The organism is Marinobacterium marinum, from assembly GCF_013868415.1.
GTDB lineage: Bacteria > Pseudomonadota > Gammaproteobacteria > Pseudomonadales > Balneatricaceae > Marinobacterium > Marinobacterium marinum.
The window spans coordinates 1-112,107 of sequence record NZ_JACEMT010000055.1; the positions used below are offsets into that span (position 1 = coordinate 1).

The 112,107-nt window shown below is 59.2% G+C and carries 113 protein-coding genes and 2 rRNA genes (1 of these 115 only partly in view); 61 read left to right on the forward strand and 54 right to left on the reverse strand.

All coding sequences use genetic code 11. The features are described 5' to 3' along the window. Positions 1-137 precede the first annotated feature (137 nt). The 3 genes from H1S06_RS14430 (at position 138) to H1S06_RS14440 (ending at position 4,068) form a co-directional block, all read left to right on the forward strand. Positions 138-3,022: ribosomal RNA gene (locus H1S06_RS14430) — 23S ribosomal RNA — on the forward strand. 146 nt (positions 3,023-3,168) lie between these two features. After that, positions 3,169-3,284: ribosomal RNA gene (rrf, locus tag H1S06_RS14435) — 5S ribosomal RNA — on the forward strand. Positions 3,285-3,423: 139 nt separating this feature from the next. After that, entirely contained in the window at positions 3,424-4,068 is a 645-nt protein-coding gene (locus H1S06_RS14440; RefSeq protein ID WP_220183912.1) for a tRNA-uridine aminocarboxypropyltransferase, read from the forward strand. A gap of 33 nt (positions 4,069-4,101) precedes the next feature. Here H1S06_RS14440 and secB read toward each other — a convergent pair whose 3' ends face one another. The 3 genes from secB to H1S06_RS14455 are packed head-to-tail and all read right to left on the reverse strand — an operon-like array spanning position 4,102 to position 5,277. Further along, positions 4,102-4,569 carry a protein-export chaperone SecB gene (gene secB / locus H1S06_RS14445; RefSeq protein ID WP_181741450.1) on the reverse strand — a complete coding sequence of 156 codons (468 nt, stop codon included), beginning with the start codon at positions 4,567-4,569 and terminating at the stop codon, positions 4,102-4,104. 34 nt (positions 4,570-4,603) lie between these two features. Next, on the reverse strand, positions 4,604-4,858 hold the full coding sequence (gene grxC, locus H1S06_RS14450; protein ID WP_181741452.1) for a glutaredoxin 3: 255 nt from the start codon (positions 4,856-4,858) through the stop codon (positions 4,604-4,606). 5 nt (positions 4,859-4,863) lie between these two features. Next, a complete protein-coding gene (locus H1S06_RS14455) occupies positions 4,864-5,277 on the reverse strand; it encodes a rhodanese-like domain-containing protein (RefSeq protein WP_181741454.1) in 414 nt (137 codons plus the stop codon). A 168-nt stretch (positions 5,278-5,445) separates the two neighbouring features. Here H1S06_RS14455 and gpmI point away from each other — a divergent pair, with 168 nt between their 5' ends. From gpmI to H1S06_RS14470, 3 genes are read left to right on the forward strand one after another with little or no spacing between them, the layout of a single operon-like run. Next, positions 5,446-7,002 (forward strand): 2,3-bisphosphoglycerate-independent phosphoglycerate mutase, encoded by a 1,557-nt coding sequence (gene gpmI, locus H1S06_RS14460; protein WP_181741456.1) that lies wholly within the window; start codon positions 5,446-5,448, stop codon positions 7,000-7,002. 5 nt (positions 7,003-7,007) lie between these two features. Then, positions 7,008-8,150 (forward strand): murein hydrolase activator EnvC family protein, encoded by a 1,143-nt coding sequence (locus H1S06_RS15750; RefSeq protein ID WP_181741458.1) that lies wholly within the window; start codon positions 7,008-7,010, stop codon positions 8,148-8,150. A 22-nt stretch (positions 8,151-8,172) separates the two neighbouring features. After that, the gene (locus H1S06_RS14470; protein WP_305058180.1) at positions 8,173-9,462 is read left to right on the forward strand and encodes a S41 family peptidase; all 1,290 of its coding nucleotides are present in this window, start codon (positions 8,173-8,175) and stop codon (positions 9,460-9,462) included. A 48-nt stretch (positions 9,463-9,510) separates the two neighbouring features. Here the strand turns inward: H1S06_RS14470 and slmA are convergent, their stop codons facing one another. From slmA to coaBC, 5 genes are read right to left on the reverse strand one after another with little or no spacing between them, the layout of a single operon-like run. Then, the gene (gene slmA, locus H1S06_RS14475) at positions 9,511-10,119 is read right to left on the reverse strand and encodes a nucleoid occlusion factor SlmA (protein ID WP_181741462.1); all 609 of its coding nucleotides are present in this window, start codon (positions 10,117-10,119) and stop codon (positions 9,511-9,513) included. Beyond that, a complete protein-coding gene (gene argB, locus H1S06_RS14480) occupies positions 10,109-11,032 on the reverse strand; it encodes an acetylglutamate kinase (protein WP_181741464.1) in 924 nt (307 codons plus the stop codon). Before argB ends, slmA begins: the two co-directional genes overlap by 11 nt. A 28-nt stretch (positions 11,033-11,060) precedes the next feature. Beyond that, the gene (locus H1S06_RS14485) at positions 11,061-12,449 is read right to left on the reverse strand and encodes a phosphomannomutase/phosphoglucomutase (RefSeq protein WP_181741466.1); all 1,389 of its coding nucleotides are present in this window, start codon (positions 12,447-12,449) and stop codon (positions 11,061-11,063) included. 42 nt (positions 12,450-12,491) lie between these two features. Further along, positions 12,492-12,947, reverse strand: coding sequence for a dUTP diphosphatase (dut, locus tag H1S06_RS14490; protein ID WP_181741468.1), 456 nt, complete (start codon positions 12,945-12,947; stop codon positions 12,492-12,494). After that, positions 12,944-14,155 (reverse strand): bifunctional phosphopantothenoylcysteine decarboxylase/phosphopantothenate--cysteine ligase CoaBC, encoded by a 1,212-nt coding sequence (coaBC, locus tag H1S06_RS14495; protein WP_181741470.1) that lies wholly within the window; start codon positions 14,153-14,155, stop codon positions 12,944-12,946. The genes dut and coaBC overlap by 4 nt, the downstream gene beginning before the upstream one ends. Positions 14,156-14,269: 114 nt before the next feature. Here coaBC and radC point away from each other — a divergent pair, with 114 nt between their 5' ends. The 8 genes from radC (at position 14,270) to H1S06_RS14535 (ending at position 19,983) form a co-directional block, all read left to right on the forward strand. Continuing rightward, a complete protein-coding gene (radC, locus tag H1S06_RS14500; RefSeq protein ID WP_181741472.1) occupies positions 14,270-14,944 on the forward strand; it encodes a RadC family protein in 675 nt (224 codons plus the stop codon). A 190-nt stretch (positions 14,945-15,134) separates the two neighbouring features. Then, positions 15,135-15,371 (forward strand): 50S ribosomal protein L28, encoded by a 237-nt coding sequence (gene rpmB, locus H1S06_RS14505; protein ID WP_181741474.1) that lies wholly within the window; start codon positions 15,135-15,137, stop codon positions 15,369-15,371. A 12-nt stretch (positions 15,372-15,383) separates the two neighbouring features. Then, positions 15,384-15,551: a 50S ribosomal protein L33 gene (rpmG, locus tag H1S06_RS14510; RefSeq protein WP_027854336.1), complete on the forward strand. Its 168-nt coding sequence runs from the start codon at positions 15,384-15,386 to the stop codon at positions 15,549-15,551. A 123-nt stretch (positions 15,552-15,674) separates the two neighbouring features. Then, on the forward strand, positions 15,675-16,559 hold the full coding sequence (locus tag H1S06_RS14515; RefSeq protein WP_181741476.1) for a DMT family transporter: 885 nt from the start codon (positions 15,675-15,677) through the stop codon (positions 16,557-16,559). A 46-nt stretch (positions 16,560-16,605) separates the two neighbouring features. Further along, positions 16,606-17,418 (forward strand): bifunctional DNA-formamidopyrimidine glycosylase/DNA-(apurinic or apyrimidinic site) lyase, encoded by an 813-nt coding sequence (gene mutM / locus H1S06_RS14520; protein WP_181741478.1) that lies wholly within the window; start codon positions 16,606-16,608, stop codon positions 17,416-17,418. A 12-nt stretch (positions 17,419-17,430) separates the two neighbouring features. Continuing rightward, positions 17,431-18,333, forward strand: a complete 903-nt coding sequence (locus tag H1S06_RS14525) for an alpha/beta hydrolase (protein WP_181741480.1) — start codon at positions 17,431-17,433, stop codon at positions 18,331-18,333. A 70-nt stretch (positions 18,334-18,403) separates the two neighbouring features. Continuing rightward, positions 18,404-18,934 (forward strand): phosphatase PAP2 family protein, encoded by a 531-nt coding sequence (locus H1S06_RS14530; RefSeq protein WP_181741482.1) that lies wholly within the window; start codon positions 18,404-18,406, stop codon positions 18,932-18,934. Next, positions 18,934-19,983: an MJ1255/VC2487 family glycosyltransferase gene (locus tag H1S06_RS14535; protein ID WP_181741484.1), complete on the forward strand. Its 1,050-nt coding sequence runs from the start codon at positions 18,934-18,936 to the stop codon at positions 19,981-19,983. The genes H1S06_RS14530 and H1S06_RS14535 overlap by 1 nt, the downstream gene beginning before the upstream one ends. A gap of 303 nt (positions 19,984-20,286) precedes the next feature. Here the strand turns inward: H1S06_RS14535 and elbB are convergent, their stop codons facing one another. After that, on the reverse strand, positions 20,287-20,940 hold the full coding sequence (elbB, locus tag H1S06_RS14540) for an isoprenoid biosynthesis glyoxalase ElbB (RefSeq protein ID WP_181741486.1): 654 nt from the start codon (positions 20,938-20,940) through the stop codon (positions 20,287-20,289). Between the two features lie 197 nt (positions 20,941-21,137). On the opposite strand from elbB, the gene hemB reads away from it, so the two are divergent. Beyond that, positions 21,138-22,148, forward strand: coding sequence for a porphobilinogen synthase (gene hemB, locus H1S06_RS14545; protein WP_181741488.1), 1,011 nt, complete (start codon positions 21,138-21,140; stop codon positions 22,146-22,148). 49 nt (positions 22,149-22,197) lie between these two features. After that, positions 22,198-24,372 (forward strand): polyphosphate kinase 1, encoded by a 2,175-nt coding sequence (gene ppk1, locus H1S06_RS14550; RefSeq protein WP_181741490.1) that lies wholly within the window; start codon positions 22,198-22,200, stop codon positions 24,370-24,372. Positions 24,373-24,377: 5 nt separating this feature from the next. Here ppk1 and H1S06_RS14555 read toward each other — a convergent pair whose 3' ends face one another. Further along, positions 24,378-25,211, reverse strand: coding sequence for an SDR family oxidoreductase (locus H1S06_RS14555; RefSeq protein WP_181741491.1), 834 nt, complete (start codon positions 25,209-25,211; stop codon positions 24,378-24,380). Positions 25,212-25,262: 51 nt separating this feature from the next. Here H1S06_RS14555 and H1S06_RS14560 point away from each other — a divergent pair, with 51 nt between their 5' ends. The 3 genes from H1S06_RS14560 to H1S06_RS14570 are packed head-to-tail and all read left to right on the forward strand — an operon-like array spanning position 25,263 to position 28,780. Further along, positions 25,263-26,180 carry a hydrogen peroxide-inducible genes activator gene (locus tag H1S06_RS14560; RefSeq protein ID WP_181741493.1) on the forward strand — a complete coding sequence of 306 codons (918 nt, stop codon included), beginning with the start codon at positions 25,263-25,265 and terminating at the stop codon, positions 26,178-26,180. Then, positions 26,167-28,257 (forward strand): ATP-dependent DNA helicase RecG, encoded by a 2,091-nt coding sequence (recG, locus tag H1S06_RS14565; RefSeq protein WP_255483143.1) that lies wholly within the window; start codon positions 26,167-26,169, stop codon positions 28,255-28,257. Before H1S06_RS14560 ends, recG begins: the two co-directional genes overlap by 14 nt. Beyond that, positions 28,244-28,780 carry a DUF501 domain-containing protein gene (locus tag H1S06_RS14570; protein ID WP_181741495.1) on the forward strand — a complete coding sequence of 179 codons (537 nt, stop codon included), beginning with the start codon at positions 28,244-28,246 and terminating at the stop codon, positions 28,778-28,780. The genes recG and H1S06_RS14570 overlap by 14 nt, the downstream gene beginning before the upstream one ends. A gap of 52 nt (positions 28,781-28,832) precedes the next feature. On the opposite strand, the gene H1S06_RS14575 is transcribed toward H1S06_RS14570, so the two are convergent. Further along, positions 28,833-29,081 (reverse strand): YfhL family 4Fe-4S dicluster ferredoxin, encoded by a 249-nt coding sequence (locus tag H1S06_RS14575; protein WP_181741497.1) that lies wholly within the window; start codon positions 29,079-29,081, stop codon positions 28,833-28,835. Between the two features lie 28 nt (positions 29,082-29,109). Continuing rightward, on the reverse strand, positions 29,110-29,592 hold the full coding sequence (gene coaD / locus H1S06_RS14580) for a pantetheine-phosphate adenylyltransferase (protein ID WP_181741499.1): 483 nt from the start codon (positions 29,590-29,592) through the stop codon (positions 29,110-29,112). Positions 29,593-29,869: 277 nt separating this feature from the next. Here coaD and H1S06_RS14585 point away from each other — a divergent pair, with 277 nt between their 5' ends. Next, positions 29,870-30,487 carry a TetR family transcriptional regulator gene (locus tag H1S06_RS14585; RefSeq protein ID WP_181741501.1) on the forward strand — a complete coding sequence of 206 codons (618 nt, stop codon included), beginning with the start codon at positions 29,870-29,872 and terminating at the stop codon, positions 30,485-30,487. Here the strand turns inward: H1S06_RS14585 and rsmD are convergent. Further along, positions 30,461-31,081 (reverse strand): 16S rRNA (guanine(966)-N(2))-methyltransferase RsmD, encoded by a 621-nt coding sequence (rsmD, locus tag H1S06_RS14590; RefSeq protein ID WP_181741503.1) that lies wholly within the window; start codon positions 31,079-31,081, stop codon positions 30,461-30,463. The two genes, H1S06_RS14585 and rsmD, sit on opposite strands and share 27 nt — an antisense overlap. Next, positions 31,065-32,249 (reverse strand): hypothetical protein, encoded by a 1,185-nt coding sequence (locus H1S06_RS14595; protein ID WP_181741505.1) that lies wholly within the window; start codon positions 32,247-32,249, stop codon positions 31,065-31,067. The genes rsmD and H1S06_RS14595 overlap by 17 nt, the downstream gene beginning before the upstream one ends. 125 nt (positions 32,250-32,374) lie before the next feature. Between H1S06_RS14595 and ftsY the strand changes: the two genes are divergently transcribed. The 9 genes from ftsY (at position 32,375) to H1S06_RS14640 (ending at position 39,293) form a co-directional block, all read left to right on the forward strand. Further along, positions 32,375-33,832 (forward strand): signal recognition particle-docking protein FtsY, encoded by a 1,458-nt coding sequence (ftsY, locus tag H1S06_RS14600; protein WP_255483144.1) that lies wholly within the window; start codon positions 32,375-32,377, stop codon positions 33,830-33,832. Positions 33,833-33,840: 8 nt separating this feature from the next. Then, complete coding sequence (gene ftsE, locus H1S06_RS14605; protein ID WP_181741507.1) at positions 33,841-34,506, forward strand: cell division ATP-binding protein FtsE; 666 nt, start codon at positions 33,841-33,843, stop codon at positions 34,504-34,506. Continuing rightward, on the forward strand, positions 34,499-35,530 hold the full coding sequence (gene ftsX, locus H1S06_RS14610) for a permease-like cell division protein FtsX (protein WP_181741509.1): 1,032 nt from the start codon (positions 34,499-34,501) through the stop codon (positions 35,528-35,530). Before ftsE ends, ftsX begins: the two co-directional genes overlap by 8 nt. A gap of 182 nt (positions 35,531-35,712) precedes the next feature. Further along, a complete protein-coding gene (gene rpoH / locus H1S06_RS14615) occupies positions 35,713-36,570 on the forward strand; it encodes an RNA polymerase sigma factor RpoH (RefSeq protein WP_181741510.1) in 858 nt (285 codons plus the stop codon). A gap of 97 nt (positions 36,571-36,667) precedes the next feature. Continuing rightward, entirely contained in the window at positions 36,668-37,069 is a 402-nt protein-coding gene (locus H1S06_RS14620; protein ID WP_181741512.1) for a DUF423 domain-containing protein, read from the forward strand. Beyond that, positions 37,047-37,247, forward strand: a complete 201-nt coding sequence (gene thiS, locus H1S06_RS14625) for a sulfur carrier protein ThiS (RefSeq protein WP_181741514.1) — start codon at positions 37,047-37,049, stop codon at positions 37,245-37,247. The genes H1S06_RS14620 and thiS overlap by 23 nt, the downstream gene beginning before the upstream one ends. Before the next feature lie 52 nt (positions 37,248-37,299). Continuing rightward, entirely contained in the window at positions 37,300-38,100 is an 801-nt protein-coding gene (locus tag H1S06_RS14630; protein WP_181741516.1) for a thiazole synthase, read from the forward strand. Positions 38,101-38,147: 47 nt separating this feature from the next. Next, the gene (trmB, locus tag H1S06_RS14635) at positions 38,148-38,840 is read left to right on the forward strand and encodes a tRNA (guanosine(46)-N7)-methyltransferase TrmB (RefSeq protein WP_181741518.1); all 693 of its coding nucleotides are present in this window, start codon (positions 38,148-38,150) and stop codon (positions 38,838-38,840) included. 15 nt (positions 38,841-38,855) lie between these two features. Continuing rightward, positions 38,856-39,293, forward strand: a complete 438-nt coding sequence (locus tag H1S06_RS14640; RefSeq protein WP_181741520.1) for a heme-binding protein — start codon at positions 38,856-38,858, stop codon at positions 39,291-39,293. Positions 39,294-39,345: 52 nt separating this feature from the next. Here the strand turns inward: H1S06_RS14640 and H1S06_RS14645 are convergent, their stop codons facing one another. After that, on the reverse strand, positions 39,346-39,822 hold the full coding sequence (locus H1S06_RS14645; protein WP_181741522.1) for a Spy/CpxP family protein refolding chaperone: 477 nt from the start codon (positions 39,820-39,822) through the stop codon (positions 39,346-39,348). Positions 39,823-39,961: 139 nt separating this feature from the next. Here H1S06_RS14645 and H1S06_RS14650 point away from each other — a divergent pair, with 139 nt between their 5' ends. Further along, on the forward strand, positions 39,962-40,687 hold the full coding sequence (locus H1S06_RS14650; RefSeq protein WP_255483146.1) for a response regulator transcription factor: 726 nt from the start codon (positions 39,962-39,964) through the stop codon (positions 40,685-40,687). Then, positions 40,684-41,958, forward strand: coding sequence for a sensor histidine kinase (locus H1S06_RS14655; protein WP_181741526.1), 1,275 nt, complete (start codon positions 40,684-40,686; stop codon positions 41,956-41,958). Before H1S06_RS14650 ends, H1S06_RS14655 begins: the two co-directional genes overlap by 4 nt. Here the strand turns inward: H1S06_RS14655 and astA are convergent. Continuing rightward, positions 41,930-42,967, reverse strand: a complete 1,038-nt coding sequence (gene astA, locus H1S06_RS14660; protein WP_181741528.1) for an arginine N-succinyltransferase — start codon at positions 42,965-42,967, stop codon at positions 41,930-41,932. The two genes, H1S06_RS14655 and astA, sit on opposite strands and share 29 nt — an antisense overlap. 58 nt (positions 42,968-43,025) lie before the next feature. Here astA and H1S06_RS14665 point away from each other — a divergent pair, with 58 nt between their 5' ends. Then, complete coding sequence (locus H1S06_RS14665; RefSeq protein WP_255483147.1) at positions 43,026-43,241, forward strand: entericidin A/B family lipoprotein; 216 nt, start codon at positions 43,026-43,028, stop codon at positions 43,239-43,241. Positions 43,242-43,284: 43 nt separating this feature from the next. Here the strand turns inward: H1S06_RS14665 and glnK (H1S06_RS14670) are convergent, their stop codons facing one another. From glnK (H1S06_RS14670) to glnK (H1S06_RS14680), 3 genes are all read right to left on the reverse strand, one after another. Next, positions 43,285-43,623: a P-II family nitrogen regulator gene (gene glnK, locus H1S06_RS14670; protein ID WP_181741530.1), complete on the reverse strand. Its 339-nt coding sequence runs from the start codon at positions 43,621-43,623 to the stop codon at positions 43,285-43,287. Positions 43,624-43,764: 141 nt separating this feature from the next. After that, entirely contained in the window at positions 43,765-45,039 is a 1,275-nt protein-coding gene (locus tag H1S06_RS14675; RefSeq protein WP_181741532.1) for an ammonium transporter, read from the reverse strand. A 33-nt stretch (positions 45,040-45,072) separates the two neighbouring features. Next, a complete protein-coding gene (gene glnK, locus H1S06_RS14680) occupies positions 45,073-45,411 on the reverse strand; it encodes a P-II family nitrogen regulator (protein ID WP_181741534.1) in 339 nt (112 codons plus the stop codon). Between the two features lie 268 nt (positions 45,412-45,679). On the opposite strand from glnK (H1S06_RS14680), the gene H1S06_RS14690 reads away from it, so the two are divergent. Both H1S06_RS14690 and H1S06_RS14695 read left to right on the forward strand, forming a co-directional pair. Then, a complete protein-coding gene (locus tag H1S06_RS14690) occupies positions 45,680-45,970 on the forward strand; it encodes an accessory factor UbiK family protein (protein ID WP_181741538.1) in 291 nt (96 codons plus the stop codon). Between the two features lie 34 nt (positions 45,971-46,004). Beyond that, positions 46,005-47,519: a YifB family Mg chelatase-like AAA ATPase gene (locus H1S06_RS14695; RefSeq protein ID WP_181741540.1), complete on the forward strand. Its 1,515-nt coding sequence runs from the start codon at positions 46,005-46,007 to the stop codon at positions 47,517-47,519. On the opposite strand, the gene H1S06_RS14700 is transcribed toward H1S06_RS14695, so the two are convergent. Further along, on the reverse strand, positions 47,488-48,708 hold the full coding sequence (locus H1S06_RS14700; protein WP_181741542.1) for a putative bifunctional diguanylate cyclase/phosphodiesterase: 1,221 nt from the start codon (positions 48,706-48,708) through the stop codon (positions 47,488-47,490). The genes H1S06_RS14695 and H1S06_RS14700 overlap by 32 nt on opposite strands. Before the next feature lie 243 nt (positions 48,709-48,951). Here H1S06_RS14700 and rep point away from each other — a divergent pair, with 243 nt between their 5' ends. The 5 genes from rep to cysZ all read left to right on the forward strand — a co-directional run bounded on the left by rep (position 48,952) and on the right by cysZ (position 53,242). Further along, positions 48,952-50,967: a DNA helicase Rep gene (gene rep, locus H1S06_RS14705; RefSeq protein WP_181741544.1), complete on the forward strand. Its 2,016-nt coding sequence runs from the start codon at positions 48,952-48,954 to the stop codon at positions 50,965-50,967. Positions 50,968-51,046: 79 nt separating this feature from the next. Further along, entirely contained in the window at positions 51,047-51,652 is a 606-nt protein-coding gene (locus tag H1S06_RS14710; RefSeq protein ID WP_181741546.1) for a YjaG family protein, read from the forward strand. 2 nt (positions 51,653-51,654) lie between these two features. Further along, positions 51,655-51,915, forward strand: coding sequence for a hypothetical protein (locus H1S06_RS14715; RefSeq protein ID WP_181741548.1), 261 nt, complete (start codon positions 51,655-51,657; stop codon positions 51,913-51,915). A gap of 15 nt (positions 51,916-51,930) precedes the next feature. Further along, complete coding sequence (locus H1S06_RS14720) at positions 51,931-52,413, forward strand: hypothetical protein (RefSeq protein ID WP_181741550.1); 483 nt, start codon at positions 51,931-51,933, stop codon at positions 52,411-52,413. 49 nt (positions 52,414-52,462) lie between these two features. Beyond that, positions 52,463-53,242 (forward strand): sulfate transporter CysZ, encoded by a 780-nt coding sequence (gene cysZ / locus H1S06_RS14725; RefSeq protein WP_181741552.1) that lies wholly within the window; start codon positions 52,463-52,465, stop codon positions 53,240-53,242. On the opposite strand, the gene phoR is transcribed toward cysZ, so the two are convergent. The 9 genes from phoR to H1S06_RS14770 all read right to left on the reverse strand — a co-directional run bounded on the left by phoR (position 53,220) and on the right by H1S06_RS14770 (position 63,686). Beyond that, positions 53,220-54,527 (reverse strand): phosphate regulon sensor histidine kinase PhoR, encoded by a 1,308-nt coding sequence (gene phoR / locus H1S06_RS14730; RefSeq protein ID WP_181741554.1) that lies wholly within the window; start codon positions 54,525-54,527, stop codon positions 53,220-53,222. The genes cysZ and phoR overlap by 23 nt on opposite strands. 46 nt (positions 54,528-54,573) lie before the next feature. After that, positions 54,574-55,269 (reverse strand): phosphate regulon transcriptional regulator PhoB, encoded by a 696-nt coding sequence (gene phoB / locus H1S06_RS14735; protein ID WP_181741556.1) that lies wholly within the window; start codon positions 55,267-55,269, stop codon positions 54,574-54,576. 123 nt (positions 55,270-55,392) lie between these two features. Further along, complete coding sequence (ubiA, locus tag H1S06_RS14740) at positions 55,393-56,274, reverse strand: 4-hydroxybenzoate octaprenyltransferase (protein WP_255483148.1); 882 nt, start codon at positions 56,272-56,274, stop codon at positions 55,393-55,395. A gap of 22 nt (positions 56,275-56,296) precedes the next feature. Beyond that, positions 56,297-56,836 carry a chorismate--pyruvate lyase family protein gene (locus H1S06_RS14745; protein ID WP_328515354.1) on the reverse strand — a complete coding sequence of 180 codons (540 nt, stop codon included), beginning with the start codon at positions 56,834-56,836 and terminating at the stop codon, positions 56,297-56,299. 102 nt (positions 56,837-56,938) lie between these two features. Beyond that, entirely contained in the window at positions 56,939-57,697 is a 759-nt protein-coding gene (phoU, locus tag H1S06_RS14750; RefSeq protein ID WP_181741560.1) for a phosphate signaling complex protein PhoU, read from the reverse strand. 32 nt (positions 57,698-57,729) lie between these two features. Beyond that, positions 57,730-58,563: a phosphate ABC transporter ATP-binding protein PstB gene (pstB, locus tag H1S06_RS14755; RefSeq protein ID WP_181741562.1), complete on the reverse strand. Its 834-nt coding sequence runs from the start codon at positions 58,561-58,563 to the stop codon at positions 57,730-57,732. Between the two features lie 39 nt (positions 58,564-58,602). Beyond that, on the reverse strand, positions 58,603-60,291 hold the full coding sequence (gene pstA, locus H1S06_RS14760; protein ID WP_181741564.1) for a phosphate ABC transporter permease PstA: 1,689 nt from the start codon (positions 60,289-60,291) through the stop codon (positions 58,603-58,605). A 24-nt stretch (positions 60,292-60,315) separates the two neighbouring features. Continuing rightward, a complete protein-coding gene (locus H1S06_RS14765) occupies positions 60,316-62,580 on the reverse strand; it encodes an ABC transporter permease subunit (protein WP_181741566.1) in 2,265 nt (754 codons plus the stop codon). Positions 62,581-62,717: 137 nt separating this feature from the next. After that, positions 62,718-63,686, reverse strand: a complete 969-nt coding sequence (locus H1S06_RS14770) for a PstS family phosphate ABC transporter substrate-binding protein (protein ID WP_181741568.1) — start codon at positions 63,684-63,686, stop codon at positions 62,718-62,720. Positions 63,687-63,895: 209 nt separating this feature from the next. Here H1S06_RS14770 and H1S06_RS14775 point away from each other — a divergent pair, with 209 nt between their 5' ends. Beyond that, the gene (locus tag H1S06_RS14775) at positions 63,896-64,297 is read left to right on the forward strand and encodes an acyl-CoA thioesterase (protein ID WP_181741570.1); all 402 of its coding nucleotides are present in this window, start codon (positions 63,896-63,898) and stop codon (positions 64,295-64,297) included. Between the two features lie 37 nt (positions 64,298-64,334). Here the strand turns inward: H1S06_RS14775 and H1S06_RS14780 are convergent, their stop codons facing one another. The 4 genes from H1S06_RS14780 to ilvD form a co-directional block, all read right to left on the reverse strand. Further along, the gene (locus tag H1S06_RS14780) at positions 64,335-65,669 is read right to left on the reverse strand and encodes an SLC13 family permease (protein ID WP_181741572.1); all 1,335 of its coding nucleotides are present in this window, start codon (positions 65,667-65,669) and stop codon (positions 64,335-64,337) included. Between the two features lie 104 nt (positions 65,670-65,773). Continuing rightward, a complete protein-coding gene (locus tag H1S06_RS14785; protein WP_181741576.1) occupies positions 65,774-67,003 on the reverse strand; it encodes a nucleoside recognition domain-containing protein in 1,230 nt (409 codons plus the stop codon). A gap of 191 nt (positions 67,004-67,194) precedes the next feature. Then, entirely contained in the window at positions 67,195-69,297 is a 2,103-nt protein-coding gene (ovoA, locus tag H1S06_RS14790) for a 5-histidylcysteine sulfoxide synthase (RefSeq protein ID WP_181741578.1), read from the reverse strand. A 195-nt stretch (positions 69,298-69,492) separates the two neighbouring features. Further along, on the reverse strand, positions 69,493-71,325 hold the full coding sequence (gene ilvD / locus H1S06_RS14795) for a dihydroxy-acid dehydratase (RefSeq protein ID WP_181741580.1): 1,833 nt from the start codon (positions 71,323-71,325) through the stop codon (positions 69,493-69,495). A gap of 130 nt (positions 71,326-71,455) precedes the next feature. Here ilvD and ald point away from each other — a divergent pair, with 130 nt between their 5' ends. The 5 genes from ald to H1S06_RS14820 all read left to right on the forward strand — a co-directional run bounded on the left by ald (position 71,456) and on the right by H1S06_RS14820 (position 75,334). Then, positions 71,456-72,574 (forward strand): alanine dehydrogenase, encoded by a 1,119-nt coding sequence (gene ald, locus H1S06_RS14800; RefSeq protein WP_181741582.1) that lies wholly within the window; start codon positions 71,456-71,458, stop codon positions 72,572-72,574. A gap of 62 nt (positions 72,575-72,636) precedes the next feature. Continuing rightward, the gene (locus H1S06_RS14805) at positions 72,637-72,825 is read left to right on the forward strand and encodes a YgaP family membrane protein (protein ID WP_181741584.1); all 189 of its coding nucleotides are present in this window, start codon (positions 72,637-72,639) and stop codon (positions 72,823-72,825) included. A 158-nt stretch (positions 72,826-72,983) separates the two neighbouring features. After that, positions 72,984-73,268, forward strand: coding sequence for a PepSY domain-containing protein (locus H1S06_RS14810; protein WP_181741586.1), 285 nt, complete (start codon positions 72,984-72,986; stop codon positions 73,266-73,268). After that, complete coding sequence (locus tag H1S06_RS14815; protein ID WP_181741588.1) at positions 73,269-73,955, forward strand: response regulator transcription factor; 687 nt, start codon at positions 73,269-73,271, stop codon at positions 73,953-73,955. Beyond that, a complete protein-coding gene (locus H1S06_RS14820) occupies positions 73,952-75,334 on the forward strand; it encodes an ATP-binding protein (protein WP_181741590.1) in 1,383 nt (460 codons plus the stop codon). Before H1S06_RS14815 ends, H1S06_RS14820 begins: the two co-directional genes overlap by 4 nt. Here H1S06_RS14820 and argA read toward each other — a convergent pair. From argA to H1S06_RS14835, 3 genes are all read right to left on the reverse strand, one after another. Then, positions 75,318-76,652: an amino-acid N-acetyltransferase gene (argA, locus tag H1S06_RS14825; protein WP_255483149.1), complete on the reverse strand. Its 1,335-nt coding sequence runs from the start codon at positions 76,650-76,652 to the stop codon at positions 75,318-75,320. The genes H1S06_RS14820 and argA overlap by 17 nt on opposite strands. Before the next feature lie 105 nt (positions 76,653-76,757). After that, on the reverse strand, positions 76,758-78,023 hold the full coding sequence (locus H1S06_RS14830) for an inorganic phosphate transporter (RefSeq protein ID WP_181741591.1): 1,266 nt from the start codon (positions 78,021-78,023) through the stop codon (positions 76,758-76,760). A gap of 23 nt (positions 78,024-78,046) precedes the next feature. Next, positions 78,047-78,724, reverse strand: coding sequence for a TIGR00153 family protein (locus H1S06_RS14835; RefSeq protein ID WP_181741593.1), 678 nt, complete (start codon positions 78,722-78,724; stop codon positions 78,047-78,049). Positions 78,725-78,876: 152 nt separating this feature from the next. Between H1S06_RS14835 and H1S06_RS14840 the strand changes: the two genes are divergently transcribed. Together H1S06_RS14840 and glnE are read left to right on the forward strand one after the other, a co-directional pair. Continuing rightward, positions 78,877-79,509 carry a CYTH domain-containing protein gene (locus tag H1S06_RS14840; RefSeq protein WP_181741595.1) on the forward strand — a complete coding sequence of 211 codons (633 nt, stop codon included), beginning with the start codon at positions 78,877-78,879 and terminating at the stop codon, positions 79,507-79,509. A 13-nt stretch (positions 79,510-79,522) separates the two neighbouring features. Continuing rightward, positions 79,523-82,438 (forward strand): bifunctional [glutamate--ammonia ligase]-adenylyl-L-tyrosine phosphorylase/[glutamate--ammonia-ligase] adenylyltransferase, encoded by a 2,916-nt coding sequence (gene glnE / locus H1S06_RS14845; RefSeq protein WP_181741597.1) that lies wholly within the window; start codon positions 79,523-79,525, stop codon positions 82,436-82,438. 72 nt (positions 82,439-82,510) lie between these two features. Here the strand turns inward: glnE and H1S06_RS14850 are convergent, their stop codons facing one another. After that, positions 82,511-83,506 carry a branched-chain amino acid aminotransferase gene (locus H1S06_RS14850; protein WP_181741599.1) on the reverse strand — a complete coding sequence of 332 codons (996 nt, stop codon included), beginning with the start codon at positions 83,504-83,506 and terminating at the stop codon, positions 82,511-82,513. Positions 83,507-83,725: 219 nt separating this feature from the next. Here H1S06_RS14850 and H1S06_RS14855 point away from each other — a divergent pair, with 219 nt between their 5' ends. Both H1S06_RS14855 and H1S06_RS14860 read left to right on the forward strand, forming a co-directional pair. Beyond that, the gene (locus tag H1S06_RS14855; protein ID WP_181741601.1) at positions 83,726-84,619 is read left to right on the forward strand and encodes a mitochondrial fission ELM1 family protein; all 894 of its coding nucleotides are present in this window, start codon (positions 83,726-83,728) and stop codon (positions 84,617-84,619) included. After that, entirely contained in the window at positions 84,616-85,713 is a 1,098-nt protein-coding gene (locus tag H1S06_RS14860; RefSeq protein ID WP_220183907.1) for a glycosyltransferase family 4 protein, read from the forward strand. The genes H1S06_RS14855 and H1S06_RS14860 overlap by 4 nt, the downstream gene beginning before the upstream one ends. On the opposite strand, the gene H1S06_RS14865 is transcribed toward H1S06_RS14860, so the two are convergent. The 3 genes from H1S06_RS14865 to lpxL are packed head-to-tail and all read right to left on the reverse strand — an operon-like array spanning position 85,710 to position 88,446. Further along, positions 85,710-86,486, reverse strand: a complete 777-nt coding sequence (locus tag H1S06_RS14865) for a glycosyltransferase family 2 protein (RefSeq protein WP_181741604.1) — start codon at positions 86,484-86,486, stop codon at positions 85,710-85,712. The genes H1S06_RS14860 and H1S06_RS14865 overlap by 4 nt on opposite strands. A gap of 47 nt (positions 86,487-86,533) precedes the next feature. Beyond that, complete coding sequence (locus tag H1S06_RS14870) at positions 86,534-87,523, reverse strand: glycosyltransferase (protein ID WP_181741606.1); 990 nt, start codon at positions 87,521-87,523, stop codon at positions 86,534-86,536. After that, positions 87,520-88,446 carry an LpxL/LpxP family Kdo(2)-lipid IV(A) lauroyl/palmitoleoyl acyltransferase gene (gene lpxL, locus H1S06_RS14875; protein ID WP_181741608.1) on the reverse strand — a complete coding sequence of 309 codons (927 nt, stop codon included), beginning with the start codon at positions 88,444-88,446 and terminating at the stop codon, positions 87,520-87,522. Before lpxL ends, H1S06_RS14870 begins: the two co-directional genes overlap by 4 nt. Positions 88,447-88,586: 140 nt before the next feature. Here lpxL and H1S06_RS14880 point away from each other — a divergent pair, with 140 nt between their 5' ends. From H1S06_RS14880 to H1S06_RS14890, 3 genes are read left to right on the forward strand one after another with little or no spacing between them, the layout of a single operon-like run. After that, positions 88,587-89,756 (forward strand): nucleotide sugar dehydrogenase, encoded by a 1,170-nt coding sequence (locus tag H1S06_RS14880; RefSeq protein WP_181741610.1) that lies wholly within the window; start codon positions 88,587-88,589, stop codon positions 89,754-89,756. Next, on the forward strand, positions 89,756-91,534 hold the full coding sequence (gene msbA, locus H1S06_RS14885) for a lipid A export permease/ATP-binding protein MsbA (RefSeq protein ID WP_181741612.1): 1,779 nt from the start codon (positions 89,756-89,758) through the stop codon (positions 91,532-91,534). Before H1S06_RS14880 ends, msbA begins: the two co-directional genes overlap by 1 nt. Before the next feature lie 9 nt (positions 91,535-91,543). Beyond that, positions 91,544-93,007: a glycosyltransferase family 39 protein gene (locus H1S06_RS14890; RefSeq protein WP_181741614.1), complete on the forward strand. Its 1,464-nt coding sequence runs from the start codon at positions 91,544-91,546 to the stop codon at positions 93,005-93,007. Between the two features lie 3 nt (positions 93,008-93,010). Here the strand turns inward: H1S06_RS14890 and H1S06_RS14895 are convergent, their stop codons facing one another. Genes H1S06_RS14895 through H1S06_RS14905 form a run of 3 tightly spaced genes read right to left on the reverse strand, consistent with a single transcriptional unit; the run spans position 93,011 to position 95,167 of the window. Further along, positions 93,011-93,799, reverse strand: a complete 789-nt coding sequence (locus H1S06_RS14895; protein WP_181741616.1) for a ChbG/HpnK family deacetylase — start codon at positions 93,797-93,799, stop codon at positions 93,011-93,013. Next, the gene (locus H1S06_RS14900; protein WP_181741618.1) at positions 93,796-94,167 is read right to left on the reverse strand and encodes a GtrA family protein; all 372 of its coding nucleotides are present in this window, start codon (positions 94,165-94,167) and stop codon (positions 93,796-93,798) included. Before H1S06_RS14900 ends, H1S06_RS14895 begins: the two co-directional genes overlap by 4 nt. Then, positions 94,157-95,167: a glycosyltransferase family 2 protein gene (locus H1S06_RS14905; protein WP_181741620.1), complete on the reverse strand. Its 1,011-nt coding sequence runs from the start codon at positions 95,165-95,167 to the stop codon at positions 94,157-94,159. Before H1S06_RS14905 ends, H1S06_RS14900 begins: the two co-directional genes overlap by 11 nt. Positions 95,168-95,292: 125 nt before the next feature. Here H1S06_RS14905 and waaA point away from each other — a divergent pair, with 125 nt between their 5' ends. Next, positions 95,293-96,564, forward strand: coding sequence for a lipid IV(A) 3-deoxy-D-manno-octulosonic acid transferase (gene waaA / locus H1S06_RS14910; RefSeq protein ID WP_181741622.1), 1,272 nt, complete (start codon positions 95,293-95,295; stop codon positions 96,562-96,564). 27 nt (positions 96,565-96,591) lie between these two features. On the opposite strand, the gene cyaY is transcribed toward waaA, so the two are convergent. Then, a complete protein-coding gene (cyaY, locus tag H1S06_RS14915; RefSeq protein ID WP_181741624.1) occupies positions 96,592-96,912 on the reverse strand; it encodes an iron donor protein CyaY in 321 nt (106 codons plus the stop codon). Between the two features lie 145 nt (positions 96,913-97,057). Here cyaY and lptM point away from each other — a divergent pair, with 145 nt between their 5' ends. The 6 genes from lptM to H1S06_RS14945 are packed head-to-tail and all read left to right on the forward strand — an operon-like array spanning position 97,058 to position 101,609. Further along, positions 97,058-97,177: an LPS translocon maturation chaperone LptM gene (gene lptM / locus H1S06_RS14920; protein ID WP_407658789.1), complete on the forward strand. Its 120-nt coding sequence runs from the start codon at positions 97,058-97,060 to the stop codon at positions 97,175-97,177. A gap of 8 nt (positions 97,178-97,185) precedes the next feature. Beyond that, on the forward strand, positions 97,186-98,442 hold the full coding sequence (lysA, locus tag H1S06_RS14925) for a diaminopimelate decarboxylase (RefSeq protein ID WP_181741628.1): 1,257 nt from the start codon (positions 97,186-97,188) through the stop codon (positions 98,440-98,442). 13 nt (positions 98,443-98,455) lie between these two features. Beyond that, on the forward strand, positions 98,456-99,286 hold the full coding sequence (gene dapF / locus H1S06_RS14930; protein ID WP_181741630.1) for a diaminopimelate epimerase: 831 nt from the start codon (positions 98,456-98,458) through the stop codon (positions 99,284-99,286). Then, entirely contained in the window at positions 99,283-99,972 is a 690-nt protein-coding gene (locus H1S06_RS14935; RefSeq protein WP_181741632.1) for a DUF484 family protein, read from the forward strand. The genes dapF and H1S06_RS14935 overlap by 4 nt, the downstream gene beginning before the upstream one ends. A gap of 1 nt (position 99,973) precedes the next feature. After that, the gene (gene xerC, locus H1S06_RS14940; protein WP_181741634.1) at positions 99,974-100,882 is read left to right on the forward strand and encodes a tyrosine recombinase XerC; all 909 of its coding nucleotides are present in this window, start codon (positions 99,974-99,976) and stop codon (positions 100,880-100,882) included. After that, positions 100,875-101,609, forward strand: a complete 735-nt coding sequence (locus H1S06_RS14945; RefSeq protein ID WP_181741636.1) for an HAD family hydrolase — start codon at positions 100,875-100,877, stop codon at positions 101,607-101,609. Before xerC ends, H1S06_RS14945 begins: the two co-directional genes overlap by 8 nt. A gap of 13 nt (positions 101,610-101,622) precedes the next feature. On the opposite strand, the gene H1S06_RS14950 is transcribed toward H1S06_RS14945, so the two are convergent. From H1S06_RS14950 to H1S06_RS14995, 10 genes are all read right to left on the reverse strand, one after another. After that, positions 101,623-103,479, reverse strand: a complete 1,857-nt coding sequence (locus H1S06_RS14950) for a methyl-accepting chemotaxis protein (protein ID WP_181741638.1) — start codon at positions 103,477-103,479, stop codon at positions 101,623-101,625. A 57-nt stretch (positions 103,480-103,536) separates the two neighbouring features. Further along, positions 103,537-104,682, reverse strand: a complete 1,146-nt coding sequence (hemW, locus tag H1S06_RS14955; RefSeq protein WP_181741640.1) for a radical SAM family heme chaperone HemW — start codon at positions 104,680-104,682, stop codon at positions 103,537-103,539. Beyond that, positions 104,679-105,287, reverse strand: coding sequence for an XTP/dITP diphosphatase (locus tag H1S06_RS14960; protein WP_181741642.1), 609 nt, complete (start codon positions 105,285-105,287; stop codon positions 104,679-104,681). The genes hemW and H1S06_RS14960 overlap by 4 nt, the downstream gene beginning before the upstream one ends. Before the next feature lie 28 nt (positions 105,288-105,315). Next, positions 105,316-105,768, reverse strand: a complete 453-nt coding sequence (locus tag H1S06_RS14965) for a DUF4426 domain-containing protein (protein WP_181741644.1) — start codon at positions 105,766-105,768, stop codon at positions 105,316-105,318. A gap of 25 nt (positions 105,769-105,793) precedes the next feature. Then, positions 105,794-106,384, reverse strand: a complete 591-nt coding sequence (metW, locus tag H1S06_RS14970; RefSeq protein ID WP_181741646.1) for a methionine biosynthesis protein MetW — start codon at positions 106,382-106,384, stop codon at positions 105,794-105,796. Next, on the reverse strand, positions 106,374-107,549 hold the full coding sequence (gene metX / locus H1S06_RS14975; protein WP_181741648.1) for a homoserine O-succinyltransferase MetX: 1,176 nt from the start codon (positions 107,547-107,549) through the stop codon (positions 106,374-106,376). Before metX ends, metW begins: the two co-directional genes overlap by 11 nt. A gap of 129 nt (positions 107,550-107,678) precedes the next feature. Next, a complete protein-coding gene (locus tag H1S06_RS14980) occupies positions 107,679-107,978 on the reverse strand; it encodes a DUF167 domain-containing protein (RefSeq protein ID WP_181741650.1) in 300 nt (99 codons plus the stop codon). A gap of 1 nt (position 107,979) precedes the next feature. Continuing rightward, the gene (locus H1S06_RS14985) at positions 107,980-108,543 is read right to left on the reverse strand and encodes a YggT family protein (RefSeq protein ID WP_181741652.1); all 564 of its coding nucleotides are present in this window, start codon (positions 108,541-108,543) and stop codon (positions 107,980-107,982) included. 26 nt (positions 108,544-108,569) lie between these two features. Beyond that, positions 108,570-109,397 (reverse strand): pyrroline-5-carboxylate reductase, encoded by an 828-nt coding sequence (gene proC, locus H1S06_RS14990; protein WP_181741654.1) that lies wholly within the window; start codon positions 109,395-109,397, stop codon positions 108,570-108,572. Positions 109,398-109,414: 17 nt separating this feature from the next. Then, positions 109,415-110,134, reverse strand: coding sequence for a YggS family pyridoxal phosphate-dependent enzyme (locus tag H1S06_RS14995; RefSeq protein ID WP_181741656.1), 720 nt, complete (start codon positions 110,132-110,134; stop codon positions 109,415-109,417). Between the two features lie 97 nt (positions 110,135-110,231). On the opposite strand from H1S06_RS14995, the gene H1S06_RS15000 reads away from it, so the two are divergent. Further along, entirely contained in the window at positions 110,232-111,266 is a 1,035-nt protein-coding gene (locus H1S06_RS15000) for a type IV pilus twitching motility protein PilT (RefSeq protein ID WP_181741658.1), read from the forward strand. A 24-nt stretch (positions 111,267-111,290) separates the two neighbouring features. Next, positions 111,291-112,107 carry the 5' portion of a PilT/PilU family type 4a pilus ATPase gene (locus H1S06_RS15005; protein WP_181741660.1) on the forward strand. 353 nt of this gene lie beyond the right edge of the window, so only the first 817 of its 1,170 coding nucleotides appear in the window; it begins with the start codon at positions 111,291-111,293; its stop codon lies beyond the right edge, outside the window.

The following is a 112,107-nucleotide window of genomic DNA, read 5'->3' on the forward strand; positions in this document are numbered from 1 at the left end:
ATCTTTTAAAGCTTCTTAGCTTTAAACGCTCTTTAACAAATTGGATCTGAAAGATTGTCTTGTATTGTTTGATACAAGCGCCAACCGGCGATAATCGTTACGAACCATTCATTTGAACAGACGCCTTCGGGTTATATGGTCAAGTGAATAAGCGTGCACGGTGGATGCCTTGGCAGTCAGAGGCGATGAAGGACGTAGTAACCTGCGATAAGCCTCGGGGAGTCGGTAAACAGACTTTGATCCGAGGATTTCCGAATGGGGAAACCCACCCGCTTGCGGGTATCTCTTCACTGAATACATAGGTGTAGAGAGGCGAACCCGGGGAACTGAAACATCTAAGTACCCGGAGGAAAAGAAATCAACCGAGATTCCCTTAGTAGCGGCGAGCGAACGGGGAGCAGCCCTTAAGCTGTCTTGTGGTTAGCAGAACACTCTGGAAAGTGTGGCCATAGTGGGTGATAGCCCCGTATGCGAAAACCTATAGACAGTGAAATCGAGTAGGACGGGACACGTGTTATCCTGTCTGAATATGGGGGGACCATCCTCCAAGGCTAAATACTCCTGACTGACCGATAGTGAACCAGTACCGTGAGGGAAAGGCGAAAAGAACCCCTGTGAGGGGAGTGAAATAGACCCTGAAACCGTGTACGTACAAGCAGTGGGAGCCGTTTTCGGACGGTGACTGCGTACCTTTTGTATAATGGGTCAGCGACTTACTTTCAGTGGCAAGCTTAACCGTTTAGGGGAGGCGTAGGGAAACCGAGTCTTAATAGGGCGCCAAGTCGCTGGGAGTAGACCCGAAACCGGGCGATCTATCCATGGGCAGGTTGAAGGTTGAGTAACATCAACTGGAGGACCGAACCGACTGTCGTTGAAAAGCCAGCGGATGACCTGTGGATCGGAGTGAAAGGCTAATCAAGCCCGGAGATAGCTGGTTCTCCTCGAAAGCTATTTAGGTAGCGCCTCATGTCTCACCTTGGGGGGTAGAGCACTGTTTCGGCTAGGGGGTCATCCCGACTTACCAACCCGATGCAAACTCCGAATACCCAAGAGTGCAATCATGGGAGACACACGGCGGGTGCTAACGTCCGTCGTGGAAAGGGAAACAACCCAGACCGCCAGCTAAGGTCCCAAAGTTCTAGTTAAGTGGGAAACGATGTGGGAAGGCTCAGACAGCTAGGAGGTTGGCTTAGAAGCAGCCATCCTTTAAAGAAAGCGTAATAGCTCACTAGTCGAGTCGGCCTGCGCGGAAGATATAACGGGGCTCAAACTAGACACCGAAGCTGCGGATGCCTTAGGGCATGGTAGAGGAGCGTTCTGTAAGCCGTTGAAGCGGAAGCCGGGAGGCACCGTGGAGGTATCAGAAGTGCGAATGCTGACATGAGTAACGATAAAGGGGGTGAAAAACCCCCTCGCCGGAAGACCAAGGGTTCCTATCCAACGTTAATCGGGGTAGGGTGAGTCGGCCCCTAAGGCGAGGCTGAAAAGCGTAGTCGATGGGAGACAGGTTAATATTCCTGTACCGCGCATAACTGCGACGGGGGGACGGAGAAGGCTAGGCCAGCGCGGCGTTGGTTGTCCGCGTTTAAGGGTGTAGGTTGAGAAGTTAGGCAAATCCGGCTTCTTAAGACTGAGACCTGATGACGAGACTCTTTATGAGTCGAAGTGGTTGATGCCATGCTTCCAGGAAAATCCTCTAAGCTTCAGGTTATGTGTGACCGTACCCCAAACCGACACAGGTGGTCAGGTTGAGAATACCAAGGCGCTTGAGAGAACTCGGGTGAAGGAACTAGGCAAAATGGTGCCGTAACTTCGGGAGAAGGCACGCCGATGTTGGTGATGGACTTTGCGTCCTAAGCTGATGTCGGTCGAAGATACCAGGTGGCTGCGACTGTTTATTAAAAACACAGCACTCTGCAAACACGAAAGTGGACGTATAGGGTGTGACGCCTGCCCGGTGCCGGAAGGTTAATTGATGGGGTTAGCTTCGGCGAAGCTCTTGATCGAAGCCCCGGTAAACGGCGGCCGTAACTATAACGGTCCTAAGGTAGCGAAATTCCTTGTCGGGTAAGTTCCGACCTGCACGAATGGCGTAACGATGGCCACACTGTCTCCACCCGAGACTCAGTGAAATTGAACTCGCTGTGAAGATGCAGCGTCCCCGCGGCTAGACGGAAAGACCCCGTGAACCTTTACTATAGCTTCACAGTGGACTTTGACATTACTTGTGTAGGATAGCTGGGAGGCTTTGAAACCATGACGCCAGTTGTGGTGGAGCCAACCTTGAAATACCAGCCTGGTACTGTTGAGGTTCTAACTCAGGTCCCTTATCGGGATCGAGGACATTGTGTGGTGGGTAGTTTGACTGGGGCGGTCTCCTCCCAAAGAGTAACGGAGGAGCACGAAGGTACCCTCAGGCTGGTCGGAAATCAGCCAATGAGCGCAAGAGTAGAAGGGTGCTTGACTGCGAGACTGACACGTCGAGCAGGTACGAAAGTAGGTTCTAGTGATCCGGTGGTTCTGTATGGAAGGGCCATCGCTCAACGGATAAAAGGTACTCCGGGGATAACAGGCTGATACCGCCCAAGAGTTCACATCGACGGCGGTGTTTGGCACCTCGATGTCGGCTCATCACATCCTGGGGCTGAAGCCGGTCCCAAGGGTATGGCTGTTCGCCATTTAAAGTGGTACGCGAGCTGGGTTTAGAACGTCGTGAGACAGTTCGGTCCCTATCTGCCGTGGGCGTTTGAGATTTGAGAAGAGCTGCTCCTAGTACGAGAGGACCGGAGTGGACGCACCTCTGGTGTTCCGGTTGTCACGCCAGTGGCATTGCCGGGTAGCTACGTGCGGACGGGATAACCGCTGAAAGCATCTAAGCGGGAAGCCTCCTTCAAGATGAGATCTCACTGGACCCTTGAGGTCCCTGTAGAGCCGTCCGAGACCAGGACGTTGATAGGCTGGGTGTGTAAGTGTTGTAAGGCATTGAGCTAACCAGTACTAATTGCTCGTGAGGCTTGACCATATAACGCCCAAGGCGTTTGCAATGAATGGTTAGACTGAAGATCAGTCAAGAATATGATTATCGCAGCTCGCAAGAGCACCGGTTGAACGCTTGTAGCGACAACACAGACAGTCACCGAATTTCAGATCCGATTTGTACCAGTTTTGCTTGGCGACAATAGAGCCGTGGAACCACCTGATCCCATACCGAACTCAGCAGTGAAACGCGGCATCGCCGATGGTAGTGTGGGGCTTCCCCATGTGAGAGTAGGTCATCGCCAAGCATTTATTCAGTGAAAACCCCGGTCTCGTCGAGATCGGGGTTTTTGCGTTTTGGGCGGTTCGGGGAGCCTTGTTTGCTGGTGTCGTGAACCGTATAGTGCGCCTCTCTCCAGCTTATGCAGGTTAACAGCTACAGTGAAAATGGATAATCCGCCCAGAAAACCTTTCGTTGCCCGAGGCTCGGGTGTGCTTCGGTGTGAAGGCTGCCGCCTGCCTCAGGAGGTTTGTATCTGCGAGTGGCGTTACAGGGTACCGGCAGCCTGTCAGTTCTGGCTGTTAACGCATCGGTATGAGTTGTACAAACCAACCAACACGGGGCGTTTGATCCTCGATTCGATCGAAGGCACACGCATCTTTGAATGGTCCCGTACCGAGCCGAGTGACGAGCTGATGGCGGCTTTGAATGATGAACGTTACGCACCCTGCCTGGTTTTTCCTGCCGGAGATGATTACCAGGAGCGGATGGTCCATCAAGTCGGAGGAGAGGGGCGTATACCGGTTTATATTATCCTGGATGGGACCTGGCGACAGGCGCGGCGCATGTTTCGCCACAGTCGCTATCTGCAGCATCTGCCCGTGATTGAGCCTCAGACCGACCGTTTGAGCCGTTATCAGCTACGACGCTCGACCATTGATCAACACTTGTGTACGGCAGAGGTTGCGGTTGCCTTGCTGGAACAGGTGGGGAATCAGGCGGCAGCTGATCATCTGGAAGGGTATTTCGAACGTTTCAACCGCAGCTATATTGCCACGCGGCGTCGCTGGGCCAAGCGGGGGTCTGAGTGACCGACCCCCGTCTTGGGCGGGGTATGCTTATACTCAGTGCGTTTCTTCCGCCGTCGGCTGCTCTGCGGCGCGCTGCTGCATCTGCTGCGCATACAGTGCATCGAAGTTGACCGGTGCCAGCATCAGCGGAGGGAAGCTGGCCTTGGTGACAAAGTTGTCGACAGCTTCACGGGCATAGGGGAACAGCAGGTTCGGGCAGAAGGCTCCCAGGGTATGGTGCAGTTCGGCTTCTTCCAGGCCGGCAATCAGGAAAATGGCAGCCTGCTGAACTTCGACCAGGAAAGCGGTTTCATCTGCGTTCTTGGCTGTCACGGTCAGGGTGAGTACCACTTCGTGATGGTTTTCATCCAGTGACTGGGTGCGGGTGTTCATTTCCAGATTGATTTCCGGCTGCCAGGGCTGGGTAAAGGCCTTTGCACCGGCCGGTGTTTCCAGAGAGGCGTCTTTGATGTAAACACGCTGCAGAGCGAACTGCGGCTGGTTTGCGTTAGCTTCAGACATCTGAATATCCTTGTATCAGTCTTGTGGTGGTAGTTCAGCCAGCGAGCAGCGCGTCGAGCTGCCCCTGTTGTTCCAGTGCGAACAGATCATCACAACCTCCCACATGGGTCTGGCCAATGAAAATCTGGGGAACGGAGCGACGGTTGCTGCGCTGCATCATTTCCTGGCGCAGAGCCGGATCGCTGTCCACATCGATCGCGGTATATTCGACCTGCTTGCTGTCCAGAAGAGCGATGGCACGGGTGCAAAAAGGGCACCAACGGGTCAGATAGATGGTTACGTCAGTCATGGTACTCACTTGATGATCGGCATGTTCTGGCCTTTCCACTCGGTCATGCCGCCGCTAAGGCGCACGACCTGCTGGAAGCCTGCCGTTTTCAGTTTCTTGGCTGCGGCACCGGCGGACTGGCCAAGGTTGCACACCACGATCACGGGAGTGTCCTTGAATTTGTCCAGCTCGCTCATGCGGCGGTCAAGGTCGGCCAGCGGAATGTGGTGAGCGCTGGTGATGCGCCCGGTATCCCACTCCTTGCGGGTGCGGATATCCAGTACGATACCGGACTCCTTGTTGATCAGACGGGTCGCTTCCGCGGGCGTGACCGATTTGCCGGACTTGCGCTTTTCGGTGGCCAACAGGATAAGAAGCGTCAGCACCCAGGCACCGACCAGATAGTAATGCTGTGTTGCGAATTCGATCAGGCGTTCCATAGTCATTCCGGTCAAAGGGACGGATATAAAGTCGTCAAGTATACAATGCCACTGTGGCAGCGATAAGGGCATGGCTTCAAAAGCTGAACGATGGTCGTTAGCCAATCCGGCTGCAAGGCAGTAAAATGACTGCCTGTTTTTTAATCGACCGGACAGATGTAGCCCACCATGACAGAAGCACGCGCAACCAAGGCCCTGATCATTCTTGATGGCTTTGGCGTGGAATCCACGCCCTCGTCAGCTATCGATGCTGCCAATACACCGACTTGGGATCGTCTGCTGTCGCAGAACCCCAATTCGCGTATCCAGACCTCTGGTGAGGCCGTGGGCCTTCCGGACGGCCAGATGGGTAATTCCGAAGTGGGGCACATGAATATTGGTGCCGGTCGCACGGTGTACCAGAACTTCACTCGGATCTCCAAATCGATCACGGATGGTGACTTCTTCGAAAACGAGGCCCTGTGCCAGTCGATGGATAAGGCGATTGCTGCCGGACGCGCAGTGCATGTACTGGGCCTGCTGTCGCCGGGTGGTGTACACAGTCATGAAGAACATATTTTCGCCCTGTTGGAAATGGCCGTGAAACGCGGCGCGAAAGATGTTTATCTGCACGCGATCCTGGATGGGCGTGACATGCCGCCACGCTCAGCGGAGCCATCCCTGCAAGCGGCCGAGGCGACCTTCGCGCGCCTGGGTACCGGTGCGATAGCCACCGTGGTTGGTCGCTACTACGCTATGGACCGTGATAACCGTTGGGACCGCGTTGAGCAGGCCTATAACGCGATGACGCTGGGACAGGCACCGCAACAGGCCAGCACAGCCGAGATGGCGTTGGCTGCCGCCTATGGGCGAGACGAAAATGATGAATTCGTACAGGCAACCGTAATCACCAATGCCGAGGGGCAGCCGGTTGCATGTGTGCAGGATGGGGACACACTGATTTGTGCGAACTTCCGCCCCGACCGCGCACGTGAAATTACCCGTTGCTTCGTGGATCAAGGGTTTGACGGGTTCGTGCGCCAATCACATCCAGCTCTTAGTGGCTATGTGATGTTGACCGAATATGCCGCCGATATCGCGGCACCGTCCGCGTTTCCGCCAGTGCCGATTCGCAATGACTTGGGTGAATACCTGTCAGGCCTGGGCAAAACCCAGCTGCGGATATCGGAAACCGAAAAGTACGCGCACGTGACTTTCTTCTTCAATGGTGGTCAAGAGGCAGTGTATCCGGGTGAAGATCGTATTCTGGTCCCGTCGCCTCAGGTCGCAACGTATGACCTGCAACCGGAGATGAGTGCCCCGGAAGTCACTGAAAAGCTTTGTACAGCTATTCGCAGCGGCAAGTATGACCTGATTGTTTGCAACTATGCCAACGGCGATATGGTTGGACATACGGGCAACTTTGATGCCGCCGTGCAGGCAGTGGAAACCGTTGACGAGAGCCTGACCCGAGTACTTGAAGCGCTGGCCGACGTACAGGGTGAAGCCCTGATTACGGCGGACCACGGCAATGTGGAGTTGATGCGCGACCCCAACAGCGGTCAGCCGCATACGGCTCACACAACCTGGCCCGTGGCGCTCATTTATGCCGGCCCCCGCGCCGATTCCCTGCAGCTGGCAGATGGTGCGCTTTGTGACTTGGCACCGACACTGCTGTCGTTGATGGGACTGGAGAGACCGGCTGAAATGTCGGGCCACTCTCTGGCAACCCTGGCGCGGGACTGATCGTCGTGAAGGCCTGTACCCGAGTGCTGCTCGTACTCTGCCTGAGTATGGGTGGCCTGAGCGTGCAGGCTGCGCAGGACCCGGCCAAAACCGAGCAGCAGCTCAAACGGGTCAAGCAGCAGATCAGCGCTCTGCAGGCCAAACTGGCCAAGCGCAAGCAGGTCCTGGCCAAGGCAGAAGCCGAGCTGCGAGGCTTTGACAAGCGTATCGGCGCGGTGGCGGCAGAGCTGCGTCAGCTGGATGAACGTCAGCAGCAATTGCAGACTCGGCGCGGCAGCTTGGGGGATGACGAGGCAGAGCTGGTTGCCCGACTGCAGGAGCAGGAGGGGCTGATTCGCGACCTGCTGCGAGAACAGTACAAGCTGGGCCGCCAGCCGGGCATGGAACTGCTGTTGTCACAGGAAGACCCCCAGCAGCTGTCTCGAATGCTGCACTATTACGACTATCTGGCGTCGCGCCTGAATGCCGAGCTGGTCGCGTACCGGGACCGAATAGAACGGCTGACCGAAACGCAAAGTGCCATCTCGGCCACTGATAGCGAGCTGTTGTCCAACCGGACCCGCCTGCAGCAGCAGCAGCAGGCATTGGCCGAAGCTCGAGAGGGGCAGGCACGTACGCTGGCGACCTTGAAAGGGGCACACCAGCAGGACAGTCGTCGGCTGGGACGGCTGCAGTCGGACCGGGCCGAGCTGGAGGCGGTGCTTAAGGAGATCCAGCGCTCTCTGGAGCAGGTCAGACTGAAACAGGATGGGCTCAAGTTCAGCCAGCGCAAGGGCAAGATCGACTGGCCGGTAACAGGACGCGTCAAGCGTTCGTTTGGCAGTCGGGTTGAAAACATCTCCTATGAAGGCATCTTGATTGCAGCCGGCACCGGCACCGAGGTCAAGGCGGCGCACCATGGACGAGTGGTTTTTGCCGACTGGTTGCGGGGATACGGTTTGGTGCTTATTCTGGACCATGGCAACGGTTATCTGTCACTGTATGGCCATAACGAAAGTTTGTTGCGAGAGCCCGGTGAATGGGTGGGGACCGGTGAAAGTCTGGCACTGGCCGGCAGCAGTGGCGGCAGTACGGAACCCGGACTGTATTTTGCTATCCGATATCAGGGACGCTCGGTTGATCCAATCACCTGGCTTAAACGGCGCTAACTGACCTGCAGGGAATTCGATGATGAAGCTTTTCAGCCGTACACCTCTTGCTACTGCCCTTCTGGGATACGTCCTCAGTGCAGGGGCTCCCGCTCTGGCAGACGATGCAGTCGAAAGCGAGCGGAAAGCGCTGCCGCTGACCGAATTACGCATGTTTGCGGATGTGTTTGATCGTATCAAACAGGCTTATGTCGAACCGGTGGACGATCGCAAGTTGCTGGAAGATGCCATCCGCGGCATGTTGACGGGGCTGGACCCTCATTCGGCCTACCTGGAAGCCGATGCCTTTGAAAGTCTGCAAATTCATACCCGCGGCGAGTTTGGGGGGCTGGGCATTGAGGTTGGTCTGGAAGACGGCTTTATACGCGTTATTGCTCCGATCGATGACACGCCGGCACAGAGAGCCGGGGTGCGGGCCGGCGATCTGATCATCAAGCTCGACGACACGCCGGTGCAGGGGCTGGGCCTGAGCGAAGCGGTCGATATGATGCGTGGCGAAATCGGTACTCCCATCCGTTTGACCATCATGCGTGAGGGCCGCGACCAGCCGCTGGAGCTGGAATTGAAGCGCGATGTCATCAAGGTGGCCAGCGTGCGTCATCAGGTGTTGGAGCCGGGGTACGGTTACCTGAGGATCTCTCAGTTCCAGTCACATACCGGCCAAGATCTGGTCGCGGCCATCAACAAAATGCAGCAGGACGGCGCCCTGAAGGGGCTGGTGCTGGACCTGCGCAACAACCCGGGCGGGGTGTTGCAGGCAGCGGTTGAAGTCGGTAATGCCTTCCTGAAAGAAGGGCTGATTGTCTATACAGAAGGACGTCTGCCCAACTCGGAACTGCGCTTCAACGCCAATGAGAACACGGCGGCGCCGGATACGCCGCTGGTGGTGTTGATCAATGGTGGCAGTGCTTCTGCGTCCGAAATCGTGGCCGGTGCGTTGCAGGATCAGCAGCGGGCCGTGATTATGGGCACCGACAGTTTCGGCAAGGGGTCGGTACAGACCGTATTGCCGCTGGGTGAGGATCGGGCCATCAAACTGACAACCGCACGTTACTATACGCCCGGCGGCCGCTCGATTCAGGCACAGGGCATTCAGCCGGACCTGCGGGTGGAGGACGCACGCCTGACCCGTATTGATGGCCGGGAGCGGGTCAAGGAACGGGATCTGGCGGGCCATCTGGAAAATGGCAGCGAAGCCGAGCGAAGCGCGGCGGCATCGTCTGACCTGTCGTCACGGGATTTTCAGCTCTATGAAGCCCTGAACCTGTTGAAGGCGATGCAAATTCTGCAGCGCGGTTCGTCAGTCGATTGATACGAAAAAAGGGGCCAGGGCCCCTTTTTTATCGACTGCAGATCGGATTCAGCGCACCGTCTGTGCACGGAACACGCCCTGTGCCAGACAGCCCCACTGCTCGGACCAGTGTTCGGTTGGTCGACGTTTGAACTCGGTGCGAACAAACTGCCGAATGCGCCCTTCAGCCGCAGCCAGAATCAGGTTGGCGGCCGAGCCTGCCGGGATGAGCGTGCGGACCCCTTCGCGTAGCTCCGCCTCGCGCATAACCTGCTTGAGCTGGGTTTCCAGGCGTTCGAACAGCTGGTTTACGCGCATTCTGAGTCGTTCGGTTTCGCCGGCGAGTGCATCGCCGGTCAGAATGCGGGCCATGCCCGGGTTTTTTTCGACAAAGGCCAGCAGCAATATCAGTATCTGCTCACACTGACGGGTTGCCGGCATGTCCGAGCCGATAATCAGCTTGATGCGCGAGAAGAGCGTCTCCTCGATAAAGCCGATCAGGCCTTCGAACATGCGCGCCTTGCTGGGGAAGTGCCGATAGAGTGCAGCCTCGGAGACGCCAACCTCCCGCGCCAGTGCAGCCGTGGTAATGCGTTGCCCCGGACTGATTTCCAGCATGTGGGCCAGCGCCTGCAGGATCTGCTCGCGGCGGGATATTTTCTGCGTCTTATCCGTCATGTTGCGGCATCTGGTCGCTGGTATTGGTGATCAGGGTGCCGACACCTTCATCGGTGAAAATTTCCAGCATGCAGGCGTGTTCAACACGGCCATCAATGATGTGTGCACTGCTCACGCCGCTCTTGACGGCATTCAGGGCACAGTCGATCTTCGGCAGCATGCCGCCGTAGATGGTGCCATCTTCGATCAGCGCATCAACCTGCGTGGTCGTCAGTCCGGTCAGCACGTTGCCGTCCTTGTCGAGCAGGCCGGAAATATTGGTCAACAGCATCAGTTTCTCGGCCTTGAGCACCTCGGCCACCTTGCCGGCGACCAGGTCAGCGTTGATATTGTAGGCATGTCCGTCCTCGCCCACCCCGATGGGGGCGATAACCGGGATGAAGTCGGAATTGACCAGCATCTCCAGCACCTGCACGTTGACACTCTCGACCTCGCCGACGTGACCAATATCGATGATTTCCGGTGCTTCCATTTCCGGAGTCTTGTGCTTCACCTTAAGCTTGCGGGCACGCAGCAGTTCGCCGTCCTTGCCGGTCAGGCCGATCGCCTTGCCACCGGCGGTGTTGATCAGGCCGACAATTTCCTTGTTGACCATGCCGCCCAGCACCATTTCGACAACGTCCATGGTTCTGGAGTCGGTGACGCGCATACCATTGATGAAATGAGATTCGATTTTCAGCTTTTCCAGCAGGCTGCCGATCTGCGGGCCACCGCCATGGACGACGATCGGGTTGATACCGATCAGCTTCATCATCACGATGTCGCGGGCGAAGCTTTCCTTGAGCTTTTCATCGATCATGGCGTTGCCGCCGTATTTGATCACCAGGGTCTTGCCGGCGAAGCGTTGGATATAGGGCAGAGCAACCGACAGGACATCGGCGGTTGACATCGCCTGCTTACGAGACAGGGGCATAATCTCTCCTTGTTAGGTCACATCCGGTTCAGGCGTCGGGAATCAGCAGCGCCGTATCGATAGCGCTCAGACGGGTCTGAAACTCGGTTTTGATTCGGTTGAGGGCTGTCGCATTCTCGGCTTCGAAGCGCAGGACCAGTACCGGGGTGGTATTGGATGCACGCATCAGGCCCCAGCCATCGGCATAGTCGACGCGTACTCCGTCGATATGGTTGATGTTGCCACCCGGGAAGTCGGCCTGCTGCAGGGCCTCGACCAGCGCGAATTTGTTGTCCTCGCGCACCTCGATATTGATTTCGGGCGTGCTCACATCCTCGGGGTAGGCCGAGAAAATAGCATCGGCATTCGCCGTACGTCCCGACAGAATTTCCAGCAGTCGGGCTGCACTGTACAGGCCATCATCAAAGCCGTACCAGCGCTCCTTGAAGAAAATGTGGCCGCTCATTTCGCCGGCCAGCAGGGCGCCGCTGGCTTTCATCTGGCGCTTGATCAGCGAGTGGCCGGTTTTCCACATGGTTGCCTTGCCACCAGCCTGCTCGATTACCTGCGGCAGCAGACGTGAGCATTTGACGTCGAACAGGATTTCGGCACCGGGGTTGCGACTGAGCACATCTTCGGCGAACAACATCATCACTCGGTCCGGGTAGATGACGTGGCCGCTTGGGGTAATTACGCCAACGCGGTCGCCGTCGCCGTCAAAGGCCAGGCCCAGGTCCGCCTTGTGTTCGGCTACGGCGGCGATGGCATCCTGCAGATTGGCCAGTTTGCCCGGATCCGGGTGGTGGTTGGGAAAGGTGCCATCCACGTCGCAGAACAACGGGATGACCTCGCAGCCAAGCTGTTCGAGCAGTGTCGGCGCCAGCTTGCCGGGTATGCCGTTGCCGCAGTCCACCACCACTTTCATGCCGCGCTTGAGCTGAATATCGTCCAGAATACGTTGCAGATAGGCCTGATCGACCTCAAGCACTTCGGTGCTGCCGGTGCCATCGACATAGTCAGCCGTCTGAATGCGGTCGGCCAGGGCCTGGATCTGATCACCAGACAGGGTTTCGCCGCCAAGCATCATTTTGAAGCCGTTGTAATCGGACGGATTATGGCTGCCGGTGATCATGATTCCGGTCTGATCGGCATACTGGTGAGCCGCAAAATAGAGGGTGGGAGTCGGTACATAACCGACATCCTGTACCGCACAACCACTGTCGGTCAGGCCGCTGATCAGGATCTCTTTCAGTCGTGGCCCGGACAGGCGGCCATCGGCGGCGACCACCACTTCGGTGATATTACGGCTCAGGGCTTCAGCCGCGAAAGCACGGCCGATGTGGTACACGGTTGCTTCGGTCAGCGATTGGCCGACGATGCCGCGGATGTCATAGGCACGAAAGATGTCACGATCAAAGTGTTCTAGCGGATAAGGCATCAGCTGGCTTTCCTGTCGTCAGTAAGTATTCACATTCATGTGTCAGTGGCGGCCGGAGGAACCAAAGCCACCGGCACCGCGCTCAGAATTGTCGAAGTCGTCGACGATTTCGAATTCGGCTTGAACTACCGGTACCAGTACCATTTGTGCGATGCGCTCGCCGGGTTCGACAGTGAAGGTGGTCTGGCCACGGTTCCAGCAGGATACGAACAGCTGGCCTTGATAGTCGGAATCGATCAGGCCGACCAGATTGCCCAGTACGATGCCGTGTTTGTGGCCCAGCCCTGAACGGGGCAGGATCATCGCGCACAGGCCCGGATCTTCGATATGGATCGCCAGCCCTGTGGGGATCAGTTCGGTCTGCCCCGGTGCCAGGGTCAAGGCTTCGTCCAGGCAGGCGCGCAGATCAAGACCGGCGGAGCCTTCGGTAGCGTAGGCGGGCAGGGGGATGTCGCGACCAATGCGGTCATTCAGGATTTTGACTTGCAGTGATTTCATTTTGTGCTCTGCTTGTAGTGCTGGGCAATCTGTTCGATCAGCCGGCGAGCCAGCTGACGCTTGGAGGCTTGGGGCAGGCTGACTTCGTCGTCGGCACTGACCAGTGTGACGGCATTGTCGTCACTGTTGAAGCCGATTTCCGGGTTGGAGACATCGTTGGCAACAATCAGGTCCAATCCCTTGCGGATCAGCTTGCTGCGCGCATAACCGATAACATCACGGGTTTCGGCGGCAAAGCCGACTGTATAGGGGCGCTGTGCGCCAAGACCCGCGACTGTGGCGACGATATCCGGGTTCTTGGTCAGGCGCAGCTCCATGATTTCTTCGCTGCCTTTCTTGATCTTGTGCTCTTCCACGGCCACCGGGCGGTAGTCGGCCACGGCGGCGGCGGCGATGAACAGATCGCAGCGGTCGATGTCGTCCAGGGAAGCGGCCAGCATCTGTTCGGCCGTTTCAACCTGGATACAGTCGACTCGCGGCGGAACCTGCAGTGTCACGGGGCCGCTGATCAGTCGGACGCTGGCGCCGGCATCGGCAGCGGCTTCGGCCAGAGCGTAGCCCATTTTGCCGGAACTGTGGTTGGAGATGTAACGCACCGGGTCCAGGGGTTCGCGGGTCGGACCGGCGGTGATGACGACATGTTTGCCGGCCAGAGCGCCGTATTCGAATTGCTCGGCGGCGCGTCGGGCCAGCTCCACGGGTTCCAGCATGCGACCGGGGCCGGTGTCGCCACAGGCTTGGGCACCTTCGGCCGGGCCGAGCAGGGTGACGCCCTGAGCGCTCAGTTGGCATGCATTGTCCTGGGTGCGCCTGTCACGCCACATGGCCTGGTTCATGGCTGGTGCCAGGCAGATGGGGGCATCGCTGGCCAGACATAGGGTGGTCAGCAGGTCATCCCCCATACCGGCGCTGAAGCGGGCAATGAAGTCGGCGCTGGCCGGGGCGACCAGAATCAGGTCGGCCCATTTGGCCAACTCGATATGGCCCATGCCGGCTTCCGCTTCCGGGTCGAGCAGTTGCAGGTGGACGGGGTGGCCCGACAGGGCCTGGAGTGTCAGTGGGGTAATGAATTCGGTGGCGGCCGGTGTCATGACGATACGGACATCGGCGCCGGCACCTTTGAGCAGGCGGGTCAGTTCGGCACTCTTGTAGGCGGCAATACCGCCGGTGATACCGAGCAGAATGCGCCGGTTAGTAAGTCTCTGCATACCCTGAGGATCCGGTTGTTTCTCATCGTGGGACAGGGCGTTAAGATACCACTTCGGCTGGGCAAAGCGTAGGGAGGTTCGGCCAAAGAACATTCGCTCATAAGGAGGTGAGGCATGTCGATCAAGGATTGGCCGGCGGGTGAACGGCCGCGGGAAAAACTGTTGGGGCGTGGGCCTCAGGCACTGTCGGATGCGGAGTTGCTGGCCATTTTTTTGCGTACCGGGGTGCAGGGGTGCAGCGCAGTGGATCTGGCGCGTCAGCTGCTGGAGCACTTTGGTGGTTTGAGGATGTTGCTGGAATGCGGTGAGCAGGATTTCTGCGCCGCCCACGGCCTGGGGCCGGCGAAGTACGTTCAGCTTCAGGCGGTGCTGGAGATGTCGCGCCGCCATCTGGAATCGCAGCTTATGCGTGAGTCGGCGCTGGAAAGCCCCACGGCGGTACGGCGCTACCTGGCCAGCCGGTTGCGCCATGAACCGCGGGAGGTGTTCGCCTGCCTGCTGCTGGATAATCGTCATCGGGTGATCCGCTATGAAGCGCTGTTTTACGGCACCATCAATGCCGCCAGCGTACATCCGCGTGAAGTGGTCAAGCTGGCGCTGGCGCATAATGCTGCTGCGCTGATTCTGGCCCATAATCATCCGTCCGGAGTGGCCGAGCCTTCAATGGCGGATCGGCAAATCACCGATCGCCTGGTGCAGGCATTGGGGTTGGTGGATATTCGGGTGCTGGACCATATCGTGATAGGGGATGGCGAGGCGGTTTCCTTTGCCGAGAGAGGGTTGCTTTGACTCACTGGTGAAAAAATCGACAATTTTCTGGTCAAGGTCCGGCAAGGGCTGTATAATTCGCGGCCTTCTGTTCCTTAATGGTACGGTATTCTGTCCGTGTACGACTGGACGCTCCGCCTGAGATTCTGCCGGTTGCAGGGTCAATAAACATCGAACAGAAGTTAATTAACCCTTTAAAAAGGTTTTTACAATGTCTCGAGTTTGCATGGTAACGGGCAAAGGCCCGGTAACCGGGAACAATGTTTCCCACTCAAACCGCAAAACCCGTCGTCGCTTCCTGCCGAACCTGCACTGGCACCGTTTCTGGGTAGAAAGCGAAAACCGTTTTGTACGTCTGCGTGTTTCTTCCAAGGGCATGCGTATCATCGACAAGAAGGGCATCGACACAGTTCTGACCGAACTGCGTGCCCGTGGCGAGAAAGTCTGAGGAGATTGAATCATGGCTAAAGGCGCACGCGAGAAGATCCGCCTGGTATCCTCTGCCGGTACCGGTCACTTCTACACTACCGACAAGAACAAGCGTAACACTCCGGACAAGTTCGAATTCAAGAAATACGACCCGGTTGTTCGCAAGCACGTGATCTACAAGGAAGCCAAGATCAAGTAATTGATTCTGGACTGGAGATCCCGGAACCCCGCAAGGCCCTATGCCCTGCGGGGTTTTTTTATGCTGGCGAGCGGGGTATTCGGTCGTTTAGGATAACTATCATTACAATAAGCGAGTCTCGTCATGTCCCTGCCCGCCGGAGTCATCCGTTTTGTACCGCTGTTCTTTGTCCTGTTGTGGAGTACCGGCTTCATCGGCGCCCGCTACGGGTTGCCCTACATTGAACCTTTTTACCTGCTGCTGACCCGCACCCTACTGACGCTGGGTGTTTTTGGCGGTCTGATTCTGATCTTTCGTGCCCGCTGGCCGGGGCCGCTTCAGGCGTTGCATCAGATGGTGGTCGGTGCTTTGGTACATGGCTGCTATCTGGGCGGAGTATTCGCGGCTATCAAGTGGCAATTGCCGGCAGGTGTAACGTCCATTCTGGTGGGACTGCAGCCGGTACTGACCGCAGTGCTGGCCTGGGGCATGCTGGGGCAGGTCCTGCACGGGCGGCAATGGTTGGGGCTGATGATGGGGCTGCTGGGGGTGATGCTGGTGCTGGGCACGGGCCTGCAGCCGGGTCAGTTCGAGCTGCGGCCGGAAGCGGTGTTGGCTGCCGTGATTGCCCTGGCGGGCATCTCCATCGGTACCTTGTACCAGAAACGGTTTGGGGCGGGGACGGATCTGCTGACCGGTTCGTTCTATCAATACCTGTCAACGGCCCTGATGATGGCTGCTCTGACTTTCAGCTTCGAACACCAGCAGGTCGAGTGGCATCCGGAGCTGATCGGTGCCCTGTTGTGGCTGGTATTCGGGCTGTCGGTCAGTGCCATTCTGCTGCTGATGTTGATGATTCGGGAAGGCGAGGTGGCGCGTGTTGCCAGTTATTTCTATCTGGTGCCGCCCGTGACGGCACTGGAAGCCTGGTGGCTGTTTGGCGAGCGTCTGTCGCTGATGGCAATCGGGGGAATGGTGCTGGCCGTGGCCGGGGTGTACCTGGTATTGCGTGTTCCCCGCCCTGTCTGAATGGGGGCGGGTGGTATACTGTATTTATATAGATCAAGGAGTCCGCATGCCCGAATTGCCTGAAGTTGAGACCACCCGGCGCGGTATAGCGCCGCATGTGGAACAGCGACGTGTCACGGCGCTGGAGGTTCGCCAGCCCCGGTTGCGCTGGCCGGTCCCCGATCAGTTGCCGCAATGGGTTGTCGGTGATCGGGTGATCTCGATTGAACGCCGTGCCAAGTACCTGCTGTTTAAATTCGCTCGCGGCACTCTGATCGTACACTTGGGGATGTCGGGCAGTTTGAGGATCTTGCCGTGTGGCGCCAGCATTGGCAAACATGACCATGTGGACATGCAGCTCGATTCCGGGCAGCTGATGCGTTTGACCGATCCGCGTCGATTCGGAGCGGTGCTTTGGCAGGAAAATGGCACCTTGCACCCGTTGCTGGCGTCGCTGGGTCCCGAGCCTCTGAGTGAAGCGTTTGATGCCGAATATCTGCAGCGCTGCTGCCGCGGACGGCGGACGGCGATCAAAGCGCTGATTATGAATGCCGATGTCGTGGTAGGTGTTGGTAACATTTATGCCAATGAGGCGCTGCACAATGCCGGTATCGATCCACGTCGTGCGGCCGGACGTATCTCGGCCGCGCGCCTGGAGCGGCTGGTGGCGGCGATCAAGCGGGTGCTGGCTGCCGCGATCGAACAAGGGGGGACGACCCTGCGTGACTTTGTGGGGGGGGATGGAAAACCTGGCTACTTCAAGCAGGAACTGCATGTGTATGGTCGGGCGGGCGAGCCTTGCCATCAGTGTGGCGAAATACTGTCGGAAGTGAAATTGGGCCAGCGCAGCACCGTCTTTTGCCGTCAGTGCCAGCGTTAATCAGGATGGATGATGAATCGCAAACGGGAAGAAAATATCGACCTGCAGCGTCTTGAGCTGCGTAACAAGCTGGGTATTACGGAGTGCCTGCAGCAGCGAGAGGTCGTCTCCGTAGGGGGGCTGCCGCTACACACCGAATACTACCACCATGATGTCGAGGCACCTCTGCTGCTGTTTCTGCCCGGTATTGGTACCTATTCGGAGCTTTATGCCGAACTGTTGGCCGGGCTGTGTAAACAGGGCTACAACGTGGTGGGGCTGGACCTGCGGGGGCATGGCTATTCGGGGGGCACGCGGGGCCTCTATACGGTTGAACAGGTGGTGGCCGACTGTCGTGCGGTCATCGATCATTACAGACAGAGAGTGCAGGGGCCGGTTTATCTCTATGGTTACTCGATAGGGGCATTATTGGCGGTTGCTCTGGCCGAGCAGGATACGCGTGTCGAGGCGGTGGTGTGCGGGACGTTGCTGGTGCCGGATGTCGCGCCCGACATGATGCATCAAGTCGGCTGGTCCTGGATCTGGGGCAGTGCACTGTTGATGCCGGGCGTACCGCTGCCGATGAAAAGCTTTATTGATTATGATCGCCTGCTGGCCGGGCATCCGGCGGGAGAAGAGATCAATGCGGATACCCGGATCGTGTTCGATTACCCGCTGAAAACCCTGTCCAGTCTGTTTACTCATCATTTGGGGGTGCTGCGGCATCGCTATGATTTCCGGGGTCTGATTGTCCATGGCGACCGGGATGAAGTACTGCCGTTGAGCTATTCCGAGCGCATTCAGGCGGCCCTGGCGCACCCCTTTGCACTGCAGCCGGTGGCGGGCGAAGGGCATATGCTGCCCTGGGACAACCCGCAGGCACTGATACGCATCATATCGACCTGGCTACGGGAGAAGCCTGTCACCAAAGCTTAAACAGGCGGTCACGGGGCTGTCACTCCCGGCTGGCGACAATGCCACTGAAGCCAAGTCAGGGGTGGTTGCCATGAACCGTCTGCAGAAACTCAGTGCCTTCGATACGCGTGCCTTTCACTGGTGTAACGGCTATGGCCGATCATCGCCGGTTTTGCTTAGCAGCCGCTGGATCTCCCGTCTCGGGGACGGCGGACTTTATCTGGCGCTGGGAATTGGTCTGGCGCTGTGGGAAGAGCAGGATGGCGAAGCTTTCCTGCTGGCAGGCCTGCTGGCCTATGCCATCGAGCTGCCGCTCTACCTGTTGTTGAAAAACACCATTCGCCGTGACCGTCCCTGTCATCGGCTGGAAAATTTCAAGGCCGCGATCGAGCCTTCGGACAAGTTCAGCTTCCCATCGGGCCATGCCGCAGCCGCATTTGTGTTTGCCATGCTGGTAGCCGAATTTTATCCTGCATTGATGATCCCGGCCTTTATGCTGGCGGGGCTGGTTGGAGCTTCCAGGGTCATGTTGGGGGTCCATTATCCGACCGATATAGCTGCCGGAGCATTGCTGGGCATCGGTACCGGGCTGCTGGGGCTGTCCTTGTGGGGGGGCTTCTGATGCGGATCCTGTACGGAGTGCAGGCGACCGGGAACGGGCATATCACGCGGGCCCGAGTGCTGCTGCCGGCATTGCAGGCGGCGGGTGCCGAAGTCGATATGCTGTTCAGTGGTCGAGAACCGGACAAGCTGTTCAATATGGTGCCGTTTGGCGATTATCGGGTCCGGCGCGGTTTTACTTTTGTCACACGGGCAGGGCAGGTACAGCGCTGGCAGACCCTTGGGCAGTGCAGTCTGAGTCGCTTCCGGCATGACTTGAAGGAGCTGGACCTGTCCGGATATGACCTGGTACTGAGTGATTTCGAGCCGCTGACAGCCTGGGCGGCTCGTCTGCAAAAGGTTCCATCGGTCGGGGTTGCACACCAGTACGCGTTTCATCACCGGGTGCCGGGGACGCGTTTGACCCCTTGGCTGAAAAGCTGCGTACGCCTGTTCGCCCCGGTTGATCAGCCGGTGGGTCTGCACTGGCATCACTTCAATGCACCCATTCTGCCGCCAATGATTGAGCCGGGGCGTCACGCACTCAGCAGCGAGCCCGGTAAAATACTGGTATACCTGCCGTTCGAGTCGATAGAGGAAACAGTCTATTGGCTATCGCCATTACAGAACTACCGCTTTCGAGTGTACTGTGCCGTGGAAGCCCCCAGACAGGTTGGTTCACTGGAGTTGCAGCCGTTTTCCCGTGACGGCTTCCAGCAGGACCTGCACAGCTGTGAAGGGGTGATTGCCAATGCGGGATTCGGCCTGTGCAGCGAGGCGATTCAGGCGGGGAAGAAGCTATTGGTCAAGCCTTTGCGCCACCAGGTGGAACAGAGTTCCAACGCCGTGGTGCTGGCTCAGATGGGGTTGGCCGAGGTGATGGCCGATTTTGACATGAGTACGATCGAATACTGGCTGAGCCAGGGGACGGGCGTGCCCGTACAATGGCCGGATGTCGCCGGTACGCTGGCGCGATGGCTGACAACGGGGCGGCAGGTGCCGCTGACGCTGTTGGCACGCGAGCTGTGGCAGCATGAGGGAACACCGGTGCTGGATAGGGCCGTGGGGTGACCGGATAGAGGCGAACGGAGTCTGTCAGCGCCTTGTGCTGGGGGGCCGCGCGTGCAAAAAAGGGACAGTCAGAGAGGAAGGTGGGGGCCATCTGATAAGCGAAAGAAGTGCGTTATTCCGTCAACGCACTTCTTCCTCTGGCTGTCCTATCCCTGCGGTCGAGAGGCATCTTGCCTGGTACATCCTGTGTCCCTGTACCGCTACGAGGCCATCCAAGTATTCATTCCCTGAACAGGAGATCCACACTGGTAATTATGACCATTGGGGAAATACTTGATATAGGAATTTTTCCTATTTTTCGTTTCAGGCCAGTTCGACGACCTTGTCGACCAAGCGGTTGATGCCCGAGGCCGCTTCGGAAATGGAGCCGGCAAGCATATAGGCTGGAGTGCTGACCACGGTGCCGGCAGTATCAACGATAATCTGGTCAACGGCACAGGTCTGGTGATCGCCGCCCATGCGATTGATCGCTTCGGCGACATCGGCATCGGTGCCAACAGTGCACTGGATGCCGTTACCCAGCAATTTCGGGGTCATGGCCGGCGCGATGCAAATCAGCCCGACCGGCTTGCCGGCCTGATGAATAGCGCGAGCAAAACGTACCAGCTCCGGGTTGATATTGCAGTCGGCACCTTTGACGGCGAAGTCGCTCAGGTTCTTGGCTGCGCCGAAGCCGCCGGGAATGATCAGGGCGTCGAACTCATCGGCATTGGCTTCGGCCAGATCCTTGATGTCACCTCTGGCCAGGCGTGCCGCCTCCACCAGAACATTGCGTTTCTCGCCTTCGGCTACTTCGCCGGTCAAGTGGTTGATAACATGCAACTGATCGATATTGGGCGCGAAGCACTGGTAGCGAACCCGGTTGTGTTCCAGGCGCAGGAAGGTCAGTACCGACTCGTAAATTTCAGAGCCGTCGAACACACCGCTACCGGATAAGATCACCGCAATATTTTTCATGCTCTTCTGTCTCCTCAATTCCTGATCTGTAGGGGCTGACGGGCCATTGCCAAGCGTCATGTCGAAGTTGTCACAGATTACGTTAAGATGGAAAGCAATATCAAAGGAAGCGATGACCCTTATTGTGGAATCTCCGAAGGTGTCACATAAGTGTCATGTTTCTGTCGTCAAATACTGTCGAGAAAAGGAAATGAGCCGTGGCCTTTACCAATAGCCAGCGTTTTTATCCGGAAACCCGGATGCGCCGCATGCGTGCGGATGAGTTTTCCCGCCGCTTGATGCGGGAGAATGTTCTGACCACCGATGACCTGATTTACCCGGTATTTGTGCTCGAGGGCAAGGGTCAGGTGGAGGAAGTGCCATCAATGCCCGGCGTGAAGCGCTACAGCATCGATCTGTTGGTTGAGCGAGCGCGAGAATGGCATGCCATGGGCATTCCGGCACTGGCGCTGTTTCCGGTCACACCACTTAATGCCAAAAGCGAATATGCCGAAGAGTCCTACAATCCGGACGGCCTGCTGCAATCGGCCGTGCGAGCACTCAAGGCGGCTTTGCCCGAGCTGGGCATTATGACCGATGTGGCGCTGGACCCGTATACAACCCATGGCCAGGACGGGATTCTGGATGAAGACGGTTACGTCCTGAACGACCGCACCGTGGATACACTGGTGAAACAGGCTTTGTCTCATGCCGAAGCGGGTGCCGATATAGTCGCACCGAGCGACATGATGGATGGCCGCATTGGTGTCATTCGCGACGAACTGGAGAGCAATGGCCTGGTGAATACTCGCATTATGGCCTACTCGGCCAAGTATGCGAGTGCCTACTACGGACCCTTCCGTGATGCGGTGGGCTCGGCAGGCAACTTAGGCAAGGGCAACAAATACAGTTACCAGATGGATCCGGCCAACAGTGACGAAGCCCTGCATGAGGTGGCACTGGACCTGGCGGAGGGAGCCGACATGGTGATGGTTAAGCCTGGCATGCCCTATCTGGACATTGTGCGTCGTGTCAAAACAGAACTGAAGGCGCCGACCTTCGCTTACCAGGTCAGCGGTGAATACGCCATGCACATGGCGGCGTTCCAGAACGGCTGGTTGGACGAAGAGGCCATCATTATGGAAAGCCTGCTGGCATTCAAGCGCGCAGGGGCCGATGGCATTCTGACGTATTTTGCAGTCAGAGCGGCGGAGATACTTAACCGCTAACAGAGAATATACTCGGATGGACAACAGCTTGGACCTGGGAGGTTACACCATGAGCACGACCCCTGTGGAGCCGGACATGGCACCGGAGCAGAATGAGGCAACCGCCGCGCTGCTGGAGAGCCGTGAAATCTTGCCGACCATCGACCCGATCGAGGAGGTGCCGGTTGATCTCAAGGCACCCGAGCTGTACATCAACCGTGAACTGAGCCACCTGCAGTTCAATGTTCGAGTACTGGAACAGGCGCTGGACGAGAGCTACCCGCTGCTTGAAAGGCTGATGTTCCTGCTGATTTTCTCCAGTAACCTGGATGAATTCTTTGAAATTCGGGTCGCTGACCAGTTGCGCCAGCTCAAGTATGGTCGCGAGGCGGTGGGGCCCGATGCGATGCATCCGCAAAAGGTGCTGGAGAAAATCAGCGAAATCTGCGCGATCAATGTGGATCGCCAGTACAAGATTCTGAATGACATCATGTTCCCGGCGCTGGCCGCCGAGAACATCCGTTTTATCCGCCGTGGAGAATGGACACCTGCCCAGCGGGCTTGGGTCAAGGAGTACTTTGAGGATCAGGTTCTGCCGGTAATCAGCCCGATCGGACTGGATCCTTCACACCCCTTCCCGCGTCTGGTCAATAAAAGCCTCAACTTTATCGTGGGCCTGGACGGCAAGGACGCCTTCGGGCGTGAAACCGGGATGGCGATCATTCCGGCGCCGCGTTCGCTGCCTCGTTTGATTCGTCTGCCGGACGAGCTCTGTGAGAGCGGCGATAATCTGATTTTCCTGTCGTCGATCATTCATGAATTTGCCGAGGAACTGTTCCCGGGCATGAAGGTTGACGGGTGCTACCAGTTCCGGATTACCCGCAACGCGGACCTCAGCTTCGACTTTGAAGAGATCGAGGATCTGGCGCGGGCACTGCGTGGCGAGCTGCACTCGCGCAAGTTTGGCGATGCGGTGCGTCTGGAAGTGGACAGTCGCACTCCGGCTGAATTGCTGGGCTTCCTGCAGGCGGAATTCAACCTGCCGGACAGCCATGTCTATCGTGTCAACGGGCCGGTTAACCTGACTCGTCTGATGGCAGTGCGCGATTTGGTGGAGCGTCCCGAGCTGCGCTGGAAGCCCTTTACTCCGGGCATGCCCAACAAATTCAAGAACAGCGATGATGTCTTCACCGCCCTGCGCAAGAATGATCAGCTGTTACAGCATCCGTTCCAGTCCTTTAGCCCGGTTGTGGACCTGCTGCGCCAGGCGGCCAAGGACCCGCAGGTGGTTGCCATCAAGCAGACCCTGTACCGCACGGGGGTCAATTCCGACATCGTCAACGCGCTGGTGGAAGCGGCGCGCAATGGCAAGGAAGTGACGGTCGTGATTGAGCTGCGGGCGCGGTTTGACGAGGAAAGTAACTTGCAGTTGGCAAGCCGCCTGCAGGAAGCCGGGTGTCTGGTGGTGTACGGTGTGGTCGGCTACAAGACCCACGCCAAAATGATGCTGGTGGTGCGCCGCGAGGGCAGCGAGCTGGTCCGCTACAGCCACCTGGGCACCGGCAACTACCACTCGGGGACGGCCCGCCTGTATACCGATTACAGTTACATGACGGCAGACCCGGAGATCGGCGAAGACGTGCACAAGATCTTCCAGCAGTTGACCGGCATGGGCAAGATCCAGAAGCTGCAGAAACTCTACAACGCGCCTTTCACGTTGCATGCCAAGATGCTGGAATTGATGCAGAATGAAATTCGCAACGTCAAGGCCGGCAGGAAAGGCCATATTATCATTAAGGTCAATGGTCTGACCGAACCCAAGCTGATTCGCGGCCTGTATGAAGCCTCACAGGCTGGTGTGAAGGTCGACTTGATTATCCGGGGCATGTGCCGTCTGCGTCCGGGCCTGGAAGGCGTGTCGGAAAATATTCGGGTACGCTCGATCATCGGCCGTTTCCTTGAGCATACCCGTGTTTACTGGTTTGCCAATGAAGGCGGCAAGCCAGTGGTGATCGGCTCCAGCGCCGACTGGATGGAGCGTAACATGCTCAACCGGGTCGAAACCGGCTTTGAGCTGTCCGGAAAGCATGCCGAACGTATCCGCCGCGAGCTGGATTATTACCTCCAGGATAACACCCAGGCCTGGGAGCTTCACTCCGATGGCAGCTACACTCTGGTACAGCCGGAGACGGGCGAGGAGCGCTTCAGCGCCCAGCAGGCGTTGCTGGACGAACTGGCGACCTGACCGGATTATTCGCGCAACAGGCTTGCATATCCGCTACGGTAGTCGGGATAGACAAAGCGATAGCCGCTGGCCTTGAGGCGGCGGTTATTGCAGCGCTTGCTGCCGCTTCGGCGCACAGGCTGGCGTGTGTCGATACTGACGCCGAAGCGCTCGGCCAGCCACTCCATGACTTCATGAATCGGGGTCGGACAGTCGTCGCTGGCCAGATACAGCGGTTTCAGTGCCGTGCCGTCCTCCGCTTTCTGCAGCAGATGCTGCAGCACGCCGACACAATCATCTCGATGAATCCTGTTACTGTAATGCAGCGGCGTTGCCGGTGCTGCGATACCGGCTTTGACCTGCCGTTGCAGATGGGTTCGTCCCGGCCCGTAAATACCGCTGAAACGCACCACCGTAGCGGGAATGCCGCTGGTCAGCGCCAGTTGTTCGCTTGCCTGCAGTATGCGACCGCGCTCGCTGTCCGGCCGGACTGGTGACTGTTCATCGACCCAGTCGTGCTCATGCTGATGGTACACTCCGGTACTGCTGGTCAGAAACAGGTGGCGTGGCGGTTCGGGAAGGGCCGCCAGCACATGACGCAGCCCTTTGATATAAGTAGCTCGGTAGACTTCGAGGTCAGTACTGTTGGCAGCGGCGGTGTAAAACAGATAATCACAGGCGGGAAGGCCACGCAGAGCGGCTGGATCCGTCAGATCGGCGGCAATGCCATGGATGCCGTCGGGCAGCTGGTTTATAGTACGGCGAAGCCCGAACACCTGTGCCCCGGTGGCACTGAGTCTGAGCCCCAACCGGGTTCCGATATCGCCACAACCGGCGATCAGCACTCGTTGTTCCCGCATGTTAATCCCCTTTAGAGTTGGTTTTGTTCATCCTAACAGAGGTACGCCCTGATGACGCTGACGGAGCTTCGATACATTGTCACCCTGGCCCAGGAGCAGCATTTTGGCCATGCCGCCGAGCGCTGTTTTGTCAGTCAGCCGACATTATCGATTGCGGTCAAAAAGCTGGAAGAAGAGTTGGGAGTTGCCCTGTTTGAACGCAGCAAGAACGCGGTTCGAGTAACCCCGGTAGGTGAAAAGGTGGTACGCCAGGCGCAAACGGTTCTGGAACAGGCGGAGGCCGTGAAAGAGTTGGCGCGGGAAGGGCGTGACCAGTTGGCCAGTCCGCTGCGCATCGGTGCCATTTATACGATCGGCCCTTATCTGTTTCCGCAGCTGATTCCGCAGATTCAGCGGTTGGCGCCCAACATGCCACTGTATATCGAGGAAAATTTCACCGATAACCTGCGTACCAAGATCCGTAACGGCGAGCTGGATGCCATTATTATTGCGTTGCCGTTTCACGAAGCGGATGTGTTGACCCGTCCGTTGTATGACGAGCCCTTCATGATGGCCATGCCCAAGGGGCATGAGCTGGCGGCCCAGAGTGAAATCGACTCGCGCCAGATGAATGAGATTCGCATGTTGCTGCTGGGTGAGGGGCATTGTTTCCGTGACCAGGTACTGGAAGCCTGTCCGACCCTGAACCAGTCGTTCCATGACCAGCATACCGTTACCGAAGGCAGTTCTCTGGAAACCATTCGCATGATGGTGGCGTCAGGTCTGGGAACCAGTGTCTTGCCGCTCTCGGCGATTGATCAGCATCCTGCCAGCGATCTGATTGAAATTCGCCCTTTCAAACAGCCTCAGCCGATGCGTACGGTAGCGGTGGCCTGGCGTGCCAGCTTTCCGCGTCCCCGGGCCATTGATGTGCTGGTGGAAGCGATCAATCACTGCCAGATAAAGGCGGGGGGTGATGGCCAGCATTGAACAGGGGGCGATGCCGGGGGTTCCCGTCACCGAACTGAAAGGTGTGGGTACGGCTCTGGAGCTGAAGCTTGAGCGGCTGGGGGTCAGGACCATTCAGGACCTGATTCTGCACCTGCCGCTGCGCTACCAGGACCGGACGCGTGTGGTGCCGATTGGCGGCATCCGCCCCGGCCAGGAAGTGTTGGTTGATGTCACGCTGAAAGCAGCCGATGTGGTGCAGGGCCGGCGGCGCAGTTTGCTGTGTCGTGTTCAGGATGGCAGCGGTACCCTGACATTACGCTTTTTTCATTTCAATGCGGCGCAAAAGAACAGCCTGCGGCCGGGGCGGCGGCTGCTGTGTTTTGGCGAGGCCAGGCCGGGGCCGGCCGGTCTGGAAATGGTGCATCCCGAATACAAGCTGCTCAAGAGCGAAGCGGTGGCCGTTATGGATGATTGCCTTACCCCTCTGTACCCGCTGACCGAGGGCATGACCCAGAACCGTGTCCGCTCGCTGATAACATTGGCCATGGAATGGATGGGTCGAGAGGGGCTGAGCGAGCTGCTTCCCGAAACATGGCTAAGCCAATGGAAGTTGCCGGGTCTGACAGACTCTCTGCATTACCTGCATCATCCCCCCGTTGATGCCGATCAGACATTGCTGCTGGAAGGCAAACACCCGGCGCAGCGACGGTTGGCACTGGAGGAGTTGTTGGCGCATCACCTGTCGCTGCAGAAAATCCGCCAGCAGGTGCAGCAGCAGGGAGCACCGCCATTGAAGGCGAGTGGGCGCCTGAGCCGCCCTTTCCTGCAGGGACTGCCGTTTGAGCTGACCGCTGCCCAGCTGAGAGTGGCGAGGGAGGTTGCGCGTGACCTGCAAAAGCCGGTGCCGATGCTGCGTCTGGTACAGGGTGATGTGGGTTCCGGCAAAACCGTGGTAGCCGCATTGGCGGCCTTGCAGGCCGTGGAGAACGGACGCCAGGCGGCGGTAATGGCACCCACCGAAATTCTGGCTGAGCAGCACCATATCAATTTCCGTGGCTGGTTCGAACCGCTGGGGGTTCAGGTGGCCTGGCTGGCTGGCAAGGTGAAGGGCAAGGCCCGAGAGGCCCAGCTGGCGCTGATCCGCAGTGGCGAAGCGCAGGTCGTGGTTGGCACCCATGCCTTGTTTCAGGAGGATGTGGCGTTTTTCGATCTGGGGCTGGTCGTGATCGACGAGCAGCACCGTTTTGGCGTACATCAGCGGTTAAGCCTGAAAGAGAAAGGACGTAATGGCGAATCCGGCCCGCACCAGCTGATCATGACGGCCACACCGATTCCGCGCACTCTGACCATGAGCGCCTATGCCGACCTGGACTGTTCGATCATCGACGAACTTCCGCCGGGACGAACACCGGTACAGACGGTCGTTATTGCCGATTCCCGTCGCGATCAGGTCATTGAGCGTGTCAGTCAGGCGTGTGAACAGGGGCGGCAGGCCTATTGGGTATGCACGTTGATCGAGGAGTCTGAGGCACTGCAGTGCCAGGCGGCGGAAGTGGCAGCGGAAAGTCTTGGCGAGGCGTTGCCACAGTTGCGCATCGGACTGGTGCACGGGCGCATGAAGGCCGCGGAGAAGGCGGATATCATGGCCCGCTTCAAGGCGGCCGAGCTGGATTTGCTGGTGGCGACGACAGTGATCGAAGTCGGGGTCGATGTGCCCAATGCCAGCCTGATGATTATCGAAAACCCCGAGCGGTTGGGGCTGGCACAGTTGCACCAGTTGCGGGGCCGGGTCGGGCGCGGCAGTGTCGAAAGCTTTTGTGTGCTCATGTACCATGCGCCTCTTTCGAAACAGGGGCGCGAGCGGTTGGCGGTGATGCGCGAAACCACTGATGGCTTTCGGATCGCGGAAAAGGATCTGGAGCTGCGGGGGCCGGGTGAAGTGCTGGGTACTCGCCAGACCGGGATGATGCAGTTCCGTATTGCTGATCTGCAGCGTGATGCAGACCTGCTGCCCAAAATTCATCAGGTGGCGGCCAGTCTGCAGCAGTTGCCTGCCCTTAATGAAGCCCTGATCCGACGTTGGCTGGGCAATGGAGATATCTATGCACAGGTTTGATACTCGGCGTCAGCCGCCCACTCCGGCCCAGCTGGAGACTATCGCGCAGCAGATCGGACGTGAACCTCGGGGGATCGAGGCTGTGGCCTGCGCCACGGATACGGGGCTGCCGCTGGTCTTGCAGATGCGCACACTGGTCGCGGACCAGCCCTTCCCGACCCTGTATTGGCTGTGTTGCCGTGATCTGTGCCGTGTTATTGGCCGGATTGAAGACAGCGGTTGGGTCAAACAGATCGAGCAGGAACTGCAGAATGACGAGGCCTTGCGTGTCGCTTATCTGGATCAGCAGCGGCGTTATGTGGCGACGCGCTGGCGCTTGATGCGTGAGGAAGACCGGCGGAGGATTGAAGCGCTGGGCTTTACCGATCTGTTTGATCGCTACGGCATCGGTGGCATAGCCCAATGGGACAAGGTGCGTTGCCTGCACATGCAATACGCCCATTGGCTGGCTGAGGGGGATAACGTGATTGGGGAGCGCCTGGAACAGGAGTTTTCTCTGAGCCTGACGCCCATTCGGAGCTGAAAACGAAAACGGCGGCCTCTGGCCGCCGTTTGGTCCACTGTCGGTGGCTGAATCAGTTGCCGGTCAGCTTCTGATATTTCACCATCAACATATCTTCCGTTTCCACATGGTCCGGGTCCTTGGGAATGCAGTCGACCGGACACACTTCCACACACTGCGGCGTATCGTAGTGTCCGACACACTCGGTGCATTTGTTCGGATCAATTTCGTAAATTTCGTCTCCCGGAGCGATTGCCTCGTTGGGGCATTCCGGTTCACATACATCACAGTTGATGCATTCGTCAGTAATCATCAATGCCATGACTGGCTACCTCACTCTGACAGGTTCTTTATTTCTGGCTCAGGTGCTGCTTTAGTGCGTTGGCCACGGCAGGGTGTACAAACTGCTCCACATCGCCGCCCAGAGAAGCAATTTCCCGGATCAGCGTTGAGGAAATGAACGACAGGTGCTCGGCGGGAGTCAGAAACAGACTTTCTGCCTGGGGCGCCAGTTTGCGGTTCATATTGGCCAACTGAAACTCGAACTCGAAATCGGAAACGGCACGCAGGCCTCGCAGGATGATATTGGCGTTCTGCTCGCGGATCAGATCGGCCAGCAGGCAGTTGAAGCCGATAACCTCCACGTTCGGCAGGTGCGAGAGTGCTGTCCGGGCCAATTCGACCCGTTGCTCCAGCGGCAGCAGAGGCTGCTTTTTGGGGCTGGCCGCAACGGCAAGCACAACACGGTCAAACAGGCGGGCGGCGCGTCCGATCAGATCGGAGTGACCGTTGGTGATCGGGTCAAAGGTACCGGGGTAGATTGCCGTATTCATAGCGGTTCAGCTGACCTTGGTTCGGGCTAATGTGCAACACTGTTGAGCGGATGTTAGCCGAATTGAGCAGGTGGCACAAATAGATTAGAGGAATGGTAAGTATTATTTTGGTTATTAAAAAAACCATTATTATCCTTATAGGTTATATTTATTTGTGACAGATTGGTGACATTTTGGTTAAGGTTTAAGCTTGGCTATTGAGCTGCAGAAGCTGTCTCTCTATGGTCTGCTCCAAACATACCTTTGCCAATGTCATGACATGGAGGCCCCCGTCCGTATGGCTAGAAGAACGCCGGAAGAAGCCGCGCAAACACGGCAGAAATTGATTGAAACCGGTCTGCAGCTGTTCAGTTGTCAGGGCGTCGAAAACACGACGCTGAAACAGATCGCCCAGATGGCGGGCGTGACCCACGGGGCATTGTACTGGCATTTCAGAAATCGAGCTGATCTGTTGCTGCATATCCATCATTGTTATGAGTTGCCGTTCGAAGCTCAGTACCTGGAGCAGCGCCAGGGCGTGCAACAGGATGCCCTGGCGGCGTTGCGCCAGTACATCATGGGAGTCCTGAGCGGGTTTGAGCGCAACCCGGCAGCGGGCGCGGTTTATCGCGTATTCTATCTGGCCGCGACCCCGGTGGCCGATTTTGCCGAAGTCGAACCGGCGTTGGAGGACAATCGGGCGCTGTGGCTGGAGCAGCTGAGGTTTTTCCTGAAACAGGCGCGCAAGCAGAAGCAGTTACGCAAAAGCTGCACGCCTTCCTCTCTGGCTTTTACCCTGCAGGCGGCGCTTGGAGGCCTGCTATTCGAATGGCTGGTCTCCGCCGGCGGATTTGATTTGCGAGAAGAGGGCGGCACACTGGTGGATGTTTTACTGGCCGGGCTGCCGCATAAATAATCGATAGGTCACCTGTCCGGCCTGTTTCTCGCGATAGGGCTGCCAGTTGGCGGGCAGCTGATCCAGCTGCAGTCCGGTTTCGGTTTCCAGGTAGATCAACGCTTCGTCGGCGAGGAGTCGGTGCTGTTCCAACAGCGCACAGACCGGCCCTGCCATGCCCTTGTTGAACGGTGGGTCGATAAAGACCAGGTCGTAACGCACTTCTTCGTTTGTGGCTCTTTGCTCCAGCCAGGTTGGCACGGATTGCCCGATCAGTTCCGCATTCTGGGCCTTCAATGTATTCAGGTTGCTGCGCAGCTGGTTGATGACTTCCGGGGCCTGGTCCACAAAGGTGACGGATGCAGCACCGCGTGACAGGGCCTCCAGTCCCAGGGCGCCGCTGCCGCTGAACAGATCCAGGCACCGGGCACCAGGCAGATAGGCCTGTAGCCAATTAAACAGTGTTTCGCGCACTCGGTCAGGAGTCGGGCGCAGCCCTTCGATTGCCGGAAAGTCCAGCTTTCGCCCCCGCCACTCGCCGCCGATAATACGGACGCTGGATTGGGCAACGGGGGCTGCAGGGCGGCGGGAGCGGTGATTATTGCGGCGTGGCATTGCGGCGATCCTTAGGCGAAGCAGGCAGTGAAAGGGTGTGATAGTAATCAGACTCCAGTTGTTGCTGCAACCATTGCTGCAATTGAGGCAGGCTGATGGTTGGGAGGATGGCGGGCAGGTGTTCCAGAGTGTCGGCCGGCAACTGGTGCAGTGCCAACAGGTCCATCCAGGAGTGGAGCAGGTCCGGCTGGCTGATTGTGTCCAATACGCGGCGGCGAGCCAGATTGAGGTCGGAGAGAATCAGTTGTTCGGGGAGCCAGGTGGTCATTGAGGGCCAGTGATCACCCTGCAGGATGAGGGTTGCCAACCCCTGAGGAGGGGTCGCTTCCCAGACAAGGCTGTAACCGGCCTTGCTGGACTGCTGTGCCAAGCGCTGGGCCAGCGCTTGCTGAATGATTTCCTGGAGCAGAAGATCGAGGGCCAGTTGTTGCACCGAACCGGCCGCGGGCAATGGCCAGCGATACAGGTGGAAGGTGGCCGGAGCGGCTGGTGGTGGCAATGGCAGCGGCTGAAGCGATAAGGGGGGTGTAGTGACGTGCGGCTGTGAGGTGGTGTCAGTCGACAGTGTGAGGAATAGCCTCTTTGGACCGCTCAGGGTGAGTCGCCAGTGCTGTGGCTGTAGTCTGTCATGATAGGCAGCAGCGGGGTTCGGCATTCTGACATCGTTATCGGCACCCTGGGTCTTGAGCCAGGCTTCCGGGGTTTGACGGGCGATATACTGTTCTGCCTGAATGCGCTGTAGCAACACTGACCAGTCCAGTACGGGAGGTTGTTGCAGCTGTCGCAGCAGTCGGGTCAGTTCGGATGACGTTGGCGCTTGCAGGGTTCGGGCCTCGATCAGCCAGTAACCCGGTTGTTGGTGCAGCTTTGGCTGTATCAGCCAGGCCCCCTGTTGGCTGAGAGTGGCCAATTGCCGTTGCAAGGCTGCAAACAGCAGCCGTTGCTCCAGTTGCCGGTGGGGGCTGGATACCGGTGGGCTTGGCAGCAAGAGGTGCAGGCGGTAATGGTCGAGCTCCGGGCGCAGCTGCTGGTAGACACGGAAATCCTGATCGACGTGCCAGGCAGGAGGCGGTGTGTTGGGGCCGAGCAGCGAAAGCAGCAGAATGATGCCGGGCAGAAACAGGATCAGAAGACTGAGCTGTCGGCGGCTGAGAAATGGACGCGTCATCGGCGGAGGTCGGTCTGTTGTTGGTCGGGTTTGTCCGGACTTGCTCTGTGCTAAGATAGCCGCCCAGTTGGCTCTTGAATTTCAGCAGCCCCTGAGCGGGCTCTCTACAGCGGATATTACAGATTATGGACGCGCTCTACACCTGGATGACCGAACAGGGTCTTGATCCTGCCACTTTCCCTTACATGGCCGGCGCTTTGCTGATCGTACTGTTGCTGGTTGTTGTGCGTTTGAATCGCCGCAGCAGTCTCAAGGCCGAGCAGGCGCGTCTGCAGGCTGAAGCAGAACGTCAGGCTCAGGTCGCCGCCGAGCAGGCTGCTCGCGACGCGGAACATGCTGCCCGTCAGGCGGAAGAGGAAGTCCAGCGCCAGGCGGCGGAAGCGGCTGCTGAAGCGGAACGTCAGGCTCAGGTCGCCGCCGAGCAGGCTGCTCGCGACGCGGAACATGCTGCCCGTCAGGCGGAAGAGGAAGTCCAGCGCCAAGCGGCGGAAGCGGCTGCTGAAGCGGAACGTCAGGCTCAGGCCGCCGCCGAGCAGGCTGCTCGCGACGCGGAACATGCTGCCCGTCAGGCGGAAGAGGAAGCCCAGCGCCAAGCGGCGGAAGCGGCTGCTGAAGCGGAACGTCAGGCTCAGGCCGCCGCCGAGGCTGCAGAGGTCGAAAAGGAACCGAAAGGGGGCTTTTTTGCCCGTATCAAGACCGGTCTGAGTCGCACCAAGGCCAATCTGACCGAGCAGCTGGGTGATCTGTTCCTCGGGGCCAAGGAGATCGATGATGATCTGCTGGAAGAGATCGAAACGACCCTGCTGATGGCTGATGTCGGGGTGGATGCAACCACGACCATTATTGATCGCCTGACCGACAGGGTTGCACGCAAGCAGCTCAAGGATGCGGATGCACTGAAAGAGGCGTTGCAGCAGGAGCTGGCGGATCTGTTGGGCAGTGTCGAGCACCCGCTGCGATTGCCGGCGAAAAAACCGGCCGTGATTCTGATGGTGGGCGTAAACGGCGTGGGGAAAACCACGACTATCGGCAAACTGGCAAAACGTTTCCAGTCAGAGGGCAAGTCGGTGATGCTGGCTGCGGGGGATACCTTCCGTGCGGCGGCTGTCGAACAGCTGCAGGTCTGGGGCGAGCGCAACAAGGTGCCCGTGGTTGCCCAGCATACCGGAGCCGACTCCGCTTCTGTCATCTTTGATGCCTTGCAGTCGGCTCAGTCCAAGGGGGTGGATGTGCTGATTGCCGATACGGCGGGTCGTTTGCAGAACAAGGACAACCTGATGCAGGAATTGCAGAAGGTGGTGCGTGTCATGCAAAAACTGGATCCGGAAGCGCCACATGAGGTTATGTTGGTGCTGGATGCGGGCACCGGGCAAAACGCGATCAGCCAGGCGAAGGAATTCAAGGAGGCGGTGGGTGTCAGCGGTATCACCCTGACCAAGCTGGATGGCACCGCCAAGGGCGGCATCATTTTCGCCATCGCGAAGCAGTTTGATCTGCCGATTCGTTTTATCGGTGTGGGAGAGCAGGTGGATGACCTGCGTCCGTTTGAAGCCGATGAATTTGTCAAGGCTCTGTTTGACTGAGGTGATACATGGCGGCGATCCGGTTCAGTAATGTCTTCAAGCGCTATGCCAGCGGCCAGGATGCCCTGCTGGGAGTGGACTTCGAGCTTGCATCGGGAGAGATGGCATTTCTGACCGGTCACTCCGGGGCCGGGAAAAGCACCCTGCTGAAGCTGATCATGTTGATGGAGCGGCCCAGCCGAGGACAGGTGTGGGTCGGACAACAGGATCTGTCCAGCCTGCATCGCTCCCAGATTCCCTATCTGCGCCGTCAGATAGGTGTTGTGTTCCAGAATCACCAGCTGCTGTTTGATCGGTCGGTATTCGAAAATGTGGCGCTGCCGCTGCAGATCAGCGGTTATGATCCTGCTGATGCCGCTCGTCGCGCTCGGGCGGCGCTGGACAAGGTTGGGCTGCTGACACGGGAAAAGCATAACCCGGTTACGCTGTCGACCGGTGAGCAGCAGCGCGTCGGTATTGCGCGTGCCATTGTGCATAAGCCCAAGTTGCTGCTGGCCGATGAGCCGACCGGTAACCTGGACCCTCAACTGTCCGAGGATATCATGCGCCTGTTCGGCCAATTCAACAGCATTGGCACGACGGTACTGATTGCCAGCCACGACCTGTCGCTGATCAATCGCATGCGACATCGAATGCTGACATTGAAACACGGGAGGTTGGTAGCGGATGGCTAAGCCGGGACGCAAGGAACAGGCAACGGCGGTCGGCTCTCGTCCGATCGAAAAAAGTCCGGCGGCACCTCGCCGTGGCGCGCGGCAGCACCGGATACAGTTTGCCGACCGTCAGCGCAGCTGGCGCCGCCATCACCTGAGTGTGGCGCGAGAGGCATTATTGCGCCTGAAGCAGACACCGGTTGCTTCGCTGATGACGCTGGCCGTATTGGCCATCGCGCTGGCGCTTCCGGGCTTTCTGCTGGCGGCTCTGGGCAACCTGCAGGCACTGACGAGTGACTGGGACCCTCAGCCGCGCATTGCCTTGTATATGCAAACGGAGCTCGGCGATGATGCCATCGACAGTTTCAGTCGCCAGCTGATGCTGCGTGATGATTTGGCCTCGGTGGAGTTGATCAATCGTGAAAAGGGCCTGGAAGACTTTCGTCGGTACAGCGCGTTCGCCGATTTGCTGGAGCGCTTCGATGCCAACCCGCTACCCGCCGTGATCATGGTATTGCCCCACAATACGGACCCGCTGGCCATGCCGCTGGTTCGCAGTGAGTTGGCAGCACTGCCGGGCGTGGATGAAGCGCAGTTGGATATGGAATGGGTACAGCGGCTGGCAGCCGTCCTGGCTTTGGCTCAACGGGGCAGTTATGTACTGGGTGGCCTGCTGGCCTTGGCCGTATTGCTGGTTGTCGGCAACACCGTGCGGATGACGATCGAGAGTCGGCGTGACGAGATACTGGTCAGCAAACTGGTCGGTGCCACCGATGCCTGGGTACGTCGCCCCTTTCTGTATAGCGGCTTTTGGTTCGGTCTGATCGGCGGCCTGCTTGCATGGTTGCTGGTGCAGCTGGCACTGCTGTTACTGGCGACACCGGCACAGGCACTGGCGGACCTGTATCTGAATGACTTTCAGCTGCAGGGGCTGGGTATTCAGGGGTCTCTGATCATGCTGGCGGCGGCTACGCTGCTTGGCTTGTCAGGTTCCTGGCTGGCGGTGTCGCGGCACCTGCGCGAAATAGAACCGGGTGATGTCTAGCCTGCAGCGGGTGTCAGTATTTTGTAATACTTGCTCCGCAGACTGTTTCGCGTTAAGTTTTTCTGTCCGTGAACGCGCACCTGCGACCGCATTGAACTTTTACCCTGTTCAGGCGTCAGAAGCAGCGAGTTTTGACGGTATATCATTTACGTGAACCAAGAGTTTTGCGAGGTCATTCCTGAATGGGCACAAGCTTGCAAGTTATTGAACAGTTGTCACCGGGCCGCAATGTCGATGCCTATGTTCAGACTGTGAGTGCCATTCCGATTCTGTCCGTAGAGGAAGAGCGGGAGCTGGCTGAACGCCTGCACTATCAGAGCGATCTTGAAGCTGCTCGACAGCTGGTCATGTCGCACCTGCGATTCGTGGTACATATTGCCCGCAGCTATTCCGGTTATGGCCTGCCTCTGGGCGACCTGATTCAGGAAGGCAATGTTGGCCTGATGAAAGCGGTTAAACGCTTCGACCCGACCATGGGAGTCCGTCTGGTATCCTTTGCCGTGCACTGGATCAAGGCTGAAATGCATGAATTCATCCTGCGCAATTGGCGGATCGTCAAAATCGCCACGACCAAGGCCCAGCGCAAGCTGTTTTTCAACCTGCGTTCGCAGAAGAAGCGCCTGAGCTGGATGACCAACGAGGAAGTAGCTGCCGTTGCCGAAGACCTGGGCGTGGATGCCAAGGTGGTGCGCCAAATGGAGGGCCGCCTGGCCTCCACTGATACCGCCTTTGATGCACCGGCCGGCGAGGATGACGAAAGCACCTACCTGTCGCCGTCGGCCTACCTGGAAGATCACTCGGCCGACCCGGCGCAGCAGCTGGAAGAGGCCAACTGGGAAGAAGATTCTCAGCGTCGCCTGTTCAGTGCCATGGGCATGCTGGATGAGCGCAGCCGCAACATACTGGCGCGGCGCTGGCTGGCTGAAGAGAAAGCCACCCTGCACGAATTGGCGGCGGAATACAGCGTATCGGCCGAACGTATTCGCCAGCTGGAAAAAAACGCGATGAAGAAAATTCGCGGAGCCATGCTGGAAGCCTGAAGCCTCGTGTTGATGAAAGGATAAAGCCGCCGTTGTGCGGCTTTTTTCATTTCGGGCACCGGCTGCAAACCCGTTATAATGCAACCTTGGAGAACCAATGTCCGCTCGTATTACACTGGTAATGGCCGCTCTGCTGGGCGCTTTGGCCGTTGCGTTGGGGGCTTTTGCAGCCCATGGCCTCAAGTCGGTCCTCAGTATTCGCATGCTGGAAGTCTTCCAGACCGGGGTACAATATCAATTCTGGCATGTGGGAGCGCTGTTGGTGACCGGCTTGCTGCAGCGGCAGCGGAACAGTCTGGGGCTGAAAATTTGCGGCTGGGCGTTCTTGGGCGGTATCGTCTGCTTCAGCGGCAGCCTGTATGTGCTGGCCCTGAGTGGTATACATTGGTTGGGAGCGGTGACGCCTCTGGGAGGCACCGCATTCATCATCGGCTGGCTGGGGCTGGCCGTATCGATCTTTCAACAGGATAAACAGCATGCAGATTCAGGTGAACGGTGAGTCTCTGGAGGTTGGCGAGCAGATAACGCTGGCCGAGCTGGTCGAGCAGCTCGAACTGACCGGCAAGCGGATCGCGATTGAGTTGAATCTGGAGATTATTCCGCGCAGTGAGCACGCTGGGACGCGCTTGAACGGCGGCGATCAGGTCGAAATCGTGCACGCTATTGGTGGTGGCTGACAGCAAGAGTCAGGGCGCCATTACAACCATTTTCATATCAGGGTACAGATTGATGTCAGAGCTAGAGAACACCGACCCGCTGGTTATTGCCGGACAGACTTTTACTTCACGCTTGCTGGTCGGGACCGGCAAGTATAAGGATATGGCTGAAACCGGAGCCGCAATAGCGGCCAGTGGTGCTGAAATTGTCACCATGGCCGTGCGTCGCACCAATATAGGTCAGAATCCGGACGAGCCCAACCTGCTGGACGTTGTCAGCCCCGACCGCTACACCCTGCTGCCGAATACGGCCGGTTGTTATGACGCCGCCGACGCCGTGCGGACCTGCCGTCTGGCCCGAGAGCTGCTGGATGGCCATGATCTGGTCAAACTGGAAGTGCTGGGCGATCAGAAGACCCTGTATCCCAACATCATCGAGACGGTCAAGGCGGCGGAAGTTCTGGTGCGAGACGGCTTCAAGGTCATGGTGTATACCAATGACGACCCCATTGTCGCCAAGCAGCTGGAAGAGATCGGCTGTGTGGCCGTGATGCCGCTGGGATCGCTGATTGGTTCGGGGTTGGGCATTCAAAACCCGCACAATATCCGTCTGATCATGGAAGAAGCCAAGGTGCCGATTCTGGTGGATGCCGGCATCGGAACGCCCTCTGAAGCGGCGATGGCGATGGAGATGGGCTGTGCCGGCGTACTGGTTAACTCGGCTATTGCCGGTGCGCAAGATCCGGTATTGATGGCTCGGGCAATGCAGAAGGCCGTCCAGGCGGGGCGTGAAGCTCATCTGGCTGTACGTATGCCGCGCAAGGCCTATGCCAGTGCGTCCTCGCCGCTGGACGGCCTCATCAACGGCCGCTAAACGCAACTTCGGGGCTTGGACAAGTCTCGCTGACAGACAGAGTAATAATGACTGACGAACAAAAACCGATTCGCCGAATCCGCAGCTTTGTAGTACGTGCCGGCCGCATGACCGAAGGTCAGCAGCGTGCCATGGACGAGAACTGGCCGACCTATGGTCTCGAGCTGCAGGATGGCATGCTCGACCTGGTTGCAACCTTTGGTCGTGAAGCTCCGGTGGTGGTGGAAATTGGCTTTGGCATGGGCGACTCACTGCTCGAGATGGCTCGGCGCGCACCCGAGAAAGATTTTATTGGCATTGAAGTACACCCGCCGGGTGTGGGCCGCTTGCTGTCACGGGCCGCCGAAGCGGGGGTGACGAATCTTCGTGTCTATTGTGACGATGCCGTTGAAGTGCTGAATCAGTGTATCCCGGATGCCAGCCTGGAAACCGTACAGCTGTTCTTCCCTGATCCCTGGCATAAGAAGCGTCACAATAAGCGCCGTATCGTACAGCCTGAATTCGCGCAGAAAATTCGTGGCAAGTTGAAGGTCGGCGGCTGCTTTCACATGGCGACGGACTGGGAGCACTATGCCGAGCACATGATGGAAGTCATGTCGGCCGCTGACGGGTATCGAAATCAGGCAGGTGCTGGGGAGTATTCGCCCCAGCCCGAATGGCGTCCGGTCACCAAATTCCAGCAGCGCGGTGAGCGCCTGGGGCATGGTGTCTGGGATTTGATGTTTGAACGTACCGACTAGCGGGAGCAAAGTGTGATGACGGAAACTCTGGCGATTACGCAGCAGACCCTGAACTACCGTGCAGCACTGAAAGCGATTGCCGCTGCCAGTGAGCAGGCCGAGCACCTGGGGGTGCAGGTCAGCATCGCGATCGTGGGGCGGGGTGGGCATCCACTGGTACAGCTGAGCCTGAACGAGGCACCGCCACAAACGGCGGCGCTGGCGTTGCGCAAGGCACGCACGGCTGCGGGCTTCAAGGTCCCCAGCAACTTCTTCCGCGACAAAAGCGGAGATGACGTTCATCTGCTGGCGGCGCTGGATACCCATCCTGATCTGTTGATGCTGGGTGGCGGGTTACCGTTACGACTGGCAGGGGAATGCATCGGTGCCATAGGCGTATCCGGTGCCTCTCAGGAGCAGGATATCGCCTGTGCCAGGGCCGCGCTGGCGGCGTTGGGTATTACGTCAGACTGAACATCCTGTCAGGGGGCTGCCAAGCCCCCTTTTTTGTGGTGGCGGGAGATCATTAGCCGCGATCACCCGGCCGGCCATGCCCTTCGCGTGCGTGGCGGCGGTGCTGCTTGCGTTCCTGCATCTGACTCAGCTTTTGCTCCTGTTCCGGCGTCAGGATGGCATAGAGAGAAGCCTTGAAGTCGGCCCTGTCCTGAATACGCTCCGCCAGTTGCTGTTGCATCGCGCTGATGTGCCGCTGGACCTGCTGCTGATAGTCGGTTGCGTTCGGGTCCAGACCGGCCAAAGCCGCTCGCGGTGAAGGTGCCGGGCCAGCCTTGAGGCGTTCGGCCCGGTCCGCAAACAGGGCTTTTACTGAGGCTTGTTGAGCCTCGTCCAGCTCCAGATAGCGAGTCATTCGTTCCCCCCGCTGGCCGGCTCGGTCAGCCGAGTTGCAGTCGCCCTTTGCCCCCGGCCCTGCGTAGGCCAGGGTGCTGCCGCCTGCAACCAGACACAGTGCCAGAGCGGATACGGTCGTTTTACGTGCGTGCATCGGATGGTCCTCCTGTATTGATATGCAGGCCAGTATGGGTGAAGCCGGCGCAAAGTTGTGTACGCAGGGGGTAAAGTTAGGTAAAGCCCGGGTCGGTCGAAAAAGAGCCGGGCTAGAATGGTGCCAGGAGGGCATGAGAATGCAGAGCAAAACACTGTTACTGGTCGATGATGACCGTGAACTTTGCGCCATGCTGGCGGAGTACTTGAGTCATGAGGGCTACCGGGTTGAGAGCGTTCACTCAGGTGAAACGGCATTACAGGCGCTGACGCGGCAGCGGCCGGACCTGATGGTGCTCGACATCATGATGCCGGGCATGACCGGGCTGGAATTGATGCAGCAGCTGCGTCCACTCAGCGATGTGCCGGTACTGATGTTGACGGGACGCGGGGAGGCGATCGATCGCATTTTGGGACTGGAAATGGGAGCCGATGACTATCTGTCCAAACCCTGTCATCCACGGGAACTGTCGGCCCGTGTGAAAGCCATTTTGCGCCGCTGCGAGACAGGCAGTAGCGCTGTGGCCGAGGAGATGGACGGTCGTTTCCCGAGTCGTTTGCTGGTGCTGGAAGAGCTGACCCTGGACCCGGGACAGAGGGAAGCCGTTTTTGCCGGTCAGCCGCTGCATCTGACCAGTGCCGAGTTCAACGTACTGGCCTATCTGATGCAGTATGCCGGTCGCGTGCTGAGCAAGGCCGAGCTGACACGTTGGGTGTTGCACCGCGAACTGGGGGCTTATGACCGTGCCATTGACGTGCATGTCAGTCGGGTACGACAGAAGCTGGCGGCGGTGGCCGGAGAGCAGTGCGAGCTGATCAAGACCGTGCGCGGACAGGGTTACCAGTTCGTTAGGAGCCCGGTATGAGGTGGTTCCAGCGTCTGTTTTGGAAGATGTTTCTGGTGATCTGGGTGGTCAGCCTGGTTGGCATGGGCAGTGTCTTTCTGCTGCTGAGCAGCCATTATGATCAGACCCATCGCCTGGAGCTGCTGGAAGCGCGGGCCAAGGGGCAGGCACTGTTGATGCTGGAGCGTTTCGAGGAAGGAGCGCCGGACTGGTACAAGCAGTCGGGGCGGCGTCATGCTTCCTCCCTCTGGTTGTATGATGCCCGAACACAGGCCTCGTTGATGCCCTGGTTGCCGGAGCCGACGCGCAAGACACTGCAGCTGGAGCTGACGACCGGCAGCGGCCGGGCGTACCATGCCCGTGTGGCACTGCCGCGTGATGTTTTCTTCGTGAATCGTCTGCTGGGGCGGCTGTTTTCACTGCAAATGGTGTTGATTCTGCTGGTGTCGGGACTGGCCGGACTGGTGCTGGGTGCTCTGGTGGTGCGACCGATACGGCGCCTGCGGGACCACGTGCGCGATCTGCACCAGGCGCAGGACATGAGCCTCAGGGCGGATGAGGGGCTGAGTCGTCGCCGGGACGAAATTGGCGACCTGACCCGAGAGTTCGATCGCATGGTGGCATCGGTTGAGCAGACCCTGCTGGCTCAGCAGCGGCTGTTGCAGGATGTATCCCATGAACTGCGGGCACCGCTGGCACGGCTGCAGGCAGCGGCGGGCCTGATCGAGCAGCGGCTGGGGGATGGCGAGCCGCTGATGGACAGGATCAACCGGGAGTGCGAGCGTCTGGATACGCTGATCAGTGAAATTCTCAGTTTCAGTCGCCAGCAGAGAGACGGCCTGGATCATGAATTCTCACTGCATGCGCTATGTCGAGAGCTGGAAGGAGATGTCGAACTGCGCCAGCCGCAACGCCCCTTCACGCTGGAGCTGCCGACCCAGGAAATCCTGTATCGGGGGGGGCGCGAGCTGCTGCGCCGGGCGCTGCAGAACGGTATTGAAAATATCCTCCGCCACACCCCGGAGGCAACGGCTGCGGGGCTGGTGGTCCGGTTGCTGGAAGATGGCCGTGTGGAGCTGTGCCTGTTTGACACGGGGCCGGGTGTTGCCCCGGACGTATTGCCGCGTTTATTCGAGCCTTTTGTGCGGGATGAGAACGGCAGTGGTGAGGGGTTCGGGTTGGGCATGAGTATCGCCCGTCGCGCCATTGAGCAGCTGGGAGGCGATATCAGCGCGTCCAACCGGCCTGAAGGGGGCCTGGTACTTAGAGTCTTGTTGCCGTCGGCAAGCTGACCAGACGTACGGCATCACCGCTGCCAACCTCCAGTGCCGCCGCTTGGTCGGGAGTCAGACGAACACGCTGCAGAGTCGGCTGCAGTCTGGTCTGGATGCAGCGGAAGTCATGGCTGCCGGTATTGCTGACCAGATAGAGGCGGCTCGTATCCGGGGCTGGTGTGCTGTCGATGACCACTTCGGCGCGGCGGCTGCGACGAATGGCGTCGACCTCGTCCGGGTGAGCGGCCAGTGTGGGGCCGGCATCGAAAATATCGACATAGTTTTCGAAGCGAAAGCCCTGCGCCCTGAGCAGTCGGCAGGCGGGCTCGGTGTTGGGATGAACCTGTCCGATAATGGCCTGTGCCTCCGGGGGCAGCAGGTGTATATAAATGGGATGCTTGGGCATGAGTTCGGCGATGACCACCTTGTTGCCGGACCCGGTCAGGAAGTCGGCCTGTTGATAGTGCATGGAGAAAAAATGTTGCCCCAGGCCCTCCCAAAAGGGGTTGCTGTCATGCTGATCGGTAAAGCCTCGCATCTCGGCGATGATCCGATCCGCAAAGCGCTGCCGGTGTTCGGCCATGAACAGAAAACGTGCGCGCGAGAGCAGACCCCCGCCCCCGCTGCCACGGTAGGCCGGGCGCAGGTAGAGCGAACACAGTTCGCTGCTGCCGGTGTAGTCGTTACACAGGTAGAGGGTGCGAAATTCATTGTAAATACCCAACTGATGAGAGGCATGTACAATGGTACCGATATGGTAGTGGTACCAGGGCGAATCCAGCCCCACCGCTGAGGTGATGCCGCACGTGCCTAGTACTTCGCCGCTGTCGGTTTCTTCCAGTACGAACAGATAGGTGACGGAGGAGGGACCTGTGGCGGCCTGGGCCAGATGGCTGATCGACTGCTCGATCTTGTTCTCAAGCAGGGCTTCGTCGTTGGGGAGCGAGGTAAAACCGGTACCTGACTCAATGGCGATCATTTTGAGCAGATCGCTGTCAGAGGGAGTGATCGGACGTACGCGCAGCATGTCATCAGCCTCCAGTACAAGGAACCATTCAGCTTAGAGTATAGGCGGTTGCGGTATAATGACAGGCGTTAAGGCGCAAGGGTATGATTTGCCAGAGATTGTCACCGAGGATGAAATGATGCACAAGCAATGGGTCAGTGTGTTGTTGCGCACCTTGATGGTGCTGACGCTTGGGGCTGCCGCCAGTGGCTGCAGTACCATTGAAGGCGCAGGCAAGGATATCGAGAAGGCGGGCGAGGCGATTCGGGACGCGGCGCGCAGCGCCAGCCACTGAGGGCATACGGGCCCGGCCCGGACAGACACGGGCCGGGTATTCGTCAGAGGGCGTCGGGGCCGGTTTCGCCGGTACGAATACGGATGACCTGCTCCAGAGAGGTCACGAATATCTTGCCGTCACCGATCTTGCCGGTATTGGCTGTTTTGCTGATCGCCTCAATGACCTGCTCCAACATATCATCATCAATGGCGACCTCGATTTTCACCTTGGGGAGAAAATCGACCACGTATTCCGCGCCACGGTAGAGTTCGGTATGGCCTTTCTGACGCCCGAAGCCTTTGACTTCCGTAACGGTCACGCCCTGAATCCCGATATCGGACAGAGCTTCACGAACGTCATCCAGCTTGAACGGCTTGATAACCGCGGAGACGAGTTTCATCATTCAAGTCCTCATAGATCTGTGGCTGTCCTGCTTCGCTCCAGCCGGAAGATCGGCGGAGAAACCATGAGCGCCAGTATACCCATAATCAAAAGGCTGCGCATAATCTGCGCAGCCTGAAAGTGGTGCAGAGGTCTGGAATTATTTCTTGCCGCCGGTGAATTCGGGATAGGCCTCCATCCCGCATTCGGCCAGGTCGACTCCCTCGTATTCCTCTTCCTCGCTGACACGGACACCCATGGTCGCCTTGAGCAGCAGCCAGACCAGCAGACTGCTGACGAAAACCCAGCCGGAGATACTGATGATGCCCAGCAGCTGAGCGCCCAGCGTGGCGTCGGCATTGCTCAGCGGGACCGCCAGCAGTCCCCAGATACCGGCAACGCCATGAACCGAAATGGCACCTACGGGGTCGTCAATGCGCAGCTTGTCCAGGGACACAATGGCCAGTACCACCAGTACACCGCCAACGGCGCCGATCAGGGTCGATGCCTCGGCGCTGGGCGACAGCGGGTCGGCCGTGATCGCGACCAGTCCCGCCAGGGCGCCGTTCAAGGCCATGGTCAGGTCAGCCTTGCGGAACCAGAGGCGTGCGGTGATCAGGGCGGCGATGACACCACCGGCAGCGGCAGCATTGGTATTGACGAATACCTGAGCGACCGCGTTGGCTTCGCCGACATCGGACAGCTTCAGCTCCGAGCCGCCGTTGAAACCGAACCAGCCCAGCCAGAGAATAAAAGTACCCAGAGTGGCCAGCGGCAGGTTGGCACCGGGGATGGCATTGATTTCACCGTGCTTGCCGTATTTTCCCTTACGGGCTCCCAGCACCAGTACCCCGGCCAGAGCGGCGGACGCGCCAGCCAGGTGGACAATACCGGAACCGGCAAAATCGGAGAAACCGGCCACGCTCAGGAAGCCGCCGCCCCAGGTCCAGTAGCCCTCAACCGGGTAGATGAAGCCGGTCATGACGATGGCAAAGGTCAGGAAGGCCCAGAGCTTCATGCGCTCGGCTACGGCACCGGACACGATGGACATGGCGGTGGCAACAAAGACGACCTGGAAGAAGAAATCCGAGCGGGCCGAATAATAGGGGGTATCCTCGCCACCGGCCAGTACGGTTTCCAGCGAATGCTCATCACCGATCAGGCCGCCCAGACTGGGCACCACGCCACCGGCTTCCGAACTGTACATGATGGCATAGCCGCACAGCAGGTACAGCGTGCAGGCAATGGCATACAGGGCGATGTTCTTGGTCAGAATTTCAGTCGTGTTCTTGGCGCGTACCAGGCCCGCTTCCAGCATGGCAAAACCGGCCGCCATCCACATCACCAGGGCTCCGCACACGAGGAAATAGAAGGTGTCGACCGCGTATTTGAGCTGGGTCAGGTCCCCGGCCGTTGAATTCAGCAGTGTGTCCATTGTTGGGTCCTCCAGAGATGGATGAAATCGGAATCAGAGTGCGTCCAGACCGGTTTCGCCGGTACGAATGCGGATCGACTGTTCCAGCGGGGTGACAAAAATCTTGCCGTCCCCGATTTTGCCGGTGTGGGCTGCCGTGGTAATGGCGTCCAGCACCTGATCGACGATGTCATCGGCCACGGCCGCATCGATGCGGACCTTGGGCAGGAAATCCACGATGTATTCGGCACCGCGATAGAGTTCGGTATGGCCCTTCTGGCGGCCAAAGCCTTTGACTTCGGTAACCGTGATGCCCTGTACTCCGATGTCGGACAGGGCTTCACGGACGTCATCGAGTTTGAATGGCTTGATGATCGCAGAGATCAGTTTCATGGCATCGGTCCTCTGATTGGATACGAGTGGTGGCGTCGCTGTGGACAGCCGTTCCATGCCCGGATATTTGCGAAGGCCGTGCCAAATTTGAATTCTTCAATAAAAACAACAGGTTGAATTTTTCAGGTGGCGGGAGCGGTGGAATACGCGGCGAGATATTGCACGATTTTGGTGCATGCCCTGAAAGTGTGCATGGTTTTGGATCTGACCTGATCGGCCGTTCTGGTTTATAGTGCAGGCTGAGAATACTCTAACCGTGGAGACCCGGATGATTCACCAGAAACTGATCGACAGCCTGTCCAGCCAATTCAGCCAGCTGTTGAGCCATCGTCCCGAAATGCCTGGGCAGCAAGAGTTGCAGGGGCAGATTCGCACCATGCTGCAGAGCAGCTTTGCCCGCCTGGATTTGGTCACGCGGGATGAGTTTGATGCCCAAAAAGCCGTTCTGCTGCGGACGCGAGAGCGCCTGGAGCTACTGGAAGCCCGGCTGGCGGCGTTGGAGTCCGACAGTGAGTCTGGCTTCGAGGGTTCGGCACAGGACTCCGCCACCCGCGACTGATCCTTTTTCCTACATTTGAGCCAAGGATGGCCCCATGTCACTTGCCGTTATTCATACCCGGGCGCAGCTCGGGATAGAGGCGCCGCCGGTTGCGGTGGAAATCCACTTGTCCGGAGGCCTGCCCTCCATGTCGATCGTCGGCTTGCCGGAAACTGCCGTCAAGGAGAGCCGGGAACGTGTACGCAGCGCGTTGATCACGGCCGGTTTCGAGTTTCCGCAGCGGCGTGTCACCATTAACCTGGCTCCGGCGGATCTGCCCAAGGATGGCGGTCGTTATGACCTGGCCATTGCGATAGGTATTCTGGCAGCGTCGGGACAACTCAAGGGCTGGAAGGCTTGTCCGTCGGTTGAAATGATCGGTGAGCTGGCGCTGTCCGGTGATATCCGTCCGGTGCGGGGCATTCTGCCGGCGGCGGTTGCGGCGGGAAAAGTGGCACGAGCCCTGATTGTGGCCCGAGACAATGCCGCCGAGGCGGCGATGGCGGAAGGCACCGAGGTGTTTGCAGCCGCACATCTGCTGGAACTGGTGGCGCATTTGACACGCCGGCAGGTTCTGTCGGCGGTTGTATCGGCCGATCAGGCCGAGGTTGAACACCAGGTGCCCGACATGGCAGACGTCAAGGGGCAGTTGCAGGCGCGGCGGGCGCTGGAGGTTGCGGCGGCCGGCGGGCACAATCTGCTTTTTTCCGGGCCGCCGGGCAGTGGCAAAAGCATGCTGGCCTCCCGGCTGCCGGGACTCTTGCCGCCGTTGGCCGTGGATCAGCGCCTGGAAGCCGCTGCGATTGCCTCGGTTGCCGGTCAGAGCGTGACACCGGCCTGTGCCGGCATTCGTCCGTTTCGCAATCCGCATCATACGGCGTCGGCCATTGCACTGGTGGGCGGTGGCAGCCATCCGCGACCGGGTGAAATCTCGCTGGCACATCAGGGTGTGCTGTTTCTGGATGAGCTGCCGGAATTTCCTCGTCGGGTCCTGGAAGTCTTGCGTGAACCGCTGGAGACCGGTGAAATACTGATTTCGCGCGCAGCACGACAAACCCGCTACCCGGCTCGTTTCCAGCTGGTTGCAGCGATGAACCCCTGCCCCTGCGGCTATCATGATGACGGCACGGACCGGTGTATCTGCACACCGGATCAGATTCGGCGCTATCAGATGAAGATCTCGGGCCCACTTCTGGACCGGATCGATCTGCAGTTGCAGGTACCGGCCCTGCCAGCAGAAACACTGCTGCAATCCGGCCGATCGGGCGAATCCAGTGCGGTTGTACGAGCTCGAGTGGTCGCGGCGCTGGAACGGCAGCTGCAGCGTCAGGGCAAAATGAACCGGGAACTGTCGGGACCCGAGCTGGAGCGGGTCTGTGCGCTGGATGCGGCGACCGAGGCTTTGCTGGTACGGGTCATGCAGCAGAGCCAATTGTCGGCCCGAGCCTGTCATCGGCTGTTGCGGGTGGCACGTACGCTGGCAGATCTGGCCGGGCTCGCGCAGGTGAGGCGTGAACAGTTGCTGGAAGCGCTGGCATTCAGAGGGCTTGCTGTCGGTGGCTGGTGCTGAGCAAATTGAGGAACGGCGTCAGGGCAACGGGTCGACTGAAAAAATAGCCCTGTGCCTGATCGCAATCCTGACGCATCAGGAAGTCCAGTTGGGCACGGGTTTCCACGCCTTCGGCGATCACCTGCTTGTTGAGGTTGTGGGCCAGGCTGATGATGGCACGTACGATTTCTTCATTGTCCGAGTTGCCGGGGATACCGTCGAGGAAGGACTTGTCGATTTTCAGCGTGGCAATGGGCAGTTTCTGTAGCAGGCTGAACGAGGAATAGCCAGTGCCGAAATCGTCCAGGGAGAACTCGACGCCCTGGTCACTAAGCTGGCTGACTGTTGAGCACAGATGTTTCTCATCGTGGTACAGGGCGGTTTCCGTCAGCTCGAATTCCAGATTCCGAGCATCCATGTGCTGTTGCTGCATCAGCCGTTCGATGGTGGGAGCCAGTTGGCGATCCTGAAATTGCCGAAACGACAGGTTGATACCGATGCGGCCTTCCAGCCCGGCCGCCTGCATGGAGGGCAGGGCAGCCCCGACCTCCTGCAGGACCCAGTAGCCCAGCGGCACGATCAATCCCGAGCTTTCACAGGCAGGAATGAAGTGGTCGGGCGACAGCAGACCGCGTTTGGGGTGATGCCAGCGAGTGAGCGCTTCGGCACCACAGAAGGTGCCTGTACGCAGGTTGATACGCGGTTGATAGTAGAGTTCAAACTCCTGGTGTTGCAGTGCGCGCCAGAGTGCGGGGTCATAGCCCGGTTCTACAGTGGGATTGTACGCTGGTGTGACCGTGTGGGGCTGCAACAGTTGGCAGCAGTAGCGCAGCGCTCGGTGTGCAGTTTCAGGTGTACTGGTAGGCAGGTGCAGGTGATCATTCCAGGGATCGGCCAGCAGGGGCTGCCAGTCCGGAGCCCGGGGTGAGCGGTGCAGCACGATGACCGGGAGCGGGTTGCGGTGACGGCGCAGCTGTTGCAAGGCTTCGGGTGTTTGGTCGGGAGTACTTGGCTCCAGCAGAACAATGGGAGTGTGTGGCTGCTGCAGGATCGGCAGGGCAGCTTCGATCGAGTGGTATCGGCATAGCCGGTCCGCCCACTCTGCGGGCAGCCAGTCCCGCCAGCAAGTCTCCAGAGAAACCGAATGACTGATCAGAATCAGCGCTGGTCGAAGGGGCGAAGAGTCTGTGGGTGTGGTACGGACCGGCATGCTGGTGCTTCCCCGTCGGGCTGGCATAAATCCCGCGTGGCGGGCACTGAATTTCATGAGGGGGCCATGTCATAATAGGCGACGGTGTATGATCGCCCGGGCGAGATTAGCACGGTTTCAGGGTGTCCAGAAACCGGGTGCGGCAATCGCAGGTCGCAGCTCCGAAGATTCGGCTTCAGAGCGGCTGGATGTCCTGTATAGTCGGCCGTTGTTTGACCAGGTTTAATGTTTTCTTGAGGTGTCATGAGCAAACTCAATCCCCGCCAGCGTGAAGCGGTGCACTATATCGGCGGTCCCTTGCTGGTACTGGCCGGGGCCGGTTCGGGCAAGACCAGCGTTATTACGCGCAAAATTGCCTGGATGGTACGTGAAGCCGGATTCGAAGCGCGGCGGATTGCGGCGGTGACTTTCACCAACAAGGCGGCGCGTGAAATGAAGGAACGTGTCGGCCAGTTGCTCAGCGGGCAGGAGAGCCGCGGTCTGACCGTTTCGACCTTCCATACCCTGGGGTTGTCGATCATTCGTCGAGAGCGCAAGCATCTGGGGCTGAAAACGGGGTTCTCGCTGTTTGATGATCAGGACACCAAGGCGTTGTTGCGAGACCTGATGCTGCAGAACGACGAAGATGCCGACAAGGTCAACGATATTCAACACCATATATCCAACTGGAAAAACGATATGGTGACGCCTGATCAGGCGCTGGCAGGTGCCGAGCTGCCCGAAGATATTCTGGCGGCCCGGGTCTATGACGCGTACAACAGCCACCTGAGGGCCTATAACGCGGTCGATTTCGATGACTTGATTCTGCTGCCTGTGCAGTTGTTTCAGGAGGCCCCGGATGTGTTGGAACGCTGGCAGCGTCGCATCCAGTATCTGCTGGTGGACGAGTATCAGGATACCAACCTGTCGCAATATCGGCTGGTGCGCCAGTTGGTGGGGCACCGTGGCGGTCTGACGGTGGTCGGGGACGATGATCAGTCGATCTATGCCTGGCGTGGTGCCCGACCGGAAAACCTGGCGCAGTTGCAGGTTGATTTCCCCAGTCTCAAGGTCGTCAAGCTGGAACAGAACTACCGTTCCACCAGTCGCATCCTCAAGGCAGCCAATACCTTGATTGCCAATAATCCGCACGTATTCGAGAAGACGCTCTGGAGTGAAATGGGTTACGGTGAGCCGCTGCGCGTCATTCATGCGCGCAATGATGATGCCGAAGCCGAGCGGGTCGCGACCGAGATCCTGGATCGTCACCTGCGGCAGCGGATCGCCTTTCGCGATTTTGCCATTCTGTACCGCGGCAACCACCAGGCGCGCCTGGTGGAGATGAAACTGCAGAGTTACCAGATTCCCTACAAACTCAGTGGCGGAACCTCCTTTTTTGCGCGAGCCGAGATCAAGGATCTGATGAGTTACCTGAAGGTGCTGATCAATCGAGACGATGACAACGCCTTCCTGCGTATTATCAACCTGCCGCGTCGAGAGATCGGGCCCAGTACCCTGCACCGTTTGGGCGAGTATGCGTCCGGGCGCGAAATCAGCCTGTTCCAAGCCTGTGGCGAGTTGGGGCTGGAGCAGGTTCTGCCTGCACAGGGAGTGGACCGGCTGCGCCGTTTCTGTGCCATGATCGACCGTCTCTATACACGTTGCCGCGACGGCGATCCTATTGCGGCCATTCATGAGCTGATTGACGACATCGATTATTCCGGCTGGATTCGTCAGAACGCGTCCAGCGAGGTGGTGGCTGAAAAGCGCATGCAGAATGTCTACTTTCTGATCGAATCGCTGCAGTCCACTCTGGCGCGTCTGCAGGAAGAAGACGAGGGGGCCGGGATCGAGGATGCTATCGCCCGCCTGGTCCTGCTCGACATGCTGAATCGACAGGACGAGGATGATGACGCCGACCGGGTTCAGTTGATGACCCTGCATGCCTCCAAGGGGCTGGAATTTCCTCATGTCTTTCTGCTGGGGATGGAGGAGGAGCTGCTGCCGCATCGTAACAGCATCGAAATGGATACCATTGAGGAAGAGCGTCGGCTGGCTTATGTGGGCATTACCCGAGCAAAGGAAACCCTGACCATGGTACTGGCCAAGCAGCGTCGCCAGTTTGGTGAATGGCAGGAGTGTACGCCAAGCCGTTTTCTGGACGAGTTGCCGGCGGAAGATGTCGAGCATGAAGGCCGGGGGGAAGCCCGACCGGAGCAGAACCGTGCCCGTGGCCGGGCAACGCTGAACAGTCTCAAGGGCATGTTTGATGATTTCTGAGCGTTGTTTGTCATGACTACAGCTTAGACTGGCAAAACCGTACAATAGATGCACAGATACCAAGGTGGAGAAATTTCCCATGACTGAACTGCTGAACATAGAGCCTGAGCTGGAGACCCTCGAGCCCTGGCAGCTGACAGCCTTCTCGGCAGCGCTGACCGAGCGTATGTTCCCCAATTTCGCGCTCTTTGCACGTTTGGTCGAGTTCGGTGATGCTGCCAAGCTGCGCCAGATTCTGGATGGGGTCTGGGACAGCCTGGCGGGCACTGGAGCCAAAATGAATTTCGAGGTACAGCTGGATGCCGTTGAGGCCAACATGCCGGACCTGGACGAATATGACATGTACGGGGCCTGGCCTGCGCTGGATGCCGTTGTCGCACTCAATGCCACCTTGAACTGCATTCTGGAAAAGGATCTGTCGGTTGCCGCCAGCATCGGGCAGCTGTCGCGGGAATGTGTGGCCACGTTCCTGGAAGTGACGCAGGGTGACGATCAGATGTCAGACGAAGAGCTGGTCAAGCTGATCAACCTGCATGAGCTGATGCAGGCGGAGGATGCCTTCCGTGACGAAGTGCTGGAGCGCCTGCGCGGTCAAAAGCATGCCAATCCGGACTTTATTGCCTCCCTGCGCGGCCTGGCGCGTAACGAGGGAGTCAGCAATATCGGTATCAGTGACGAAGAGTGAACATGTTGCGTGCAGGATTGATTTTGTTGGTAGTGCCGGCCGTGTTGCTGATGGCGGGGTACATGTACGATCTGTCGCTGGCCGACGCCTGCCTGGAGCAGGGCGGCTCCTGGGACTACTTGGCGGTACAGTGTGACGTGGCCGAGGCCAAGCATCCGTTTGTGCCCTTTATGGTGCGCCACCCGCTGTGGGTGAATGGTGGCATGCTGCTGTCGGTGGTCGGCCTGCTGCTATGTATCGCTGGATTGTACCGCCGTCGTTGAGTAACGGAGTTCCTGATGTTGAAAAAAACGATTCTGGCCCTGGTTTTGTTGCCGGTGCTGGTGTTCCTGTTTCTGTGGCAGGTGCAGCCTGCCTGGTGGCAGGCTGCCAAGAGTGAGTGGCTGGCCGATTTCAATGCCGAACGGGCCGAACAGGCGGCCCAGTGGCGCGATCGAGGTCTGACCTTTGGCCGTGGCAATGGACAGACGGCCTGTCTGGAAAAGGCCCTGGGCGATTTTGATGGTTGTACCGGTTTCGAATGCACGGTGAACCACGGACGTTTCCTGAAGGCCTGTCTGGAAACCGCCGAACCGGATGAAGGGTTTTGCGAGGAGGTGCCGGCATTTCGTGAGGAGCCGACCGAAGACGACAAGACCTGGGCCAAGCACGCCTGTTGGGAGCGGGACATTCGCGGCGAAGGCTGTCGTCTGTTGATGCGTCAGCAGCAGCTGTTCTGTAGCGGCGGTATCGAGTCGCCCATCGAGCCTGCGGCATCCTGATTCGGCTGCCGTGGTGCGCTTTCGATAACCCCTGTTGCAAGGAAAGTTGATGAAAGGTAACCCTGTTCGCGGTGCCGGCTATCTGCTGCGTGGTGCCGCCATGTTGCCTCAGCCGGGCCTCCGCCATTTTGTGCTGGTGCCGTTGCTGGTCAATGTGCTGCTGTTTATTGGAGCTATCTGGCTGCTGGTGGGGCAATTCACGGTATGGGTTGATTATTGGCTGAGCTTTCTGCCTGAATGGGCCGATTTTCTGGCCTGGTTTTTCTGGCCGCTGTTTGCGTTACTGGTGCTGGTAACGGTCTATTACGGCTTCAGCATCATTGCCAACCTGATCGCAGCGCCCTTTAACGGGTTTTTGGCCGAAAAAGTCGAAAAACAGCTGCGTGGCGATGTAGTGATGGATGAAGGCTGGGGTGCGGTGCTGGCCATGATTCCGCGGGCACTGCAGCGTGAACTGCATAAACTGGCCTATTATTTGCCGCGCTTTTTGCTGATTCTGGTGGTGACCTTCATTCCGGGCGTGAATCTGGTGGCCCCGCTGCTTTGGTTCCTGTTCGGTGCCTGGATGATGTCGATCCAGTACTGTGACTATCCGATGGACAACAACAAGGTCAGCTTTCATCAGATGAAACAGCTGATGAAAGCGCGTCGAGTGACGTCGATCGGTTTTGGCGGGCTGGTACAGCTGGGAATGCTGGTACCGATTGTCAATCTGATCCTGATGCCCGCCGCCGTGGTTGGCGCGACCATCTTCTGGGTGGAAGAGTACGCCGGCGAAGCGAAAGGCATTCAGGAAGCGCAGCCCGTCAGCTTGCCTCCACACCCCTGACGGGGACGACCATATCCGGCGGGAAGTGGCAGGTAAAGGTGCTGCCCTTGCCGGGGGTGCTGTCGATGCTGATGTGTGCATAGTGGCGCACCAGGACGTGCTTGACGATGGCCAGGCCCAGTCCGGTGCCGCCGCTGGCGGATGAGCGGCTCTCGTCAATACGGTAAAAGCGTTCGGTCAGACGCGGGATGTGCATGGCCTCAATGCCGATACCGTCATCGCTCACCGAGAAATGCCCGCCCTTGTGGTCAACCTGCCAGCGCAGCGTAATAGTGCCGTTATCCGGCGTATAGCGCACTGCATTGAACACCAGGTTGGAAAAGGCGCTCTGCAGTTCCCCGGCCTGCCCCAGCAGATCGTAGTCGGTATCGATTGCCAGTTCGAAGCGGTGGCCCCGACCGGTGGCCAGTGCTTCGGCATCCTCATGAATGCGCCGAATCAGGTCCTGAATCAGGATCGGGTGTTCGTCGCTGATGTGTTGACTGGCTTCCAGTCGTGACAACAGCAGCAGGTCGGTGACCAGTCCTTCCATGCGGCGTGCCTGCTGCTGCATCTGTTCCAGGCCGCGCTGCAGCGGCCGTGGCAGCTCCTGATCGAGGAAGGTTTCCAGATAGCCGCGAATCACGGTCAGCGGTGTGCGCAGCTCATGGGAAGCGTTGGCGACAAAGTCCTGACGGGTATGCTCAAGGCGCACGATACGGGTGATGTCACGTGCGACCAACAGCAGGTCGGCTTCGCCGAACTTGGTGAGCTGGTACTGCAACTGCAGGTCGCTGTTGACCGGTGATGGCAGTTCCAGCGGCTCCTGGTAGTGTCCCTTGCGGAAGTAACGCACAAAACGTGGGTCGCGCAGCAGGTTGATCAACGGCTTGCCCCGATCGGAGGTGGCCTTCAACCCCAGCAGGCGGTCGGCGGCACGGTTCCACCACTCCAGGTTGTTGTGACTGTCGATGATGACGATGGCATCACTGAGAGCGGCCGACGATTGCTGAAAGCGGGAAATAATACCGCGCAGGTACTGTTCGCGGGCACGGCTGCGCTTTTGCATGCGTGACATTTCATCGAACAGCTCGCCCCAGGCTCCGCTGGCTTCGGGAGGCTCGGAGCCGTCTTCGCGCTGCAGCCAGTCAAATAGCCGGTTGAATTGCCGGATATGTTTGAAGCCCCAGATCAGCAAGCCGATATTCAGTCCGACCATGGCGTGGTCGAACAGCATGCCGATCAGTAATCCGGCGGCTGCCAGAGCCACCAGGCTGGTAATCAGGGCGTGTCGCGATAGCTGCATCCAAAGACTCCATCCTGTGGTCGATCATGTGGCAAAGGGTTGTTGATCAGGCAACCTGGGCAGAAAAACGGTAGCCGGTGCCGCGCACGGTCTGGACCAGATAGTCATGGCGTTCACCCAGCGCCTTGCGCAGACGGCGGATGTGGACATCCACGGTGCGTTCTTCCACGTAGACATTGCCGCCCCATACCATGTCCAGCAGCTGGCTGCGCGAGTAGGCGCGGTCCGGGTGTGTCATGAAAAACTGCAGCAAACGGAACTCGGTAGGCCCCAGATCAACCGGCTGCCCGTCGGCGGTTACGCGGTGTGAAACCGGGTCCAGGGTCAGGCCGTCAACGGTGACCGGTTCTTCCACGCCCTTGGGTGTCGTGCGGCGCAGTACGGCCTTCAGGCGTGCGACCAGCTCGCGAGGAGAAAACGGCTTGGTGATATAGTCGTCAACACCCGTCTCCAGCCCCTTGATCTTGTTATCCTCATCGGTTTTGGCGGTGAGCATGATGATCGGGATATCGGCGGTCACTTCTTCCTTGCGCAGGCGGCGGGCGAACTCGATACCGCTGGTGCCGGGCATCATCCAGTCCAGCAGGACCATATCGGGCTTGTTGTCCACGATCTGGGCATGTGCATCCTGAGCGTTGTCGGCTTCGCTGCACTCGTAGCCGGCCATTTCCAGGGCGACGGCGATCATTTCACGGATCGGTGCTTCGTCGTCGACGATCAGCACACGTTTGGATGCAGACATCGTTTTCTGCCTCATCTACAGGTGTTATCGGAGGCCACTATTACAAGACGTTTTCGTTACACTAATATGACATAGTCTTTGGTAAATCGGTATCCGCCTGAAAAACCCATTCTTTTCCTGATCTTATATGCTGGTATAGTCCAGAATGATGGCGATGAGCACTGCCAGCTCGGCATAGTGGTTATTGAGAAAGGCCTGGAAGCAGGGCATGCGTTCCCGGTTGCGGATCAGCCACTGCTGGTAGATGAAAAAGCCCAGCGCGGCCAGCAGGCCCAGATGGAACCAGAGGCCCAGCTGTTCCAGCTGGCCAACCCCGACCAGAATGCCCAGAGCTCCCAACTGCAGCAGGGCAACCATCAGCCGGTCGTGACGACCGAAGAGTACAGCGGTGGACTTGACGCCGATTTTCAGGTCGTCGTCGCGGTCGACCATGGCGTACTGGGTATCATAGGCCACGGTCCACAACAGCTTGGCGGCATAGAGCAGCCAGGCAGTGAGTGGCACTTGTTCCTGGACGGCGGTAAAGGCCATGGGGATAGCCCAGCCGAAGGCGGCGCCCAGAACCAGCTGGGGCAGGTGGGTATAGCGCTTCATGAACGGATAGATGAACGCCAGTGCCAACCCGCCGAATGACATCAGAATGGTCATCGTATTGGTCAGCAGCACCAGCAGGAAGGACACCAGCATCAGCCCGACAAACAGGCCCAGTGCCTCGCGTTCGCTCACCCGGCCCGAGGGCAAGGGGCGCTGGTAGGTGCGCTCGACATGGCCGTCGATATGGCGGTCGGCATAGTCGTTGATGACGCATCCGGCAGAGCGGGTCAAAAACACGCCCAGGCTGAAAACCAGCAACAGGTCGAGCGAGGGCATACCCTCGGCTGCGATCCAGAGCGCCCAGAGTGTTGGCCAGAGCAACAGATAGGTACCGATCGGCTTGTCGGCACGCATCAGTTGAATGTAGGCGGTCAGTCGCTGCTTGAGCGAGGGCGCGGCAGGGGGGTGCAAAACGGACTCCTGGTAACGAGATTCATAGCGGGTATTGTACGTGCTCCATGCCGGGGAGAAAAACCTCACATACCAGCAGGGGCTTGCGATGCAGGCGGAAAACGGAACGTCGTGCCCAATAGCGGCGGCTGCCGTCGTGCAGGCAGCAGACACGCAGGGGGCTGCGGGTCAGGCTGGGATCACTGAACATCAGTGACCCCAGCGAACGATTGCCCAGCAGGGCAAGACGCCGCTCTTGGCCGGTCAGGGTTGCGGCGGGCAGCACCGAGCGGGCATAGACCCAGGGGGCGCCATCACGCCCCAACAGCTCCACTTCGCGAATCAGTGCGCGCTGGCGCGGCGGCATACCCAGGGCCAGGGCTTCGTCGGCGGAGGGTACTGCCCAGCATTGTGACAGCACGCGCACGGCAAACTCGCCACCGGCGGCACGGCTCAGGCGTCGGGTCAGCGAGCCGCTGTCCTGCAGCCAGGGACGCCAGTGATGGGGTGCCTTGAAGGCGCCATCGGCGAGGGTCCAGTGTTTGGGGGTCAATACATTGAGCAGGGCGCTGCGGGCTGACACGACGACCAAGTCCATGAAAGTGGAAAGCCAGAGTGTAGCACCAGGGAGGGGGTGACTGCTGGTGATTAAACCACCAGCAGCCGTTGAGCGCGAGGCAGAGAATTACTCCTCGTCACCGTCGCTCATTGCAGTGCCGTCGGACTCTTCGCGTACCGCCTGCTTGAGCTTTTTCAGGCTCTGGTGGCGGACATCGGTACCGCTGACCTGGTAGATCAGGTGCTCGGACAGGTTACGCGCATGGTCGCCGATGCGTTCCAGACTGCGCAGGGCCCAGATGACGTTCAGTACATTGGAGATGGCACGGGCATCTTCCATCATATAGGTGACCAGAGAGCGCATGGCAGTGCGGTATTCCTGATCCACGCTCTTGTCCTGTTTGGCCACACGGTAGGCCATCTCTAGGTCGTTGCGGGCGAAGGCGGTCAGGATGTCCTTGACCATGTCGCGCACCAGGTTGCCGATATGGCGGACTTCCTGGAAACCGCGCTGGTTGGCGCCACTGTCTGCCAGTTCAATGGCCATTTTACAGATGCGCGTGGCTTCATCGCCAATGCGCTCCAGATCGGACACGGCACGACTGATCGAAACGATCAGACGCAGGTCGCTGGCGGCCGGCTGACGACGTGCAATGGTGGTGGTGCACTGCTCGTCGATCATCAACTCCATGGCATTGGTCTGCTGGTCGATGCGGCGCGACTGTTCGGCCAGCTCCACATCACCGTTCAGCAGGGCTTCCACGGCGTCGGTCACCTGACGCTCCACGATGCCGCCCATGGTCAGCATCTGCGTGCGGATTTTCTCCAGCTCTTCGTTGAATTGCTGGGAAATATGGGTCGAGTAATTAGCGTTTTCGAGTTCCACGATCGATTTCTCCGTTGCTGGCACGGGCCATGTTAACCGTAACGGCCGGTGATGTAGTCTTCAGTCTGTTTCTTTTCGGGTTTGGTAAACAGCGCATCGGTGGCACCAAACTCGATCAGATCGCCCATGTACATGAAGGCGGTGTAGTCGGAGACTCGGGCCGCCTGCTGCATGTTGTGGGTGACGATGACGATGGTGAAGTCATCCTTGAGCTCGTGGATCAGCTCTTCGATCTTCAGGGTGGAGATCGGGTCCAGTGCAGAGGCCGGCTCGTCCAGCAGCAGCACTTCAGGTTTCACCGCTACGGTGCGGGCGATAACCAGACGTTGCTGCTGACCACCGGACATGCCCAGCGCGCTTTCGTGCAGACGGTCCTTGACCTCATCCCAGAGTGCGGCGGAGCGCAGTGCCCACTCGACGGTTTCGTCGATGACCCGCTTTTTGTTGATCCCCTGAATGCGCAGGCCATAGGCCACGTTTTCATAGATCGACTTGGGGAAGGGGTTGGGTTTCTGGAATACCATGCCGACGCGGCGACGCAAGTCGGCCACGTTGACGGTACGATCATAGATATTGTCACCGTCCAGCAGCAGCTGGCCGGTGATGTTGCAGCTGTCGACCAGGTCATTCATGCGGTTGAAGCAGCGCAGCAGGGTGGACTTGCCACAGCCGGACGGGCCGATGAACGCGGTGACGCGGTTCTTCGGGATGTCCATGTTGATGCCGTGCAGGGCTTCTTTCTCGCCGTAGCTCAGGCGCAGGTCCTTGACCTGCAGCGTGATCTGCTCATCCGCCAGGTTGAGGTTGCTCTCGCCGCGCTGCATGGAGGCAATATCGATGGCGTGGGTTTTTACTTCGCTAGTCATATCGGTAAACCTTCAAATTTGTCAGTCGTAAGCGGGCGATTACATCTCAAGCGCTTTGTATTTTTCACGCAGGTGGTTACGGATCGCGATGGCCGAGAAGTTCAGCAGGGCGATCACCACCACCAGCAGGAATGCGGTGGCATATACCAGCGGACGTGCCGCTTCCACGTTCGGGCTCTGGAAACCGACATCATAGATGTGGAAGCCCAGGTGCATGAACTTCTGGTCCAGATGCAGGAACGGGTAGTTGCCGTCCAGTGGCAGGCTCGGGGCCAGCTTGACGACACCCACCAGCATCAGCGGTGCCACTTCACCGGCAGCACGAGCGATGGCCAGGATTACGCCGGTCATCATCGCAGGACTGGCCATGGGCAGCACTACCTTCATCAGCGTTTCGAACTTGGTTGCACCCAGCGCCAGGGAACCTTCACGCACCGAGCGCGGGATACGGGCCAGGCCTTCTTCCGTGGCCACGATCACCACCGGCACGGTCAGCAGCGCCAGGGTTATGGAGGCCCACATCAGGCCGCCGGTACCGAAGGTCGGTGCCGGTTTGGCTTCCGGGAAGAACAGATCGTCGATGCTGCCGCCCAGGAAGTAAACGAAGAAACCGAGGCCGAACACGCCATATACAATGGACGGTACACCGGCCAGGTTGTTCACCGCAATGCGGATCAGGCGGGTAATGAAGCCCTGAGTAGCGTATTCACGCAGGTAGACCGCCGCGATGACGCCGAAAGGCGTAACCAGCACGGACATCAGTATCACCATCATGACGGTGCCGAAAATGGCCGGGAAAATACCGCCTTCGGTGTTGGCTTCACGCGGCTCGTCAGAGAGGAATTCCCACAGCTTGACGCCGTAGTGTGCCATTTTTTCGCCGGTACCCATTTTATTGGGCAGGAAGGCGCGGACCACTTTGGCAATATCGATCTCGACTTCACGCCCATCGGCGATTTCGGCAGTGAAGCTGTCGCGGTTGATCTTGGTGTACAGGTCGATCAGGTCCTGCTGCAGGACTTCATAGTCGGCGTTCAGCTCGGCGCGACGGGCTTCGATTTCGGCATAGGCCTCGGCATCGGTGGACTGTTCCAGCTCCAGCGAGCGTTCTTCCAGACGCAGGCGCTCCAACTCGTAGTTGATGCTGCCGATTTCGTGTTTTTCAATCGTCAGAATCTGGTCGCGGATTTCCAGCACGCGGTCGATACGACGCTGGAATTCGTCCCATACAGCCAGGTATTCGGGTGATTTGGCGTGCCCGTCGTGACGGGCAACCGTTTCGCCGCTCTCACGGACTTCACGCAGATAACCGTAGAAGTTGCCCCACTCAAGGCGCTCGGCGACCATGATCATTTCCGGCAGCGTCTTGTCGCTGATGCCCTGATCCATGGCCCAGACGAAGTCGGCACTGCTGAAATCACGGTTACCGACCTTCAGCAGGTCGCGGCGCATCTCTTCCACGCCGTCCGGCACCTGAATGCCGGCACCACGCAGCTGTTCGGCCGGTACCATTTCCTGTTGTACCAGCTCACCCATGATGCGGCGGCTCTGGTCACCCTGAGTATAGGTGGCCTGCATGACATCCGCGGGCCAGAAGTGGGCTAGGCCGCGCATGGCGATCAGGCCGAGCAGGCCGACCACCATGATGACACAGATGGCTACGGCACCGGCATTGAGCCAGACCCAGGGAGAGCCGGACTTGGTCCATTCGCTTACTGAATAACGCATCTATCTAATCCTCACTCTCACCGATCACAGGGAACCGTATTTCTTGCGCAGATGCTGGCGGATCGCTTCGGCCAGAGTGTTTACCACAAAGGTAAACAGGAACAGCACGAAAGCGGCCAGGAACAGGGTCCGGTAGTGTGTGCTACCCACCTCGGATTCCGGCATTTCCACGGCGATGTTGGCGGCCAGAGTACGCATGCCCTCGAAGATGTTGATATCCATGATCGGGGTGTTGCCGGTGGCCATGAGGACGATCATGGTCTCGCCGACGGCGCGGCCCATGCCGATCATCAGAGCCGAGAAGATACCCGGACTGGCGGTGGGCAGTACCACACGCGTCAGGGTCTGCCAGGCAGTGGCGCCCAGCGCCAGGGAGCCGTAACTCAGGTGCTTGGGTACCGCGAAGATGGCGTCCTCGGTGATCGAGAAAATAGTCGGGATGACCGCGAAGCCCATGGCGATGCCTACAACCATGGCGTTACGCTGGTCGTAAGGGATTCCCACTTCGTTGCTCAGCCAGGTCGGCATATGACCGCCGAAGAGGGCGTGTTCGACCGGGCCCGCCAGTGCCAGACCAATCCAGGTCGCGATGATGACCACCGGGATCAGCAAGGCTGCATCCCAGCCGTCCGGCAGCAGGAAGCGGATCTTGTTGGGCATGTTATTCCAGGTGAAGCCGAACAGCACAATGGCGATCGGAATCACCAGCAGGCAGACGAAGATACCTGCCAGGTTGGCTTCCATGAACGGGGCCAGCCAGAGACCGGCGAGGAAACCCAGAATGACGGTTGGCAGCGCTTCCATCAGTTCGATAAAGGGCTTCACCTTGCGGCGCATGGCCGGGACCATGAAGTAGGCGGTGTAGATAGCGCCACAGATCGCCAGCGGTGTGGCCAGCAGCATGGCATAGAACGCGGCTTTCAGGGTACCGAATGCCAGCGGCATCAGACTGTACTTGGGTTCGAAATCGTTATTGGATGCGGATGACTGCCAGGTGTATTCCGGCTCGGCATAGCCCTCGTACCAGACCTTTTCCCAGTAGGCGCTCCAGGAAATTTCCGGATGCTCATTGTCAACATGCCAGAAGCTCAGGCGGTCGCCGTGCTGAACCAGCAGTGCATCGGCGCGGGGTGCCAGCGCGATGGCATCGGCGGCACTTTCGAACAAGGGCTCGCTCAGTGCGTTACGGTTGGCGGTGCTGCTGTACAGGTTCAGGGTACCGTCGGCGTCCAGGGTAATGATGCCCTTGCGGCGCTGTTCTGTCGTCAGGTTGCTGACCGGGCTGTCGCCATGCTCAAAGCTGCGAATATGGGTCAGCTGGAACTGGTTGGTTTCGTCACGGACGAAGAACCACTGCGACAGCTGGCCCTTGGCGTCGCCGATAATCAGTGAACTGCCGCCGAGCAGCAGCTCAAAACTGGTGATCTCCGCTTTGGAGACCTCGACGAGCTGGGTGACTTCCGGGTCGTTGCCCAGTGCCATGACGGCTACCTTGCCCTGAGGCAGGCTGGCCATCAACCAGCGCTGGTCGGGAGACATCAGCAGCTTGGTCGGCTTGACGCCGATGGTGGGGAGCGTGCGGCTGCTTTGCTCGATCTCGACCTCACCGGTCAGGAAGTTTTCGTTCATGGACAGGGTGAGTTCGGTCAGCTGGCCCTGGCTCAGAGCAATCAGGCTCCAGGCGTCGCTGTCCTGGTTCAGGGTCAGGTGCTCGATGGGGCCGTTGGCCAGCGGCAGGGCCGCTTCGCCCAGCGGGTAAACCAGCTCGGGGTTCAGTACCCGTTTACCGTTGGGGTAGGTGGCCTTGTAATTGTGCTTGATGACCTTAACGCTGCCATCGCTCAAACCCAGCGCGAATGTCTGGCTGGCTTCGGACAGGAGTGCAAAACTGCTGATGTCGACGCCTGCCGGTAGCGGCAGCTGTTCTTCCTTCAGGATTCGACCGCTGGTGCTGTCAAAAAACACCATATTGCCGCTGTCGGTGGCACGGAAGCCGATTTCAGCCTGTTCTTCGACGGCCAGGTACAGTGTGCGCCCCTGACCGGGAACCGCATAACTGACCTCCTGCTGGCCGCCCCAGGGCTCGATGCTGGCCGAGCGAAACAGCGGCGCAACCTCATACAGCAGGTAGAAAAAGATCATGACGACAGCGAGGATAACGCTGATACCGCCAATGGCAATGCCACTGGCGGCCAGCTTGTCCTTCAACATGCGGGCCTGTCGCAGGCGGCGCTGAGCGGGAGTGTTAAAGTCCAGCTCCGGCACGGTGTTGGTTTGCTCAATACTCATGGTCGAGGGTCCTGAGAAGTGTCGAACTTGGTATGGCGCGTACAATAAGTCAAATGTATGACTGTTTTGTTACATCTGTAACAAAACAAAAAGGGGAGTCCGAAGACTCCCCTTTTGCAGGATCGGAACCGAAGTATTTACAGTTCCAGATCCTTCATCTGTTTCTCAACTACGCTGGCCGGCAGCGGGATGTAACCGTCTTTGACGACCACTTCCTGACCAACCTTGGACAGAACCAGTTTCAGGAACTCACGCTCCAGCGGCTGCAGGCTCTGGCCCGGCTTCTTGTTCACGTAAACGTACAGTGAACGTGCCAGCGGGTACTTGCCGGCAACGGCGTTTTCCGGAGTCGGCTCAACATAGTCGGTGCCGGACTTGGACAGCGGCAGAGCGCGTACGGAAGCGGTCTTGTAACCGATACCGGAGTAGCCCAGTGCGTTAACAGAGGTCGAAACGGACTGAACGACGGATGCAGAACCCGGCTGTTCGTTTACGCTGTTTTTGAAGTCGCCTTTACACAGGGCCACTTTCTTGAAGTAGCCGTAGGTGCCGGAAACGGAGTTACGACCGAACAGCTGGATGCTCTGGTCCGCCAGAGAGCCGCTCACGCCCAGGTCGCTCCACTGATCCGCGTCGGCCTCAGCGCCACATTTGCGGGTAGAGGAGAAGACAGCGTCAACCTGATCGATGCTCATGCCTTTGATCGGGTTGTCTTTGTGTGCAAATACCGCCAGAGCGTCGATGGCAACGGCAACCGGAGTCGGCTTGTAACCGAATTTCTTCTCGAACGCTTCGATTTCCTTGTCCTTCATCTTGCGGCTCATCGGGCCGATGTTGGACGTACCTTCGGTCAGAGAAGGGGGCGCAGTAGAAGAACCGGCTGCCTGGATCTGAATGTTGACGTTCGGGTAGCTGCGCTTGAACTCTTCCGCCCACAGGGTCATCAGGTTGGCCAGGGTGTCGGAGCCGACGCTGGACAGGTTACCGGAAACACCAGAAGCTTTCTGGTATACCGGCAGGTTCGGGTCGAGAAGGTCGCTCGCCTGAGCAGTGAAGCAGGTGGCGGTCATGGCTACAGCCGCGAACAGCTTTTTCATCGGTTTCATTATCGGCTCCTGGTAAAGGAAACGGGTTATTTAATTGACTTGTGCGAACTATAGGGCGGGTTTGTGACGGTAATGTGACAGGTGCCGAGGTTCTTTTGCTTTGCCTGCTGCCAGAGGGAAGGGCTGTCCTTTAGGAGTAACCTGAGTAATATATGCGCTGCAGCATAAACGGGGGGCCTGGCCTCTTTTCACTCGGTAGGATCGTGATAATGACAACAAATGAAGATCAACTGCTGACGCCTGAGGGTTGCTTGAGCCTGCAATTGCCGGCGGGACCGGGCGCGGTGAACATGTTTGGTGATGTGTATGGTGGCTGGGTCGCTTCTCAGCTGGTCATGGCCAGTGAAATCCGTGCCGGGCAGGAAGCACAGGGGCGTGTTGCAACGGTGTCGGTGGGGCGCATGGGGTTCATGTCGCCGGTAATGCAGGGCACGGTGCTCAGCTTTTATACCCGTATTCTGGAGCGGGGACACAGTTCGCTGCGGATCCAGGTGGAAGTCTGGGGACGTTGTCCCGATGGGCAGGAGCTGCGCAAGGTGACCAGTGCCGAATGTGTGCAGGTTGCCATCGACCAGAAGGGCCATATTCGCGTCCTGCCGTCGCGGGACTGAACCGGCCGGGTGAGCCCCGGCCGGTCGTCGACACGGGTTACAGCAGCACCCAGGCACCGCCCGCAATGATTGCGGTCATCATGATGTTGAGCACGATCCCGGCCCGCATCATTTCGCGCTGAGGCAAATAGCCCGACCCATACACGATTGCGTTGGGAGGCGTAGCCACCGGCAGCATGAAGGCGCAGGATGCGGCGATGGCGATCACGACGGCCATGATGTCCTGAGGCAGTCCCATGCTGGCGGCAATGCCGACGAAAATGGGCACTAGCAGTGCGCTGCTGGCGGTGTTGCTGGCGATTTCGGTCAGCATGACGACGAAGGCCGCGACGACCAGCAGAAACAGGGGAGCGGATGCGCCCGCCATGAGATCGCTGATACCCTGAGCCAGGAACAGGCTGGCGCCGGTGGTTTTCAGCATGGCCGACAGTGTCAGGCCTCCCCCGAACAGCAGCAGCACGCCCCAGTCGGCCGATTTTTCGATCTGTTTCCAGTTGACCAGTTGCAGCATGCACAGCAGCAGGATTGCGTTCAGGGCGATGATGGAATCCAGGCCCTTACTGATACCGATCAGCCCGGACAGCGGCTTGCTGAACAGCCACATGGTTACGGTCAGACCGAACACGCCCAGTGTCATCCACTGCTGGCGGTTAAGCGCTTCGTGGCGATGCACGTCGCGGAAGCGGTGGCTCATTTCCGGACGGCACAGGAAATAGAGAGCGACAATCATCAGTGGCAGTGACAGGACCACGGTCGGGATGCCGAATTTCAGCCAGTCGGTAAAACTCAGACCTACTTCGGCCGCGGCAATGGCGTTGGGAGGCGAGCCGACCAAAGTGCCGATACCGCCGATATTGGCCGAATAGGCCACGCCCAACAGGACAAACCAGTAGGTCCGCTGGTTCTCCTCGTAGGGCAGCTGGCGCAGCAGCCCCAGGGCCAGAGGCAGCATCATGGCTGCGGTTGCCGTATTGGAAATCCACATCGACAGTCCGGCCGAGGTCAGGAACAGCAGGACGGATGCGGCACCCAGATGGCCTCGGGCAAGGCGAATGACGTGTCCGGCAATGTATTTGTCCAGTCCCTGAGCATTCAGGGCTGCGGCCAGACCAAAGCCGCCCAAAAACAGGAAAATAATGGGGTTGGCGAAGTTCTTCAACGCATCGGCGACCGAGAACACACCTGCAACCACCGTCAGCACGGGAACCAGCAGGGCGGTGACGGTAATATGGAAAGTTTCGGTCATCCAGAGGATGGCCACGATAGCCAGAATGGCGAGACCGGTACGCAATTCGGCCTCGAGTGGTGCCAGAAACCAGATGCCGGCCGCACTGAGTACCGCCAGCAGAAACGTAATCCACTTGCCGGACATGTGTATCTCCCAGTTCGATTGAAAAAGAGGGCGAATTCTACACAGTTGTCTTCGGAGGAGCTACTTGACGCCATAGCGCCAGATCAACACCAGTGTAGATTGGCCTAGCCAAAAAACCAGTAGCCGCAGACGATGGCGGCAACAATACCGGCCAGATCGGCGCCCAGGCCGCACCAGAGCGCGTGTCGGCTATGCCGAATGCCGACGGCTCCGAAATAGACTGCCAGCACATAGAAGGTGGTTTCGGTGGAGGCCTGCATGATTGAAGCCACCTGAGCCGCAAAGGAGTCCACGCCGTGCGTATTCATGGTTTCCAGCATCATGGCGCGAGCACCTGAACCGGACAGGGGTTTCATGATGGCGGTGGGCAGGGCGTCGGCAAAACGGGTATCCAGCCCGAACAGGGCGACCCCTTCGCGCAGCAGCCAGATAAAGCCTTCCAGTGCGCCGCTTTCGCGCAGGACTCCGATGGCCACCAGCATTGCCAGCAGATAGGGAATGATCATGATCGCGGTTTCGAAGCCCTGCTTGGCCCCTTCGATAAAGGTGTCGTAGACGTTGACCTGCTTGCGGTGGGCCAGCAGCAGGAACAGGATAATGGCGCTGAACAGTGTCAGGTTGCCGACCAGCGCCGACTGGCGCTGGAGTTCATCAACGCTCAGGGTGGCGAAGTAGCCGATAAAGGCCAGCAGCAGACTGATGCCTCCTCCGAACCAGAGCAGCAGGGTGCGTTGCAGCAGGCTGATCCTTTGTACCCAGCAGGTGAGTAGCAATCCCGCCAGGGTCGAGCAACTGGTGGCGATCAGGATCGGAATGAAAACGGCGGTGGGGTCGGTGGCACCCTGCTGGGCGCGGTAGAGAAAGACCGTAATCGGAAACAGGGTGACCGAAGAGGTGTTGAGTACCAGAAACAGTATCTGGGCATTGCTGGCCGTGTGTTTGTCCGGGTTCAATGTCTGCAGGTCCTGCATCGCTTTCAGTCCCAGCGGAGTAGCAGCGTTGTCGAGTCCGAGCAGGTTGGCCGACAGGTTCATGGTCATGGAGCCGATGGCCGGATGGCGTGGCGGTACTTCCGGCATCAGGCGGGTGAATACGGGGCCCAGCAGACGCGCCAGGGTATCGACCAGACCCGAGGCTGCAGCCAGTTTCATCATCCCCAGCCAGAAGGCGAGGGTGCCAATCAGGCCGATTGCCAGCTCCACGGTCAGCTTCGACATGCTGAAGGTGCTTTCCACCATGCGCTGGAAGACACCGGAGTCGCCCATCCCCAGCCATTGCCAGAGCGCCGCGACAAAGGCGATCAGAAAGAAGCCGAGCCAGATCCGGTGCAGCATGGGTACGTCCTGTGGAGTGCGTGCTTCGATTCTAGCGAGCGAAGTATCGTCTGACCACAGGGATGGAGCAGGTGGTGCTACTTGTATGCGACACGCTGTTCGTCATCCCTGACCGCTTGACTGCCGCCATCCCTGGCGGCAGACAGTCGCAGACAAGCACCCCCACCCGCCCTGTCATGTTGGTGCCAGCTTCAGCCCTTCAACCGCCAGCAGGTCACTTCCGACAGGGTGTGCTGGAACTTGCGCCGGGTTTCGCGGATCACGAAGGGCACCTCCTCGGGGCCGCGGATCAGTTCGAAGTGCTGATCCAGCACCTCGTGCAGGCCGTCCAGGGTGGTGACATTCTCGCCGTCGCGCTTGAAGCCGCCGAGCCATTCCTCTTTCGGGGTGTGTTCTTCCAGCCAGGTGTAGGGCGAGGCCAGAATCAGTACCCCGCCGGAGTTGAGTCGGGTGTGAACCTGCGACAGGAACTTGCGCGGGTCGTAGAGGCGGTCGATCAGGTTGGCGGCCAGAACCAGATCGTAACCGGTCAGGCGGGGCTTGAGGTTGCAGGCATCGCCCTGACTGAAATGAACCTTCTTCGCTACGTCGGCCAGCCCCAGTGAAGCCAGGTCGCGTGCCTGGTAGCTGAGCAGTTCACCTTCGTCCTGCAATGTATAGCGCAGGCAGCCCTGCTGCTGTAGCTGAACACCCAGATTGATCAGGCGGGCGGAAAAGTCGATGCCGTCCACGGCATTAAAGTGACGTGCCAGTTCGAAGCTGGCGCGGCCGCTGGCGCAGCCCAGGTCCAGAGCTCTGCCGTTACGCTTTCCGGCCAGGTCGATGGCCAGCCGGGCCAGAGCCTGCGGGAAATTGGCGACGCCAAAATGCTCGTCACCATAGTGGAATTCGGCGTACTGGGCGGCCAGTTCATCGCTTTCGTAACGGGAGCCGGGCAGGACCCTGGGCGGCTTGCCTGCAACGTAACGAAAGCCTGCATGCTGGAAAAAGTGACGGCGGAAGGCGTAGCGGGCGCTGCGCAGGCTTTCATTGCCGCAGCTGATCCAGCTGCCGCCCTTGATCAGATTGTGACGATCATCGAAGGTCGGGGTGGTGAAATCGTCATAGCAGGGGTGGACTGCGAAGCCCTCGAATGGATAGATCGGTGTTTGTGTCCACTGCCAGACATTGCCGCTAAGGTCATAGAAGTCACCCTGGGCAAAGCGGTATACCGGGCAGGGAGACGCAAAGTGGTCCAGGTGCAGGTTGGCATTCATGGCAGCGCCCGGAGCCGGGGGGCCGATTTGTGCCAGATCGTAAAGGCGGTACCACTCGTCTTCACTGGGCAGGCGGATAGGGGTGCCGCTCTGCTCGGCTTGCCAGCGGCAGAAGGCTTCGGCCTCATGGTAGTTGACCTCGACCGGCCAGTCCCAGGGCATGCCTACCTGTTCGCACATCAGGCGCAGCAGCCAAACATTGTCCGTACGCACCCAGAAGCTCGGGTGTTCGGCGGCAGCAAAGGTGCGCCAGTTCCAGCCCTCTTCACTCCACCATCGGGCATCGGTGTAGCCCCCGGCGTTGACGAAGGCCAGGAACTCCTGGTTGGAGGTCAGCAACTGCGCGGCCTGAAAGGCCTCCAGTACCACTTCACGCTGGCCGTATTCGTTGTCCCAGCCATAGACAGCATCGTCCCGTGCTTTGCCCAGAGTGACACGGCCGGCAGGGATGTCGATCAGTTGATTGGCTGGCGCCGGGCCGGAATCGCGACAGCAGGGCCAGGCGGGATGTGGCTGGACGTACTTGAGGTCATGCTGGCGGATCAGCACTGACGAGGTTTCCAGATGAATGCGTTCGTGCTCGATGCCCATCAGGATTGTCCACCAGGGGTGTTTCCAGTCGATGGGCGAGGTCAGCGGTGCTGTGCGAATGATACGATCGAGCACCTGGCGCACCTGGTCGCGATAGGCCCTTACGTCAGCGGGTGTCGGCCAGTCGTAGTGGTCGTCATTGAGGTCATCCCAGCTCATTTCGTCGACGCCGACGGCAAAAATCGACTCGAAATGAGGATTGAGGCGTTCTTTCAACAGTCCGGTCAGCAGCAGTTTGTTGATAAAAAAGCTGGCGGTGTGGCCGTAGTAGAAAATCAACGGGTGGCGCAGGGTGATCGGTTTGACGGTGTAGGCTTCGTCACAGGTGAGTACTTCGAACAGTTGCTCATAGCGGTCGAAGGTGGTGTGGAAGTAATTGAGTATCTTATGCCGCAGGGCGTCGGTATCCGGGTTGTCCAGCCGCGGGGTACGGGGTAGGTGTGCCATGTGCAGTCCTGATCCGGTTGTGAGCTGAGGTCAGTTCAGTATAGACAGCTGCAGGCGGCACAAGGCTCGTTTCGACTACCGGGCATGGGGTTGATGCTGTCGGCAGGGGCATTGGGATCAGGCCGCAGGCCATGTCCATGAAAACGGGTGGCCTGCGGCTGAGAGCCCTCGAACGGGGCTCTCGATGGATGTGGCTTAGTCCAGCAGAGACAGGTCGCGTACGGCGCCCTTGTCGGCGGAGGTGGCCAGTTTGGCGTAGGCTTTCAGCGCGGCTGAAACCTTGCGCGGACGTTCCTGCACCGGTTTCCAGCCCAGCTTGTCCTGCTCGGCACGACGTGAGGACAGTTCTTCGTCAGGGACCAGTACCGCAATGGTACGATTGGGGATGTCGATGCGGATCAGGTCGCCGTTGCGCACCAGGCCGATGGCACCACCGGCAGCCGCTTCCGGTGAAGCATGTCCGATGGACAGCCCGGAGGTGCCACCGGAGAAGCGACCGTCTGTCAGCAGGGCGCAGTCTTTGCCCAGTCCCTTCGACTTGAGGTAGGAAGTCGGGTAAAGCATCTCCTGCATGCCAGGGCCGCCTTTGGGGCCCTCGTAGCGGATAATGACCACTTCACCGGCCTTGACCTCGTCGTTGAGGATTTTGGTAACGGCTTCGTCCTGAGACTCCATCACATGGGCGGGGCCTTCGAACACCAGGATTGATTCGTCGACACCGGCACTCTTGACCACGCAGCCGTCCAGCGCGATGTTGCCGTGCAGTACGGCCAGGCCGCCTTCCAGTGAGAAAGCATGGTCGATGGAACGGATGCAGCCGTGCTCACGGTCGCCGTCCAGAGTCGGCCAGCGCGTTGCCTGGCTGAAGGCGGTCTGGGTCGGGATACCGGCCGGTCCGGCCTTGTAGAACTCGATCACGTCCGGTGTCGGGTTGCGCATGATATCCCACTGATCCAGCGCATCCTTCATGGTGGCGGCGTGTACGGTAGGGATGTCGGTGTGCAGCTTGCCGGCGCGGTCCAGCTCGCCGAGGATGCCCATGATGCCACCGGCACGGTGCACGTCTTCGATATGGTATTTCTGCGTGTTTGGCGCCACCTTGCACAGCTGAGGCACAACACGTGACAAGCGGTCGATGTCCTTCATGGTGAAGTCGATCTCGGCCTCTTGCGCGATCGCCAGCAGGTGCAGGATGGTGTTGGTGGAACCGCCCATGGCGATATCCAGCGTCATGGCGTTTTCAAATGCCTTGAAGCCGACGGCACGCGGCAGAAGCTGGGCTTCATCGCCGTCGTAGTAGCGTTTGGCCAGTTCGACGATGGTATGTCCGGCGCGCTTGAACAGCTGTTCGCGGTCGGCGTGGGTGGCCAGCATGGTACCGTTGCCTGGCAGGGACAGGCCCAGAGCTTCGGTCAGGCAGTTCATCGAGTTGGCTGTGAACATGCCGGAACAGGAGCCGCAGGTGGGGCAGGCGGAGCGTTCGACTTCAGCCACTTCCTCGTCGGACGCGTTGGGGTCGGCAGCCAGAACCATGGCATCAACCAGGTCCAGCTTGTGTTCGGACAATTTTGTCTTGCCCGCTTCCATTGGCCCCCCGGACACGAAGATCACCGGGATGTTCAGGCGCATGGCGGCCATCAGCATCCCCGGAGTGATCTTGTCACAGTTGGAGATACATACCAGTGCATCGGCACAGTGGGCATTGACCATGTACTCGACGGAGTCGGCGATGATGTCACGGCTTGGCAGGGAGTAGAGCATGCCGTCGTGCCCCATGGCGATGCCGTCATCCACCGCGATGGTGTTGAATTCCTTGGCGACGCCGCCTGCGGCTTCGATCTCGCGCGCGACCAGCTGTCCCATGTCCTTCAGGTGCACATGGCCGGGCACGAACTGGGTGAAGGAGTTGGCAACCGCGATGATCGGCTTGTGGAAGTCGTCGTCCTTCATGCCGGTGGCGCGCCAGAGGGCGCGGGCACCTGCCATGTTGCGGCCGGCGGTAGAGGTCTTGGAACGATACTCAGGCATGGGGCTCCCCTCGGAATCCGGTGTCAAATAAGCCCGAGTATATCAGATAAACGCCGGACGCCGATGGCCGAGACGGGCGCGGATTTTCGTCTACACTGAGCACAAGATCCCCGGATAAGAGGAGCTTCCCATGCGTGTTGGCGTGCCTAGAGAGATTAAGAATCATGAATATCGGGTGGGCATGACCCCGATGGGTGTACGCGAGCTGGTGGAACAGGGGCACCAGGTGCAGGTTGAACTGGGAGCAGGCGTGGCCGCGGGCTTCAGTGACCAGGCTTATGAGCAGGCCGGAGCGGTGCTGGTGGATGACCCTCGCTCGGTGTTTACCTGGTCGGACCTGATCGTCAAGGTGAAGGAGCCGCAGCCGGACGAGTGTGGGTGGCTCAGTGCCGATCAGGTGCTGTTTGCCTATCTGCACCTGGCGGCGGAACGGCACTTGACGGATGCGCTGCTGGCGTGTGGCTGTACCGCCATTGCATATGAAACTGTACAGGATTTGCAGGGGGGACTGCCCCTGCTGGCGCCCATGAGCGAGGTGGCCGGGCGCATGGCGGTGCAGGCTGGTGCCCACTGTCTGGAAAAGGCACAGGGCGGACGCGGGGTATTACTGGGTGGCGTGCCGGGAGTCAGTCCGGGGCGGGTGTTGATTATCGGAGGCGGTGTGGTAGGTGAAAATGCCGCCTGCATTGCGCTGGGAATGGGTGCGCGGGTAGTGTTGCTGGACAAGTCGATTCCCCGCCTCAAACAGTTGGATGAGCGCTTCAACGGCGCGCTGACCACGCTCTACTCCACGCGCGAGAATATCGAGCAGCAGCTGGAACAGGCGGATCTGGTAATTGGGGCCGTGCTGTTGCCGGGGGCGGCGGCGCCAAAACTGGTGACGCGTGAAATGTTGGACACCATGCGCGCCGGGGCGGTTCTGGTGGATGTGGCGATTGATCAGGGCGGCTGTTTCGAGAGCAGCCATCCGACCACGCATGACGATCCTGTCTTCGAGCTGGACGGTATCGTGCATTATTGTGTCGCCAATATGCCGGGCGCGGTAGCACGCACTTCAACACTGGCATTGACCAATGCCACCCTGCCCTATGTCGAACAGCTGGCACAGCTGGGCTGGCGGCGCGCACTGCAGGAAATTCCGGGCTTTATCAGCGGCCTGAATATCCATTCGGGACGGGTGACCTGTGCCGGGGTGGCGGAAGCCTTTGCACTGCCGATGCACGCCCCCGAGGCCGAACTGGGGCGCTGAATACGTGACCACCGATGCTCTATGGGGCTTTCGATTGTGAGGCAAAAGTCGATGAGGTTATTATGGAAAAAAATATCGGTATTCTGGATCAACTGGTGCGGGTACTGATTGGCTTGGTGCTGATCGTGCTGATTTTCTTTGGACCGAAAACCTGGTGGGGGCTGCTCGGGGTGCCGATCATTGCGATTGCCATTTCCGGTACCTGCCCGGTCTATAGCCTGCTGGGCATTCGTACCTGCCGCCGCAGCTGAAATTCATGTAATGTTCAGACCCCCGGACCTAGCATCGGGCCTCAGTGTAGCCTTGATCATATCAGCGTTAAAATAGTCACAACAGGGAGGTGGCCGCATTGGGGTCGCAATCAATACAGCGGAGCGGCGTCAGGTCGTTATTCGGCCTGGTTTGCGTTTTGCTGGCGGGGATCATTGTGCCGGTCAGTGCCGATTCCCCGAATCTTCGCCAGGCTAATCAGCATGATGGTCAGGGCGGGACAGAGCGTGTCGATCTGGTACAGGCATCCAGAATTGCCCGGATGGAACTGGGGGGCGAAATTATCAAGGCGGAGCTGACTCGTTTGCAGGGCGTCGAGGTATACCAGGTACGCCTGCTGGATCAGGGGCGTGTTCGGGAAGCGCTGATTGATGCTGCAACGGGCAAGATGTTATCACCGGAACTACATGAGGAGAGCGACTGAGTGAAGGCACTGATCGTAGAAGATGACAGCGACCTGCGCCGTCAACTCAAGCAGCAGTTGGAACAGCGTGGTTACACCGTTGAAGAAAGCGATAACGGGCGCGAAGCGCTCTATCTGGGTCAGGAATATGAATATGATATCGCGGTAGTCGATATCGGCCTGCCGGAAGTGTCCGGCCTGGACGTGATCCGTGGCTGGCGGGCGCAGAGTAAGACCGTGCCTGTTCTGGTGTTGACCGCCCGAGGCGACTGGCAGGACAAGGTGGAAGGGCTGGAGGCCGGTGCGGACGATTACCTGGCCAAACCGTTTCATGCCGAGGAGTTGTTGGCCCGTCTGAACGCGCTGGTGCGCCGAGCGTCCGGGCATGCCAGTCCGGTGTTGGGTTTCGGGCCGCTGGAGCTGGATACCGCTGCACGAGTCGTGAAGCTGAATGGTGAAGAGGTGCGCCTGACCAGCTATGAGTACCGGACACTTGAGTACCTGATGCTGAATGCCGGAAAAACCATTTCCAAGGCCGAACTGACCGAACATCTCTACCACCAGGACTATGATCGTGACAGCAATGTACTCGAGGTCTTCATTCGTCGTCTGCGACAGAAGCTCGATCCCGAGCAGAGTTTGAAGCCGATTATCACGGTGCGCGGGCTCGGCTATCGATTCGCACTCGACAGTACCGATCAGGCGTGACCGCGACGGCTTCCGTTCCCTTGTCACTGCGGGGGCGCCTGCTGCGCGCCTCGGCGGTGATTTTGCCGCTGGTGATCGTATTTGCCGGTCTGGCCTTGCTGAAAGCCTTCCATTCCAGCCTTGAAAATGCAGAAGCCTCTCAGGCGCGTTTGCAGGTATACCTGTTGCTGGGAGCTATCGAAGTCGACGAGGGTCATCTGCGCCTGCCCGACCGGGTACTGGACCCTGGCTTCAGCCAGATGGGATCCGGTGTCTATGGCTTTATTCATGGCGAGGATGGTCGCTTGTTCTGGCGCTCAAATTCCAGTCTGATGCTGCCGGACACCATGGTGCAGCGCCTGCCCAGCACGGTCTTGAGGCCGGGGCAGTCGCTGTTCAGTCATCTGCCCGACCAGGAGCTCTACCTGTTCCAATATCCGGTGATCTGGGAAAGCGCTGCCGGTGAAATGAACTTCCTGATTTCGGTGTTGCGCAGTGATGATCAGATCCGCAGTGAAATGAAGGCGTTCAGCCTGCAATTGCTGGGTTGGCTCAGTGGTATCGGGTTGGTGGCTCTGTTGGCGCAGTATTTCATCATGCGCTGGGGGTTGAAGCCTCTGGATCTGATGACGAAGGACCTGGAGCGTATTGAAGCCGGTGAGACGGACCAGCTGGAAGGCCGCTATCCTCTGGAAGTGCAGGGCGTCACCGCCAGCCTTAATCGTTTGATTGATACCGAACGCAAGCAGCGGGAGCGCTATCGCAATACGTTGGGGGATTTGGCGCACAGCCTGAAAACGCCATTGGCGGTGATTCGGGGGGCCGGTGAGGAAGGTCTGGAGTTTGCAGCCTATCGCAACCAGGTCGATGAGCAGGCACAGCGCATGCAGCAGATTGTACAGTATCAACTGGCGAGGGCGGTCAAGACCGAAGGGCGGGTGCTGGCGCAGGCATTGCCGGTGGCACCGGTGGTCGAGCGCTTGCTGAATGTGATGGAAAAGGTGTATGCCCGCCAGCCCAAGCAGGTGACCACGCGGCTGGACGCAACGGCCGGTTTTTCAGGTGATGAGCGGGATTTGATGGAACTGCTGGGCAACCTGATCGACAACGCGTTCAAGTATGGCGACAGCCGCGTGGAGGTTTTGGTTGAACAGGCGGGCGGCGTGTTATGGATTGCGGTCAGTGACGATGGTACGGGTATTGCGCCGAAGCAGCGCCAGGTCATTTTGCAGCGTGGCGCTCGCCTGGATACCCAGGCACCGGGCCAGGGTATTGGCCTGGCGGTGGCGCTGGATATCGTCAGCAGTTATGACGGTGCGCTGGAAGTCAGTGAATCTCCGCTGGGCGGCGCCTGTTTCCGAGTATCCCTGCCGGGCGAAAAGCTTACGCCAGCGACTTGAAAAACACCTTGGAGTTGCGCTGGAAGTTGTACAGCGCCTTTTTCTGCTGGGGCAGCTGTTCCAGCTCACCGGCGGCAAAACCGCGTTCGACAAACCAGTGCGCAGTTCGGGTTGTCAGCACGAACAGCTGTTGCAGTCCCAGAGTGCGGGCCTGTTGTTCGATGGCCGCCAGCAGCCGGTCACCACGCTGGCCGCCGCGATAGCCGGAATTGATGGCGACACAGGCCAGCTCGCCGATCGCTGCATCGGTAAAGGGGTAGAGTGCGGCACAGCCGATGATGGCACCGTCGCGTTCCACTACGGTGAACTGCTCGATCTCGCTTTCGAGGCGCTCGCGGGAACGCCGTACCAGAATGCCTTTCTCCTCCAGCGGCGCGATCAACTCCAGAATGCCGCCGACATCCTCGATGCTGGCCGGCCGGACCTGTTCATAGGAGTGGCTGACCACCATTGTGCCCTGACCGTCGCGGGTGAACAGTTCAGTGACCAGCGCGCCGTTTTCCTGATAGCTGACCAGATGACACCGGGGTACGCCCTGTTGGCAGGCCGTGGCAGCGGCTTCCAGCAGGCAGGCGGTCTCGCTGTAGGGCTTTTCCGGGTCTTCGACCCGGGCCAGGTACTGGTGTACCAGACGGGCAGCGGTTTCGGCCAGCAGTTCACTGCGCAGCTCGCCTCGGCTGTCGTGGATACCGGCCTGAGAGCCGAACAGAATCAGCTTGTCGGCCTTGAGTGCAATGGCCGTTTGAGTGGCAACCTCTTCCACTGCCAGGTTGAATACTTCCCCGGTGGGTGAAAAGCCGAGGTTGGACAGCAGTACGATCTGATTAAGGTCCAGCAGGCGTCGAATACCTTCGTGATCGACTCGGCGCAGCTCGCCGGTATGCCCCATGTCGACCCCATCCAGTACTCCGACGGGGCGGGCGGTAATGAAGTTGCCGCTGCAGATCCGGATACGGGCGCCGTGCATTGGCGTGTTGGCCAGTCCCATGGAGAAGCGGGCCTCGATCTCGGTGCGCAGGCTGCCGACCGCTTCGATGACGGATTCCAGAATTTCGCTGCTGGTGATGCGCAGATCATGATGCAGACGGGTATCCAGGCCACGACGCTGCAGACGCTGTTCGGCTTGCGGGCGGGCACCGTGTACGAGCACCAGGCGGACTCCGAGACTGTTGAGCAGGGCAATGTCATGGATGGTGTTGGCGAAATTGGCATCCGCAATTGCCTCGCCACTCAGCATCAGCACGAAGGTTTTGCCTCGGTGTGCATTGATATAGGGCGAAGAATGGCGGAACCAGTCGACATAGTGGGTGGTACTCAAGGTTGGCTCCTGGTCTGGCTCGGTACAGCCTTCATTGTGCAACCTTTGCGGAACCGGGTCCATGCCGGAAGTAAATGGCCCGCTATTGCGGGCCATTCAGGTGGATCAGGAGAACATGCCCTTGAGCATGAAGAAGAACAGAATCGACAGAATGGCTCCGGCGGGGAGGGTGACGATCCAGGATACGAAGATGGTGCCGACCACCTTCAGGTTCAGGGCCGCCAGACCGCGTGCGATACCGACACCCAGCACGGCCCCGACCAGGGTGTGAGTGGTGGAAATCGGCAGGCCGGTACCGGAAGCGACAACCACGGTGCTGGCAGCGGCCAGGGTGGCGGCAAAGCCACGGCTGGGCGTCAGCTCAGTGATGTTCTGTCCTACGGTGGCGATGACCTTGTGGCCATACATGACCAGACCCGCAACAATGCCGGCGCCGCCAAGCAACAGAATCCAGGCCGGCATGGAAGCCTTCTGGGCCACTTCACCACCGGCATTGACGATACCGACAATGGCGGCCAGAGGGCCGACCGCATTGGCCACATCGTTGGACCCGTGGGCAAACGCCATGGCACAGGCGGTGAACATCATGAGTACGCCAAACACTTTCTCCACACTGGTGAAGTGGTACTCTCGGTCGGCATTGGCATCCACTTGGATATTGCGCTGCATGAAAATACCGAGGGCCATGGTGGACAGGCCAAAGAGTACGGAAATGCCGGCGCTTTGTATCCAGCTCAGGTGCAGGCCAATGTGCTTCAGGCCCTTGGTGAAAGTCACCATGGCGATGATGAAACCGACCAGAAAAATGTAATAGGGCACGTAGCGTTTGGCATTGGCAAACGGATTATCAGTATCGAGAATCAGCTTTTGCACGCTGCGGAACAGGAAAAAGGCGATTACTCCGGCCGTGACCGGTGATACTACCCAGCTGGCGACAATGGAGCCGACCTTGCTCCAGTGCACGGCCTCCATGGAAACACCCACGGCGGCAAAGCCGACAATGGCACCGACAATGGAGTGGGTGGTCGAGACCGGCCAGCCGAAGTGTGTGGCTACCAGCAGCCAGACGCCGGCAGCCAACAAAGAGGCCATCATGCCGAAGACCAGCAATTCTGGGCTGCCGGACAGTATGGAAGGCTCGATGATGCCTTTGCGGATTGTTTCGGTTACCGCGCCACCGGCAAGATAGGCACCGGCGAATTCAAACAGGATGGCGATCAGGATCGCCTGCTTCAGGGTTAGGGCTCGGGAACCGACGGAGGTTCCCATCGCATTGGCGACATCATTGGCGCCTACACCCCAGGCCATGAAAAAGCCGAAGATACAGGCCATAATGACCATGATGTTGCCGTACTGAGCAATGATATCCATTGTGTAGCCTTGGTCGTTTGGGTTTAACGTGCGAGAAGTAGCTGCAGGCGGTTGCCAACCTGCTGGGCACGGTTGGCCAGATCGCCAACCCATTGGATGATCTGATACAGGAACATGACATCGATCGGATAAAGTTCACGCTCGAGCGCAAACAGGGATGAGCGCAGCTCGCGTTCATGCTCATCTGCCTTGTGTTCCAGTTCATCCAGCTCGGTGATCAAACGCTCGACGATGTCGACCTCACGGCCGCGGAAACCGGCGGCCAGCAACTCGTCCAGCTCGCTCAGTGCCAAAACGGCCTGCTCGATCGCCAGCAAAGTAGTACGTAGCAGTTCCAACAAGGCGGCCTGAATCGGCTGTGGAATCTGCATCTGACGGCCCAGCATCAGGCCGGCAATATCCTTGGCGCGATTGGCAATCTTGTCCTGCATGCGCAACAGGTCCAGCAGATCGGTGCGTGGCACCGGCAGGAACAGGCTGGCAGGCAGGCGTTGACGGATATCGCGTTTCAGATCATCCGCCTCGTTTTCCAGCACAGCGATGCGGTGTTGGCATTCGGAGGCAGTGTCCCAATCGTTCCTGATTACGGCTTCAAAGAAGGGAATCAGTTCTGCGGCGCTTTCCTGCGCCTTGACGATGTGTTCCTGCATCGGCTTGAACGGGGAACGTGCAAACATTTGCAGGATAGGGCTGTTAACCATGTTGCGGTTCCTGTTGAGGTGAAAATCTCGGCGCAAGTATACGTGCTGGTGTCATATATCTGTAGTGATGATGTCACAAAAAAGGATGAAATCTGACGTTCATCAGCGCAATTCCTTGGGTACACTGATAAAAAACCGACTGGTGCAGGACCATGGCAATTGAAACCGAACTGAAACTGCAGCTGCATTCCTCCGATTTGGACCGGCTGCGGACCCACCCGCTGTTGCTGGCCGGAACGGCCGGCGGCACACGACTGCTGCTGAATACCTACTATGACAGCCCTGACCTTCAGCTGGCCGGGGCTCGGGTTGCGTTGCGCCTGAGGCGGCAGGGCGATTCCGTTATTCAGACCCTGAAGACCCGGGGGCAGAGCATTAATGGCTTACACCAGCGTGGCGAGTGGGAGTGGGAAGTCCCTCGGGCCGAGCTGGAGACCGATCGCCTGCAGGCATCCTGCTGGCCAGCCGAGCTGCCACCCGCCGATCAGTTGCGGCTGCAGCCAGTCTTCAGCACGGACTTTGAACGTGAGCTCTGGCATGTGGATTATCATCAGGCCAGGATCGAAGTTGCCCTGGATATCGGACACATTCGGTGTGATTGTCCCGAGGGCGGAACGCGGCAGGACAGCATTCTCGAGCTGGAACTGGAGCTCGAGTCCGGTGAAGCGTCGGCGCTGTGGGCGCTGGCGGAAGAACTGGGGCGCAGCCTGAAGCTGCAGCCGTTTGATGCAAGCAAGGCACAGCGGGGCTATCAGTTGTTCCAGCAGTGCCAACAGGTTGAGTAACAAGGGGAAAGGAATGCACGAAGATCAATTCTATCGCTCTGTACCGGCGGCGCTGCATCCGCTGCTGGAGCGTAACCTGGCGCGGATCGAAACGGCGCTGGAGGCGGCAGGTCCCCTGCTGGACGAAGTGCGCGAGCAGTTGGTACGGGTGCTGATCGGCAGCGATTATGTAACCGGGCAGCTGCAACGGCACCCTGAGTGGCTGGCGGAATTGATCGGCAGTGGCGACCTGAATTCGGCTCGTTCCGACCAGGCGTATGGCGAACGGTTGCAGGCCGAGGTTGAGGGCCTGGTCGACGAGGCAGTTCTGCACCGTGTGCTGCGCCTGTTTCGGCAGCGAGAAATGGTGCGGCTGATCTGGCGTGATTTGAATCGCCTGAGCGATATGGTTGGGACTACCCGTGAGTTGTCACGGCTGGCTGATGCCTGTATCGAGGTGGCCTTGAACTGGCTGTACGAGCAGGCTTGCCAGCGCTGGGGCACTCCCATGTCCCGACCGGATGCCGATGGGCGGAAGCGGCCGCAGCGGATGGTGGTACTGGGAATGGGCAAGCTGGGCGCGGACGAACTGAATCTGTCATCGGATATCGATCTGATTTTCACTTTCCCGGCCAATGGCGAAACGGAGGGTGGCCGCAAGAGTCTGGATAATCGGGACTTTTTTACCAGATTGGGGCAGAAGCTGATTCAGGCGCTGGATAACGTGACGGTGGACGGCTTTGTCTTCCGGGTGGACATGCGACTGCGGCCCTTCGGTTCGGCCGGAGCCTTGGCATGCAGCTTTGCCGCGATGGAGAGCTACTACCAGGAGCAGGGACGCGAATGGGAGCGTTACGCCATGATCAAGGCTCGCGTGGTTGCCGGTGATCAGGGCGCAGGTGCCGAGCTGATTCAACTGTTGCGGCCCTTTGTGTATCGCAAGTATATCGATTTCAGCGCTTTCGAGTCCCTGCGCGACATGAAGGCGATGATCAACCGTGAAGTACGTCGCAAGGGGCTTGAGCAGAACGTCAAGCTGGGAGCGGGCGGTATTCGCGAAGTAGAATTTATCGCGCAGGCATTCCAGCTGATTCGTGGTGGACGTGATGTCGACCTGCAGCAGCGGGAGCTGCTCAAAATCCTGCCGCAGCTGCCGGACAAGGTTGGCATGCCGACAGAAGCCGTGGCGGAGCTGACACAGGCCTATACGTTCTTGCGCAATGTGGAACACGGCATCCAGGCTATTGCCGACAAGCAAACCCAGGAATTGCCGGTGGATGATGAAGGTCGGGCCCGTCTTGCCTTCGCGCAGGGTTATGCGGACTGGGATGTGTTGGCGCAGATGCTGGAGCGAAGCCGGGCAGCGGTTTCCAGCCATTTTGCCGATGTTATTGCACCAGTGGACGAGGTCGATGCCGATCAGGACGATATGCGTACCGAGTGGCTGGCACTCTGGCAGGGGGTGATGGATGAAACCGCAGCGCTGGCATTCCTGAGCGAGCAGGGGTATGAGCATCCGGACGTGGCCTTGAAAGCCCTGCAGGATCTGCAGGGTTTGCGTACAGTACAGATGTTGCAGAAAGTGGCGCTGGAGCGTCTGGAAGCGGTTTTGCCGACGCTATTGGAGCAGGTAGGCCAAAGCGGCAACCCCGAAGTGACCCTGGAGCGGGTTCTGGTGCTGGTACAGGCCGTGTTGAGGCGTTCGGCCTATCTGGTGCTGCTGGCCGAGAATCCGGCCGCTCTGAAGCAGTTGGTCCGCCTGTGTTCGGCCAGTGCCTGGTTTACCGAACAGTTGTCCCGGCAGCCGGTGCTGCTGGATGAATTGATTGATCCGCAGACACTTTACTCACCGCCCAATCAGGCTGAGTTGCAGACCGAATTGCGGCAGCAGTTGCTGCGCATACCGGAAGACGATACCGAGCAGCTGATGGAGACGTTGCGGTACTTCAAACATGCTCACATGCTGAAGGTGGCGGCGTCCGATATCACCGGGGTGCTGCCGCTGATGAAGGTCAGCGACTACCTGACCTGGCTGGCGGAAGCGGTGCTGGAGTCCGTACTGGATATCGCCTGGCGCAATCTGGTGGACAAGCACGGTACGCCACAAAAGACGCCGGGCGTACCCTGTGATCCGGATTTCATCATTGTCGGCTACGGCAAGGTCGGCGGGGTTGAGCTTTCCTATGGCTCGGATTTGGATCTGGTATTTCTGCATGACGCGGCGGCCGAACTGGAAACCGATGGCGGCAGGCCCATTGCCAACAGCGTGTTCTTCAACCGGCTGGGGCAGAGGATCATTCATATCCTGAATACGTTTACACCGTCCGGGATTCTGTATGAGGTGGACATGCGCCTGCGGCCCTCGGGCAACTCCGGCCTGCTGGTCAGTTCTCTCAATGCCTTCCGTGACTATCAGCAGAAGGATGCCTGGACCTGGGAACATCAGGCGCTGGTGAGAGCGCGGGTGGTAGCAGGCAGTCCGGCGCTGGCTGAACGCTTTGAACAGGTGCGGCGGGAGATTCTGGCGCGACCACGTGAGGCCGAGCAGCTGCGTGGCGAAGTGGTCGACATGCGTGAAAAAATGCGTGAACACTTGGGCAGCAAGCCGGCGGCGGGCGACAGCCCGGCTGTTTTCAACCTGAAGCAGGACCCCGGCGGCATCGTGGATATTGAATTCATGGTGCAGTATCTGGTGTTGCGCCATGCGGCAGAGTGCCCGGCATTGATGCGCTGGACCGATAATATCCGCATTCTGGCCGGTATTGAGGCCGAAGGGTTGTTGCTGTCGGATGAGGTTGAGCTGCTGCGGGAAGCCTACAAGGCGTACCGGGCCGCCGGGCATCGGCAAACGCTGCAGAATCTGGCGAGTGTGCTGGGCGAAGATGAGGTACAGGGGTACCGCAAGGGAGTGGCCGCCATCTGGAAGCGTGTACTGGGCGCACCAGAGTAGCCGGTATCGGGTGTTCGATCAGTATGAAAAAGCCGACGCTTGGGTCGGCTTTTTCGTCTCGGCCCGGAGTCCTTAGAGGCTGGTCAGCCAGCCGTGGGTGTCGGGTGCCTTGCCCCACTGGATGTCATTCAATGCACGACGCAGGCGCAGAGTGGTTTCTCCGACGCCACCGTTGCCGACGGAGTATTCCTGGCCCTTATGAATCAGGGTACCGACCGAGGTCAAAACGGCGGCAGTACCGGACAGGGCTGCTTCACAGCCCGGACGGGCACTGCGTTCCAGCAGCTCTTCTACGGTCAGCTCGCGCTCCTGAACGTCCATGCCCATATCGCGGGCCAGAGTCAGGATGGAGTCGCGGGTCACGCCGTGCAGGAATGAAGAATCCAGTGCTTTGGTGATGATCTCGTTACCGTCGATCAGCAGGAAGTTGGCCGCGCCGGTTTCCTGAACATCGCCGCCCGGGCAGAACAGTACCTGGTCGGCCTGGCACTCGGCGCGGGCTTTCATGATCGGTTGCAGGGCACTGGCATAGTTGCCGCCCGATTTGACCACGCCCATGTGCGGTGAACAGCGCATGCCTTCGTCGTCCAGCAGCAGGCGCAGCGCCTTGTCGCCACCGGTGAAGTAGTCACCGACCGGTGACAGCAGTACGTACAGGCAGGAGGTCAGTGAAGGTACCGCGGCCTTGCCGACGGCCGGTTCGGTGCCGATGTGGGTCGGACGGATGTACATGGACCCCGGTGGTGCAGGTACCTCGTCCTTGAAGCGGGTCACGATGTCGCGAATCATGCTTTCAAGCATCGCCTCATCGAATGCCGGCAGAGCCAGCAGTTCGGAGCTTTGCGCCAGTCGACGAATGTTCTTGTCCATGCGGAAAATCTTGACGGAGCCGTCTGCGTGGCGAAAGGCCTTCAGACCCTCGAAGCAGGTGCTGGAGTAGTGCAGCACGTGGGCGCCCGGGTGCAGCTGCAAACTGTTGCTCGATACCACCTCGGCGTCGCTCCACTGAGAGCCGTCGAACCAGGAAATCGCCATTTCAGGCATGAAAACGGAACCAAAAGCAGACATAAGACCTTCCTAACAAACGGGTTTGAAGAACATCGAGGAGGTGACATCGCAGATACGCAGCGCGGACTATCGCGACCATTCTAGATTGTATGCATTCATGACAAAAATGGAATGCTTCATCGGTATTAATAGTGTTGCGAGCTTCGTAGACGAGCGGTGCCGGTGGTAACATGAACGCTTTGATGGCGGTCGAGACGGGCCGAGGGGTTGGAGGCAGTTTTGAGCGGCAGCAGCAAGCAGGTCTGGATCGTCAGTGACGGCAAACCGGGGCATCTGAACCAGTCCCGAGGGTTGGCGGAAGCGTTGGCACGGCGATGTGATGTCGACATCAGCGAACAACCGCCGCTGGGCCGTCTGCAGGCACTGCGCCTGTGTTTCGGGAGCGGACTGCCACGCATGGACGACAAGCCGGCGCTGATTGTCGGTGCCGGCCATGCGACACATCTGAGTCTGCTGGCGTTGCGCCGCTTTTATCGGACACCGGTTGTGGTGCTGATGCAGCCGTCGCTCTCGACGGGCTTTTTCGATTTGTGCCTGATACCCGAACATGATCGGCCGTCGCAGCGCCCCAATATCGTACCGACACGGGGGGCCCTGAATCGCATGCAACCGGGCGTGAAAACGCCGGGCAGCGGTGTGGTATTGGTGGGCGGGCCTTCGAAGCACTTTGCCTGGGATGAAGTGGCGGTGCTGGAACAGGTAGAGGCTCTGCTGGCGGCGGATACCCGTGAGTGGCTGGTTGGATCATCACGACGTACGCCGGCCCACACCGAGCAGGCCCTGGCGGCCCTGTGTGGGCCAGATTTTGTCCCGGCGGCCCAAACCGGCCCCGACTGGTTGCCGAGTCAGTTGGCCGGCACCGAGGTATGCTGGGTGACGCAGGACAGCGCCTCCATGGTGTACGAAGCCCTGACGGCGGGTTGTCGGGTGGGTGTGCTGACGCTGGACGAGGGCGCTGATAACCGTGTCAGCCGTGGCGTAGACGGGCTGCGGAAGCAGGGTATTGTCAGTGCTTCGCCTGACTGGCAATTGCGCCATGTGACCGAACCTGCGGCGGTTTTCAATGAGGCTGAACGCTGTGCCGAATACATACTGAAAAGAGGGTGGCTGTGAAGGTCGTACAGGTATTGCCAGCACTGGAGCTGGGAGGAGTCGAACGCGGTACGCTGGAAATCGCCCGTGGCCTGGTAGCGGCCGGGCACGAGTCTGTCGTGGTCTCGGCCGGTGGTCGTCTGGTTGAACAGGTGGAGCGAGAGGGCAGTCGACACGTGCATTGGGAGTTGGGACGCAAGTCGTTGCTGACCTTTCTGCAGGTGCCTGCATTCCGACGCTGGCTGGCGGCCGAGAGGCCCGATATTGTGCATGTGCGCTCGCGCATGCCGGCCTGGGTGGTATGGCGGGCGTGGAAAAAAATGGACCCCGCGACCCGCCCACGGCTGATTACCACGCTGCATGGCATGCATTCGGTCAACCGTTACAGCGCGGTTATGGGCAAGGGTGAGCGGGTGATCGCCGTGTCGGAAACGGCGCGGCGCTATCTGCTGGATAATTATCCTGAAGTGGATGCCGCCAAGGTGACGGTCATCCACCGGGGGATCGACCCGGAGGAATTCCCGCGGGGGCACGTCCCTTCCGAAGCCTGGAAGGCGCAATTGTTCGACAGCTACCCGCAGGCGAAGGACAAGCATCTGATCTGTTTTCCGGGGCGGATTACACGCTGGAAGGGGCATTTGGATCTGGTCAGGCTGGTCGCCGAGTTGAGTCGGCAGCGGCAGGACTTTCATGTGCTGATTGTGGGCAGCGACCCCAAGGACACTTTCGTGCATGAAGTAACGGCGGCCATCAGCGCAGCCGGTCTGGATGACTATTTCTCGTTTCTGGGCACGCGCTCGGACATGAAGGATCTGTATGCGCTTGCGGACGTGATGCTGTCTCTGACCTCGACCACGGCGGAAGCTTTCGGCCGCACCGTGGTTGAGTGCCTGTCGGTCGGTACGCCGGTGGTCGGGTATGCCTATGGCGCCGTGGCGGAAACACTGGGTGCAATCTATCCGGCCGGCAAGGTGGCGACCGGGGATGTGGCGGCTGCGGCACGCCAGGTGAGCCAGACCTTCGATCAACCGGATACCGTCGGCGCCAATCCTTTTGTCCTGAGCAGCATGATCGACCGGACCCTGGCGCTGTATCAGGAGAGTCTGCAGGTTTAGTCCGGCGGATTTTGCCGGTGATCGGCCTCGTACAGCTTGATCTGTCGCAGGAAGCGACTATAGGCAAAGTTGACGGCGTAGATGTAGCCCATTAGCCCGCCGCGCCAGTAGCCGCGGAAAAAATAGCCGGTGATAAAGGCGCTCCAGAGCTCGGTAATCATGCGCAGCTTTGACGGGCGCCTGCCGCGTGTCAGCAGATCCCGCGCCTGAGCCTCGCTGTAGTCATTCATCTTTTCCACGCGATGGTGGAAGGACTTGAGTGAGTCGTGCGCCATTTTTCCGTTCAGGCTGTCGGTACTCGTGCCCGCGTCCATCTGCACCCGGTCATGGACCGGGCTCGGGCTGTAGCGCCCCCTGGACTTGCGATACAGGCGAATGGGTTTGTACGGGGTATAACTGCTGAGTTGGTTGGTACAGTACAGCCGATCATGAATGGCGATGTAGTAGCCGTCGGCGGCCGGCCCCGGCGGCTGAAACAGCTCCACCATTTCCGCCTGCAGTTCGGGCAGGATACGTTCGTCGGCATCGATGTTCAGGATCCAGTCGTGACGAGCCTGTTCTTCTGCAAAGCGTTTCTGCTGGCCGTAACCGGGCCAGTCGTTGTGAATCACGCGCGCGCCCAAAGCCTCGGCCAGAGCTTGGGTGCCATCCGTGCTGCCGGAGTCGACCACGATGACTTCGGCGACCCAGGCGCGGACACTTTCAATGGCCAGGCCGATACGGTCGGCTTCATTTTGAGCAATGATGATGACGCTGACGGGGATTGAAGGCATGACTTTTTCCGTGGTTGAAGGCGAGTGGCCGTGGTCTGCTGTGGTGTTCATGACGGCAGCAGCCGGCGGTATGCCTGGAGCGTTTTGTCGACCATGGCATCCAGTGTCAATTCGCAGCGGGCAAATGCCTGGGCCTGCCGGTGGTGTTCAGGACGCTGGTTGCAAGCGCTCATCACCTGTGCCAGAGCTGCCGGGTCTTCAACGGGGGCAATCAGTGCGGCAGGCAGGATCTCGTTGGGCACCGGCACATCTGTTGAGACGAGTGGCGTCTCGCAGAGCAGGGCTTCCGAAAAAACGTACGAAAACCCTTCTCGGCGTGAAGAGATGACCACTGCATCGGCGGCGTGCATCAGGTCAGGCACATCCTCGCGATGGCCCAGCAGACTGACTCTGTTGGACAGATCGTATTGCTTGATCAGTTGCTCCAGCAGCGGCCGTTCGGGGCCCTCACCGGCAATTTTCAGCGTGCCGGGTACTTCCCGAAAGGCCTGAATCAGCACATCGAAGCCTTTGGCCTTGACCAGTCGTCCAACGGCCAGCCAGTTGTCGGGGGTGGCTGCTGGCGTTTGGCAGGGTGCTGTGGCAGGCACATCGGGTACTGCAATGCCGTTATAAACGGTCAGACAGTTGTTCCCGACCTGAGCGGATACCGTCTTGCTGACGCCGATGACCAGGTCCATGGCGGCGGCATGGTGGAGGCGCTTCTTGATATTGTGCACCGTGGTGACGGTTTTGGCCTTCAGCAGGGGGGACAGGGTCGCGAGTATCTGCCCGGCCTTGTTGGCCTGGGCATGAATGATATCGGCGTGTGCGCGCCTGAGCGTGAACAGGAGTCTGGTCAGCAGCAGGGGGTTGCGGCGGCTGCCGGAAAAATCAAAGGGGATAAATTCGACTTCGGAAGCGAACCTGTCCCGGTACATGGGGTTGGCGCAGACAGCGACATGTATGCCGCGTTGACAAAGTCCGTTGGCGAGATCGACCAGGTGCTTTTCCAGTCCGCCTTCGCCTGCACTGGCCATCACCTGCAGCACTTTCATTTGGATGTCCTATACAGGTAATTCTTGCCCTTGGGGTGGGTTTTGAAGCGCCGGTGAACCCACATGTACTGGGTGGGGTCCTTGCGGATGGCGCGTTCCAGTTCGGCGTTGATACGGGCGGCATCCGCTTCCTCGTCACCCGTGGGGAAGGGCTCGACCACCGGGAACAGCTCCAGCTCGTAGCCGCTGTCGTCCGGCAAGCGGTGCTGGGCCAGCATCAGAACCGGCGAGTCGTTGAGTTTCACCATGCGGGTGGTTGCCGTGATCGTGGCGGCGGGCACGCCGAAAAAGGGCGCATAAACGGACTGTTTCGGGCCAAAATCCTGATCGGGCGCATACCAGATGATATGGTTCTTGCGCAGGGCGCGAATCACGCTGCGGATGTCGGAGCGTTCGATGGCCTGGCCAAAGTAGCGTAACCGGTTGCCCGTGATAATCTTCTCCAGCAGCGGATTGTTATGACGGCGATACATGGCATCCACCGGGTAATACTGCGAAAACAGCAGACCGCCCAGGTCCAGAGTCGAAAAATGGGCGCCCAGCAAAATCACTCCTTTGCCCTGACTCAGAGCGGCATCCAGGTGCTCTCGTCCCTTGAGAACATATTGCCCTTCCAGCTTGGGCTCCGGAGTCCACCAGGCCATGGCGGTTTCGAACAGGCTGATGCCGTTGTTGGCAAAAATGTTCCTGACCATGCGGGCCTGTTCGTCGGTATTCAGCTCGGGAAAACACAGGCGAACATTCACCTCGGTGACGTGGCGACGGCGTGGGCTCAGGTAGAAAAACAGTTGGCCCAATCTGCGTCCGATCGTGATTTGCCAGCGCCAGGGCAGACGATTGAGCAGCCACAACAGGCCGACACCGAGCCAGATGTGCCAGAAGCGGGGACTAAGGAAACGATTGGGTGAGGGCTTTTGAGTCACGGGTACATGGGCAGCAGTGAAAAGGAAGATTGTAAAGCGGTGGCCTCCCGGCGGCAAACCTGGCGTGGCGGTAACCTTCGTGATGAGCGTTATCGTGGTATGATTCAGGCTCCATACTGACCAGGTTTTACGGGTTGCAGATGAAGATAGCGGTTGCAGGCACAGGCTATGTCGGGCTTTCCAACGCGGTTCTGCTGGCGCAGCACAACGAAGTTGTGGCGCTGGATATCCTTGAAGACAAGGTGGCACAGATCAACCGTGGCGAGTCCCCGATCGAAGATGAGGAAATCAGCGAATACCTCGCATCCGGCACCCTGAACCTGCGGGCAACGCTGGACAAGCAGGAGGCCTACGGCGGTGCCGAGGTCGTCATCGTGGCGACGCCGACGGATTACGACCCGCACAGCAATTACTTCGATACGCGCAGCGTGGAGGCGGTGGTAGCCGATGTCCTGTCGCTTAATCCTCAGGCGCTGGTGGTGATCAAGTCCACGGTTCCGGTCGGCTATACGCGGGGCTTGCGTGAACGCCTGGCAACACGGAATCTGATCTTTTCGCCGGAATTCCTCCGTGAGGGCAAGGCGCTGCTCGATAATCTGCACCCCTCCCGTATCATTGTCGGCGAACGTTCCGAGCGCGCGCAGCGGTTTGCCGATCTGCTGGTACAGGGCGCCAGTGAGGTGGATATCCCCGTCCTGCTGACCGGCTCGACCGAAGCCGAAGCGATCAAGCTGTTCGCCAATACCTATCTGGCCATGCGAGTCGCCTACTTCAATGAGCTGGACACCTACGCCGAAACCTTCGGGCTGGATACCCGGCAGATCATTGAAGGAGTGGGGCTGGACCCGCGGATCGGCCAGCATTACAACAACCCGTCCTTTGGCTATGGCGGCTACTGTCTGCCGAAGGACACGCGGCAGTTACTGGCCAACTATGATCAGGTGCCTAATAACCTGATTCGGGCGATCGTGGATGCGAACACGACCCGCAAGGATTTTGTGGCGAATGCGGTTCTGGCACGTGACCCCAGGGTTGTCGGTATCTACAGGCTGGTCATGAAATCGGGTTCCGACAACTTCCGGGCATCGGCCATTCAGGGCGTGATGAAACGCATCAAGGCTCAGGGCGTCGAAGTGGTTGTGTATGAACCGGTGCTGGATGACACGCATTTTTTCAATTCCCGCGTGATCCGTGATCTGGACGAATTCAAGCGCGTCAGCGACGTCATTGTCGCCAACCGTCTGACCGACGAGGTGAGAGATTGCCTGGATAAGGTGTACACCCGTGATCTTTTTGAAAGCGATTCCTGATGTCTAATTTACAACACAACGAGTCTTCTCGGAGCGATACTCGGGCCGAAGCCGCCTGGCATACCTACAAGCGTTTGCTGGTGTATGTGCGGCCGCTCTGGTGCATTTTTGTTATCAGTTTTATCGGCTTCGCCATCTATGGTGCGGGGCAGGCACTGTCGGCCAAGTGGCTGGAAATGGTGGTGGATACGGTTCAGCGCAATGACTATGAGGAGCGCTGGTTTCTGGCCCTGGCGGTACTGGGAATTTTCATTCTGCGCGGGGTCGGTGGTTTTATCGGCAATTACAGTCTGGCCTATGTGGGGCGTGAAGTGATTCATCGCTTGCGCACCCAGGTGTTCGAGCGCTTGCTACTGCTGCCGTCCAGTTTTTACAGCCACCATTCCAGCGGCGAACTGCTGGCCAAGCTGACCTATAACGTGGAGCAGGTGACCGAGGCGGTCACCAGCGCGATAAAGGTGCTGTTTCGTGAAGGGCTGACGGTTATCGGGCTGTTGGGGTATATGCTTTTCCTGAACTGGAAGCTGACGCTGATTTTCATTGCTGCGGGGCCGCTGATCGGCTTTGTGGTGTCCAAGGCGGCGAAACGCATGCGGCGGCTGGGGCGGCGTATTCAGCAGTCGGTGGGGGATATTACCGAGGCGGCCTCGGAGTCGATCAAGGGCTATCAGGTGGTGCGCATTTTCGGTGGCGCGGACGCCGAACGTGAGCGCTTCCAGCAGGCCAGCCTGCATAACAAGCGCCAGTTCATGAAGCTGGTGGTGACCCAGTCCTTGAATACGCCGATTATCCAGCTGCTGGTGGCGCTGGCCCTGTCCGCGCTGCTGTTCCTGGCGATGCACCCGGATGTGATGGGCAGCATGAGTACCGGTGGTTTTGTCGCTTTCCTGACGGCCGCCGGGATGATTACCAAGCCGCTGCGTCTGTTGACGGACGTGACTTCCATTGTGCAGAAGGGGATTGCGGCAGCCGAGAGCCTGTTCGAAGTGCTGGACGAGCCGGTCGAACAGGACCGTGGCACGCGCACGCTGGAACAGGTGGGCGATATTGAATTTCGTCATCTGGGATTCGCGTATCCCGGCACGGACAAGCCGGTACTGGATGATATCTGTCTGACGTTGCCGCAGGGCAAGACGGTTGCCCTGGTCGGGCGCTCCGGCAGCGGCAAGACCACGCTGGCCAGCCTGTTGCCGCGTTTCAATGATGGCTGGAGCGGTGAGCTGCAGATCAATCGCCAGCCACTGGAATCCTTCACGCTGGACAGCCTGCGCAGCAATATTTCGCTGGTGAACCAGAACGTGGTGCTGTTCAACGGCAGTATCGCCGAGAATATCGCCTACGGTTCCATGGCGGGAGCCAGCGAATCATCCATTCTGGCGGCAGCCGAAGCCGCGCACGTAATGGAGTTTGTGGCGCACTTGCCGGAGGGTATTCATACCCGAGTGGGCGAAAACGGTGTCCTGCTCTCGGGGGGCCAGCGGCAGCGCATCGCTATTGCGCGTGCCATCCTGAACGATGCGCCGATCCTGATTCTGGACGAAGCCACTTCCGCGTTGGACAGTGCGTCGGAGCGCCATATTCAAGAGGCACTGGAAGAGGTGATGAAAGGGCGTACCACGCTGGTGATTGCCCACCGCCTGTCAACCATTGAAAAGGCCGACATGATCGTGGTGATGGAGAGCGGGCGCATTGTGGAGCAGGGGGGGCATGAGGAACTGCTGGCGCAGCAGGGGGCCTATGCCCGTTTCCACTTGTTGCAGAGCGCCGACAAGGACTAGGAGTTGATCATGAATGCGGCTCCATTGTTTGGGCGCGGTCTGTTGCTGGTTGTCATGCCATACCTGCTGGCATGGGGGCTGTTGCCGGGTCTGCTGGTGGTCAGCCTGCCGCTGGATGTGGTGGAAGGGGTGTACTGGGGGCAGGAGTGGCAATGGGGCTATTACAAGCACCCGCCCCTGCCGGCCTGGGTGTTGTACCTGTTCCAGCGGGTGTTGGGTGATGCGGGGCCCTTCGTGCTCAGTCAGCTGTGTATCGGTCTGACCCTGCTGTGTGTCTGGCGGCTGGGCTGCCGCATACTGGGGCGGGAGCGAGCGGCTTTCGGAGTGCTGGCGCTGATGGGCGTCTACTTTTTTACCTGGCCGACCATCGAATTCAATCACAATGTGGCGCAGATGCCGATCTGGGCTGCTGCTGTCCTGCTGTTTCATCGCGCCATCAGTGACAGGCGCTGCCGGGACTGGCTGTTGCTGGGGCTGGTATCGGGCCTGGGGCTGCTGACCAAATATTCCTATATCATGCTGCTGGCCGCCATGTTTCTGTGGCTGCTGGTCCAGCCCGGTCTGCGCTCTAGCCTGTTGACGTATCGGCCATGGTTGGGTGTGTTGACCATGGGACTGGTGTTCCTGCCACATCTGCTGTGGCTGGCGGCACATGACTTCCTGCCTTTTTCCTACGCGGCGGCGCGCTCTGAGGTGGCGGCAGCCAGTGAGTCCCGCTGGTTGGGGCCGCTCAAATTTCTGCTGGTCCAGCTGATCGATCATTTGCCGTTGCTGTTACTGCTGTTGATTGCGGGTTTCTGGCGGCGCAGCCGCTGGCAGACGCCGGCGGCGGGCAGTGGTTTCCTGTTCTGGATCGGTCTGATGCCGGCGCTGCTGACCGCTTTGGGAGCAATCGTCACCGGGGCCGGGACCCGTGACATGTGGGGTGCGCCCATGTGGAACCTGTCGGGGCTGGTACTGGCATCGATGATCCCCGTGGCGGTGCTGACACAGTACTGGCGACGTTTGTGTCTGGGCTTCGGTATCTTTTTGGGTGTGCTGACGGTGCTGATGGTGCTGTTTGTGGGGTTTAAGGATCAGATCAGGGACAAGCCCTCCCGTACCGGCTGGCCGGATGCGGCGCTGGCTCAGGCCTTGCAGCAGCAGTGGCAACAGTACAGTGCCTGTCCGCTGCAATTGGTGGCCGGGAACTACTGGTTGGCCGAGATGGCGGCAATCAACCTGACGCCGCGGGCATCAGCCATACCGGATGCCGATCTGGCACTGGCTCCCTGGGTCGACGCTGAACGTTTTCAGCGCCAGGGCGGGATGTTGATCTGGCCGGCGCAGGATGCATATTGGCAGCAGATGTTGCCGGAAGCGGGAGGCTGGGACGCCGAAGGCGAGTTGGTGCTGCCCTGGCCGCGCCTGCCTGAGCGTGAACCGCTGTCTTTGCGCTGGCGCCTTTGGCTGCCGCAGGCCGAATGCCGGTGAAGGTCAGTCGAGCCTCGGCTGCTTGACCAGCAGGCGGCCACTGTCTCGCAGTGCGGCGGCAAACCGGGGGCCGGCCAGCCAGGCGCGTTCTGCATCGCGGGCTCGTGCCAGCGCCGAGTGGCTTGACGCGTAGCCCGGATGGCACATGATCAGTGCGCCGTCCGGCAGGGTGTCCAGCCAATGACGCATCATGCGGTCAAAGCCGGCGTCCGGGCGCAATGAATACATGCCGGCAAAGTCACGGTTGCCGCGTACGCCGTAGCGGTGGCGCTGGGCATTGAAGCCTGTCCCCATCAATCTGAGTACCAGTGCCTTGAAGCGTGCATCATGCCCTTGCAGGGCGGGTGTGGAGACGCGTAGCCAGGGGTGATCAGCGCCATAGCGACGGACCAGTGTTGTCAGTACGATCCGGCGAATACCGGGAAACATCTGAATATGCTGATGACCGTCGACAAAGTCGGGCGTGCGTCCTGCAAGGTGTTCGAAGCGGTCCAATTGTTGTTCCAGAGAGGATTGGACCCGATTGGTGTCAATTCGGCCGCAGAGGCTGAGCTGCATCAGCTTGCCCAGCGGAATGGCCTGCTCACCTTCAGTCAGGTTGAAGTGGACGCCGAGAGCGGCTTGTGTTTCCAGTTCTCTTAGCTGGGCCGCGGCGTCGGCGGTCCAGGCGGGCATCAGGCTCATGCAGCTGGTTGCGGACAGCCGGCCCTGCCGGACCAGCTCCAGAATGGCACGGTTGATATCATCAGACAGGCCGAAGTCATCGGCGCACAATACCAGCGAACGGTTCATGCGAAAGCCCAGAATTTGCCCAGAATGTAGGTCATCACGGCGACACTGCCCAGTACCAGCAGCATGGCCAGATCATAGCGCAGTGATGTGAAGGTCAGCAGGGCCCAGTACATCGCTTCATTCAGGGCGAAGCTGGACGCAGCCACGGTGGCAAAGCGCGGCAGAGTCTGACGGTGTGAGCGTGCGCCGGCGGCAAAGGTCAGGTGGCGGTGGCCGAAGTAGCTGACATTGAAGGCGACCAGAAAAGCGACGACGTTGGCCAGCAGCGGATGCAGTCCGGCCAGAGGCACCAGCAGGATCACGACCAGCCAATGGGTCAGCAGTGCGCTCACGCCCACGGCGATAAAGCAAAGTGCCTCACGCGTCATCGGAGGTTCCTTCCACAGTGTTGTCACGATCCCGGAACGAGACGCGGCGCCCGACGAGATAGAGTGGACGGGCTTTCACTTCGGAGAAGATGCGGGCGATGTATTCGCCCAGAATGCCGACGGAGAACAGTTGAATCCCGCCCAGAAATGCAATGCCGGCCGCGATGGTGGGCCAGCCGGGAACGTCGGAGCCGAACATCAGTGTCCGCAGGACAATCACGAACGCATACAGCAGGGACAGGACGGATACGCCGGCCCCCAGCAGCATCCATACCCGCAGAGGTGCGCTGCTGAAACTGGTGAAGCCGGTCAGGGCCAGTGCTGACAGGTGCCGCAGGCGGAAATTGCTGGTACCGCCCAGGCGTGGCGCCACAGTAAAAGTGACGGACTTGCTGGAAAACCCGACCCAGGCATAGAGGCCTTTCATCATGCGCGAGCGCTCGGGCAGCTGGCGCAGGGCGAGCACCACCTTGCGGTCCAACAGGCGGAAGTCACCGGCATCCGGGTGGATGTTGATCTCGGCGCTGCGGCTCAGAATACGGTAAAAGAGATTGGTCAGATGACGCTTGCCGGCCGACTCATCGTCACGGTTATCGCGTACGCCATACACCATGTCGTAACCCTGGTGCCAGTAGTGGAAAAACTGCTCGACCACTTCCAGCGGATGCTGTCCGTCGGCATCCATCAGCAGCACCACATCACCATCGGCGTGGTCGATACCGGCACTGAGCGCTGCTTCCTTGCCAAAGTTGCGCGACAGTTGCAGCAGCGTCACCGGATAGGTGTCGGCCAGAGCGGTGGCGATCGCGGCCGTATCGTCCTGGCTGCCGTCATCGACGATGAGCAGTTCGATGCGGTCGGTAAAACGGGTCAGGTACTCGGTCAGCCGGGGGACCAGGTGAGCGAGATTCTCCCCCTCGTTATAGGCGGGCAGAATACAGGTGAGGCTGGGGCGGTCGGGCCGCGTGACCTCGGATCGAGATCGGTTGGTGTCGTCCATACAAAAATCCACAGTCGCCATCGCGTTAGTCGGTATTGTCCTAGATCCGCCGGGCTTGTGCCAGCATCGAAGCCGCCCGGGCTTGTGTTAGACTGGCGCTTTACCCCTTCGACGCGCCAAATGCCATGAATGCCTTGCTACTTCACCTTTACAGCGCCCTTTTTTATCTGCTGACGCCGGCTTTGCTGCTGCGTCTCTGGTGGCGGGGGCGGCGGGCACCTGGCTACCGTCGCAACTGGCGGCAACGACTGGGGTTAGGTGCGAGCATGGACCGGCCGGTGATTTGGGTGCATGCGGTATCCGTGGGTGAAACTCTGGCGATCGCCCCTCTGGTGCGGGGGCTGCTGGCACGTTACCCGCAGCATCGGATTCTGATCACCAACATGACTCCTACCGGTGCCGAGCAGGTTGGCCAGCTGTTTGGTGGTCGGGTGGAGCAGCGTTTCTGCCCCTGGGATCTGCCGCTGGCGCTGCGGGCTTTCCTGCGGCGGACACGGCCTGAACTGTGCGTGATTGTCGAAACGGAACTCTGGCCGAACATGGTGGCGGAGTGCGATCGTGCCGGGGTGCCGGTGGTGCTGGCCAATGCCCGTCTGTCCGAGCGTTCCGCACGGGGCTATCGGAAATTTGCACGGCTGACGCAGCCGATGCTGCAACGGCTGACGCTGGTGGCAGCGCAGAATCAGGCGGATGCCGAGCGCTTTATTGCGCTGGGCATGCCGCCGGAGCGGGTGGAAGTGACCGGCAGCATCAAGTTTGATCTGCAGCTGGATGCGCAGCAGGTAGCGGCCGGGCAGGCTTTGCGGCAGCAACTGGGGGCGGAGCGTCCGGTCGTGATTGCCGCCAGCACGCATCAGGGTGAGGATGAAATCATTCTGGCAGCCTGGCGTCGTCTGCGAGAGCGCTTTCCGAACCTGCTGCTGATGCTGGTGCCGCGTCACCCGGAGCGGTTTGAAGCGGTCGCCCGGTTGTGTCGACGTTACAGCGAAGGTCTGATCCGTCGCAGCCAGGCAGGGCAGCCGGATCGAGATACCGAGTTGTACCTGGGGGATTCCATGGGCGAGTTGATGCTGTTCTATGCGGCGGCCGATATCGCGTTTGTCGGCGGCAGTTTCAGTGGTACCGGCGGCCATAATCCGCTGGAACCCGCAGCGCTGGGGCTGCCGGTCGTCATGGGGCCGGACTGTTTCAACTTTCAGGTGATTACCGAGGCGTTGAGGGATCAGGGCGGGCTGGTGCGAGTGGAGCAGGCGGAGGCGCTGGAGCGGCAGTTGCAGGATTGGCTGGAACAGCCCGAGCAGCGGCATCAGGCGGGGCAGAGGGGCGCGGATTTTGTGGCGGCCAATCGCGGAGCGCTGGAACGACTGCAGCAGGCGGTGGCGCGCCTGCTGCCGTGAATGTCCTGGCCATGCAGGGTGCCCGGCTTACAGTGCGCTGAAGTCGAAAGTTTCACCGGCATACTGGGTAAAGGCTGCCTGTAGCACGTTGGCCAGGGGTGCATTGTCGGTATCACGCAGCCATTGTGTGCCGTCATGGTCGAAGTGGAAGCCGCCGTCCCGGGTTGCCACCCACAGTTGCTTCACCGGCGGCTGGCGGGTAAAGATGATCTGGCTGCCGTTTTCGCATGTGACGGTCATCATGCCACCCTGGTGTTCGTAATCCAGATCGCTTTCGGCGGCGTCCAGGATCTCTTCTATCAGTTCCAGAGTATGGTCTACCCGGGTCATGAATTCGGATTCGGTCATCACTGCATCTCTCTGCATGAAAAGTCGGTGGATGAGTATAACTCAGCCGCAGGCGGTACTCAGCCCTTGTGGCTGAGGGTATAATCGGTCAATTAACAGCCTGTGGGTGAACCCCCCGGGTGTAACCGGATATAGACAAGGATTGATGATGTTGAAACGCTGTTGGCCAGCCCTGTTGCTGGGTGCCCTGCTGTTGTCGGGTTGTGGTCAGAAAGGCCCGCTTTCATTGCCCGATAACACTGCCTCACAGCATCAATCACAGTGAGAGATTCCATGGATAATTTCGAATACCGCAATGGCCGCCTGCATGCAGAAGAGGTGGCACTGGGACGTATTGCCGACGAGTTCGGTACGCCGACCTATGTTTATTCCCGTGATGCGCTGGAGCGTGCCTACCTGGATTACGCACAGGCACTTGAGGGTCGGGATGCGCTGGTCTGTTATGCGGTCAAGGCCAACTCCAACCTGGCGGTCCTGAACGTGCTGGCGCGACTGGGTGCCGGTTTCGATATCGTGTCAGCCGGTGAGCTGGAACGGGTGCTGCGTGCCGGTGGTGATCCGGCCAAGGTGGTATTTTCCGGTGTGGGCAAGCAGCCGGACGAGATTCGTCGAGCGCTGCAGGCAGGCATCCTCTGCTTCAATATCGAATCGGATGCCGAGCTGGATCGAGTGAACGCGGTGGCGGGTGAGCTGGGCGTCAAGGCTCCGGTCTCTTTCCGGGTTAACCCGGATGTAGATGCCGGTACGCACCCCTATATCTCGACCGGCCTGAAAGAGAACAAATTCGGCATCGCCATTGAAACGGCCCTCGACGTGTACCGCCGTGCGGCGGTACTTGAGCATGTAGACGTGGTGGGCATGGACTGCCATATCGGCAGCCAGTTGACCGAAGTCAGCCCCTTCCTCGACGCCATTGACCGCTTGCTGGGGCTGCTGGACACTCTGGCCGCAGAAGGTATTCGTATTCATCATCTGGATCTGGGTGGCGGTCTGGGCGTGTGTTACACCGACGAAACCCCGCCGACGCCGGGCGAATATATCGAGCAGGTCCTGCAGAAACTGTCCGGCCGCGACTACAAGCTGATTTTCGAACCGGGTCGCTCCATTGCCGCCAATGCCGGGGTGATGTTGACCCGCGTCGAATTTCTCAAGCAGAGTGGCGACAAGCACTTCGCGATTATCGATGGTGCCATGAACGACCTGATTCGTCCTTCCCTGTATGGCGCTTACCAGGAAATCATTCCGGTCGAAGTGCGTGAAGAGGGTGAAGCTAAAAGCTGGGACCTGGTTGGACCGGTTTGCGAAACCGGCGACTTCTTGGGTAAGGACCGTCTGTTGAACCTGCAGCCTGGAGACCTGCTGGCCGTTTGTTCTGCGGGTGCCTATGGTTTCGTGATGGCGTCCAACTATAACACCCGTCCGCGTCCGGCCGAGGTGATGGTGGATGACAACCAGGCCTATCTGGTACGCGAACGTGAAACCCTGAACGACCTGATGCGTGGCGAGCAGCTGCTGCCGACACAGGCCTGAACGGGGAATACCAATGCTGGTTCGCTTTACCAAAATGCACGGTTTGGGTAATGACTTCATGGTGGTCGATGCCGTTTCGCAACGGGTGCGTATCACGCCGAAGGTGGTGCGTAAGCTGTCCGATCGGCACCTGGGTATCGGCTTCGACCAGCTGCTGCTGGTCGAACCGCCCACCCGTCCGGATATGGATTTTCGCTATCGCATTTTCAATGCGGATGGTTCGGAAGTTGAGCACTGCGGCAATGGCGCACGCTGCTTCGGTCGCTTCGTTCGTGACCGCCGGTTAACCGCCAGCGACGAGATTCATGTTGAAACTGCCCGTGGTCAGGCCGTGTTGTATCTGCTGCCGGACCGCCAGGTTGACGTTGATATGGGGGCTCCGGAACTGCGTCCGGCGGAAGTGCCTTTTCAGGCATCGGCACAGGCCGCTACGTACCGACTTGAGGTGGCGGGAGAGCCGATCGAGCTGAGCGCGGTCTCCATGGGAAATCCCCACGGGGTACTGCTGGTGGATGATGTTGACAGGGCACCGGTCGAACGCCTGGGACCGGTGCTGGAGTCCCACCCGCGCTTCCCGCAGAAAGCCAATATTGGCTTCATGCAGGTGGTGAATCGCGGCGAGATTCGACTGCGCGTGTATGAGCGCGGGGCCGGAGAAACGCTGGCATGCGGTACCGGGGCCTGTGCTGCAGTGGTTGCCGGGCGTCTGCGCGGGCTGCTGGACGAGGAGGTGCTGGTGCACCTGCCAGGGGGCGATCTGCGGATTCGCTGGGCGGGAGAAGGCCAGGCACTGCGCATGGTCGGGCCGGCCACAACCGTATTCGAAGGACAGATCTATCTATGAGCGAAGTACTGGACGCGCCGGTCGTGACGGCGGAGCAGGTGGCCGATTATCTGGCCGAGCATCCCGATTTTTTCACCCATCACGCTTCGCTATTGGAAAAGCTCTATGTTCCGCATCAGCGCGGTACGGCGGTCTCTCTGGTCGAGCGTCAAACCTCCCTGTTGCGTGAACGCAATCAGCAGCTGCACGGGCATATGTCCGACCTGATCGATGCCGCGCGCCACAATGATATACAGTTTGAAAAAACCAAACGCATGGTACTGGCGCTGCTGGAAGCCTGGACGCTGGATGATGTGGCGGTCGCGATTGAAGAAAGCCTGTGCCGTGATTTCTATGGCGATGAAACCGTACTGTTGCTGTTCAGCGAGCGTTCGCTGGCCAGCAACAGTGTGCGGACACTGGCGCGGGCGGAAGACTCACTGGTACAGCCGCTGATCGAAACCAACCTGCCCAGCTGTGGCCGGCTGTCCGGGGCGATGAATCGTTTCCTGTTTCAGGAGCGCAGTCCCAAGGTGCAGTCTGCCGCCGTTGTGCCGCTGGTGCAGGGGGATACGCTGGGTCTACTGGCCATTGGCAGTCATGATCCGCACTACTTCCAGAGCAGCCAGGGCACCTTGTTTCTGAGCTATGTCGGGGAAGTGCTGAGCCGTTGCATCAGCCGTATCCTGCGGGAACAGGACAACTGACATGCCGGTACCGGCCGAAGCTGACTGGCCGCAACACTTTCTGCATGCGCTGCGGGTTGAGCGCCAGCTATCGCCCCATACCCTGAAAAACTACCAGCGCGACCTGCAGATACTGGCGGCCGAAATCGGTACCGATGCGCACCTCTGGAGCAGTCTGGATGAAGCCGGGCTGCGTTACGCGGTTGGTGCCCTGCACGCCAGAGGGCAGTCCGGGCGCAGTCTGCAGCGTCTGCTGTCGGCCACGCGAACATTTTACCGCTTTCTGACCCGGGAAGGCTGGGTGGACCGCAACCCGGCACTGGCGGTGCAGGCCCCCAAAATTGCCCGGCGTTTGCCACAGACCTTGGATACCGAGCAGGTCGGTGCATTGCTGGATACGCAGGGGCAGGAGCCGCTGGACATTCGGGACCGGGCCATGATGGAACTGATCTACTCGTCCGGACTGCGTGTCTCCGAGCTGGTGGGCGTGGATCGGCAGGATCTGGACCTGGCGGAAGGCGTGATCCAGGTGCTGGGCAAGGGCAACAAGGCCCGGCGGCTGCCGGTCGGGCGCCAGGCCCGAGAGGCCATTGAACAATGGTTGCCGGTGCGAGCGCAGTTGGTGCAGGCAGAGGAAGAGGCGCTGTTTGTCGGTCGGCGGGGGCAGCGCCTGACCACTCGGGCCGTGGAGCTGCGTCTGCGCAAGCGCGGGCTGGAACAGGGCACAAACGGGCGGGTGTACCCGCACCGGCTCAGACACAGTTTCGCCAGCCACCTGCTGGAGTCCAGTCGTGACCTGCGAGCGGTACAGGAGTTGTTGGGTCATGCCAATATCAGTACGACCCAAATCTACACGCATTTGGATTTTCAGCATCTGATGGATGTGTATGAACAGGCACACCCGCGGGCAAGGGAGCAATCAGATGATTAAATGTGTCACCTTTGACCTGGACGATACCCTTTGGGCGGTCGATCCCGTGATTCACCAGGCCAACCGCAATCTGTGGCAGTGGCTGGATGAGAATGCACCGCTGTTTACGGCCTGTCATCGACAGGACGACATGGCCGAAGGTTCGGACATGCGGGCGCGGCTGGTGCAGGAAATGCCGGAAATTGCCCATAGCATGGGCCTGATCCGTCTGAAACTGCTGGAGCGGGGCTGTCGGGCCGCCGGTTACAGTACTGCCGAATCGGAGTATCTGGCCGAACGGGCTTTTGACGTGTTCATGCGGGCGCGGCACCAGGTTGAATTGTTCGAGCATGCTCAGGCGATGCTGGAACGGTTGCACCGCTCAGGTTTCATTCTGGGGGCCTTGAGCAATGGCAATGCCGATATTGGTCAGACGCCGGTTGGCCATCTGTTCGACTTTCAATACAACGCCGATACGGTGGGATATGCCAAGCCGCATCCGCAGATGTTTGTGCAGGCCCTTCACCATACCGGTCTGAGGCCGGAACAGGTGGTGCATGTGGGTGATCATCCGGTGAATGATGTGCAGGCGGCGCGGGAGGTGGGCATGTGGACGCTCTGGGTCAACCTGCCGGGCCAGTATTGGCCAGAGCCTGCCCGTGCGGATGCCCGGGTCGGCTGTCTGGCGGAGATTCCCGAGCAGGTCGAGAAACTGGCGTCACCGGGCCGGCGTCGAGCAACGCTCTAGCCGGCCCGGCTGTTCAGGTGCGGAAACTGGCGACGGCGCTTTGCAGCTCGGAAGCCTGGGCGGCAACCAGCTGACTGGCGTCGGCGTTCTGCCCTACCTGGTCATTGGCACCGGCCATGATGGTGCGAATGTATTCAATGTTGCGGGTAATTTCGGCCGCGACAGCCGCCTGTTCTTCCGTTGCCGAGGCGACCTGAGTGGTCATGTCGACAATACTGGCGGCGCCACTGGTAATGGTGTTCAGAGCGCTGATGGTGGCTCCGGCCTGTTCGACACTGTCCTCACTGTCACGCACACTCTCCTGCATCAACCGGCTGACATTGTGAGTCTGTTCCTGCAGGCTTAGTACGCGTTGTTCAATCTCGGCCGCCGACTGCTGTGAGCGCGCGGCCAGAGTTCTGACCTCATCGGCCACGACGGCAAAGCCTCGTCCCTGTTCACCGGCCCGGGCAGCCTCGATGGAGGCGTTCAGTGCCAAGAGGTTGGTTTGTTCGGCGATTTCACGAATGACGTCCAGCATGGTGCCGATGTTATCGCTCTCGTTGCGTAGCTGGTCCACCACATCTGAGGTTTCTCGCGCTTTCTCGGCCATCTGATGCAGAGCTTCGATGGTACTGTGGACACGGTTGGAGCTGTCACTGGCATCCTGTTGTGCCTGGTTGGCGGTCGCGGCGGTATTTTCGGTGTTACCGGCGATTTCCTGCATGGAGCTTTCCATCTCCTGCACCGCTGTTGCCACCTGAAGTACCTGGGCCTGCTGCTGGCTTAACCCTTCGGAAGTGTCCCGTGTGGTTGCCGACAACTGTTCGGCGGCGGTTGCCAGGTGGGTTGAGGTACCCGCAACACGTGCGATCAGGCCTCGGAAGCTGTCCATCATCCGATTGAAATCCTGCGCCATACGAGCGACTTCATCCTTGCCGTCGGTGTTGAATCTCAGGGTCAGGTCGTGTTCGTCGCTGGCGCGTTTCATGGTGGTGGCCAGGGCGTGAATCGGGCGCAGAATACTGCGTCCAAGCAGGATCGCCGGGATCACGGTAGCCAGTACGGCCAGAATGATGGCGATAACCGCAGTGGTCATCAGACGCTGCTGTTCACGCACCAGGCGGCTGTCGAGGTGCTGTTCCAGTGACTGGTGCAGGTCATCGGTGCTTTTGACGGCATGGCGCATCTGCCCCATCAGGCCGGCATCAACGGTCAGTCCCAGCTGTGTATGGGCCTCGACCAGACGGCGAAAGCGATCCCGATACTCGGTCAGCATGCCGGTCAGACGAGTACTTTGGGAAAAGGGCAGCAGGCTGGCGATCTGCGGGCCGAAAGCGTCATAGTCCTGCATAAAACGGTCGAGATTCTCGGTTTCCAGGCGCAGCTGAAAGTTCTTCTCGTGACGACGGAGCTGAAGCAGGCTGGCGAGCAATTCGCTGTTGTCGGCCATGCGAATGTCACGCTCCATGCCCTGAATGGTGTTGCGCAGTTCACCGCGCAGGCCGGAGTCTTCATCCAGGCCGATTTCCAGCCGCAGTTGGCTGACGGCGCTGAAGGCCTGATCGTAGGTCTGCATGCGGTCGGCAAAGCTGCTCAGCTCATCCTGCAGTTCGGCCTCCGGCAGCAGTCGCTGGAGCTGGGCGAGTTGTACCTGAAAGTCCGCATAGGTGGCAGCGAAGCGTTCCAGGTAGTCGGCATCCAGGCGGGCCAGGAAGTCTTTCTCATGGCGGCGCAGGTTCTGCTTGTTGTTTTCGACCTTGGCCAGCGTCTCGCTGATGTTGACCAGTTCGCGATATTGCTCAAGTGTATGAAAAATGATCAGCCCCATGCCGATAAAGCCGATCAGAATCAGTGCAATCAGGGTGCTCAGTTTTTGCTTGATAGTCATGTAAGGAAACATCCAGAGATTGATGACAACATCCCATACACGGGGGCAATGTATGTTTTAGTCCAGAAACAGCGCCAGCAGGTCATTCAAAAACAGACGCCCCTGCAGCGTGGGTGCCAGTCGAGTCGCATCGTTGATTAACAGCCCGCGTTGACGGGCCTGTGCAAGCAACGTTTCGATGGTGGATACGTTAACGCCTGTGCGTGCGCTGAACAAGTCCGTTGTAACACCTTCGGTCAGACGCAGGGCATTGAGCATGAATTCGAACGCCCGGTCTTCGGGCCGGATCGGATCCTGTCCGGCAACGCGGCGTAGCGGGTCCATGTAGCCTTTGGGCTGACGCAGCTTATGACGGCGATGGATGTGCAGCTGTCCGTCCGCATCAAGGTGGCTGATCTTGGCATGGGCACCGGCGCCGATGCCGAGATAGTCACCGAACTGCCAGTAATTGAGGTTATGGCGGGCCTGCCGACCAGGTCTGGCATAGGCCGACACCTCATACTGGGCATAGCCGCCGGCTGCCAGCAGGGCTTGTCCTTGCTCCTGAATGTCCCACAGCGTTTCGTCCAGAGGCAGCTGTGGCGGGCGGGCGTGGAATTCGGTATTGGGTTCAATGGTCAGCTGATACCAGGACAGGTGTCCGGGTGCGAATTCCAGCGCTTGCCGCAGGTCAGCCAGCGCCTGTTCGACCTGTTGCCCCGGCAGGCCGTGCATCAGGTCCAGGTTAACCTGAGGAAAGATGGCAACGGCGGCCTCGGCCGCCCGCAAGGCTTCATCGGGGTTGTGAATACGTCCCAGCCGGGCGAGATACTCGGCGTGAAAGCTCTGGACCCCGATGGATAGCCGGTTGATACCGGCATCACGGTAGGCCTCGAAGCGGTTGCGCTCAAAGGTTCCGGGGTTGGCTTCCAGGGTGATCTCGGCCCCGGGCACCAGGTCGATACGCTGGCGAATGCCCTGCAGTAGGGTGTCGATGGCTGCCGCGCTGAACAGACTCGGGGTGCCGCCACCAATGAAAATCGACTGCAGCGGGCGGGCACCGGCCAGTGGCAGGTCTGCCTCCAGGTCGTCCAGCAGTGCAGCAACGTAATCGGCCTCCGGCAGTTGTTCCGGTGCGGCATGGGAGTTGAAGTCGCAGTAGGGACACTTGCGTACACACCAGGGGATATGGACGTACAGAGACAGGGGCGGCAGTGATGTCATGTGTGTTTGAGCCAAGGGCCAATGGCATTGATGAATTGACGGACGGCCTGGCCACGGTGGCTGTACTGCTGTTTCTGTTCGGGGCTCAGCTCGGCACTGGCGCAGCCGGTTTCCGGTACCAGAAACAGGGGGTCGTAGCCGAAGCCGTTGTGGCCGCGGGCATCGGTCAGAATGCGACCTTCCCAGCTGCCCTGACAGATCAGTGGTGTGGGGTCTTCGGCATGGCGCATGAATACCAGTACGCACTGAAAGCGGGCGGTGCGCTTGTCATCCGGGACCTGGGCCAGTGCCTGCAACAACTTGGCGTTGTTTTCGTTATCGCCACAGCCTTCTCCCGCATAGCGGGCCGAATAGATGCCCGGTGCACCGTTCAGCGCATCCACTTCCAGTCCCGAGTCGTCGGCCAGGGCCGGAAGACCCGTCATGCGGGCAGCGTGTCGTGCCTTGATAATGGCGTTTTCGACAAAGCTTAACCCGGTTTCATCGGCATCCTGCACGGCAAAGTCCGACTGCGGTTTTACTTCGATCTGCAGGGGAGCGAAGATTTCGTTGAACTCTTTCAGTTTGCCGCGGTTGCCGCTGGCCAGCACGATGGTTTCTATCATGTTATTTCCCGGGGTTGCGTCGACGGTCTCAGTCGACGTAAAAACGCTGATCGAATTCGATATTGTAGGCCGGCTTGTTGGGGTCCGGCTGTACGCTGAGGCTGATCTTCAGCTGTTCATCTTCGGTAAACCGGAAGCCCCCGATATAGTACAGCGCCTTGCCTTCGTCGATTTTCTTGAATTCCAGTTGCTGCGCCTGGCCGATCAGGTTGGCTGCCTGACCCGATACTATCGCGGTCACGGCCTGTTTGCTGCCGTCGTCCTGCAGTTTGAGCACTGACACATTGACCAGTGCCCGGTATTTACTGCGCATCAGCCCGTTCTGCTGGGCGACTTCGGGCGTAATAAAACTGGAATTGAAGGCGTTGTAATGGATTTCGTAGACGCCGTCGGAGATTGCCTGTTCGGCCCAGGAAAGCGGGCTGAATGCCAGTGCGGCAACGGCCAGCAGACGACTCAGGGTTGCAGGGTAAAAGCGCATAATGTCCTCCTGGATAGCAAATGCCTTAACGCGTGATACGGTAAATGGCAATTTCACCGAGCATGTTGGGCCACAGCTTGATCCACCAGTGATGGCGGTGCTGGTGGTCGACCACGGTACGTTCCAGAATTTCGATGTTGCGGTCAACGCAGAGTTGCTCGAAATCCTTGAATGTACAGAAATGGATATTCGGCGTGTTGTACCAAGTATAGGGCAGAAACTTGGACACGGGCATCTTGCCGCGGAATGCCAGATAGCCGCGCGCGCGCCAGTGCGCGAAGTTGGGGAAGGTGACGATGCATTCGCGACCGATGCGCAACATTTCGTCCACGATCAGGTCCGGGCGGTGCATGCTCTGCAGGGCCTGGGTCATGACCACAGTATCGAAGCTGGCGTTGCCGATGGAGGTCAGGCCGTCGTCAATATCCTTCTCGATGACATTGACCCCGTTTTCGATACAGGCGGTCAGGTTGTCATGGTCGATTTCCAGACCATAGCCGGTGACCTGCTTTTCGCTGGTCAGGTGAGCCAGCAGTTCGCCTTCACCGCAACCAAGGTCCAGCACTCGGGAACCGGGTGCAATCCACTCGTTGATGATCTCCAGATCAGCGCGCATGTCGGGAATCTCCGTTTGGCTGGGGCAGGGCGTTGGCAATTCGGTTCATGTAGCCGCTGAAAACTTCCATGTAACGGGGAATCGGGATCAGGAAGGCGTCGTGTCCTTGAGGCGCATCGATTTCGGCGTAGCTGACCGACTTGCCGGCGGCGATCAATCCGTCCACCAGTTCGCGTGAGCGCTCCGGCGAAAAGCGCCAGTCGGTGGTGAATGAAACGACCAGATATCGGCATTGCGCGGGTTCCAGTGCGGCCGCGAGATCGTGGCCCTGCTCACCGGCCGGATCGAAGTAATCCAGTGCCTTGGTCATCAGCAGGTAGGTATTGGCATCGAACGAAGAGGAAAAACGCTCGCCCTGATACTGCAGATAAGACTCCACCTCGAACTGCGGGTTGAAGTCGAAACTGAGCTTGCCGTCTTTCAGTTCGCGGCCGAACTTGTCACGCATGCCGTCATCGGACAGATAGGTGATATGGCCAACCATGCGGGCCAGCATCAGGCCGGTACGGGGCACAGTGTCGTGTTCGTAGTAGTGGCCGTCGTGGAACTCGGGGTCCTTGCTGATCGCCTGGCGGGCGACTTCGTTGAAGGCGATGTTCTGGGCACTGAGCTTGGCGGCTGATGCGATCACGACACAGTGCTGCAAGCGTTCGGGATAGCTGATGGACCATTGCAGGGCCTGCATGCCTCCCAGGCTGCCGCCGACCACGGCAGCCCAGCGGTCGATGCCGAGGTGGTCGGCCAGCAGAGCCTGGCTGTGTACCCAGTCGAGTACGGTCAAAATCGGGAAGTCGGGACCATAGGGTTTGCCGGTTTCGGGGTTCGGCGTGTTGGGACCGGTGGAACCGTGACAGCCGCCCAGATTGTTGACGCCGACCACAAAAAAGCGATTGGTATCGATGGCCTTGCCGGGGCCGATGGCGGAATCCCACCAGCCCGGTTTACGCTCGTCCATGCTGTGGTAACCGGCAACATGATGATGGCCGGACAGGGCGTGGCAGATCAGAATGGCGTTGGAGCGGTCCGCGTTGAGTTCACCGTAGGTCTCGATCATCAGATCCCAGCTGCGCAGCGTACGGCCGCAGCTCAGCTCCAGTGGGTGGTCGAAATGGATACACTCGGGGCTGACCAGCCCCACGCAGTCGTCGGGAATTACAGCAGGCATGGTGGTTCTCACTCGTCAGGATGCAGGAAGGAATGGAATGGTGTCGGCACACCTCGGTTCGAGCATCACATGTCGTAGTGCAACACCCGGCAGAGCATCAGAAACCTGGCTGTAAACAACGTGGTATCCCTATTCGTTCGTTGAAAGCGCGAGCCCGTCCGGCAGTTTGGCCGGTGCGTGGATACGCACCCGCTTCTCCCGCCCCAGCTCGCCGCTGATGATACTGACATCGCGTTTGGCGACGCCGAAAGTCTTGGCCAGAAACTTGACCAGTGCGGCATTGGCCCGCCCCTCAATGGGCGGTGCCGCGATACGGATCTTAACACTGTCACCATGCAGCCCGGAAATTTCGTCACGGGACGCCTTGGGCTGCAGGTGGCAGCGCAGGATCAGGTCTTCGTCCTGCCAGCTATAGTAGGGCGCACTCATATCAGATGACAACGAGTGCGCTCAGGTAGCCCTGCACGATCTGGATCAGCAGGAAGATCAGAATCGGCGACAGGTCCAGCCCGCCAATGGGCGGGATGACCTTGCGAGCCAGCGCAAACAGCGGCTCGCTCAGCTGCAACAGAAGCTGCGGGGCCGGATGATAGCTGTCCGGCGCGATCCAGCTGATGATCACGGCACCCAGTGTCGCCCAGAAGTAGATCGTTAACAGAGTATTGAGAGTACCCGCCAATGAGAAGATCAGCAGGTGCAACGGACTGATCGAGCCGCCCGCCGATGCAAACATGGGCGACATCTTGATCAATACCAGAATCGCAATCGCCTTGACCGCCAGCGCCACGATCAGGGTGGCGAAGTCGAAGCGGCCTTTGGGACGCAGTACTCGCTGCAGCGGGCCCACAATGGGCTGGGTCAGGCGAACGACGGATTGAGAGATCGGGTTGTAGTAGTCGGCCTGCGAAAGTTGCAGCGCAAAGCGCATCAGCAGCAGGAAGGAGAGAATGCCTCCGGCCAGACTGATAATCAGAGTAATCGGGTCCTGTTCCATGATCGGTCCTGTCGGCAGATGGATCGTCAGTCTTTACACAGTTCAACGGCCAGCTCGACCGAGCGGTCGCGGCAGGCGGTCAGTGCGGTTTCCACCAGAGCTTCAAAGCCGCCGGCCTGGAAGCTGTTGATGGCGCGTTCAGTGGTGCCATTGGGCGAGGTGACACGGCGGCGCAGCTCGGCGGCGTCCACATCACTGCTGCTGGCCATGCGGGCTGCGCCCAGCGCGGTTTGCAAGGTCAGCTCACGGGCCGTGGCTTCGCTCAGGCCCAGCTTGATGCCGGCCGCCGTCATCGCTTCCATCATCAGGAAGTAGTAGGCGGGGCCCGAACCGGATACGGCCGTCACGGCATCCAGCTCAGCTTCGCTCTGGACCCACAGGGCAATCCCCACAGCCTGGAGGACCTGTGTGGCCTGCTCCCGCTGTACGGCGTTGACACGGTTGTTGGCAAACAGACCGCTGGCACCGGTTTGCACCAGCGACGGCGTGTTGGGCATGCAGCGTACGATGGCCGCATTGCCGCCCAGCCAACGATCCAGTGCGTCCAGACCGATTCCGGCGGCAATGGATACGAACAGTGGCTGATGTGTACTGGCGGCCGGGGCCAGATCGGTCGCGACAGCCTGCATGATCTGCGGTTTGACCGCCAGCACGACCAGATCAGCGGCGGCAACGGCGGCGTTGTTGTCGGTGGTGGTGTTCAGGCCCTGGGCCGCCAGGTCGTCCAGACGGGCAGCATCCGGCTCGGCCGCCCAGATGTTCTGTGGCGCGAAGCCGTTCTCGAGCAGACCGCCAATGATGGCGCGGGCCATGTTACCGGCACCGATGAAGGCGACGACGGGATGTTGGCTCATGGTTGGACTCCTGTGAATCATGCGTTAGGGGTGGCCGGGGTGTCGGCACCGGGGGTGGCATAGGTGCGGGGGCCGAACAGGGCGGTGCCGACGCGGACCAGCGTAGCGCCTTCGGCGATGGCCGCTTCCAGATCGCCGGACATGCCCATCGACAGAGTGTCCAGCTGCGGCAGTTCGGACTGGAGTGTTTCCAGTTGTGTACGCACCTGAGCAAAGGTGTGGCGCTGTTGCTGCGGATCGGTTGCCGCTGCAGGGATCGCCATCAGACCACGCAAACGCAGCCCTGGCAAGGCGTCGACGGCTCGAGCCAGCTCGGGCAGCTCCTCGACGGAACAGCCGGACTTGCTGGCTTCGCTGCTGATGTTGACCTGCAGGCAGACATTCAGCGGCAGCCGATCTGCCGGGCGCTGTTCGGACAGGCGCCGAGCGATCTTGAGGCGATCGACGCTGTGTACCCAGTCGAACCGCTCGGCGATGGCACGGGTCTTGTTTGATTGAATGGGGCCAATGAAGTGCCATTCCAGCGGCAGGTCCTGCAGGGCGTCGATCTTGTCCAGTGCTTCCTGCAAGTAGTTTTCGCCAAAGGCGGCCTGACCGCAGGCGTACAGCTGGCGAATTTCATTCGCATTCCGGGTCTTGCTGACGGCCAGCAATTGAACGCTTTCGGGCGCTCGTCCACAGTCGCGGCAGGCATGCGATATCTGCCGGCGAACCTTGTCATACTTGTCTGCTAACATAATCACCCATGAATACTGACGGCTGTCATTGGCACGTTATGCCTATTCTGCTAGAACAGTAAAGTTTAATGGAAGCTGCTTCGGATCTCGACTGCTTATGGATATTACAGAACTTTTGTCATTCGCTGTGCAACAGGGTGCCTCCGACTTGCATCTGACGGCCGGCATGCCTCCCATGATCCGTGTCGACGGCGATGTGAGGCGTATTAAACTCCCGGCGCTGGGCCACAAACAGGTACACACGCTTGTCTACGATATTATGAATGACAGGCAGCGCAAGGAGTATGAAGAGAATTTCGAAGCGGATTTCTCGTTCGAGGTGCCCAAGCTGGCCCGTTTCCGTGTCAACGCCTTCAACCAGCACCGTGGTGCGGCGGCGGTGTTTCGTACGGTACCGAGCAAGGTACTGACCATGGAAGACCTGGACATGGGCAAGGTGTTCCGGGACCTGTCCGAGCAGGCGCGAGGACTGGTGCTGGTCACGGGCCCGACCGGTTCAGGCAAGAGCACCACCCTGGCGGCGATGATCGACTATGTGAACGATACCCGTTCGGATCATATCCTGACCATCGAAGACCCGATCGAGTTTGTGCACGAAAGCAAGAAATGCCTGATCAACCAGCGTGAAGTCCACCGTGATACACACAGCTTCTCCAACGCCCTGCGTTCGGCGTTGCGTGAAGACCCGGACGTCATTCTGGTGGGCGAGATGCGAGATCTGGAAACCATCCGGCTGGCACTGACCGCAGCGGAAACCGGTCACCTGGTGTTTGGAACCCTGCATACCACCTCGGCGGCGAAGACCATTGACCGTATCATCGACGTGTTCCCGGCGGCCGAGAAGGGCATGGTGCGTTCCATGCTGTCGGAATCGCTGCAGGGCGTTATTTCCCAGACACTGTTGAAGCGAATGAAGGGCGGTCGTGTGGCCGCGCATGAAATCATGATCGGCACCCCGGCGGTGCGAAACCTGATTCGTGAAGACAAGGTTGCCCAGATGTATTCGGCAATTCAGACCGGTGCCGCCTATGGCATGAAAACACTGGACCAGTCATTGAGCGAGCTGTTGCACAAAGGCATCATCTCCAAGGAACTGGCCCGTGAAAAAGCGAAAAACCCCACCGCCTTTTAAGGTTGGATGAAACAGGAGTACACAGTGGATTTTACCCAACTTTTGAAAGTCATGGTGGACCGTGGCGCGTCCGACCTGTTCGTGACGGCGGGTGCGGCTCCGTCGATCAAGGTGGACGGCACCATTCGACCGCTGACCAAGGAAACGCTGAAACCGAGCCAGACGCGGGCACTGGTGTACAGCACAATGAACGACAAGCAACTGGCCGAGTTTGAAGGCACCAACGAGTGCAACTTTGCCATCAGTGCACCGGGCATTGGCCGTTTCCGTGTCAGCGCGTTCATGCAGCGCAACACGCCGGGCATGGTGCTGCGTTCGATCAACAGCCATATCCCGAGTATGGATGAGCTGAATTTGCCGCCGGTTCTGCGTGACCTGTCGATGACCAAGCGCGGCCTGATTCTGTTCGTCGGTGGCACCTCGACCGGTAAGTCGACCTCGCTGGCTTCCATGATCGACTACCGCAACGCCAACCATGCCGGCCACATTATTACGGTCGAAGACCCGATCGAGTATGTGCACAACCACAAGAAGAGCATCATTACCCAGCGTGAAGTGGGGATCGATACCGAATCCTTTGAGGTTGCGTTGAAGAATACGCTGCGTCAGGCACCGGACGTGATCCTGATGGGGGAGATTCGCTCCGCCGATACCATGAAATACGCATTGGCCTTTGCGGAAACCGGCCACCTCTGTCTGGCCACGCTGCACGCGAACAATGCCAACCAGGCACTGGACCGTATCATCTCCTTCTTTGGACCTGAGCATCATGATCAGATCTGGATGGACATGTCATTGAACCTGAAGGCAATCGTGGCGCAGCAGCTGCTGCCGACCGTTG

Coding starts and splice junctions, on each gene's coding strand:
- H1S06_RS14440 (WP_220183912.1), top strand. CDS start 3,424: ATGGATAATCCGCCCAGAAAACCTTTCGTTGCCCGAGGCTCGGGTGTG.
- secB (WP_181741450.1), bottom strand. CDS start 4,569: ATGTCTGAAGCTAACGCAAACCAGCCGCAGTTCGCTCTGCAGCGTGTT.
- grxC (WP_181741452.1), bottom strand. CDS start 4,858: ATGACTGACGTAACCATCTATCTGACCCGTTGGTGCCCTTTTTGCACC.
- H1S06_RS14455 (WP_181741454.1), bottom strand. CDS start 5,277: ATGGAACGCCTGATCGAATTCGCAACACAGCATTACTATCTGGTCGGT.
- gpmI (WP_181741456.1), top strand. CDS start 5,446: ATGACAGAAGCACGCGCAACCAAGGCCCTGATCATTCTTGATGGCTTT.
- H1S06_RS14470 (WP_305058180.1), top strand. CDS start 8,173: ATGAAGCTTTTCAGCCGTACACCTCTTGCTACTGCCCTTCTGGGATAC.
- slmA (WP_181741462.1), bottom strand. CDS start 10,119: ATGACGGATAAGACGCAGAAAATATCCCGCCGCGAGCAGATCCTGCAG.
- argB (WP_181741464.1), bottom strand. CDS start 11,032: ATGCCCCTGTCTCGTAAGCAGGCGATGTCAACCGCCGATGTCCTGTCG.
- H1S06_RS14485 (WP_181741466.1), bottom strand. CDS start 12,449: ATGCCTTATCCGCTAGAACACTTTGATCGTGACATCTTTCGTGCCTAT.
- dut (WP_181741468.1), bottom strand. CDS start 12,947: ATGAAATCACTGCAAGTCAAAATCCTGAATGACCGCATTGGTCGCGAC.
- coaBC (WP_181741470.1), bottom strand. CDS start 14,155: ATGCAGAGACTTACTAACCGGCGCATTCTGCTCGGTATCACCGGCGGT.
- radC (WP_181741472.1), top strand. CDS start 14,270: ATGTCGATCAAGGATTGGCCGGCGGGTGAACGGCCGCGGGAAAAACTG.
- rpmB (WP_181741474.1), top strand. CDS start 15,135: ATGTCTCGAGTTTGCATGGTAACGGGCAAAGGCCCGGTAACCGGGAAC.
- rpmG (WP_027854336.1), top strand. CDS start 15,384: ATGGCTAAAGGCGCACGCGAGAAGATCCGCCTGGTATCCTCTGCCGGT.
- H1S06_RS14515 (WP_181741476.1), top strand. CDS start 15,675: ATGTCCCTGCCCGCCGGAGTCATCCGTTTTGTACCGCTGTTCTTTGTC.
- mutM (WP_181741478.1), top strand. CDS start 16,606: ATGCCCGAATTGCCTGAAGTTGAGACCACCCGGCGCGGTATAGCGCCG.
- H1S06_RS14525 (WP_181741480.1), top strand. CDS start 17,431: ATGAATCGCAAACGGGAAGAAAATATCGACCTGCAGCGTCTTGAGCTG.
- H1S06_RS14530 (WP_181741482.1), top strand. CDS start 18,404: ATGAACCGTCTGCAGAAACTCAGTGCCTTCGATACGCGTGCCTTTCAC.
- H1S06_RS14535 (WP_181741484.1), top strand. CDS start 18,934: ATGCGGATCCTGTACGGAGTGCAGGCGACCGGGAACGGGCATATCACG.
- elbB (WP_181741486.1), bottom strand. CDS start 20,940: ATGAAAAATATTGCGGTGATCTTATCCGGTAGCGGTGTGTTCGACGGC.
- ppk1 (WP_181741490.1), top strand. CDS start 22,198: ATGAGCACGACCCCTGTGGAGCCGGACATGGCACCGGAGCAGAATGAG.
- H1S06_RS14555 (WP_181741491.1), bottom strand. CDS start 25,211: ATGCGGGAACAACGAGTGCTGATCGCCGGTTGTGGCGATATCGGAACC.
- H1S06_RS14560 (WP_181741493.1), top strand. CDS start 25,263: ATGACGCTGACGGAGCTTCGATACATTGTCACCCTGGCCCAGGAGCAG.
- recG (WP_255483143.1), top strand. CDS start 26,167: ATGGCCAGCATTGAACAGGGGGCGATGCCGGGGGTTCCCGTCACCGAA.
- H1S06_RS14570 (WP_181741495.1), top strand. CDS start 28,244: ATGCACAGGTTTGATACTCGGCGTCAGCCGCCCACTCCGGCCCAGCTG.
- H1S06_RS14575 (WP_181741497.1), bottom strand. CDS start 29,081: ATGGCATTGATGATTACTGACGAATGCATCAACTGTGATGTATGTGAA.
- coaD (WP_181741499.1), bottom strand. CDS start 29,592: ATGAATACGGCAATCTACCCCGGTACCTTTGACCCGATCACCAACGGT.
- H1S06_RS14585 (WP_181741501.1), top strand. CDS start 29,870: ATGGCTAGAAGAACGCCGGAAGAAGCCGCGCAAACACGGCAGAAATTG.
- rsmD (WP_181741503.1), bottom strand. CDS start 31,081: ATGCCACGCCGCAATAATCACCGCTCCCGCCGCCCTGCAGCCCCCGTT.
- H1S06_RS14595 (WP_181741505.1), bottom strand. CDS start 32,249: ATGACGCGTCCATTTCTCAGCCGCCGACAGCTCAGTCTTCTGATCCTG.
- ftsY (WP_255483144.1), top strand. CDS start 32,375: ATGGACGCGCTCTACACCTGGATGACCGAACAGGGTCTTGATCCTGCC.
- ftsE (WP_181741507.1), top strand. CDS start 33,841: ATGGCGGCGATCCGGTTCAGTAATGTCTTCAAGCGCTATGCCAGCGGC.
- ftsX (WP_181741509.1), top strand. CDS start 34,499: ATGGCTAAGCCGGGACGCAAGGAACAGGCAACGGCGGTCGGCTCTCGT.
- rpoH (WP_181741510.1), top strand. CDS start 35,713: ATGGGCACAAGCTTGCAAGTTATTGAACAGTTGTCACCGGGCCGCAAT.
- H1S06_RS14620 (WP_181741512.1), top strand. CDS start 36,668: ATGTCCGCTCGTATTACACTGGTAATGGCCGCTCTGCTGGGCGCTTTG.
- thiS (WP_181741514.1), top strand. CDS start 37,047: ATGCAGATTCAGGTGAACGGTGAGTCTCTGGAGGTTGGCGAGCAGATA.
- H1S06_RS14630 (WP_181741516.1), top strand. CDS start 37,300: ATGTCAGAGCTAGAGAACACCGACCCGCTGGTTATTGCCGGACAGACT.
- trmB (WP_181741518.1), top strand. CDS start 38,148: ATGACTGACGAACAAAAACCGATTCGCCGAATCCGCAGCTTTGTAGTA.
- H1S06_RS14640 (WP_181741520.1), top strand. CDS start 38,856: ATGACGGAAACTCTGGCGATTACGCAGCAGACCCTGAACTACCGTGCA.
- H1S06_RS14645 (WP_181741522.1), bottom strand. CDS start 39,822: ATGCACGCACGTAAAACGACCGTATCCGCTCTGGCACTGTGTCTGGTT.
- H1S06_RS14650 (WP_255483146.1), top strand. CDS start 39,962: ATGCAGAGCAAAACACTGTTACTGGTCGATGATGACCGTGAACTTTGC.
- H1S06_RS14655 (WP_181741526.1), top strand. CDS start 40,684: ATGAGGTGGTTCCAGCGTCTGTTTTGGAAGATGTTTCTGGTGATCTGG.
- astA (WP_181741528.1), bottom strand. CDS start 42,967: ATGCTGCGCGTACGTCCGATCACTCCCTCTGACAGCGATCTGCTCAAA.
- H1S06_RS14665 (WP_255483147.1), top strand. CDS start 43,026: ATGACAGGCGTTAAGGCGCAAGGGTATGATTTGCCAGAGATTGTCACC.
- glnK (WP_181741530.1), bottom strand. CDS start 43,623: ATGAAACTCGTCTCCGCGGTTATCAAGCCGTTCAAGCTGGATGACGTT.
- H1S06_RS14675 (WP_181741532.1), bottom strand. CDS start 45,039: ATGGACACACTGCTGAATTCAACGGCCGGGGACCTGACCCAGCTCAAA.
- glnK (WP_181741534.1), bottom strand. CDS start 45,411: ATGAAACTGATCTCTGCGATCATCAAGCCATTCAAACTCGATGACGTC.
- H1S06_RS14690 (WP_181741538.1), top strand. CDS start 45,680: ATGATTCACCAGAAACTGATCGACAGCCTGTCCAGCCAATTCAGCCAG.
- H1S06_RS14695 (WP_181741540.1), top strand. CDS start 46,005: ATGTCACTTGCCGTTATTCATACCCGGGCGCAGCTCGGGATAGAGGCG.
- H1S06_RS14700 (WP_181741542.1), bottom strand. CDS start 48,708: ATGCCGGTCCGTACCACACCCACAGACTCTTCGCCCCTTCGACCAGCG.
- rep (WP_181741544.1), top strand. CDS start 48,952: ATGAGCAAACTCAATCCCCGCCAGCGTGAAGCGGTGCACTATATCGGC.
- H1S06_RS14710 (WP_181741546.1), top strand. CDS start 51,047: ATGACTGAACTGCTGAACATAGAGCCTGAGCTGGAGACCCTCGAGCCC.
- H1S06_RS14715 (WP_181741548.1), top strand. CDS start 51,655: ATGTTGCGTGCAGGATTGATTTTGTTGGTAGTGCCGGCCGTGTTGCTG.
- H1S06_RS14720 (WP_181741550.1), top strand. CDS start 51,931: ATGTTGAAAAAAACGATTCTGGCCCTGGTTTTGTTGCCGGTGCTGGTG.
- cysZ (WP_181741552.1), top strand. CDS start 52,463: ATGAAAGGTAACCCTGTTCGCGGTGCCGGCTATCTGCTGCGTGGTGCC.
- phoR (WP_181741554.1), bottom strand. CDS start 54,527: ATGCAGCTATCGCGACACGCCCTGATTACCAGCCTGGTGGCTCTGGCA.
- phoB (WP_181741556.1), bottom strand. CDS start 55,269: ATGTCTGCATCCAAACGTGTGCTGATCGTCGACGACGAAGCACCGATC.
- pstB (WP_181741562.1), bottom strand. CDS start 58,563: ATGACTAGCGAAGTAAAAACCCACGCCATCGATATTGCCTCCATGCAG.
- pstA (WP_181741564.1), bottom strand. CDS start 60,291: ATGCGTTATTCAGTAAGCGAATGGACCAAGTCCGGCTCTCCCTGGGTC.
- H1S06_RS14765 (WP_181741566.1), bottom strand. CDS start 62,580: ATGAGTATTGAGCAAACCAACACCGTGCCGGAGCTGGACTTTAACACT.
- H1S06_RS14770 (WP_181741568.1), bottom strand. CDS start 63,686: ATGAAACCGATGAAAAAGCTGTTCGCGGCTGTAGCCATGACCGCCACC.
- H1S06_RS14775 (WP_181741570.1), top strand. CDS start 63,896: ATGACAACAAATGAAGATCAACTGCTGACGCCTGAGGGTTGCTTGAGC.
- H1S06_RS14780 (WP_181741572.1), bottom strand. CDS start 65,669: ATGTCCGGCAAGTGGATTACGTTTCTGCTGGCGGTACTCAGTGCGGCC.
- H1S06_RS14785 (WP_181741576.1), bottom strand. CDS start 67,003: ATGCTGCACCGGATCTGGCTCGGCTTCTTTCTGATCGCCTTTGTCGCG.
- ovoA (WP_181741578.1), bottom strand. CDS start 69,297: ATGGCACACCTACCCCGTACCCCGCGGCTGGACAACCCGGATACCGAC.
- ilvD (WP_181741580.1), bottom strand. CDS start 71,325: ATGCCTGAGTATCGTTCCAAGACCTCTACCGCCGGCCGCAACATGGCA.
- ald (WP_181741582.1), top strand. CDS start 71,456: ATGCGTGTTGGCGTGCCTAGAGAGATTAAGAATCATGAATATCGGGTG.
- H1S06_RS14805 (WP_181741584.1), top strand. CDS start 72,637: ATGGAAAAAAATATCGGTATTCTGGATCAACTGGTGCGGGTACTGATT.
- H1S06_RS14830 (WP_181741591.1), bottom strand. CDS start 78,023: ATGGATATCATTGCTCAGTACGGCAACATCATGGTCATTATGGCCTGT.
- H1S06_RS14835 (WP_181741593.1), bottom strand. CDS start 78,724: ATGGTTAACAGCCCTATCCTGCAAATGTTTGCACGTTCCCCGTTCAAG.
- H1S06_RS14840 (WP_181741595.1), top strand. CDS start 78,877: ATGGCAATTGAAACCGAACTGAAACTGCAGCTGCATTCCTCCGATTTG.
- glnE (WP_181741597.1), top strand. CDS start 79,523: ATGCACGAAGATCAATTCTATCGCTCTGTACCGGCGGCGCTGCATCCG.
- H1S06_RS14850 (WP_181741599.1), bottom strand. CDS start 83,506: ATGTCTGCTTTTGGTTCCGTTTTCATGCCTGAAATGGCGATTTCCTGG.
- H1S06_RS14865 (WP_181741604.1), bottom strand. CDS start 86,486: ATGCCTTCAATCCCCGTCAGCGTCATCATCATTGCTCAAAATGAAGCC.
- H1S06_RS14870 (WP_181741606.1), bottom strand. CDS start 87,523: ATGAAAGTGCTGCAGGTGATGGCCAGTGCAGGCGAAGGCGGACTGGAA.
- H1S06_RS14880 (WP_181741610.1), top strand. CDS start 88,587: ATGAAGATAGCGGTTGCAGGCACAGGCTATGTCGGGCTTTCCAACGCG.
- msbA (WP_181741612.1), top strand. CDS start 89,756: ATGTCTAATTTACAACACAACGAGTCTTCTCGGAGCGATACTCGGGCC.
- H1S06_RS14890 (WP_181741614.1), top strand. CDS start 91,544: ATGAATGCGGCTCCATTGTTTGGGCGCGGTCTGTTGCTGGTTGTCATG.
- H1S06_RS14895 (WP_181741616.1), bottom strand. CDS start 93,799: ATGAACCGTTCGCTGGTATTGTGCGCCGATGACTTCGGCCTGTCTGAT.
- H1S06_RS14900 (WP_181741618.1), bottom strand. CDS start 94,167: ATGACGCGTGAGGCACTTTGCTTTATCGCCGTGGGCGTGAGCGCACTG.
- H1S06_RS14905 (WP_181741620.1), bottom strand. CDS start 95,167: ATGGACGACACCAACCGATCTCGATCCGAGGTCACGCGGCCCGACCGC.
- waaA (WP_181741622.1), top strand. CDS start 95,293: ATGAATGCCTTGCTACTTCACCTTTACAGCGCCCTTTTTTATCTGCTG.
- cyaY (WP_181741624.1), bottom strand. CDS start 96,912: ATGACCGAATCCGAATTCATGACCCGGGTAGACCATACTCTGGAACTG.
- lptM (WP_407658789.1), top strand. CDS start 97,058: ATGATGTTGAAACGCTGTTGGCCAGCCCTGTTGCTGGGTGCCCTGCTG.
- lysA (WP_181741628.1), top strand. CDS start 97,186: ATGGATAATTTCGAATACCGCAATGGCCGCCTGCATGCAGAAGAGGTG.
- dapF (WP_181741630.1), top strand. CDS start 98,456: ATGCTGGTTCGCTTTACCAAAATGCACGGTTTGGGTAATGACTTCATG.
- H1S06_RS14935 (WP_181741632.1), top strand. CDS start 99,283: ATGAGCGAAGTACTGGACGCGCCGGTCGTGACGGCGGAGCAGGTGGCC.
- xerC (WP_181741634.1), top strand. CDS start 99,974: ATGCCGGTACCGGCCGAAGCTGACTGGCCGCAACACTTTCTGCATGCG.
- H1S06_RS14945 (WP_181741636.1), top strand. CDS start 100,875: ATGATTAAATGTGTCACCTTTGACCTGGACGATACCCTTTGGGCGGTC.
- H1S06_RS14950 (WP_181741638.1), bottom strand. CDS start 103,479: ATGACTATCAAGCAAAAACTGAGCACCCTGATTGCACTGATTCTGATC.
- hemW (WP_181741640.1), bottom strand. CDS start 104,682: ATGACATCACTGCCGCCCCTGTCTCTGTACGTCCATATCCCCTGGTGT.
- H1S06_RS14960 (WP_181741642.1), bottom strand. CDS start 105,287: ATGATAGAAACCATCGTGCTGGCCAGCGGCAACCGCGGCAAACTGAAA.
- H1S06_RS14965 (WP_181741644.1), bottom strand. CDS start 105,768: ATGCGCTTTTACCCTGCAACCCTGAGTCGTCTGCTGGCCGTTGCCGCA.
- metW (WP_181741646.1), bottom strand. CDS start 106,384: ATGCGCGCTGATCTGGAGATCATCAACGAGTGGATTGCACCCGGTTCC.
- metX (WP_181741648.1), bottom strand. CDS start 107,549: ATGCCTGCTGTAATTCCCGACGACTGCGTGGGGCTGGTCAGCCCCGAG.
- H1S06_RS14980 (WP_181741650.1), bottom strand. CDS start 107,978: ATGAGTGCGCCCTACTATAGCTGGCAGGACGAAGACCTGATCCTGCGC.
- H1S06_RS14985 (WP_181741652.1), bottom strand. CDS start 108,543: ATGGAACAGGACCCGATTACTCTGATTATCAGTCTGGCCGGAGGCATT.
- proC (WP_181741654.1), bottom strand. CDS start 109,397: ATGAGCCAACATCCCGTCGTCGCCTTCATCGGTGCCGGTAACATGGCC.
- H1S06_RS14995 (WP_181741656.1), bottom strand. CDS start 110,134: ATGTTAGCAGACAAGTATGACAAGGTTCGCCGGCAGATATCGCATGCC.
- H1S06_RS15000 (WP_181741658.1), top strand. CDS start 110,232: ATGGATATTACAGAACTTTTGTCATTCGCTGTGCAACAGGGTGCCTCC.